At 63.9% G+C, this 113756-nt stretch carries 101 protein-coding genes, 2 pseudogenes and 1 riboswitch (2 of these 104 cut by a window edge); of the genes and pseudogenes, 47 read left to right on the forward strand and 56 right to left on the reverse strand.

The annotated features are described in order from the left end of the window. The 6 genes in view from AC1PPK_RS17395 to AC1PPK_RS17420 are tightly spaced (at most 36 nt apart) and all read left to right on the forward strand, a layout consistent with a single transcriptional unit that may run on beyond the window. Window positions 1-494: the 3' portion of an aldose epimerase family protein gene (locus AC1PPK_RS17395; RefSeq protein WP_481114269.1), read on the forward strand. 511 nt of this gene lie to the left of the window's left edge; only the last 494 of its 1005 coding nucleotides appear in the window; the start codon falls outside the window, past its left edge; its stop codon occupies window positions 492-494. A gap of 36 nt (window positions 495-530) precedes the next feature. After that, window positions 531-1982: a pyruvate kinase gene (pyk, locus tag AC1PPK_RS17400; RefSeq protein ID WP_481114270.1), complete on the forward strand. Its 1452-nt coding sequence runs from the start codon at window positions 531-533 to the stop codon at window positions 1980-1982. Between the two features lie 27 nt (window positions 1983-2009). Then, entirely contained in the window at window positions 2010-3659 is a 1650-nt protein-coding gene (locus AC1PPK_RS17405) for an NADP-dependent glyceraldehyde-3-phosphate dehydrogenase (protein ID WP_481114271.1), read from the forward strand. Window positions 3660-3678: 19 nt separating this feature from the next. Continuing rightward, a complete protein-coding gene (gene eno, locus AC1PPK_RS17410) occupies window positions 3679-4965 on the forward strand; it encodes a phosphopyruvate hydratase (protein WP_481114272.1) in 1287 nt (428 codons plus the stop codon). Between the two features lie 13 nt (window positions 4966-4978). Beyond that, complete coding sequence (ppc, locus tag AC1PPK_RS17415; protein ID WP_481114273.1) at window positions 4979-7738, forward strand: phosphoenolpyruvate carboxylase; 2760 nt, start codon at window positions 4979-4981, stop codon at window positions 7736-7738. Window positions 7739-7741: 3 nt separating this feature from the next. Next, window positions 7742-8026 carry a SemiSWEET transporter gene (locus AC1PPK_RS17420; RefSeq protein WP_481114274.1) on the forward strand — a complete coding sequence of 95 codons (285 nt, stop codon included), beginning with the start codon at window positions 7742-7744 and terminating at the stop codon, window positions 8024-8026. A gap of 99 nt (window positions 8027-8125) precedes the next feature. On the opposite strand, the gene AC1PPK_RS17425 is transcribed toward AC1PPK_RS17420, so the two are convergent. Beyond that, window positions 8126-8530, reverse strand: coding sequence for a nuclear transport factor 2 family protein (locus AC1PPK_RS17425; RefSeq protein ID WP_481114275.1), 405 nt, complete (start codon window positions 8528-8530; stop codon window positions 8126-8128). A 37-nt stretch (window positions 8531-8567) separates the two neighbouring features. Then, on the reverse strand, window positions 8568-9581 hold the full coding sequence (locus tag AC1PPK_RS17430) for a zinc-binding alcohol dehydrogenase family protein (protein WP_481114276.1): 1014 nt from the start codon (window positions 9579-9581) through the stop codon (window positions 8568-8570). 121 nt (window positions 9582-9702) lie between these two features. Between AC1PPK_RS17430 and AC1PPK_RS17435 the strand changes: the two genes are divergently transcribed. Further along, window positions 9703-10290 carry a TetR/AcrR family transcriptional regulator gene (locus AC1PPK_RS17435; protein ID WP_481114277.1) on the forward strand — a complete coding sequence of 196 codons (588 nt, stop codon included), beginning with the start codon at window positions 9703-9705 and terminating at the stop codon, window positions 10288-10290. 48 nt (window positions 10291-10338) lie between these two features. On the opposite strand, the gene AC1PPK_RS17440 is transcribed toward AC1PPK_RS17435, so the two are convergent. Together AC1PPK_RS17440 and AC1PPK_RS17445 are read right to left on the reverse strand one after the other, a co-directional pair. After that, the gene (locus AC1PPK_RS17440; RefSeq protein WP_481114278.1) at window positions 10339-11160 is read right to left on the reverse strand and encodes a response regulator; all 822 of its coding nucleotides are present in this window, start codon (window positions 11158-11160) and stop codon (window positions 10339-10341) included. Then, window positions 11075-11941: a response regulator gene (locus tag AC1PPK_RS17445; protein WP_481114279.1), complete on the reverse strand. Its 867-nt coding sequence runs from the start codon at window positions 11939-11941 to the stop codon at window positions 11075-11077. Before AC1PPK_RS17445 ends, AC1PPK_RS17440 begins: the two co-directional genes overlap by 86 nt. 146 nt (window positions 11942-12087) lie before the next feature. On the opposite strand from AC1PPK_RS17445, the gene sugE reads away from it, so the two are divergent. The 3 genes from sugE (at window position 12088) to AC1PPK_RS17460 (ending at window position 14007) form a co-directional block, all read left to right on the forward strand. Further along, the gene (gene sugE / locus AC1PPK_RS17450) at window positions 12088-12408 is read left to right on the forward strand and encodes a quaternary ammonium compound efflux SMR transporter SugE (protein WP_481114280.1); all 321 of its coding nucleotides are present in this window, start codon (window positions 12088-12090) and stop codon (window positions 12406-12408) included. A 161-nt stretch (window positions 12409-12569) separates the two neighbouring features. Further along, complete coding sequence (pedF, locus tag AC1PPK_RS17455; RefSeq protein WP_481114281.1) at window positions 12570-13052, forward strand: cytochrome c-550 PedF; 483 nt, start codon at window positions 12570-12572, stop codon at window positions 13050-13052. A gap of 691 nt (window positions 13053-13743) precedes the next feature. Next, entirely contained in the window at window positions 13744-14007 is a 264-nt protein-coding gene (locus AC1PPK_RS17460) for a hypothetical protein (protein ID WP_481114282.1), read from the forward strand. Between the two features lie 340 nt (window positions 14008-14347). Here the strand turns inward: AC1PPK_RS17460 and AC1PPK_RS17465 are convergent, their stop codons facing one another. Next, window positions 14348-15331, reverse strand: coding sequence for an IS5 family transposase (locus AC1PPK_RS17465; RefSeq protein ID WP_481114283.1), 984 nt, complete (start codon window positions 15329-15331; stop codon window positions 14348-14350). A 161-nt stretch (window positions 15332-15492) separates the two neighbouring features. Here AC1PPK_RS17465 and AC1PPK_RS17470 point away from each other — a divergent pair, with 161 nt between their 5' ends. Next, window positions 15493-18129 (forward strand): AAA family ATPase, encoded by a 2637-nt coding sequence (locus tag AC1PPK_RS17470; protein WP_481114284.1) that lies wholly within the window; start codon window positions 15493-15495, stop codon window positions 18127-18129. Between the two features lie 353 nt (window positions 18130-18482). Further along, window positions 18483-18842 (forward strand): hypothetical protein, encoded by a 360-nt coding sequence (locus tag AC1PPK_RS17475; protein WP_481118275.1) that lies wholly within the window; start codon window positions 18483-18485, stop codon window positions 18840-18842. Between the two features lie 31 nt (window positions 18843-18873). On the opposite strand, the pseudogene AC1PPK_RS17480 reads toward AC1PPK_RS17475, so the two are convergent. Beyond that, window positions 18874-18954 (reverse strand): annotated as a pseudogene (locus AC1PPK_RS17480) (transposase); the annotation flags it as partial. Further along, window positions 18936-19100: a hypothetical protein gene (locus AC1PPK_RS17485; RefSeq protein WP_481114285.1), complete on the reverse strand. Its 165-nt coding sequence runs from the start codon at window positions 19098-19100 to the stop codon at window positions 18936-18938. The gene AC1PPK_RS17485 and the pseudogene AC1PPK_RS17480, both read right to left, overlap by 19 nt. Before the next feature lie 193 nt (window positions 19101-19293). On the opposite strand from AC1PPK_RS17485, the gene AC1PPK_RS17490 reads away from it, so the two are divergent. From AC1PPK_RS17490 to AC1PPK_RS17530, 9 genes and pseudogenes are all read left to right on the forward strand, one after another. Next, window positions 19294-19566, forward strand: coding sequence for a hypothetical protein (locus AC1PPK_RS17490; protein WP_481114286.1), 273 nt, complete (start codon window positions 19294-19296; stop codon window positions 19564-19566). A 142-nt stretch (window positions 19567-19708) separates the two neighbouring features. After that, window positions 19709-19906: pseudogene (locus AC1PPK_RS17495) on the forward strand (IS110 family transposase); the annotation flags it as partial. Between the two features lie 422 nt (window positions 19907-20328). Then, the gene (locus AC1PPK_RS17500) at window positions 20329-20652 is read left to right on the forward strand and encodes a hypothetical protein (protein WP_481114287.1); all 324 of its coding nucleotides are present in this window, start codon (window positions 20329-20331) and stop codon (window positions 20650-20652) included. Window positions 20653-20809: 157 nt separating this feature from the next. Further along, the gene (locus tag AC1PPK_RS17505; RefSeq protein WP_481114288.1) at window positions 20810-21895 is read left to right on the forward strand and encodes a hypothetical protein; all 1086 of its coding nucleotides are present in this window, start codon (window positions 20810-20812) and stop codon (window positions 21893-21895) included. A gap of 211 nt (window positions 21896-22106) precedes the next feature. Then, complete coding sequence (locus AC1PPK_RS17510) at window positions 22107-22352, forward strand: hypothetical protein (protein WP_481114289.1); 246 nt, start codon at window positions 22107-22109, stop codon at window positions 22350-22352. Between the two features lie 329 nt (window positions 22353-22681). After that, window positions 22682-24058, forward strand: a complete 1377-nt coding sequence (locus tag AC1PPK_RS17515) for a hypothetical protein (RefSeq protein WP_481114290.1) — start codon at window positions 22682-22684, stop codon at window positions 24056-24058. 15 nt (window positions 24059-24073) lie between these two features. Next, the gene (locus AC1PPK_RS17520) at window positions 24074-24523 is read left to right on the forward strand and encodes a hypothetical protein (protein WP_481114291.1); all 450 of its coding nucleotides are present in this window, start codon (window positions 24074-24076) and stop codon (window positions 24521-24523) included. A 156-nt stretch (window positions 24524-24679) separates the two neighbouring features. Next, window positions 24680-25075: a hypothetical protein gene (locus tag AC1PPK_RS17525; RefSeq protein ID WP_481114292.1), complete on the forward strand. Its 396-nt coding sequence runs from the start codon at window positions 24680-24682 to the stop codon at window positions 25073-25075. Further along, window positions 25062-25505, forward strand: a complete 444-nt coding sequence (locus tag AC1PPK_RS17530; RefSeq protein WP_481114293.1) for an ankyrin repeat domain-containing protein — start codon at window positions 25062-25064, stop codon at window positions 25503-25505. Before AC1PPK_RS17525 ends, AC1PPK_RS17530 begins: the two co-directional genes overlap by 14 nt. Window positions 25506-25745: 240 nt before the next feature. Here AC1PPK_RS17530 and AC1PPK_RS17535 read toward each other — a convergent pair whose 3' ends face one another. Next, window positions 25746-26267 carry a hypothetical protein gene (locus tag AC1PPK_RS17535; RefSeq protein ID WP_481114294.1) on the reverse strand — a complete coding sequence of 174 codons (522 nt, stop codon included), beginning with the start codon at window positions 26265-26267 and terminating at the stop codon, window positions 25746-25748. Window positions 26268-26343: 76 nt separating this feature from the next. Further along, entirely contained in the window at window positions 26344-26913 is a 570-nt protein-coding gene (locus AC1PPK_RS17540; RefSeq protein ID WP_481114295.1) for a hypothetical protein, read from the reverse strand. Window positions 26914-27541: 628 nt separating this feature from the next. Here AC1PPK_RS17540 and AC1PPK_RS17545 point away from each other — a divergent pair. Together AC1PPK_RS17545 and AC1PPK_RS17550 are read left to right on the forward strand one after the other, a co-directional pair. Continuing rightward, window positions 27542-27814, forward strand: coding sequence for a hypothetical protein (locus tag AC1PPK_RS17545; RefSeq protein WP_481114296.1), 273 nt, complete (start codon window positions 27542-27544; stop codon window positions 27812-27814). A 121-nt stretch (window positions 27815-27935) separates the two neighbouring features. Beyond that, window positions 27936-28274, forward strand: coding sequence for a hypothetical protein (locus AC1PPK_RS17550; protein WP_481114297.1), 339 nt, complete (start codon window positions 27936-27938; stop codon window positions 28272-28274). A gap of 77 nt (window positions 28275-28351) precedes the next feature. Here AC1PPK_RS17550 and AC1PPK_RS17555 read toward each other — a convergent pair whose 3' ends face one another. From AC1PPK_RS17555 to AC1PPK_RS17570, 4 genes are read right to left on the reverse strand one after another with little or no spacing between them, the layout of a single operon-like run. Further along, entirely contained in the window at window positions 28352-29941 is a 1590-nt protein-coding gene (locus tag AC1PPK_RS17555) for an MFS transporter (protein ID WP_481114298.1), read from the reverse strand. Window positions 29942-29965: 24 nt separating this feature from the next. Next, window positions 29966-31855 (reverse strand): amidohydrolase, encoded by a 1890-nt coding sequence (locus tag AC1PPK_RS17560; RefSeq protein WP_481114299.1) that lies wholly within the window; start codon window positions 31853-31855, stop codon window positions 29966-29968. Continuing rightward, on the reverse strand, window positions 31852-32130 hold the full coding sequence (locus AC1PPK_RS17565; protein WP_481114300.1) for a XapX domain-containing protein: 279 nt from the start codon (window positions 32128-32130) through the stop codon (window positions 31852-31854). Before AC1PPK_RS17565 ends, AC1PPK_RS17560 begins: the two co-directional genes overlap by 4 nt. 14 nt (window positions 32131-32144) lie before the next feature. Beyond that, on the reverse strand, window positions 32145-32798 hold the full coding sequence (locus tag AC1PPK_RS17570; RefSeq protein WP_481114301.1) for a hydrolase: 654 nt from the start codon (window positions 32796-32798) through the stop codon (window positions 32145-32147). Between the two features lie 200 nt (window positions 32799-32998). On the opposite strand from AC1PPK_RS17570, the gene AC1PPK_RS17575 reads away from it, so the two are divergent. Then, window positions 32999-33931: a LysR family transcriptional regulator gene (locus tag AC1PPK_RS17575; protein WP_481114302.1), complete on the forward strand. Its 933-nt coding sequence runs from the start codon at window positions 32999-33001 to the stop codon at window positions 33929-33931. A gap of 39 nt (window positions 33932-33970) precedes the next feature. Here the strand turns inward: AC1PPK_RS17575 and glyA are convergent, their stop codons facing one another. The 4 genes from glyA to AC1PPK_RS17595 form a co-directional block, all read right to left on the reverse strand. Next, window positions 33971-35242, reverse strand: coding sequence for a serine hydroxymethyltransferase (gene glyA, locus AC1PPK_RS17580; RefSeq protein ID WP_481114303.1), 1272 nt, complete (start codon window positions 35240-35242; stop codon window positions 33971-33973). A 72-nt stretch (window positions 35243-35314) separates the two neighbouring features. Continuing rightward, window positions 35315-36547, reverse strand: coding sequence for an acetylornithine/succinylornithine family transaminase (locus AC1PPK_RS17585; RefSeq protein ID WP_481114304.1), 1233 nt, complete (start codon window positions 36545-36547; stop codon window positions 35315-35317). Then, window positions 36548-37351: a YggS family pyridoxal phosphate-dependent enzyme gene (locus tag AC1PPK_RS17590; RefSeq protein WP_481114305.1), complete on the reverse strand. Its 804-nt coding sequence runs from the start codon at window positions 37349-37351 to the stop codon at window positions 36548-36550. Then, on the reverse strand, window positions 37351-38592 hold the full coding sequence (locus tag AC1PPK_RS17595) for a benzoate/H(+) symporter BenE family transporter (protein WP_481114306.1): 1242 nt from the start codon (window positions 38590-38592) through the stop codon (window positions 37351-37353). The genes AC1PPK_RS17590 and AC1PPK_RS17595 overlap by 1 nt, the downstream gene beginning before the upstream one ends. A 106-nt stretch (window positions 38593-38698) precedes the next feature. Between AC1PPK_RS17595 and pdxR (AC1PPK_RS17600) the strand changes: the two genes are divergently transcribed. Continuing rightward, window positions 38699-40177: a MocR-like pyridoxine biosynthesis transcription factor PdxR gene (pdxR, locus tag AC1PPK_RS17600; protein WP_481114307.1), complete on the forward strand. Its 1479-nt coding sequence runs from the start codon at window positions 38699-38701 to the stop codon at window positions 40175-40177. 50 nt (window positions 40178-40227) lie between these two features. Here pdxR (AC1PPK_RS17600) and AC1PPK_RS17605 read toward each other — a convergent pair whose 3' ends face one another. Both AC1PPK_RS17605 and AC1PPK_RS17610 read right to left on the reverse strand, forming a co-directional pair. After that, window positions 40228-40914, reverse strand: a complete 687-nt coding sequence (locus AC1PPK_RS17605; protein WP_481114308.1) for a M24 family metallopeptidase — start codon at window positions 40912-40914, stop codon at window positions 40228-40230. A gap of 35 nt (window positions 40915-40949) precedes the next feature. Then, the gene (locus tag AC1PPK_RS17610; protein WP_481114309.1) at window positions 40950-42008 is read right to left on the reverse strand and encodes an FAD-binding oxidoreductase; all 1059 of its coding nucleotides are present in this window, start codon (window positions 42006-42008) and stop codon (window positions 40950-40952) included. 133 nt (window positions 42009-42141) lie between these two features. Between AC1PPK_RS17610 and pdxR (AC1PPK_RS17615) the strand changes: the two genes are divergently transcribed. Beyond that, entirely contained in the window at window positions 42142-43614 is a 1473-nt protein-coding gene (gene pdxR / locus AC1PPK_RS17615; protein ID WP_481114310.1) for a MocR-like pyridoxine biosynthesis transcription factor PdxR, read from the forward strand. Window positions 43615-43642: 28 nt separating this feature from the next. Here the strand turns inward: pdxR (AC1PPK_RS17615) and AC1PPK_RS17620 are convergent, their stop codons facing one another. Then, the gene (locus AC1PPK_RS17620) at window positions 43643-43981 is read right to left on the reverse strand and encodes a FlxA-like family protein (protein WP_481114311.1); all 339 of its coding nucleotides are present in this window, start codon (window positions 43979-43981) and stop codon (window positions 43643-43645) included. 145 nt (window positions 43982-44126) lie between these two features. Then, window positions 44127-44888, reverse strand: a complete 762-nt coding sequence (locus AC1PPK_RS17625) for a slipin family protein (protein WP_481114312.1) — start codon at window positions 44886-44888, stop codon at window positions 44127-44129. A 422-nt stretch (window positions 44889-45310) separates the two neighbouring features. Between AC1PPK_RS17625 and AC1PPK_RS17630 the strand changes: the two genes are divergently transcribed. The 4 genes from AC1PPK_RS17630 (at window position 45311) to AC1PPK_RS17645 (ending at window position 50830) form a co-directional block, all read left to right on the forward strand. Then, complete coding sequence (locus AC1PPK_RS17630) at window positions 45311-48631, forward strand: EAL domain-containing protein (RefSeq protein WP_481114313.1); 3321 nt, start codon at window positions 45311-45313, stop codon at window positions 48629-48631. Beyond that, entirely contained in the window at window positions 48606-49010 is a 405-nt protein-coding gene (eutB, locus tag AC1PPK_RS17635) for an ethanolamine ammonia-lyase subunit EutB (protein ID WP_481114314.1), read from the forward strand. Before AC1PPK_RS17630 ends, eutB begins: the two co-directional genes overlap by 26 nt. Window positions 49011-49082: 72 nt before the next feature. Beyond that, entirely contained in the window at window positions 49083-49715 is a 633-nt protein-coding gene (locus tag AC1PPK_RS17640; RefSeq protein WP_481114315.1) for a TetR/AcrR family transcriptional regulator, read from the forward strand. Beyond that, entirely contained in the window at window positions 49712-50830 is a 1119-nt protein-coding gene (locus AC1PPK_RS17645; protein ID WP_481114316.1) for a methyltransferase, read from the forward strand. Before AC1PPK_RS17640 ends, AC1PPK_RS17645 begins: the two co-directional genes overlap by 4 nt. On the opposite strand, the gene dkgB is transcribed toward AC1PPK_RS17645, so the two are convergent. Further along, window positions 50831-51637: a 2,5-didehydrogluconate reductase DkgB gene (gene dkgB / locus AC1PPK_RS17650; protein WP_481114317.1), complete on the reverse strand. Its 807-nt coding sequence runs from the start codon at window positions 51635-51637 to the stop codon at window positions 50831-50833. It abuts the gene before it with no gap. A gap of 39 nt (window positions 51638-51676) precedes the next feature. Further along, entirely contained in the window at window positions 51677-52861 is a 1185-nt protein-coding gene (locus AC1PPK_RS17655) for an MFS transporter (RefSeq protein ID WP_481114318.1), read from the reverse strand. 106 nt (window positions 52862-52967) lie between these two features. Here AC1PPK_RS17655 and AC1PPK_RS17660 point away from each other — a divergent pair, with 106 nt between their 5' ends. After that, the gene (locus AC1PPK_RS17660; RefSeq protein WP_481114319.1) at window positions 52968-53861 is read left to right on the forward strand and encodes a LysR substrate-binding domain-containing protein; all 894 of its coding nucleotides are present in this window, start codon (window positions 52968-52970) and stop codon (window positions 53859-53861) included. Between the two features lie 35 nt (window positions 53862-53896). Here the strand turns inward: AC1PPK_RS17660 and AC1PPK_RS17665 are convergent, their stop codons facing one another. Both AC1PPK_RS17665 and AC1PPK_RS17670 read right to left on the reverse strand, forming a co-directional pair. Beyond that, entirely contained in the window at window positions 53897-54811 is a 915-nt protein-coding gene (locus tag AC1PPK_RS17665) for a SphA family protein (RefSeq protein ID WP_481114320.1), read from the reverse strand. A 96-nt stretch (window positions 54812-54907) separates the two neighbouring features. Continuing rightward, window positions 54908-55855 carry an alpha/beta hydrolase gene (locus tag AC1PPK_RS17670; protein ID WP_481114321.1) on the reverse strand — a complete coding sequence of 316 codons (948 nt, stop codon included), beginning with the start codon at window positions 55853-55855 and terminating at the stop codon, window positions 54908-54910. Between the two features lie 226 nt (window positions 55856-56081). Between AC1PPK_RS17670 and AC1PPK_RS17675 the strand changes: the two genes are divergently transcribed. Then, window positions 56082-57791 (forward strand): sigma 54-interacting transcriptional regulator, encoded by a 1710-nt coding sequence (locus AC1PPK_RS17675; protein ID WP_481114322.1) that lies wholly within the window; start codon window positions 56082-56084, stop codon window positions 57789-57791. A gap of 395 nt (window positions 57792-58186) precedes the next feature. After that, complete coding sequence (locus AC1PPK_RS17680) at window positions 58187-59824, forward strand: flavin-containing monooxygenase (protein WP_481114323.1); 1638 nt, start codon at window positions 58187-58189, stop codon at window positions 59822-59824. Window positions 59825-59865: 41 nt separating this feature from the next. Here the strand turns inward: AC1PPK_RS17680 and AC1PPK_RS17685 are convergent, their stop codons facing one another. Further along, window positions 59866-60930 (reverse strand): phytanoyl-CoA dioxygenase family protein, encoded by a 1065-nt coding sequence (locus AC1PPK_RS17685; protein WP_481114324.1) that lies wholly within the window; start codon window positions 60928-60930, stop codon window positions 59866-59868. Between the two features lie 105 nt (window positions 60931-61035). After that, window positions 61036-61617: an antibiotic biosynthesis monooxygenase gene (locus AC1PPK_RS17690; RefSeq protein ID WP_481114325.1), complete on the reverse strand. Its 582-nt coding sequence runs from the start codon at window positions 61615-61617 to the stop codon at window positions 61036-61038. Between the two features lie 117 nt (window positions 61618-61734). On the opposite strand from AC1PPK_RS17690, the gene AC1PPK_RS17695 reads away from it, so the two are divergent. After that, window positions 61735-62649: a LysR family transcriptional regulator gene (locus AC1PPK_RS17695; RefSeq protein WP_481114326.1), complete on the forward strand. Its 915-nt coding sequence runs from the start codon at window positions 61735-61737 to the stop codon at window positions 62647-62649. A 1-nt stretch (window position 62650) separates the two neighbouring features. Here AC1PPK_RS17695 and AC1PPK_RS17700 read toward each other — a convergent pair whose 3' ends face one another. After that, a complete protein-coding gene (locus AC1PPK_RS17700) occupies window positions 62651-63229 on the reverse strand; it encodes an NADPH-dependent FMN reductase (RefSeq protein ID WP_481114327.1) in 579 nt (192 codons plus the stop codon). Between the two features lie 424 nt (window positions 63230-63653). Between AC1PPK_RS17700 and acuR the strand changes: the two genes are divergently transcribed. Both acuR and acuI read left to right on the forward strand, forming a co-directional pair. Then, the gene (acuR, locus tag AC1PPK_RS17705; RefSeq protein WP_481114328.1) at window positions 63654-64301 is read left to right on the forward strand and encodes an acrylate utilization transcriptional regulator AcuR; all 648 of its coding nucleotides are present in this window, start codon (window positions 63654-63656) and stop codon (window positions 64299-64301) included. Between the two features lie 51 nt (window positions 64302-64352). Next, window positions 64353-65336 (forward strand): acrylyl-CoA reductase (NADPH), encoded by a 984-nt coding sequence (gene acuI / locus AC1PPK_RS17710; RefSeq protein WP_481114329.1) that lies wholly within the window; start codon window positions 64353-64355, stop codon window positions 65334-65336. 78 nt (window positions 65337-65414) lie between these two features. On the opposite strand, the gene AC1PPK_RS17715 is transcribed toward acuI, so the two are convergent. The 9 genes from AC1PPK_RS17715 to AC1PPK_RS17755 form a co-directional block, all read right to left on the reverse strand. After that, entirely contained in the window at window positions 65415-67211 is a 1797-nt protein-coding gene (locus AC1PPK_RS17715; protein WP_481114330.1) for an acyl-CoA dehydrogenase, read from the reverse strand. Between the two features lie 165 nt (window positions 67212-67376). Then, window positions 67377-68324 (reverse strand): NAD(P)H-dependent flavin oxidoreductase, encoded by a 948-nt coding sequence (locus AC1PPK_RS17720; RefSeq protein ID WP_481114331.1) that lies wholly within the window; start codon window positions 68322-68324, stop codon window positions 67377-67379. Continuing rightward, complete coding sequence (locus AC1PPK_RS17725; RefSeq protein WP_481114332.1) at window positions 68325-69989, reverse strand: long-chain-fatty-acid--CoA ligase; 1665 nt, start codon at window positions 69987-69989, stop codon at window positions 68325-68327. 22 nt (window positions 69990-70011) lie between these two features. Then, the gene (locus tag AC1PPK_RS17730) at window positions 70012-70587 is read right to left on the reverse strand and encodes a chalcone isomerase family protein (RefSeq protein WP_481114333.1); all 576 of its coding nucleotides are present in this window, start codon (window positions 70585-70587) and stop codon (window positions 70012-70014) included. Then, window positions 70584-71096, reverse strand: coding sequence for a DUF4442 domain-containing protein (locus AC1PPK_RS17735; RefSeq protein ID WP_481114334.1), 513 nt, complete (start codon window positions 71094-71096; stop codon window positions 70584-70586). The genes AC1PPK_RS17730 and AC1PPK_RS17735 overlap by 4 nt, the downstream gene beginning before the upstream one ends. A 79-nt stretch (window positions 71097-71175) precedes the next feature. Further along, window positions 71176-72375 (reverse strand): acetyl-CoA C-acyltransferase, encoded by a 1200-nt coding sequence (locus AC1PPK_RS17740; protein ID WP_481114335.1) that lies wholly within the window; start codon window positions 72373-72375, stop codon window positions 71176-71178. 21 nt (window positions 72376-72396) lie between these two features. Next, window positions 72397-74796: a 3-hydroxyacyl-CoA dehydrogenase/enoyl-CoA hydratase family protein gene (locus AC1PPK_RS17745; RefSeq protein WP_481114336.1), complete on the reverse strand. Its 2400-nt coding sequence runs from the start codon at window positions 74794-74796 to the stop codon at window positions 72397-72399. A 61-nt stretch (window positions 74797-74857) separates the two neighbouring features. Then, window positions 74858-76153, reverse strand: coding sequence for an OmpP1/FadL family transporter (locus tag AC1PPK_RS17750; RefSeq protein ID WP_481114337.1), 1296 nt, complete (start codon window positions 76151-76153; stop codon window positions 74858-74860). A 300-nt stretch (window positions 76154-76453) separates the two neighbouring features. Beyond that, window positions 76454-77182 (reverse strand): TetR/AcrR family transcriptional regulator, encoded by a 729-nt coding sequence (locus AC1PPK_RS17755; protein WP_481114338.1) that lies wholly within the window; start codon window positions 77180-77182, stop codon window positions 76454-76456. Window positions 77183-77405: 223 nt separating this feature from the next. Further along, a riboswitch (cobalamin riboswitch) is annotated at window positions 77406-77605 on the forward strand. Window positions 77606-77739: 134 nt separating this feature from the next. Here AC1PPK_RS17755 and AC1PPK_RS17760 point away from each other — a divergent pair. Beyond that, window positions 77740-80526 (forward strand): ribonucleoside-diphosphate reductase subunit alpha, encoded by a 2787-nt coding sequence (locus AC1PPK_RS17760; protein ID WP_481114339.1) that lies wholly within the window; start codon window positions 77740-77742, stop codon window positions 80524-80526. After that, window positions 80523-81593, forward strand: coding sequence for a ribonucleotide-diphosphate reductase subunit beta (locus AC1PPK_RS17765; protein ID WP_481114340.1), 1071 nt, complete (start codon window positions 80523-80525; stop codon window positions 81591-81593). The genes AC1PPK_RS17760 and AC1PPK_RS17765 overlap by 4 nt, the downstream gene beginning before the upstream one ends. A 492-nt stretch (window positions 81594-82085) precedes the next feature. Here the strand turns inward: AC1PPK_RS17765 and AC1PPK_RS17770 are convergent, their stop codons facing one another. From AC1PPK_RS17770 to AC1PPK_RS17855, 18 genes are all read right to left on the reverse strand, one after another. Next, window positions 82086-83477: an LLM class flavin-dependent oxidoreductase gene (locus AC1PPK_RS17770; protein WP_481114341.1), complete on the reverse strand. Its 1392-nt coding sequence runs from the start codon at window positions 83475-83477 to the stop codon at window positions 82086-82088. A gap of 201 nt (window positions 83478-83678) precedes the next feature. Next, a complete protein-coding gene (locus AC1PPK_RS17775) occupies window positions 83679-84443 on the reverse strand; it encodes an ABC transporter ATP-binding protein (protein ID WP_481114342.1) in 765 nt (254 codons plus the stop codon). 54 nt (window positions 84444-84497) lie between these two features. After that, window positions 84498-85832 (reverse strand): ABC transporter substrate-binding protein, encoded by a 1335-nt coding sequence (locus AC1PPK_RS17780; RefSeq protein ID WP_481114343.1) that lies wholly within the window; start codon window positions 85830-85832, stop codon window positions 84498-84500. A gap of 54 nt (window positions 85833-85886) precedes the next feature. Continuing rightward, window positions 85887-87215: an ABC transporter substrate-binding protein gene (locus AC1PPK_RS17785; RefSeq protein ID WP_481114344.1), complete on the reverse strand. Its 1329-nt coding sequence runs from the start codon at window positions 87213-87215 to the stop codon at window positions 85887-85889. A gap of 50 nt (window positions 87216-87265) precedes the next feature. After that, the gene (locus AC1PPK_RS17790; RefSeq protein ID WP_481114345.1) at window positions 87266-88330 is read right to left on the reverse strand and encodes a branched-chain amino acid ABC transporter permease; all 1065 of its coding nucleotides are present in this window, start codon (window positions 88328-88330) and stop codon (window positions 87266-87268) included. Window positions 88331-88334: 4 nt separating this feature from the next. After that, on the reverse strand, window positions 88335-89216 hold the full coding sequence (locus tag AC1PPK_RS17795) for a branched-chain amino acid ABC transporter permease (RefSeq protein WP_481114346.1): 882 nt from the start codon (window positions 89214-89216) through the stop codon (window positions 88335-88337). Between the two features lie 13 nt (window positions 89217-89229). Continuing rightward, a complete protein-coding gene (locus tag AC1PPK_RS17800; protein WP_481114347.1) occupies window positions 89230-90015 on the reverse strand; it encodes an ABC transporter ATP-binding protein in 786 nt (261 codons plus the stop codon). Beyond that, entirely contained in the window at window positions 90012-90959 is a 948-nt protein-coding gene (locus AC1PPK_RS17805; protein ID WP_481114348.1) for an AMP-binding protein, read from the reverse strand. The genes AC1PPK_RS17800 and AC1PPK_RS17805 overlap by 4 nt, the downstream gene beginning before the upstream one ends. 19 nt (window positions 90960-90978) lie before the next feature. Then, entirely contained in the window at window positions 90979-92106 is a 1128-nt protein-coding gene (locus AC1PPK_RS17810; RefSeq protein WP_481114349.1) for a porin, read from the reverse strand. Between the two features lie 277 nt (window positions 92107-92383). Next, a complete protein-coding gene (locus AC1PPK_RS17815; protein WP_481114350.1) occupies window positions 92384-93196 on the reverse strand; it encodes an ABC transporter ATP-binding protein in 813 nt (270 codons plus the stop codon). Window positions 93197-93257: 61 nt separating this feature from the next. After that, a complete protein-coding gene (locus tag AC1PPK_RS17820; protein WP_481114351.1) occupies window positions 93258-94595 on the reverse strand; it encodes an ABC transporter substrate-binding protein in 1338 nt (445 codons plus the stop codon). A gap of 121 nt (window positions 94596-94716) precedes the next feature. Beyond that, a complete protein-coding gene (locus tag AC1PPK_RS17825; protein ID WP_481114352.1) occupies window positions 94717-95787 on the reverse strand; it encodes a branched-chain amino acid ABC transporter permease in 1071 nt (356 codons plus the stop codon). A 2-nt stretch (window positions 95788-95789) separates the two neighbouring features. Next, complete coding sequence (locus tag AC1PPK_RS17830; RefSeq protein WP_481114353.1) at window positions 95790-96671, reverse strand: branched-chain amino acid ABC transporter permease; 882 nt, start codon at window positions 96669-96671, stop codon at window positions 95790-95792. 18 nt (window positions 96672-96689) lie between these two features. After that, the gene (locus tag AC1PPK_RS17835; RefSeq protein WP_481114354.1) at window positions 96690-97493 is read right to left on the reverse strand and encodes an ABC transporter ATP-binding protein; all 804 of its coding nucleotides are present in this window, start codon (window positions 97491-97493) and stop codon (window positions 96690-96692) included. Beyond that, on the reverse strand, window positions 97490-98650 hold the full coding sequence (locus AC1PPK_RS17840) for an AMP-binding protein (RefSeq protein WP_481114355.1): 1161 nt from the start codon (window positions 98648-98650) through the stop codon (window positions 97490-97492). The genes AC1PPK_RS17835 and AC1PPK_RS17840 overlap by 4 nt, the downstream gene beginning before the upstream one ends. Before the next feature lie 305 nt (window positions 98651-98955). Then, window positions 98956-100176: a GTP cyclohydrolase II gene (gene ribA / locus AC1PPK_RS17845; RefSeq protein ID WP_481114356.1), complete on the reverse strand. Its 1221-nt coding sequence runs from the start codon at window positions 100174-100176 to the stop codon at window positions 98956-98958. Between the two features lie 73 nt (window positions 100177-100249). After that, window positions 100250-101404: a sigma-54 interaction domain-containing protein gene (locus tag AC1PPK_RS17850; RefSeq protein ID WP_481114357.1), complete on the reverse strand. Its 1155-nt coding sequence runs from the start codon at window positions 101402-101404 to the stop codon at window positions 100250-100252. Continuing rightward, a complete protein-coding gene (locus AC1PPK_RS17855; protein WP_481114358.1) occupies window positions 101401-102603 on the reverse strand; it encodes an acyl-CoA dehydrogenase family protein in 1203 nt (400 codons plus the stop codon). The genes AC1PPK_RS17850 and AC1PPK_RS17855 overlap by 4 nt, the downstream gene beginning before the upstream one ends. 406 nt (window positions 102604-103009) lie before the next feature. Between AC1PPK_RS17855 and AC1PPK_RS17860 the strand changes: the two genes are divergently transcribed. The 9 genes from AC1PPK_RS17860 to AC1PPK_RS17900 all read left to right on the forward strand — a co-directional run bounded on the left by AC1PPK_RS17860 (window position 103010) and on the right by AC1PPK_RS17900 (window position 112920). Next, a complete protein-coding gene (locus tag AC1PPK_RS17860; protein ID WP_481114359.1) occupies window positions 103010-104218 on the forward strand; it encodes an acyl-CoA dehydrogenase family protein in 1209 nt (402 codons plus the stop codon). Window positions 104219-104237: 19 nt separating this feature from the next. Continuing rightward, entirely contained in the window at window positions 104238-104930 is a 693-nt protein-coding gene (ribB, locus tag AC1PPK_RS17865; protein ID WP_481114360.1) for a 3,4-dihydroxy-2-butanone-4-phosphate synthase, read from the forward strand. A gap of 435 nt (window positions 104931-105365) precedes the next feature. After that, window positions 105366-105935: an FMN reductase gene (msuE, locus tag AC1PPK_RS17870; protein WP_481114361.1), complete on the forward strand. Its 570-nt coding sequence runs from the start codon at window positions 105366-105368 to the stop codon at window positions 105933-105935. Window positions 105936-105976: 41 nt separating this feature from the next. Further along, window positions 105977-107077, forward strand: a complete 1101-nt coding sequence (sfnG, locus tag AC1PPK_RS17875) for a dimethylsulfone monooxygenase SfnG (RefSeq protein WP_079434997.1) — start codon at window positions 105977-105979, stop codon at window positions 107075-107077. A gap of 31 nt (window positions 107078-107108) precedes the next feature. Next, window positions 107109-108338 (forward strand): acyl-CoA dehydrogenase family protein, encoded by a 1230-nt coding sequence (locus tag AC1PPK_RS17880; protein WP_481114362.1) that lies wholly within the window; start codon window positions 107109-107111, stop codon window positions 108336-108338. A 60-nt stretch (window positions 108339-108398) separates the two neighbouring features. Then, the gene (locus AC1PPK_RS17885) at window positions 108399-109658 is read left to right on the forward strand and encodes an SfnB family sulfur acquisition oxidoreductase (RefSeq protein WP_481114363.1); all 1260 of its coding nucleotides are present in this window, start codon (window positions 108399-108401) and stop codon (window positions 109656-109658) included. A gap of 64 nt (window positions 109659-109722) precedes the next feature. Continuing rightward, complete coding sequence (locus AC1PPK_RS17890) at window positions 109723-110889, forward strand: trans-sulfuration enzyme family protein (protein WP_481114364.1); 1167 nt, start codon at window positions 109723-109725, stop codon at window positions 110887-110889. 37 nt (window positions 110890-110926) lie between these two features. Next, complete coding sequence (gene ssuD / locus AC1PPK_RS17895; RefSeq protein WP_481114365.1) at window positions 110927-112075, forward strand: FMNH2-dependent alkanesulfonate monooxygenase; 1149 nt, start codon at window positions 110927-110929, stop codon at window positions 112073-112075. After that, window positions 112072-112920 (forward strand): amidohydrolase family protein, encoded by an 849-nt coding sequence (locus AC1PPK_RS17900; protein ID WP_481114366.1) that lies wholly within the window; start codon window positions 112072-112074, stop codon window positions 112918-112920. Before ssuD ends, AC1PPK_RS17900 begins: the two co-directional genes overlap by 4 nt. 61 nt (window positions 112921-112981) lie before the next feature. Here the strand turns inward: AC1PPK_RS17900 and AC1PPK_RS17905 are convergent, their stop codons facing one another. Next, window positions 112982-113756: the 3' portion of an amidohydrolase family protein gene (locus AC1PPK_RS17905; protein ID WP_481114367.1), read on the reverse strand. Its footprint extends 74 nt past the window's final position; only the last 775 of its 849 coding nucleotides appear in the window; its start codon lies off the right edge, out of view; it ends in the stop codon at window positions 112982-112984.

The raw sequence follows: 113756 nt of genomic DNA on the forward strand, positions 1-113756 counted from the left end.
ACGTGGCAGCCCCCTACAGCTGTGGCTGGCACCCCTACTTCCGCCTCGGCGACGAGGGCATCGAGCACCTCAAGCTGCACCTGCCGGCCCGCCACGGCATCGCCACCGACGCTGCGTTGATCCCGCTCGTCAACGCCGCCGCCTACCAGCCCCTGCGTGCGCTGCCGGCCCTCGACTTCCGCCTGCCCTGGGCCATCGGCCACACCGTCATCGACGGCTGCGTCGCCGACCCCATCGCCGACGCCCACGGCATCGTACTCACACGCCTGCGCGACCCGCTCAACAGGCGCGCGGTGGAGATCTGGCAGCACGGCGGACTGGTGCACCTGTTCACCGGCGACACCCTGGCCCGCGACGCGCGCCGTTCCGTCGCCGTCGAGCCGGTGTCGGCGATGACCGACGCCTTCAACCGCCCGGACTGCGCCGCTGCGCTCCGCCTGCCACCCGGCGGCAGCCACCGCTTCCGCTGCGGCGCCCGCTTCGAGCAGGGCTGAGACGCAACCCACACTTATAAATACCAGGAGACAAGCGTGCCCCACCGCAACACCAAGATCATCGCCACCCTCGGGCCGGCCAGCGCCGACGAGGCGAGCATCCGTGCCCTCGCCGACGCCGGCGCCGACGTGTTCCGCCTCAATTTCAGCCACGGCAGCCACGACAACCACCGGGCCGTGCACGCCGCGATCCGCCGCGTCGAAGCCGCCCTCGGCCGCCCGCTCGGCATCCTGATGGATCTGCAGGGGCCCAAGCTGCGCCTCGGCACCTTTGCCAGCGGCAAACCGCGCCTTGCCCGCGGCGACCTCATCCGCTTCGACCTCGACATCACGCCGGGCGACGCCCATCGCGTGTGCATTCCCCACCCGGAGATCATCGCCGCCGTGCGCCCCGGCGACACCCTGCTGATCGACGACGGCAAGATGCGCTTCCGCGTCATCGAGAAAGCCGGCGACGCAGTTACCGCCGAAGCCCTCACCGACGGCCTGCTGTCCGACCGCAAGGGCGTCAACGTGCCATCGGTGGCCCTGCCCCTGTCGGCGATGACCGCCAAGGACCAGGCCGACCTGGCCTTCGGCCTCGAACTGGGTGTCGACTGGGTGGCCCTGTCCTTCGTGCAGCGCCCCGAAGACCTCCATGAAGCCCGCGCCATCATCGGCAAGCGCGCCTGGCTGATGGCCAAAATCGAGAAGCCCGCCGCGCTGGCCCATCTCGACGCCATCATCGCCGCCGCCGACGGGGTGATGGTGGCGCGTGGCGACCTCGGCGTGGAACTGCCGCCGGAGGAAGTGCCCGGCCTGCAGAAGCGCATCGTGCGGTGCTGCCGGGAAGCCGGCAAACCGGTGGTGGTGGCGACGCAGATGCTTGAATCGATGATCGAGGCGCCCGCGCCGACCCGCGCCGAAGCCTCCGACGTGGCCACCGCCGTGTATGACGGGGTGGACTGCGTGATGCTGTCCGCCGAGTCCGCCTCCGGCAAATACCCGCGGGAAGCCGTCGAGATGATGACCCGCATCATCGCCTGCACCGAGGCCGACCCGCTGCAGCGCCAGCTGATGGACGCCGTGCATGGCCGGCTGGAGCACAGCAGCACCGACGCCATCGGCGCCGCCATGCGCACCGTGGCCGGCGTACTGCCGCTGGGCGCGACGGTGGCCTACACCTCGTCCGGCGCCACCACCCTGCGCCTCGCCAACCAGCGCCCGCGCGCACCGATCCTCTCGCTGACGCCCGACGAGCGCGTTGCGCGCCGCCTGGCCTTGGTGTGGGGCGTGCGCTCGCGCCTGTCCCGCCGCGTTGCACCGACCACCACCGACCACGACGCCGCGATGCTCGCCGAAGCCGCCGAGGCCTGCCGCGACGAAGGCCTCACCACGCCGAGCGACGCCTTTGTGCTGGCCGCCGGCGTGCCCTTCGGCACTCCCGGCTCGACCAATCTGCTGCGCGTGGTGCTGCCCGGCAGCGCCCAGCAAACCCAATCCCTATAAGACGACAGCCCACCAAAGGAAACGACCATGACCCACTCCGACGCCCGCGGCAATCTCAAGGAAAGCCTGCTCGCCCTCTTCCCCGAGGAACACCAGATCGCCGAGGACTGCCGCATCCTCTCCCCGCTGCACCAGCGCAGCATCCTCCTCGACGGCGAAATGCACGTGTGGAAGGGCGAGACCCGCCCGGTGCACTCCCCCATGTGCGTGCGCGGCGCCGACGGCAGCCTGACCCACGTGGAGCTGGGCAGCTACCCGATGACCGGCACCGCCGAGGCCGACGCCGCGCTGGCCGCCGCCGAGCGCGCCTACGACCACGGGCGCGGCCAGTGGCCCACCATGTCGGTGGCCGAGCGCATCGCCTGCGTGCAGAACTTCACCAACCAGATCATCGCCCGCCGCCGCGAGATCGTTAACCTGATCATGTGGGAGATCGGCAAGAGCCTGGCCGATTCGGAGAAGGAGTTCGACCGCACCATCGACTACATCAAGGCCACCATCGCCGAGCTCAAACAGCTCGACAACGGTAACTCCCGCTTCCAGATCGTGGACGGCACCATCGCCCAGATCCGCCGCTCGCCGCTGGGCATCGTGCTGTGCATGGGGCCCTACAACTACCCGATGAACGAGACCTTCACCACCCTGATCCCGGCGCTGATCATGGGCAACGTGGTGGTCTTCAAGCCGCCGCGCTTTGGCGTGCTGCTCTACTACCCGATGCTGGAGGCCTTCCGCAGCGCCTTCCCGCGCGGCGTCATCAACATCGTGTACGGCCAGGGCAACGTGGTGGTGCCGCATGTAATGGCCTCCGGCAAGGTCAATGTGCTGGCCCTCATCGGCACCAGCAAGGTCGCCGACCAGCTCAAGAAGGCCCACCCCAAGTCCAACCGCCTGCGCGCCGTGCTGGGCCTGGAGGCCAAGAACGCGGCCATCATCCTGCCCGACGCCGACGTGGAGCTGACCGTCAAGGAATGCATCGCCGGCACGCTGTCCTTCAACGGCCAGCGCTGCACCGCCATCAAGATGATCCTGGTGCACCAGGCCATCGCCGAGCGCTTCCTGCGCCGCTTCTGCGAGGAGATCGGCAAACTCAAGATCGGCATGCCTTGGGAAAAGGGCGTCACCCTCACCCCGCTGCCCGAGATGAACAAGGTCGCCTACATGAACGACTGCATCGCCGACGCCGTCGGCCAGGGCGCCCGCGTGCTCAACGAAGGCGGCGGCACCTCGGTGGAGACCCTGTTCTACCCGGCGGTGGTGTACCCGGTGAAGGAAGGCATGAAGCTCTACCGCGAGGAACAGTTCGGCCCACTGATCCCAGTGGCGCCCTTCGAGGACATCGAGACCGCGCTGGAATACGTGATCAGCTCCGACCACGGCCAGCAGGTGTCCATCTTCGGCACCGACCCAGACCAGATCGCCAGCCTGGTGGACCCGCTGGTGAACCAGGTGTGCCGCGTCAACATCAACTGCCAGTGCCAGCGCAGCCCGGACATCTTCCCCTTCACCGGCCGCAAGGACTCCGCCGAGGGCACCCTGTCGGTGCACGACGCGCTGCGCGCCTTCTCCATCCGCACCATGGTCGCCGCCAAGCAGACCGAGGCCACCAAGACGCTGCTGGACGCCATTGTGCTCGGCCACAAGTCGAACTTCCTCAACACCCACTTCATCCTCTGAGCCGCAGGAGCCCATCACCGTGAGCAAGATCATCGACCTCATCGGCCGCGAAATCATCGACTCCCGCGGCAACCCCACCGTCGAATGCGACGTGATCCTCGACTGCGGCGCGGTCGGCCGCGCGGCGGTGCCGTCCGGCGCGTCCACCGGCAGTCGCGAGGCCATCGAGCTGCGCGACAAGGACCCGGCCCGCTACGGCGGCAAGGGCACCCGCCAGGCCGTCGCCCACCTGGACGGAGAGATCCGCCGCGCGCTGGTGGGCCTGCCGGCCAGTGAACAGGTGCGCATCGACCAGACCCTGATCGCCCTCGACGGTACCGACAACAAGTCGCGCCTGGGCGCCAACGCCCTGCTTGCCGCATCGATGGCTACCGCCCACGCGGCAGCCGCCGCCACCGGCCTGCCGCTGTACCGCTACCTGGGCGGGGCCGGCCCCATGCTGCTGCCGGTGCCGATGATCAACGTCATCAACGGCGGCGCCCACGCCAACAACAGCCTCGACCTGCAGGAGTTCATGATCGTCCCCACCGGCGCGCCCACCTTCTCGGAGGCGGTGCGCTACGGCGCCGAGATCTTCCACAGCCTCAAGCGGGTGATCGGCGAGCGCGGCATGAGCACCGCCGTTGGCGACGAAGGGGGCTTCGCCCCGTCGGTGGCCAGCAACGAGGCGGCACTGGAGCTGATCCTCGAAGCCATCGAGAAAGCCGGCTTCGTCGCCGGCAAGGACATCCACCTGGGCCTCGACTGCGCCGCCTCCGAGTTCTACCGGGACGGTCGCTACCAGCTGGCCGGCGAAGGCCGCAGCCTGAGCTCCGACGAGCTGGTGGACATGCTCGCCGGCTGGTGCGCCAAGTACCCGATCATCACCATCGAGGACGGCATGGCCGAGAACGACTGGGACGGCTGGGCCAGCCTCACCCGCGCCCTTGGCGACAAGGTGCAACTGGTGGGCGACGACCTTTTCGTTACCAACACCGCCATCCTGCGCGAAGGCATCCGCAAGGGCATCGCCAACTCCATCCTGATCAAGGTGAACCAGATCGGCACCCTCACCGAGACCATCGCCGCCATCGACCTGGCCCGCCGCCACGGCTATACGTCCATCGCCTCCCACCGCTCCGGCGAGACCGGCGACACCACCATCGCCGACCTGGCGGTGGGCCTGTCCACCGGGCAGATCAAGACTGGCTCCATGAGCCGCTCCGACCGGGTGGAGAAGTACAACCAGCTGCTGCGCATCGAACAGCAGCTCGGCAGCGCCGCCCGCTACCCCGGCCGCGACGCCTTTCCCCTCGCCGACCACTGACCGGGGCCCACTGATGAACGCCATCGATCCCCTCAAGACGGCGGAGGACCGGCTGCGCCGCGACATCCGCCAGCTCGGCCAGCTGCTCGGCGACACCGTGCGCGCCCAGCACGGCGAGGCCGCCTTCGACCTCATCGAGCGCATCCGCCGCCTGTCCACGGGTTTTCACCGGCTGGACGACGAAGCCCTGCGCCAGGAGCTGGCCGCCACGCTGGACGGTCTCAGCCCCGAAGAGACCACCCAGGTGGTGCGCGCCTTCAGCTACTTCTCGCAACTGGTGAACATCGCCGAGGACCAGGACCAGCTGCGCCGCCGCCGGGCCGCCCAGCTGGCCGGTGAGGCGCCCGCGCCGGGCAGCATGGCCGTCGCGCTGGAGCACGCCTTCGCCGCCGGCCTTGGCACCGACGCCCTGCGCGACTTCTTCCAGTCCGCCCAGGTCTCGCCGGTGCTCACCGCCCACCCGACCGAAGTGCAGCGCAAGAGCATCCTCAACTGCCAGCAGGCCATCGCCCGCCTGCTCGACGAGCGCGACCGCCTGCAGCTCACGCCGGACGAGGCCGAGGCCAACGAAGACGCCCTGCGCCGCGCCGTGCTCACCCTGTGGCAGACGCGCATGCTGCGCTTCAACAAGCTGTCGGTGATGGACGAGGTGAGTAACGGTCTCTCGTACTTCGACGCCACCTTCCTGACGGAGCTGCCGCGCCTCTACGCCCGCCTGGAAGACCGCCTGGCCCGCGCCGACGGCAGCGACGACGCGGCGGACGCCGCCGAGCTGCCAAGCTTCCTGAAAGTGGGCAGCTGGATCGGCGGCGACCGGGACGGCAACCCCTTCGTCACCGCCGAGGTGCTGGAGGAAGCCCTCGCCACCCAGGCCCGCCGCCTGTTCGGCTGGTATCGGGAAGAGGTGTCCACCCTCGCCTCGCAGCTGTCCGTTGCCGAACTGCTGGCCGGCGCGTCGGACGCGCTGCTGGCCCTCGCCGCCGCCTCGCCGGACCGCTCACCCCACCGCATGGACGAGCCCTACCGGCGCGCCCTGTCCGGCATCCTGGCGCGCATCGCCGCCACCGAGGCGTACCTGCTGAACCAGCCGGCCGATGGCGAGGCCGCAGCCTACGCCAGCCCCGCTGCGCTGGCCGCCGACCTGCGTACCGTCCGCGATTCCCTGTGCGCCCACGGTTGCGCGCCGCTGGCCCATGGCCGCCTGCGACGCCTGCGCCGGGCGGTGGACGTGTTCGGCTTCCATCTCGCCCCCATCGACCTGCGCCAGAACTCCGACGTGCATGAACGCGTCGTCGCCGAGCTGCTGGAAGCCGCCCATCCGGGCACCAGCTACCTGCGCCTGCACGAGGGCGCCCGCATCGAGTTGCTGCTCGCCGAGATCGCCTCGCCGCGCCCGCTGGCTTCGCCCTACCGCAGCCACTCCGCCGAGACCGAAGGCGAGCTGGCGATCTTCCGCGCCGCCCGCCAGGCCCATCTGCGCTACGGCCCGGCGGCGGTGCCCAACTGCATCATCTCCAAGACCGACGGCGTGTCGGACATGCTGGAGCTGGCCCTGCTGCTGAAGGAGTGCGGCCTGCTCCACCCCGAAGACGGGCGGCTGGACGTGAACATCATCCCGCTGTTCGAGACCATCGCCGACCTGCAGCACAGCGGCCCGGTGATGGACCGCCTGCTGTCCCTGCATCCCTACCGGCGCCTGCTGGCCTCCCGCGACGACACCCAGGAGGTGATGCTCGGCTACTCCGACAGCAACAAGGACGGCGGCTTCCTCACCTCCGGCTGGGAACTCTTCAAAGCCGAGACCGAGCTGGTTTCCATGTTCGCCCGCCGCCACGTGCGCCTGCGCCTGTTCCACGGCCGCGGCGGCTCCGTCGGGCGCGGCGGCGGCCCCAGCTACCAGGCCATCCTCGCCCAACCGAAGGGCGCAGTGCAGGGCCAGATCCGCCTCACCGAACAGGGCGAGGTGGTCGCCGCCAAGTACGGCCGCCCGGAAGCCGGCCTCGCCAACCTGGAAGTGCTGGTCGCCGCCACGCTGGAAGCGAGCCTGCCCGGCGGCGGTGGCGACGCCCCGCGGGCCGACTTCATCGACGCGATGGACGCTCTCTCCGCTGCCGCCTTCGCCGCCTACCGGGCGCTGGTGTACGAGACCGACGGCTTCGAGCGTTACTTCCGCGAATCCACCGTGCTGGCCGAGATCGCCGACCTCAACATCGGCAGCCGCCCGGCGTCGCGCAAGCCGTCCACCGCCATCGAAGACCTGCGCGCCATCCCGTGGGTATTCAGCTGGGCCCAGTGCCGGCTGATGCTGCCCGGCTGGTTCGGCTTCGGCAGTGCGGGGGGCGCCTACGTCGCTACCCACGGCGACGCCGGCCTCGCGCGCCTGCAGGCCATGCACAAGGACTGGCCCTTCTTCGCCAGCCTGCTCGGCAACATGGAGATGGTCCTCGCCAAGAGCGACATTGCCATCGCCGGCCGCTACGCCAGCTTGGTGGAAGACCCGGCCCTCGCCGCCGCCATCTTCCCGCGCATCCAGGCCGAACACGCGGCCACCGTGGACGCCGTGCTGCGCATCACCGGCCAGCAGGAACTCCTCGACGCCAGCCCGCAGCTCAAGGACGCGCTGCGCAACCGCTTCCCCTACCTGGACCCACTCAACCACGTGCAGGTGGAACTGCTGCGGCGCTACCGCCATGGAGATGAAGACGAACGCATCCGCCGCGCCATCCGGCTGTCGATCAACGGCATCGCCGCCGGCCTGCGCAACTCGGGGTGAGTCATGAGCGTTTATGACTACAAGGACCTCATCGGCTACACCGCCGCCGTCCTCACCACCATCGCCTTCGTGCCCCAGGTGCTGCACACCTGGCGCACCCGCTCGGTGGACGACGTCTCCTTCGGCATGTACCTCACCTTCACCACCGGCATCGGCCTGTGGCTGACCTACGGCATCCTCGAGAACTCCTGGCCCTTGATCCTCGCCAACACGCCCACCTTCGCACTGGCCCTGAGCATCCTGGCGATGAAGGTCCGCTACGGCGGGCGGCGCATGGACCCAAGCTGACGCCGTAGTCCCTTTTTCCCTCCCTCGTTACCCCGATCCGCGCGAGCAGATCGGGGCTTTTTTGCGGCACGCTCTAGCGGACACGCCCGCGACGGCGCATCAGGCCGGGCTCAAGGCATCCCGCAGCGCCTCCGTATCCTCGTAGAAGTGGTAAAGCGTCAGGCGCCCGTCCTGCACCTTGCAGATCAGCGCCCAGTCGCTGGCGAAGTCCTTGCCGGTCTGGCGGCTCTTGTGGCGCAGCGTGCCGTACAGCGCAGCATGTTCTCCTGCGGAGAAGCTCGACTCGACATTGAATTCGCCGGGTTCCAGCAGCTCGACGAAACCGCCGAAAAAGCCCTTGGCGCCCTCCGTACCGACAAAGGTGCCATGCAGGGGGTTGTGCGGATTGGCTTGCGGCCGGGTCGAGATGAAGCGCGCCTCAGGGTCGACCAGGGCCAGCGCTTCGTCCATGCGGCCGGTGAAGATGTGACCGAGGAAGTCTTGAACAATTGCGAGTGTAGTCATAAGGGTGTTTCCAGTCAGGGTTGAGGTTTGGGATGAATCAAAAACCGGACAGCACCAGCTTGCCGACGCTGCGGCCGCTTTCCAGTTGCCTATGGGCGGCACGCAGGGTGGCAGCATCGATGGGGCCGAGCACTTGCGAGGCGGTGGACACCAGCCGGCCGCCGTCGACCAACGCCGCCACGCTGTCGAGAATCACGCCCTGCCTTGCCCGGTCGCCGGTCGAGAACAGGGAGCGTGTGAACATGAACTCCCACAGAAAACTGACGCTCTTGCGCATCAGCAGATTCAAGTCCGGGCTCGCCGCAAACGGCGCGATGCAGCACAGCTTGCCCTGCGGGGCGATGAGTTCGGCCAGGGCCGGATAGTGGCGGTCGGGATCGTTGAGCAGCAGGATCAGGTCCGGTGCGGCCAGCCCCAGCGCCTTGAATTGCGCACCCATGTCACTGAAGTGGTCGATGACCGCATGCGCCCCCAATTCCTCGCACCAGGCACGTGACTCGGGCCGCGAGGCAGTGGCCACCACCGTAAGGCCGGGTACCAGTCGCGCGAGCTGGATCGCAATCGATCCCACACCGCCGGCGCCGCCGACAATCAGCAGCGTGCGCTTCCTGGCCGGGGCCAGGAGTGACAAGCCCATGCGGTCGATCGGGGCTTCCCAGGCAGTCAGGGCGGTCAGCGGCAAGGCGGCGGCGCGCTCCGGGGACAGGGATTGCGGGCGGTGCCCGACGATTGCGGCATCGACAACATGCAGTTCGCTGTTGGCGCCCGGCCGGCTCAGGTCGCCGGCGTAATACACCGCATCGCCCATGGCAAAGCCGGACACGTCCGCGCCGAGGCCCACGACCTCGCCCGCCACATCCCATCCCAGCACCTCGAAGCGCCCGTCGTCCTGCTTGCGGCGCCGTTGCCGGTAGTCGGCCGGATTGACCGATACCGCCTGCACCCGCACCAGCAGATCGCCAGCGCCCGGCGACGGCTCCGGGATATCCCGCTCGATCAGGGATTCCGGGTCTTCAATGGGTAAGGCCTTCAACACGCCCACGGATTTCATCGCTGCACCTTTCATCTCGCCGCATCCACTGGAATCCCGATCTCTCGGAATATCCAACTAAAACGTTGGAGTTGATTCTAGTATGATTTTGGCAAGAGGTACAACCAAGAGAACAAGAACGATGGCCTGGGATATCGAAGGTACGAAGCGCAAGATTCTTGATGCGGCGATGGGCGAATTCGCCCTGCGCGGCCCGGACGGCACCACCGTCGAACGGATTGCCAAGGTGGCCGGCGTGAACAAGGAGCGCATCTACAACTACTTCGGCGACAAGCGCGAACTCTTTTCCGCGGTGCTGCGCAGCGAGCTCGCCAAAGTTGCCCTGGCCGTGCCGCTGGAGTCTTTTGCCACAGAAGACGTCGGGGACTACGCCGGGCGTGCCTACGACTACCACTGCGAGCATCCCGAACTGAGCCGGCTGCTGCGCTGGGAAGGCCTGACCTTCGACGGCGAGGTGCCGGACGAAGCACAGCGGCGCGAGTACTACGGTTACAAGATCAAGGCCGTCGCCGACAGCCAGCGGCAAGGCACCGTCACCCGTACCATCGAGGCAGACCATCTGGTTTTTCTGGTGCTGGCGCTGGCCGGCTGGTGGTCAGCCGTGCCGCAGGTTGCGCGCATGCTGACGGGACAGGACGGACCGCAGGAACACGCCCGGCGACGGGCATCGGTCGTCGAGGCGGCTCGACGCCTGGCCGCTGCGCCCTAGCGCAGACGGCCACGTTGCCCTTGTCGGTGAACCCGATCGGGCGCTTCTTCAATCGGGTAGGTTGGCGGCTGGGCGGGACAGCCAGCGCAGGATCGTCTCATAGAGAGCTTCGGGCACCACGGGCTTCGCGACGAAGTCGTTCATGCCCGCATCGAAGCAGCTTTGCCGGTCCTCCTCGAAGGCATTCGCCGTCATGGCCAGAATGGGGGTATCCACGTTGAGCGACTCGCTCCTGATCAGCTTGGTCGCATCGAGGCCATTGAGGTTGGGCATCTGCATGTCCATCATGATCAACGCGTAGCGCTGCTGCCTGGCCATGGCCACCGCCACCCGTCCATCCTCCGCCAGATCGACGTCCAGTCCGGCATCTTCGAGCAGACTCCGCGACACCTCCTGATTGACCGGCTCGTCTTCCACCACCAACACCTTTGCGCCGCCATGCACATCGAGCAAACGTTGTTCGGCAGGCGGCAACGCGGCAAGGGCCGGCGCACCCAGCGCGTCAGCGCAGCCCTTTTTCAGGCTCACCGTAAACCAGAAGTCGCTGCCCTGGCCCACCTCGCTCTCGACACCGATCTCCCCGTCCATCATGTGCACGAGCCGTTTGCTGATCGCCAGGCCCAGGCCCGTGCCCCCGTATCGGCGGGTGATCGACGTGTCCGCCTGCTCGAAGGCGGTGAACAACTTCTCCTGGTTCTCCGCAGCAATCCCGATGCCGGTGTCGACGACATCCCAGCGCAGGAGGAGGCTGTCGGAATCGTCGGCAACGACCCGGCAGCACAAGCTAATGGAGCCCTCCGCCGTGAACTTGACCGCATTGCCAGCCAGGTTGAGGAGGATCTGCTCCAGGCGCATCGGGTCGCCGATCACGGCAAGATTCCAGCAGCAAGGCCGCCTCGGAGCGCTTGCGCACCAGCAGGTTCTGGATCCGCGCCTTCAGCTCCAGCGGAAGGATGGGCTTGGCCACATAATCGTCGATGCCGAGATGGAACAGTTCGATCCGCCGGGCCGCATTATCGAATGCCGTGGTAGCAAGGATCAGAATGTTCCCCAGCGGCGCCGGCTGCCGCCGAATCCGGTTGATGAAGCGCGACCCCGTCATGTGCCCGCCGAGCACGATGTCGCAGATCAGGATGTCGTAATGCTGCTGGTGGATGGCGTTCCAGGCGTCGTCGGCGGAATCGAAGGCATCGACCTCCATCCCCCATTCCCGCATCTGGGCGCACAGGTGCAGCTGCTGGTCGTGCGCATCCTCGACATACAGCGCACGACACGGCATCTGCCCATGCACTTTCAGGAAACGGCGCAGAAAGGTGACCAGTTCCTCCACATCCTGTTTTCTGAACAGCTCGGTGGCGCCGGCTCGACTCGCCGCCACGGCCAGCCCCGATGAAGGGCTGGCCGTGAGGATCACAATGGGCTCGTAAGGCGCCACATGCGGGGCGCGCAGCTTGCGGGACAGCTCGGTGCCCTCCCCGTCGGCCAGCTGCCACGCCACCACGAAGCAATGGAAATACGCATTCGAAACGGCATCCATGGCCTCGGCAATGCTCCTGACCAGCACGATCCGCACGCTCTCGTCGGCCAAGGCGTTCTCGAGGATATCCCGGTACAAATGTCCACTGTCGACCAACAGGATGTTGATTGCCATATATGCCGTGCGTAAGCGCAGTGCCCTAAATGGGTATCAAGGATATACTCTATTCCCCATCGCCGTGCGGGCGGTGGGCAGAAGCAGGGACGGCCCTGCTTGCTCGCACTTCATCGGGGACGGCCCCATTCCCTGGGGAAATACTGATGAACTGGATCGCACTCTTCGTCGCCGGCCTGCTTGAAGTGATATGGGCCATTGGCCTCAAATACACCGAAGGCTTCACCCGCCTGTGGCCCTCCGTCGGCACCGCGCTGGCCTTTCTCATGAGCCTCGGCCTGCTCGGCTGGGCGATGCGGGATCTTCCTGTCGGCACCGCCTACGCGGTATGGGTCGGCATCGGGGCGGTGGGCACCGCCATCGTCGGCATGGCCTTGCTGGGCGAACCGGCCTCCCTCCCGCGCATCCTGAGCCTCGGTCTCGTCGTGGCCGGTATCGTCGGCCTCAAGCTGTCGTCCCCGGCCTGACATCAAGCTCCGCCAGGGAGCACAAAGCCACCACTGAACTCTCTGGCAAAAAAGCGATCAGTGTCCCGCAGGAAACACGTGAGTTGAGACCTCCCCTCAACCCGACCGAGGTTTCCGCACGCTGCAGCTTGATAACAGATCATAAATAGAGGAGTCCCTGCATGTTGAAGTTGAAAGGTGCGTTCGGCCTGCTGGCCGCGGGCGTGCTCGTAGCAATGAGTCCGCTCGCCATGGCCCACGGCGATGTCACGCCCCACCCCATCGATACCTCGTCACTGAAGCAGCTCGGCACCACCTGGGCCGACGCCAACCCCTACCGGGGCGACAAGCTTGCGGTGTCCGTCGGCGCCGAAGGCTATATGCACAACTGCGCAGGCTGCCACGGCCTCAACGCCGTCGCCGGCGGCGTCGCCCCCGACCTGCTCAAGCTCGACGCGGACTGCCTGGACATGGACTCCAAGGAACAACAGGAAGCCTGTCTGAAGGACACCGACGCCTACTTCAAGGAAGTCACCCTGTCCGGCAAGAAGAACGGCGAAGGCCGCTACACCATGCCTGCCTACAGCGCCGTCTTCTCCCAGGAAGCCGTCTGGGCCCTCAAGGCCTACGTGGATTCCCGCACCCACGAGGAACTGCACAAGTAAGCCCACCGCAACACCCCTCGCCCCGGCACGGCCACCCCGGCCGGGGCGAACCCTTGCGACGGACGGTGCACGAAGCCCTCCCACCCCGCAAGTGCTTCATCCCATCCCCAAGGCCTTGATCAGCCCAACCTGGTCAAGGCCTTTTCACTTCCGAAGAAGACCTTGCACGCGTGCGAGATCTACGTGCACGCGTGCACATTGAGGTAACAGCCGTGCACGAAGACCTTGCAGCCGTGCACGTTGAACATTGGCGCGTGCACGTTGAGCGTGCACGGCTGTGAGGTCTTCGTGCACGGGGTGAAGTTGATGTTTCGGGCGCCAAAGTTCTTCGTGCACGCGTGAGAGTTCTTCGTGCACCGGTGCACGAAGAACTTTGGGGTGGTGAAGGTGAATGTTGGGCGGTGTGAGATGAAATTTAGGTGGGCGGAGCTCTTCGTTGCGAGACGACGTTTGTAGTGGTCCCGCCAGACGCCGTGTGACAAACATGCGTGCGATGACGTCTACCTCATCAAGCGAACTTGGCGCAAGTGACGAAATTCATAGCGCTTACCCATATTGGGTTAAATAATTCCGAAAACAACTATTTGAATTCAAATTGCAGGCTAACAAAGTCGACTCACTGCTTTCGGTGAGTTGCAGCTCTACAAGTCAATCTTCGGCCCCGCAGTAGCCATACTCATGAGGAATCGTCGTGGAAGTCTACAAAGTGTACGTCCATACCAAGGACGACCCGCACGTATCTGAAATGGTTGTAGCTGCCTCGTCAAAGAAGGAGGCTGAGGAGCGTGCCCTTGCACACGTGAAGAAGAGCAACCCATATAAGGGTTATCGAGCGCCCGAGGAGTCAAAGGATCTTTCCAAGGTGCTTTATGTCAAGAAGGCCGGAACCAGTGGATGCCTCGTTATTCACCGGGTGCCCCTTGAAGTATTCAAGCGTGTAAGAGGGGTTGCGTAGTATTGCGTCCGCTTACGGAAGCTTGAACAAGGGCTGAACACCGGGCATCGCAAAGCTGTTTCTTGCCCCCAGCGATAAACCTGGCCGATAGCTTTCGGCCAGAAGTGAACTACCGACAAACCGCGTCGACCGTCTGCTCAGGACTGGGATCGGACGATCACAGTGGGTACGCCGGATACTTCCATACGGGCCCCACTCAATTAATACAGTTTTAGGGAGACGCTGAACAAATCCCCGCCCAGCCTCTCCCGAGCGAGTTTCCGGCCAAGTCCATTCAAACATGCTGACCGCCAGGCATCAAAAGACCGATTTTCGAGGAGCATGCCTCCGATTTCACCGCTCAGGACGCACCTCGGGCATGCATCGCCGGCATGCGCCTTTGGGCGAGCAGCAGATTGGCGAAGCCAAACAGCGAGAAGAGTTGCGCCTCGTTCTTCGCCAGCCCGCGGTAGCGGGTCTTGCGATGCCGGAAGAGGTTCTTGATCACGTGGAAGGGATGCTCCACCTTCGCCCGGATGCTCGCCTTGAGCTTCTCGAAGCGCTCCTGCAACCGACCCAACGCATCGGCGGGCAGGGCCTTGCGCACGCTGCGCTTCATCGCCACCAGCCATTCAACGGTCTTGCCCTGGTTCTCGGGGCGTTTCTCGACGCCTTGGTAACCCGCATCACCGAACACGGTGTGCTCCTTGCCGTGCAGCAGGGCATGGGCCTGGCTGATGTCGCTGGTGTTGGCGGCTGTCGTGACCAGCGTATGCACCAGTCCCGACTGTGCATCGACGCCGATGTGAGCCTTCATGCCGAAGTGCCAGTTGTTCCCCTTCTTTGTCTGGTGCATCTCCGGGTCGCGCGCCTTCGCTTTGTTCTTCGTCGATGGCGGGGCCGCGATCAGCGTGGCATCGACAATCGTTCCTTCACGCAGGATCAGGCCTTGTTCGGCCAGATGGGCATTGATGGCCTCGAAGATCTTGCGCGTGAGCCCGTGGGTTTCGAGCAGCCGTCTGAACTTCAGCAGCGTCGTTGCGTCCGGCGCCGACTCCCGCGACAGATCAATCCCCACGAAGCCCCGGATCGCCTGGCTGTCGTAGAGCGCATCCTCCATCCCCTCGTCGGAGAGCCCGAAGCACTGCTGGGCCACATACATGCGCAGCATCCGCGCCTGGCCAATCGGAGGGCGCCCACGGCCTTCACCCTTCGGATAGAACGGCTCGATCTCGGCCTCCAGCGCCGCCCAAGGCGTCACCGTGTTGATCCCGGCAAGAAAGCGATCGCGCCGCGTCAGCTTCTTCTTCGCGGCGTACTCCAGGTCAGAAAAGCTCGATTGCATCGATCAAGGTCTCGTAAAGGGAAGGCACTGCGGGATTATCTCGCGTGTGCTCGTGTGCCGGGGGGCGGGGAATAAATCAGTGGCTCCTTAGGTCTGACAGCAAGCCGGAGAGCACAGGTCAATTTCGTCTTCTGTACTCTCGGCAGATAAGGGAGAAGACAGTGACGATACTGCAAGAAATCCATGCGTGGTCCAAGGACATCGCTGCATGGCAACAAGACGCTATTGCAAGGCTATATGCCGAGCGAACACTCAGCTCGGCCGACCTAGACGACCTCTATGCCCTGGCCAGGGCAGAGGTAGGCATCCCAGATCCAGAAGGACGCGTGCCCAAAAAACTACAGGATGCCCAAGTGGCACCGCCGGCTAATTCAACTCGAGTCGTTCTGCTGGCAGCGATCAAGGAACTTGCTAATGTCAATGCGCTGGCAAATGGGGCGCGCCTACCCATTGCACGAACCGGGGTGACGGCCATCTACGGTGAGAACGGCGTCGGGAAGTCGGGCTACTCGCGAGTGTTCAAAAAGGCCTGTCGGGCGCGTGATCGGCGGGAACCCATTCTACCTAATGCGAACCTGGGGGCGGGAAAGAGTGGACCGGCCCAGGCGACGTTTGAGGTGGAGCTCAACGGCATTGCGACTGATCTACCATGGAAGGACGGCATCGAGCCACCTGAACCTCTATCGGATATCGCGATCTTCGATACGCACTGTGCTCGTGCCTATATCGACAACCAAGGTGATTTCGCATACTCCCCCTACGGACTGGACATCCTAGAAGGACTGGTTGGGGCATGTAACAAGCTCAAGGCTCGGGCTACAGCAGACAAAGCTGCGAATGCCCCGAGCAACGCTGCTTATGTGGTCCTCGCAGGGGAGCAAACGGACGTCGCCAAAAAACTACTCGGAATCCCAGCCAAGACCAAGGCCGAAGACATCGAGAGGTTGGCCACTCTCAGCGAAGTTGAGTTGGAGCGGCTTGCGCTGCTGAACAAGACCTTAGCCGAAGCCGATCCCAAGCAGAAGGCCTCGGCACTGCGTCAGAAAGCCAGTCGCCTCACTTCGCTAGTGACGCGGATAACCACCGCGATCGACATCATGAGCGAAGAAAAGGTCGCTTCGCTTCGGGAACTGATCGGCAAATCGAATGCGGCCAAGGCGGCAGCAGAACTCGCCGCAACCGAGTTCAAAGCGACGCCTGACCAACTGGCCGGTACCGGTTCCGAGGAGTGGAAGGTACTCTTCCAGGCCGCAAGGGCTTTTGCCGAGATCAGCCACGCAGACCATCAATTCCCAGAGCTTCCCGTAGATGCAGCATGCCCTCTTTGTCAGAACCCCCTCGGGCAAGAGGGGGCGACGCGGCTGCTGCGATTCGATGCCTTTATCAAAGCGGCCGCGGAGAAAGCTGCGAAGGATGCACGCGAGGCCGCAACCATCCCATTTAGGATCATTCAGCAGGCGAATGTGGACCTGATGTTCCGCGACGACTTGGCCGAGGAAGTGACTGAGCTTGCTCCGGAAGTCTCGGTTGCCTGCACAGCCTTTCAGGCGTCCCTTAGGACACGCCAACCAGAGGTCCTCCAGGCAGCTGGAGGTAAACTGACCTGGGATGAGATTACAAAGCTGTCCGATGACCCGCAGCCCGGTCTAGCCGAGATTATCAGTCGCCTGCAGGAACAAGCTAGAGCACTCGATGCCACTACTGATGAGAAGCTTAAGGAGGCCATGGTCTCCGAGCGGGCGGAACTCGACGCTCGCCGTAAACTGGCCGAAGTTAAGGACTCCGTGCTTGAGGCAATGACCAAACACGAACTCTGCCGCAAGCTGCAAGCATGCATCGCTAGTATGGAGACGCGGGGCATTTCCAGGAAGTCGACGGAGCTTTCGCGCACGGCGGCCACCAACGAGTTAGCCGATGCCCTCAATGCTGAACTCAAGCTCCTTAAGGTCCATCACCTCAACGTCGTGATGAAACCCGAGTCGCCGGGCGGAAAGACCCAGTTCAAGCTGACGCTGCAGTTGCCAGGCGGTGGTATGCCAACGGCCATTCTCAGCGAAGGTGAGCAGCGGGCCATAGCCATCGCGTCCTTCATGGCCGAGATCCGACTTGGCCAGGGGCGCGGCGGCATCGTGCTTGATGACCCAGTATCGTCGTTAGATCATCGGCGCCGCTGGGAAGTCGCTGAACGGCTGGCGAAGGAATCGCTAACCCGACAGGTAATCGTCTTCACTCACGACATTTACTTCCTCCTTATCTTGGAGCAAAAGGCCAAAGAGGTCGGCGCACCGCTGACCAAGAACTACATCCGTAGGACAGCAGAAGGCTACGGCGTTCATTCCGAGGATCTACCCTTTGATGTGCTCGGCACAAAGGACCGCCTGAGTCGCCTGCGACAGATGCAGGTCGATGTGCGCAAAGCGGCGAAGGATGGCAATGAAGACCTTCAGCGCCAGCTGACGGTCAAGTGCTATGGCCTGCTCCGACTTGCATGGGAGCGCTGCATAGAGGAGGTCCTACTCAACGGAGCAGTGCAGCGCTTCGGCGAGGGCGTTTCGACTCAACGCCTCAAAGGGGTGACGGTCACTGACGACGACTATCGTGAAATCGACGCTGGCATGACCAAATCTTCGAAGTTCGAGCACGACACCGCAGCAGCCGTCGGCAGGCTTCCCATACCAGACCCCGATGAACTCAGTGACGACATCGAGCGCTTGGCGAAGTGGCGCGAGACACTCAATAAGCGAGTGGAAGGCATTGCCAAAGGCACTGCCAGTCGGTCAGCCCTCTTTGCTGCCTGATTTTCCATTCCAATCAGTCATTCAAAGACAGTTACCTAGTGATAGCAGCCTCCTCTTGACCCCACCAACCTCCCCCGCCCATACTCCCGCCGTCGCCTAAACAGTGGCGACCGGGTTTGGAAGCCCGACCAATCCAGGCGGATACCGGCCGCAATGCGGCCGTTTTTATTCGTCACGCCCTTGGTGCGCCCAGATTTCACGATCAATGGCGGGCCGGGTGGGGAGGCTTCGGCCTGCCGGTCCCCTGGATTCCGGTCTTCCAACCCTGCTTTGGCCCGCCCCCCGTTTGGAAGCGGAGGGTGGAACAGTCCATTCAATCCAGGAGCATCCATCATGGCCGTTCAAGCCCTAGCGTGCGCGTTTCCGCGCGCGTCTGCTTCACTTCCCTACCCTTCGCCCGCGTCGCGCTGCGCTTGCCACTCCGCATGGAGGGCTGCGCGATGAACATGCCGATGCAGTTTCCCTCGTCGTCCGACACGCTTTACGAGTTGACCGACAGTGCGAATGCGATGGCCCTTACCGATCAGCTCACGGCGCGCCTTGCGCAGTTGCATGCGATGTTGTCGGCAACCCATGGCAACGCCGGCGACACGTTCCGCCACCTCTGCCATGAGCATCAGGAGCACTACATGTGGGCCTGCTACATGCTGGCGGGCGAGACGCGGGAGTTGATGACGGCGCTGGTGGAAAGGCAACGGGCGGCGTCAGCGTAATTGGCGCACGCTGTTCGAAGGCCAGGCCGGCCCCGAGCCACGCAGCAAACTGGCGTCCGTTCCTGAACATCGATGCGTCGCCCACGCTGGCGGTCACGGCGTCAGCCGTGATGAGTTGTCCGTCGGCAGCGTGCTGAGCCACGTCAGAAAGCCCGCCCGGTTGAACTCCCGCCGCTCCACGATCCGACCGGTGCAGTCTGCCACGCAGGCCACGAAGACGTTCTTTGCCAGATCCACACCAACCGTCGTAGTATCCATTTTGACTTCCCTCCTCGCCGTTTCAGATTGAGCTTAAGCAATTCAATCTTGGCACTTGGATGCCGGGTGGCAAGCCCACCAGGTGGGTGGGGGAAGTCCTTTTGTAGTCAGTTAACTGGACAGTCAAAAAGCTACGCTTTTTGACTGTCCAGTTACTTAGTTCGTTAGGCACTACAAATCTTCCGGAGCTACTATGTCACGCCCATTTCTCGGCCGATCAGCCATCGTAGATATCATCAAAGATAAAGAGCGCACGAATGCCATTCAAAAGCGTGAAGGACTGACGAATCATCCGGTGCGCTTTACGGTATGTGGTTGCCCAGATCCGAACTGTGGTGGCTGGCATACCATTGAAATGGATCGCACCGTTCCATCGTCGGATGAGTGCGAGGCACTTATCAAAGCGGACAACGTCGCACGCAAGTCCAAGAAGCCTCACAAAGGTAAGGGACCGACAAGTGCCTAACATGGGTCGCTCCCTTCGGTCGCTGGACGCTGCGCGATAAAGCCGCGCAGCGCGGGTTAGCTAATAAAATGGACTCCCCCACCCCGAGCGTGACACTGAGGCCCAAGTAGCCTTGGGGCTGAGATCACCAGGAGGAAGTGCCATGAAACAGATTGTCCGCATCGGTCTCGACATTGCCAAATCCGTCTTCCAGCTCCACGGTGTCGATAGCCACGGCAAACCGGTCTGCAAAAAGACCTTATCCCGCGGCGAAGTCCTGGCCTTCTTCGTCAGCCCCTACCGCAAGAGCGGCAAGAACGACGCCAACGATGCCGAAGCGATCTGCGAAGCCGTAGGCCGAGGCCCTGAAATCGAGAGCATGCAACAATGTGGCTGCTGTTGCCTTGGCGGCCAGGAATGCCCGGATCATCTGGACGATGCTGGCTCGGGGAACCGAGTACCGAGTGGCCGCCTGAACCATACAGGCTGTCGATCTTCAACCGCAGTACCAGTGATTTCCCACCGTAGGTTTGCGAGCGAAAGTGTTGATGGGATGACGGATCAAACCGACACGGAAAGAGCCTGATAACGTTGTTGGCCGCGCAAGGCCGTTTAACTAATGAGGCTTCCGTGGTGCGTATGTCATCAGGGCCGGCGCCGACGGGTGCCATAGTAGGCCGGATAGATTCCTGCAGGCTTGTCCATCAAACCAACAGCACATTCATCTTGCAAAATCGGGGGAGTCCATAGATAAAACGTTAGCCATTGTCCTAAGGAGCATGCATGTTTCAAGAAATTACGGTTGAACGTCTTTCAGTCAAAAGCATCTTCAAACTAGTCGCGCTTGGGTTACTGCTTTCGATTGTTCCGTTTTGTGCCCTCATGGGGCTTTTTGCACTGTTCGGCGCAAACACCGTTACCTGGAACAACGAGCATATTCACGGCATTTCGGCTCTCATTGCTGGCCCGTTCATGGGCATCTTTATTTCGCTCGTCTTCACCCTGTTCTTCGGAGCATTCATGTCTTTTGGTTTATGGGTGTTGTCAAAGTTCAGGCCCATTACTGTGGTGGTCAAGCAAAACGCTGGCGATTCACATCCACTTTGAGGGTGAGAGTTACTATGTTCTCAGTGGTTACAACGTTGAGTTCTACAAACGTGTCGCTGCCTAACCCGCTCCAAGGGACGCCCGAGAAGCTGCGCTTCTCGGTTCCCTCCGGCCTTCGGCCTCCGGTCGCCCCTGAGCTAGCACGTTGGGCCTCAGCATGTTAGCGATGCGCAGATGGATATTTCTGATTGCGATCTCGCTGGTTGCCTGCGCAGAAACCAGGCCACCTTTGGCTCCCGCAGAACCAAGGCTCATACAACCAACTGAGATCGCAGCTATCGCAAATGCTTTGCCTAGCTACACGAAGTTCAGCATTTCTGGATTAGCGTTTCTCGATACACGTCTATTCGTTTCGACCAATATAGGCCTTCTTGAGGTTCAAGCTCTTCACGCCAAGCATCTGTACGTCTGGTATGAAAAATTCAACGTCACATCGGGCCCGTGGAGCGATCAATTACGAGGGGCTGTTTGGGCTTATCGAAACGAGGATGGCTTTTTTGTCCGTCTCGACAGAGACGGATGGCATCGGGTGGCCCTACCAAAACCGCCGGAACGCTACTACACCCGTGACGATTTTTTGGAAGGGTTTAGGGCCGTTGGAGATGCCACAGAATTTCGGCTAGTCGGCGCAGGTCATGTCTGGGAGTTGAGCAATGCGGATGAATGGTCAATCTACCCCTCACCACCTGCTGAAAAATACAGCAGAACTGTAGGATTCGCTGAGATAGAGGGCCGCTATCTCTATGTAGTCAGACAGGGTTTTTGTCACCTCGAGCCCTGCAACTATGCAGCGTATTGGCGCGAATCGGAAAAATGGCTAGCACCAATACCTTTTTCCTCCGGGAGGGTCAAGCAAGTTGTGAGTACATCCAATGGAGCTTTTGTTCGGACTGCCGGCGGGGAATTGCTTCGCATCGCGAACAACACTGTGACCGTCCAAAATGCACCGGGCCTATGCGAGGCGATATCGCGCGCTTCAAGCGGCAAGTTGCTTGCTAGTTTTCGTGGGGTAGGCGTTTTCGTCTTGGAGGGGTCATGGGTAAAGCTGTTCGATCCACCGTATCCATCATCGGAAGGTGAGCATTGGGCTTATCTAGCGGAAAGCAACGGCACGGTTGCCCTGGCGACGACATCGATCTCACACTTCAAGTCCGGAACGGATCATGAGCGGTACTACACCGGAACAGATGCCCTGTGGATGTCCCAAAGCGGTCGGCTGGTTCGTGTCGAACTACGGCAGTGAGGCCCAACCCGTCCATCGAGCCGACCCACAAAAAGCTGCGCTTTTTACGGTCGGCTCATGTCCAACGTTAGCCAAATGCAAACGACACTCGACTCCCGTCACGAACTCGAGCTCCTGACACTCACCTACAACGGGCGCGAGCTTTCTGCGGAGGTCTCCGAACTGATTGTTGGGCAAAGGTGGTCGTGTATCACGGGGGCCAAAAAGCTATGTGGTCACCTTTCTGAATCCGGTTGCGCATGCGATCACCGAAGAATTTCCAGCCATCGTGGGAAACTGGCTTCAGGGCACCGACATAGGTTTCCTGCGGCGCGTCGAGAGCACCGCGCTTCGAACTGCGATGGGCCTGGCTTTAGAGCAGTTTGCGAGCCAGTACGCATTCGCGCTCGTTACAGCTCATGAAGTGCTTGCAGTCTTTTGCGAAGAAGAGCCGTCAATTGTGGCCCGCCATGGCTAACAGGGCCGGACACGCAAACTGCTACGCAGTTTGCGTTCCCTCCGCTGGCGCTCCGGTGCCTGTTACTTCTAACGTTGGGCCTCTCAGTCGAGAGATCGTCCTGGCTGGACCAAGGCTTCGAGGTTACGAAGGAAGTCACCGATTACGCTTCAACAACGGCGCAGTAATCCGACGTACCGTCGAGCAGGACAATTTTCCCTGTGAGTCAGCGTGCGCTGAAGTCTGGATCACCTACTAAGTGATTTCCTAGAGGTACGCCGTACGGAGTGAATACAGTTGGCCTGCCTTCCGTGTGCTGAACGATGATGCTACTTTTGCGATTGACACTCATGACTCGTTACATTCACTTTTGCCGTAGCTGTAGCCACATTTGCATATTCATGCGGGTCGCCTCTGGATCTAAAGGAGCCTCGGTCCATCAAGTTGCTACTCATTTTTTGTTGCGGCTACGCATCGCAATTCTTCTTGTTTTGTCTGTCAGTATACCAACGGCCGTCCGTGCGGCGACTGAAGAGCCCACAATGCCAAACACGAAAACCATGTGGGCCATCCAAAGCCATAAGACTGCCCTTCTCACGACGCCGCGGGACGCTGCTATTCACCCCCGTGCGGTCACGATCCTTCCCGACGGCGGGGCCATCGTCGCGGGCGCTATAAGCGCGACCAAGCAAGGGTGGGCCAGTCGCGTCAATGCTTCGGGTTCCGCCGTTTGGACCTTCACCGCCGAAATCCCACCGGAGGATCGGAAGGCATTTGAGGGAGACCTCGTCATCGGCCCGACGTTTTACTCTGCTGCGGTAAATTCCACCGGCGACACATTCTTATGCGGAGACGTGCCTCGGGCCGTTGATTCGGGCAGGCCGACCGCCTATATCGCTCAACTTGATCGAGCGGGGCAGCTTATTCGTGAGCTGTTTCCCGAGCCCGCAGGGGCGCCGATGCTGCGATATGAGATCGCGAAATGTTTTCCGTCGGGGACCAGCATTGTCGCAATCGCGCAGGGTGTGCGCATGGACATCAGCAAAGGCCTGCCGGCGCATATGTACTCGTCGGTTTGGGTGATCTGGCTCGATAGCAAGGGCGCAATCGAACGGCAGGCATTGGTGCCGGCCTCTGATGCAAATCTTTCGGCTGCAGTTGACAGTTTCTCGATCGCACCAACTGTAAAGGGAATGCTGCTGGCCCTGACGGACAACGTGCAGACAGAGTTCGTGTCCCTGGACACCCAAGGGCACGAACTTGCGCGCAAGCTGGTTCAAGGTCGCTTCATGCTTGTTTCGGACGCGCAAGACGCGTCTATTGTCGAAGCATTCGGGGCTACGGCCGACTCCATTTCTCTGTTGCGCCTGGATCCTGCGCTCAATGTCACGCAAACAGTGCGTGCTTCGAGTTCCCGCCGCATCGCATCACGGGCCGTAATACGGGCTCCGGGCGGAGGATTGTTCGTATTTGGTTCATCCGTTCATAGCTTCGGGGAGCGATACCGATCCCTCGCATTAGAGATCAGTGAATCACTGACTTCGCAACAGGAACTTCCACTCGCCACTGGCGATTTTTTCGATGCTGGATCAGTCTGGGCGGCAGCGATTGCCGGGACGAGTACGGCCACACCGCTACTCGTGCTCGCACGACCGCACGTTCCATCCGCAATGACGTCACCGAACCGCGGGGCGGTCGTGGATTTCATTCAACTCAGGAAGAAATAGAAGATAACAGGAAGTTTGACGAATTTCACGGCAGCCCAACTCGCCAAGGCGGCATATCCCAACAACGCCATGCTACTTTTCCTGTCTTGCTATTTTGCCTTATGCGTAGTTCCTGCATCTAAACAGTACCTTGCAAAACATGCAATCCGGCATTCCGATTTTATGCGGCAGAACTATCGCCCCAAAACAAAGTTAGGCTTCCTTATGCATGCTGACCTTGATTCACTACCTCCTCTAACACCGCGCCAAGCATACATGGCGATGTATGAGTTTTTGCGCACCGAGTTCAGGCTTACCGCTCCTACACACACCGTACATCTGGGTGGTCTCCTGGCGGAATTGCAGCCGACGCGCGATGGTTCAAGTGAGGATCCTGGTGGTGTCGAAACATTTTGCGAGGCAATTCAAAAGGTATTATCCAGTGATTACAAGTCCGCTTGGTCTGAATCTGAAAATCGGGCCTGACTATTTAATCAACCGGACGGCTTCCCCGCTACGCGCTCCAGCCGCCTGTATTATGCCTTACGTGTAGCCCCCCATATCAAGCAGTAACTTGCACAAGACGTTATCCGGGATTGCGCTATTTTCTTCAAAAGCTATCGTCAAGGAAATTTAGCCATCATGTCTGATCGTACCCCCCTCAACGAATGCGAAGAGCAAGCCAGAAAGGCGCTTGTCGAGTTGGCGTCTGCCATGCTGTGCGGCCGCGTGTCATTTCTCGAGGGCGCGGTGCAGTTGCTTCATTTGAAATCCGTCATCGGTGGAACAGCAGACGACGCCCAGGAACTCGATGCGTTTGTCGCCATTGTGTCTGAAACGGATCACTTGCCACTCAAGGCACAGCAGAACCTCTGGAGCACCGAGGCGCTCTCTGCACTGCAGCCGGAGTTTGAGCGCACTGAGAAATGGGCTGCCGAATTCGGCTCGGCGGCATGTCGTAGTCTCATTGAACGCTTCAGAAGCCGGCCCCAAGTAATGGATAAGTTCGATGTCAGGGACGCAAATGACTGCATATGATCAAGAGGACTTCTTTGAGATCGAGCGATTGCACCGTGCTGCCGCAGAGGGGGACATTCAAGAGATGCAGCGCCTGGTCGAATGCGGCTATTCGTTAGAGTTCTTCGATGACCTCGGTCGGGCCCCACTCCACTACGCCGTCGAAGGACGGCATTACAAGGCCGTGGAATGGCTAATCACAGCTGGCGCCAATGTGAACTCCAACGATGAGGAACACATAGGCGAGACACCTCTCTGCTACGCAGTTCAATCAGCTTATCCAGAGCTGGTCGAACTCCTGCTCCGCAATGGCGCAGATCCAGACATCACAGGCTGGATGGCTAACACTGCGCGAATCAGAGCCGCCAAGAGGAAGGATGATGAAGGCAAGGAGATCAGCGCGCTGCTGGAGCGTTACAGGCCATCAACGCCTGATACAAAAGATCGGTAATCCCACAGGAGCTGAACTTTGAGCGTCAGCTTTCGTATGGCGCAATCATTTCCTCAGAGTCGGCAACAGCCTCCCCTTGACCCCGCCACTTTCCCCCGCCCATACTCCCGCCGTCGCCTGGATTAAGATTTGCCGCGCAAAGAACATCACTCGGATACTGGCCAATAGCCTTCAGCGATATCCCTGCTTAACGCGAAAAAAGGCAAGAAATTGATCCATCACTTTAGTGACACCGTCAGATTAACGGCCCTCCCCGTTAACAAACAAGCTCAGTAAAGTTCCGTCCTCCCTAAACTCCAGGATTATTTCCTGCCGCAGCAGCGTATCCTCATGCGCATACCTGATTCGGCTATTCCCCCGGGGATGGGTCGGGGTCTTAAATATCCTGCCGCTCGGTGGTGGAAAATAGGGATGATCCTCCCATCCTTCTCCAAGGACGGCCACGACGTTGTCGAAAGAGAGTTGCTCGTAAGACTGCCGACACATTAGGTCGGCCATAAATCGGCCACGCCCGGTTGGGTTAATGCGAATAGAAAAGTCCGCATCGATTACGGCTTGTGCCGTCGCGTCAAAGAAATCCTCCACATAAATTATCCTCCACGGTATCGAAGGGCCTGGAGGGCTCCGTAAGATTTTGCTGCCCCCGAACCATGCTTTCAGCTGCTCATCTGAAGCCGTCTGCATTTCCAGAAGGGCATCCTGGTCGACGGCCACCTTCATGTTTCGTACTAGCTCAATCAGGGTTGTCGGTGCCTGAATCACGGTTATCTCCTTGCTGTGGCCGGCTGAGGATCGACTCAGCTGCTCATCGGTTGTGCCTGGGGTCCAAGGGATACGGCTAGGACTGGGGGTTGCCGGATCGCTCACTGGGTTCTGCATTAACCTGATAATGGCCCTCCCCTCGAACCATCAAGCCCAGCAAAGTTCCGTCCTCGCTGAACTCGACGATTACTTCCTGACGCAGCAGCGCATCCTCATGCGTATACCTGATTCGGCTATTCCCCTGGGGATGGGTCGGAGTCTTAAATATCCTTCCGCTCGGTGGGGGAAAGTGGGGATGGTCCTCCCATCCTTCTCCAAGGACGGCCACGACGTTGTCGAAAGAGAGTTGCTCGTACGACTGATGACAATCTAGGTCGGCCATGAATTGGCCGCGCCCGGTCAGATTGATGCGAATAAAGAAGCTCACATCGGCTACAGATTGTTCTGCAACATCAAAGAAATCCTCCACATAAATTGTCCTCCACGGTATCGAAGGGTCAGGAGGATCCCGTGAAATTTTGCTGCCACCAAACCATGCTTTCAGCTGCTCGTCTGAAGCCGTATGCATTTCCAGAAGGGCATCCTGGTCGACGGCCACCTTCATGTTTCGTACTAGCTCGATCAGGGTTGTCGGCGCTTGAATCACGGTTATCTCCTTGCTGTGGCCGGCGGGTAAATCGCCACGGGTTTCGTGGAGGCCACTTGGTTTTAGTCAGACCATCGCAGCCTGACCGTTTTGACTGTTGATGACAAGGGGATCAGCGCGCTGCTGGAGCGTTACAGGCCATCAACGCCTGATACAAGAGATCCGCAATCCCACAGGAACTGAACGTTGAGCGTCAGCTTTCGTATGGCGCAATCATTTCCTCAGAGTCGGCAACAGTCCCCTTGACCCCGCCAACGTCCCCCGCCCATACTCCCGCCGTCGCCTAAACAGTGGCGACCGGGTTTGACAGCTCGACGAATCCAGGCGGATATCCGGCCGCAATGCGGCCGTTTTTATTCGTCACGCCCTTGGTGCGCCCAGATTTCACGATCAATGGCGGGCCGGGTGGGGAGGCTTCGGCCTGCCGGTTCCCTGGATTCCGGTCTGTCAACCCTGCTTTGGCCCGCCCCCCGATTGACAGCGGGTGGTGGAACAGTCCTTCCAATCCAGGAGCATCCATCATGGCCGTTCAAGCTCTGGCGTGCGCGTTTCCGCTCGCGTCTGCTTCACTCCCCTGCCTTTCGCCCGCGTCGCGCTGCGCTTGCCACTCCGCATGGAGGGCTGCGCGATGAATACGCCGATGCAGTTTCCCTCGTCGTCCGACACGCTTTACGAGTTGACCGACAGTGCGAATGCGATGGCCCTTACCGATCAGCTCACGGCGCGCCTTGCGCAGTTGCATGCGATGTTGTCGGCAACCCATGGCAATGCCGGCGACACGTTCCGCCACCTCTGCCATGAGCATCAGGAGCATTACATGTGGGCCTGCTACATGCTGGCGGGCGAGACGCGGGAGTTGATGACGGCGCTGGTGGAAAGGCAGCGGGCGGCGTCAGCGTAATTGGCGCACGCTGTTCGAAGGCCAGGCCGGCCGCGCAGGAACCAGACTCCATGCGGCCGGTCTATGAGCAAACGCCAATGGACCAAAGGGCGTTTCGCCCACTGCATCTACTTTTTTGCCGATGAATACACCCACTGACGTTTTGCACGCCTACGTTTCAGCCATCCTCGACAAGCCAAGCCCGCTTGTTGTTTCCGGGACTACGGTCGAGAGATCGTCCTGGCTGGATCAAGGCTTCGAGGTTACAAAGGAAGTCACCGATTACGCTTTCAACAACGGCGCAGTAATCCGACGTACCGTCGAGCAGGACAATTTTCCCTGTGAGTCAGCGTGCGCTGAAGTCTGGATCACCTATGAAGTGATTTCCAGTGGGGATGTGGCACTCGGCATCAGCCCACTGCGCAAGACGTTTGAGAATGCCTGCCGTGAGTCGTTCTGGCTGGCGTATCACTCGGCCTAGAGCCTGTTCGTGGAGTCGGTGCCTATATCGCGCGAACCGGATGCCCGCGGCGGGATATGGCGCCGGCCGTCGGCGGCTTAGTTGATCGCCAGAAAATGCCGTACCACCGGCACCTGCTCTCCCCGATGGAAGCGCAGCACTTCTTCCTGCAGGTCTGCAGCCGCCTTTGATACCCGGCGGTGTTGCCGCAGGTGTTCCGCCCAGGATTCGACCATGAACCATTCGAGGATCAGGCTGGGGTCGGCGGCGTCTTCGGTGATGCCCCAGTCGTAGGCGCCGTCGCGGCGGCGGTCGGCGGAGAGGCCCGTGAGGGCGTCGAGGAAGGCTTGACGCTCGCTTGCGTCGATCCTGTATTCGATGAGGATCAGCACGGGGCCGCGGTCGTACTCCACCGGTGCGGCGGTGAGGGGTTCGGGCCAGTGGTTGGCGGGCACCAGGTCTGCGTCGCCCTTGGGCAGTTTGAGTCGGTGGAATGCGAGGCCGGTGACCGCCAATCCGCCTGCGCCGGCAATCAGGGTCATGGGTACGCCGATCAGCGTGGCGATGCCGCCCCAGGCGAGGCTGCCGGCGGTCATCGCGCCGTTGAAGACGGTGAGGTAGACGGCCAGGGAGCGGCCCCGCACCCAGTTGGGCAGGATGGCCTGGGCGATGCTGCTGAGGGTGGTGAGCGCGGCGATCCACGCGGCGCCGAGGGCAAGCAGCGCAATGAGCGCGGCCCATTGGGCGGGGGCGAACGACAGGAAGACCATCACCGCGGCGGTGACGATGGCCGACATCAGCACGATGCCGTCCGGGCTGAGGCGTGCGCGCAGTTTCGGCATGAGAATGGCGCCGCCGATGGCTCCGAGGCCGACGGAGCCGAGCAGCACGCCGTAGAAGCCGGCACCGCCGCCGAGCAGCTTTCTGGCCACCAGGGGCAGCAGCGCCCACACCGAACTGGCGAGCAGGAAGAAGACGAAGGCGCGGATCAGCACCACGTGCAGTTCACGATGGGCACGGGCGTAGCGCAGGCCGGCGCGGAAGGCGCCCGGAAAGCGCTCGGACAAGGCGTCGTCGGCCTTTTCCGGGCGTCGCCACCACAGCAGCGCGGCGATCACGAAGACGTAGCTGATCACGTCGGCGCCATAGGTGACCGCGGCGCCCAACCTTGCGAGGATCAGGCCGCCCAGCGCGGGGCCGACGGCCCGCGCGATGTTGATGCCGAGGGAGTTGAGGGCGACGGCGCTCTTGAGGTCTTTCTTGTCGACCAGCTCGGGGACAATGGCTTGCCAGGTGGGGCCCATCAAGGCGGCGCCGATGCCGCCCAGAAAGGTGAGCGCGATCAGCGAGCTGACGGTTTGCTGGCCGAAGGCGGACAGCAGCATCAGGCAGATGCTGACGGTGGCGAGCAGCCCCTGGATGGCGATGAGGAATTTGCGCCGGTCGAGGATATCCGACAGCACGCCGGCGGGGATTGCCAGCAGGAAGACGGGCAAGGTTGCCGCGGCCTGCACCATGGCCACGGCGGCCGGAGACACGGACAGGTCGGTCATCAGCCAGGCGCTGGCCACGTCGCGGATGAAGCTGCCGGTGTTGCCGATCACCGTGGCCACCCACAGCACGGCGAAGAGTTGTTGGCGGAGGGGTGCGAAGCTGCCGGCCGGGGCTGTGGTGGTCTGCGCTGTCATGAGGCCTGTCTTTTCTTCATAGGTTTACACCGCCCAGCAGGAGCAGCCCAGGGCACCGAAGAAGCCTTTCAGGTCTGCCACCGGCACCTTCGATCCCCATGCATTGGCGTGCGCGTGGCCATGCAGGCCGCAGGCGCTGCTGCATCCGCAGGCCGCGATGGCCTGGCGATGCAGGGAATGCCGCCCTGCCCCATCCGGCTCGCCCCAGGCTGCGTAGCCCTTGAAGGTGCGCACCGGCGACCATTCGGGCATGGCGGGAGGCACGGGGTTGTCGTCCTCCGGGGCGAAGTCGCCCGCGCCATAGACGACGCGGCCGCCCACCATGGTGAGCTCGGAGGTGAGGAAGGAGATTTCATCCTCGGCGCAGCTGAAGAAATCCTTGTCGGGCACGATCAGGTCGGCGAACTGGCCCGCCGCGATGCGGCCGCGCCGGCCTTCCTCGTTGGAAAACCAGGCCACCTTCTCGGTCCACATGCGCAGCGCCGTCTCCCGGTCCAGGCAGTTGTGGCGCGGGTAGATCTTCAGGCCGCCGACGGTCTTGCCAGTGATCATCCAGGCCAGGGACACCCACGGATTGTAGGAGGCGACGCGGGTGGCGTCGGTGCCGGCCGAGACCTTCACGCCCTTGGCCAGCATGCGGGCGATGGGGGGCGTGGCTTCGGCCGCGGCGGGGCCGTAGCGTTCGACGAAATATTCACCCTGGTAGGCCATGCGGTGCTGCACGGCGATGCCTCCGCCCAGGGCGGCGATGCGGTCGATGGATTCGTCCGAGATGGTTTCGGCGTGGTCGAAGAACCAGTTCAGGCCCTTGAGGGGAATGTCCTTGTCCACCTTCTCGAACACGTCGAGGGCGCGGGAGATGGTTTCGTCGTAGGTGGCGTGCAGGCGCCAGGGCCAGCGGTTGTGGGCGAGGATGCGCACCACCTCCTCCAGCTCCCCTTCCATCTCTTGCGGCATGTCCGGGCGGGGCTGACGGAAGTCTTCAAAGTCGGCCGCGGAAAACACCAGCATCTCGCCGGCGCCGTTGTGGCGGAAGTAATCGGTGCCCTGCTTGTACTTGACGCTGGCCGTCCAGTTGAGGAAATCCTCCTTCTCCTGCTTGGGCTTCTGGGTGAACAGGTTGTAGGCCAGGCGCACCGTCATCTGGCCTTCGTCGGCCAGCTTCTGGATCACCGCGTAGTCGTCCGGATAGTTCTGGAAGCCGCCGCCGGCGTCGATGACGCCGGTGACGCCCAGCCGGTTGAGCTCGCGCATGAAATGCCGCGTCGAATTGAGCTGGTAGTCGAAGGGGAGCTTGGGGCCCTTGGCCAGGGTGGCGTAGAGGATGGCGGCGTTGGGCTTGGCGAGCAGCAGGCCCGTCGGGTTGCCGCTGGCGTCGCGGGTGATCTCGCCGCCGGGGGGCTCCGGCGTGTCCTTCGTGTAGCCGACGGCGCGCAGCGCGGCCGCGTTGAGCAGCGCACGGTCGTAGAGATGCAGCAGGAAGACCGGCGTATCGGGCGCGATGGTGTTGATCTCATCGATGCTCGGCAGGCGTTTCTCGATGAACTGGTGCTCGGTGAAGCCGCCCACCACGCGCACCCACTGCGGCGCGGGCGTGATCGCCACTTGCCGCCGCAGCATGTCCATGGCGTCGGCCAGGGAGCGCACGCCGTCCCAGCGCAGCTCCATGTTGTAGTTGAGGCCACCACGGACGACGTGGGTGTGGTTGTCGATCAGGCCAGGCAGCACGCTGCGCCCCTTGAGGTCGATGACCCGCGTGCTGGAGTCCGCGAAGGGCTGGATTTCCGCTTCGTCACCCACCGCCAGGAACTTGCCGTCCTTGATGGCGACGGCGCTGGCAGTGGGCTTGCTGGTGTCCAGCGTGGTGAAGCGGCCATTGCGCAGGATGACGTCGGCCGTCGCAGGTGCTGTCATGATCGTTTCTCCTCGGGCGCCTTGGTCTGTTGCATGGCCTGGCGTCCTGGTAGCTGGCCGAACACATGGTCCGTGGCTTGCGATCTGTCGCAAGCGGCCGTGAAGGCCGAACCGCTCAAGAGCTGTTTGCCGACCGGCACGAGCTGCTCGCCGATGAGCATCCCGAGCAGCCCGACGATGGCGACGACCGGTGGCGCTGGTGAGCGCACGTTCAACAGGCTGTAGATCACGCCCACCAGCACACCGACCGCCAATGAAATCAGATAGGGTTTCATTGGCGTTACCTCTGTCAGCCCTCGTGGGCGCCGAACATCGTCTTGGCGTAGGTGATCCCCAGGCCGTAGCCGCCGCCGAGCTTTTTGGCGATGCCGGTGGTCAGCTCGTAGGTGTCCGTGCGGGCCCAGTCGCGCTGGAGTTCGAGCAGGTATTGCAGCGCCGTCATCGGGCGGGCGCCGGCTTGCACCATGCGTTGTACCGCGCGTTCGTGCGCTTCGACGGAAACGTCCCCACAGGCATCGGTGATCACATAGACCTCGAAGCCCTGCGACAGAGCCGACAAGGTCGGGCCGACGATGCAGACGCTGGTCCACAAGCCGCCGAAGACGATACGCCCCTTACCGATCTTGTTGACCTGGGTGATCACGGCGGCGTCTTCCCAGGTGTTCATCGAGGTGCGATCCAGCAGGGCCTGGCCCGGGAAGGGCGCGGTCACCTCCTCGAACATCGGCCCGGAGAAGCTCTTTTCGGCGACGGTCGTCAGGATGGTCAACACGCCGAAGCCGGCCGCTGCACTGGCCACCAGGCCGGCGTTGTTGCGCAGCGAGGGAATGTCGATGGAGTGCGTGGCGAAGGCCATCTGCGACTGGTAGTCGATGAGGATCAGGGTATGGTCGGTCGGGGTCAGCAGCAGCGGGCTGGGCGTGGGGGTGGCGGCGATGGTCATGTTGGCGGGCTCCTCTGTATTTCGTGCAACGAACGGGGTTGGGGATGGCGTGTAAAGCGCCGGGGCAGTCGAAGCGCTGCCTTGATGGAGGCACTATAGACAAGGTCCAACCCATTTAGAATGAGACGAACGGCATGGCATCCATTCCATTTTTGAGGTCATGCAAGACCTCATCCGCCCCGACGAAGGAATAAGGTCGCATGAAAAAGTTACCGGATCTGGAGGCATGGGCCCTTTTCGCCAAGGTTGCGGAAACGGGGTCCTTCGCCCGCACCGCCGCCGAGTTCGATCTTTCCCAGGCCACGGTATCGAAAGCCATACTCCGCCTGGAAAAGCGCATGGGAACGGTCCTCTTCCATCGGAACTCCCGGCGCCTGTCCCTGACGGAAAGCGGCGATGCCGCGCTGGAACGGGCGACGCGCATCCTGTCGGAGGGACAGGCGATCGAAGCCGAAGTCACGGAACAATCCATCAGCCTGCGCGGGCCGATCCGGATCACGGTGCCGATGTCCTTCGGGCTGTCGTACCTGGCGCCAATCCTTCCGGAGTTCATGGCGCGGCTGCCCGACGTCAGTTTCGACTTTCACTTCGGCGACGAAATCGTCGATCTGGTCGCCAACCGCTTCGACCTTGGGGTGCGCATCTCGACGATGGCGGATTCGAGCCTGCTGGCCCGCCGCCTCTACGCGGTAAAGATCCTGCTGGTCGGCGCCCCGGCTTATTTCGAGCGTTACGGCAAACCCGATCATCCGCGTGAGCTCGCACAGCACCGGGGGCTGATGTACTCGAACTCGCGCACCGGCGGATGCTGGCGTTTCCATCATGACCAACAGGGCGAATTCACCCAGGCCATGCCGGCGCCGTTATGCGCGAACAACGCGGAAGCCATGATGCCCGCCCTGAAGGCCGGCCTCGGGCTGGCACTGCAGCCGGAGTTCCTGGTATGGGATGAGTTGCAGTCGGGGCAACTGGAAACGGTCATGTGCGACTGGAAGGTCGATCCTATCGCGCTGCACATCGTCACCCCGCCAGGGCGCAGCCGGCCTGCCCGGGTTCAGGCCTTCATCGATTTCCTGTCGGAGCGGCTATCGGCGGCGCCCTGGCTACGGGAGATCGCGTGTAATGAGGCTTAGCCTCAGCCCGCCCTTGAAGTGGTGGATGTACCGATGCCGCTATCGGTACACGGGATGGCGGCGGCACAGCGCCAGCACCTGCTCCCTCACTCGGTGGCGCACCTCCGGCAACGCTGTACCGCTGTTCTCCAGCGCGTCCAGCACGTCGCACAGCCACCCCGCCACGTGTTCGCATTCGGCCACACCGAACCCGCGCGTGGTCACGGCGGGTGTGCCGATACGCAGCCCCGAGGTGACAAAGGGCGAGCGTTGATCGTTGGGCACCGAGTTCTTGTTGGTGGTGATCCAGGCTTCGGCCAGCGCGGCGTCTGCGTCCTTGCCGGAATAGGGCTTGGCGGAGAGGTCGATGAGCATCAAGTGGTTGTCGGTGCCGCCGGAGACGATCTTGTAGCCCCGCTGCTGGAGGACCGCCGCCATCGCACGGGCGTTGCTCACCACCTGACGCTGGTAGGTCTTGAACTCGGGACGCAGCGCCTCCTTGAAGGCCACGGCTTTGGCGGCGATCACGTGCATCAGCGGGCCGCCTTGAATGCCCGGAAACACCGCTGAATCGAGCTGTTTGTAAAACGCGTCACCCTGCCCCTTGGCGAGGATGATGCCGCCGCGCGGGCCGCGCAGGGTCTTGTGGGTGGTGCTGGTGACCACATGGGCGTGGGGCAGCGGGTCGGGGTATTCGCCAGCCGCGACCAGGCCGGCAACGTGAGCCATGTCCACCCAGAATACGGCGCCCACCTTGTCGGCGATGGCGCGCATCCGCGCCCAGTCCTTGTGCCGCGAATAGGCCGAGAAGCCGCCGATCAGCATTTTCGGACGGGCTTCCAGTGCAATGCGCTCCATCTCGTCGTAGTCGATCAGCCCTGTCCCGGCATCGAGCCCGTAAGGAACGATGCGGTAGTGGCGGCCGGAGAAATTGGATGGATTGCCGTGGGTCAGGTGGCCGCCCTGCGCCAGGTTCATGCCCATCACGGTGTCGCCGGGGCGAGTCAGAGCCAGGAACACGGCCGCGTTGGCCTGGGCGCCGGCATGGGGCTGAACATTGGCGTAGTCGCAGTCGAACAGCGTCTTGAGACGTTCGATGGCCAGGCGCTCGGCCACGTCCACATTCTCACAGCCACTGTAGTAGCGCTTGCCCGGGTAGCCCTCGGCGTATTTGTTGGCGAAGACGGAGTTCTGGATGGCCATCACCTGCGGGCTGGCGTAGTTCTCGGAGGCGATGAGCTCGATGTGGTCTTCCTGGCGACGTTCTTCGCGCCGGATGGCTTCGGCCAGTTCGGGGTCGAAGTCGGTCAGGGGCAGTGATGAGTCGTACATGGGCGTGTGTCCTTTGTGTCTGGAATTCAGGGTTTTGAGGGTGCGTTCTTTGATCGCGGATCAGCGTGGGCGTCATACCGCCGGTTCGACCGGCGCGGCGGATTTCAATGTGCTCGGCGCATTCCCCTCAGTCGTGGCCAGCAGGCGCGTAAGGCGACCGACGATGGCGTCGATCTGGGCTTCGTCACAGACCAGCGGCGGCAGCAATCTGATGACCTTGTCGCGGGTCACGGTGATGAGCAAACGCTGCTCGGCCAGGGCACGCCCAACCAGTTCCTTGCATGGCCTGTCCAGTTCGATGCCCACCATCAGGCCCTGCCCGCGGATCGCGACGACGTGCGGGTGCGTGGCGAGCGCTTTCTGCAGCCCGTTCAGCAGACGCCCACCCAGCGCAGCAGCACGCTCCGGCAGCCTGTCGCGGGCCATGATGTCGAGAACGGTGCATGCCACCCGACAGGCCAGGGGATTGCCGCCGAAAGTGGAGCCGTGCTGGCCGGGCGAGAACAGGTCGGCCGCCGCCCCACGCGCCAGGCAGGCGCCGATGGGAAAGCCGTTTCCCAACGCCTTCGCCAGCGTCATCACATCGGGCGCGATGTTCGCGTGCAGATGCCCGAACCAGGCTCCGGTGCGGCCCAGGCCTGTCTGGATCTCATCGAGCATCAGCAGCCAGCCGTGCTGGTCGCACAAGGCACGCAGTTCGCGCAGGTAGTCGGCGCTGGCGACATGAATGCCGCCTTCGCCCTGCACTGCCTCGACCAGCACCGCCACGATGTCGGGCGAATGCCCGGCCATTCGGTGCACCGCGTCGATGTCGTCATAGGGCACCCGCAAGAAACCAGGCAGCAGCGGCTCGAAGCCGTGTTGCTTGGCGGGATTGCCCGACGCGGAGAGCGTGGCGATGCTGCGGCCGTGAAAACCGTTCTCCATGACGAGGATCTTGGGTTCCGCGATCTGTCTGCGCTGGCCATGCAGTCTTGCCAGCTTGAGCGCGGCTTCGTTGGCCTCGGCGCCCGAATTGCAGAAGAAGCTCTTCTGCATTCCCGTCAGCGCGCACAAACGCTCGCCCAGCCGTTCCTGCCAGTCGATGCGGAAAACATTGGACGTATGCAACAGCAGCGCCGCCTGCTCGGCAATCACGGCCGCGATCTCCGGGTGGGCGTTGCCCAGACTGGTGACCGCGACACCGGCAATGGCGTCCAGGTACTCCACGCCGCGCTCGTCCCAGAGCTGCGCGCCGCGCCCACGTACGAAGGAAACCGGTTGGCGGGCATAGGCCCGCATCAGGTGGGATGGGGTAGTTTGCATTTAAGACTCCTCAAGTTTGGGTTCGCCGGGCCAGTAGTGGCCGTCGGGCATGGCGCGCGCACCGAAGATGGCTTGTCCGACACGTACCACGGTGGCGCCTTCCTCGATGGCGATCTCGAAGTCACCGGACATGCCCATCGACAGTTCATCCAGCCCGATTCCGGCAGGTGCGCATTGGCGCAGCCGGTCGCGCAGAGCACGCAGTCGTACGAAACACTGGCGCACCCGCTCGGCTTCGCTGGAAAACAGCGCCAGCGTCATCAGCCCACGCACGCGCAGCGCGCTGAATACCGGCAGCGCCTGGAGAAAGGCCTGAACCTCCTCGGGGGGCAGGCCGTATTTGCTCGCCTCGCCAGAGGTGTTGACCTGCACGAACACGTCGAGCCCCCGCCCTTCAATCTGCAAGCGGCGATCCAGCGCTTCCGCGACGTGCAGGCTGTCCAGTGCCTGGAACTCGGAGGCGAAACGCGCCACCAGCCTGGCCTTGTTGGTCTGCAGGTGGCCGATGACGGACCAGTGCAGGTCGGTCAGGTCCTGCATGGTTTCCCATTTGCGGCAGGCCTCCTGGGGCTTGTTCTCTCCCAGCGTCCTGCAACCCGCCGCGTACGCGAGACGCAGGCTGGGCTCGGGCTTGGTCTTGCTCACAGGCAACAGGCGCACGGATGCGGGATCGCGGCCGGCGCGGCGGCATGCGGCTTTGATCCGCGTGTGCACCGCGGCCAGATTGCGTTGAAAGTCCTCGACCGAACGGGCCTCGGGATAGCGGCCATGCAGGTCGTGACGGGTTTGCGTTGTGGATGACATCAGTTGGGCCCCGTGCCGGAGGCGCCGAAGGCAACGGCAGACTGCGGCGCACTCTGCGGCAAGCGACCGTTGAGCGTCGCGTAGGCCACGAGCCCGATCACTAGGCCCCAGAACGCACCACCAATGCCCAGCAGGGTGACGTTGGCGGCGGCCGCCAGAAAGGTGATCAGCGAGGCTTCGCGGGTCCGGGCCTCACTCAGCGCGCTGGCGAGGCTGCCACCGATGGTGCCCAGGAGCGCCAGACCGGCCAGCGTGGTGATGAAGGTGCTCGGGAAAGCCATGAAAACTGCAGCCAGGGTGACGCCGAACACACCCACCAGGATGTAGAACACCCCGGCAGCAATGCCGGCAATCCAGCGCCTGGACGGATCTTCGTGCGCTTCGCGGCCCGTGCAGATGGCCGCTGTGATGGCCGCGATATTGAAGGCGTGCGAACCGAAAGGCGCCATCAACAGCGAACCCAGCCCGGTGATGGTGACGATGGGGTTGGCGCTGGTTCGGAAGCCATCGTTGCGCAGCACCAGCATGCCGGGCATGTATTGGCCGGTCAGCGTGATCAGGAACAAGGGCAGCGCCACACTCAGCAAGGCGTTGAGTGAAAACATGGGCATGGTGAAGATCGGCGCCGCCAGTTTCAGGGTCAGCCTCGACAGATCGACGCGATCTTGCTGCAGCAGGAAGACCAGCCCCAGTACCAGGATGCCGACCACCGCGTAGCGTGGGCAGAGTCGTTTGAGCGCCACATAAGTGACGATCAACAAGCCGGCCAGCAGAGGATCGACGCTCATGCCGCCGAAGGCCTTGATGCCGAACTGGAGCAGGATGCCCGCCAGCAGACCGGCGGCAACGCCCGACGGAATCAGGCGGATGACCCGCTCGAACCAGCCCGACAGCCCCAGCACCACGAAGGCGGCGGCCGATATCAGGTAGGCGCCGACCGCTTCTGCGTAGGACGTCGTCGCCAGTGCCGTGACCAGAAATGCCGCAGCCGGCGTGGACCATGCGGTGATGATGGGCTCGCGGGATGTCCAGCTCAGAATGATCCCGGTCACGCCCACGCCGATGGAAATCGACCACACCCAGGAAGCCGTCAGTTCGGGGCCGAGACCAGCCACCTTGGCAGCCTGGAAGACCAGGATGAAGGTACCGCCATAGTTGACGATGACCGAGATCAGGCCGGCCACAATGGGATGGGCAAGATCGTTCCAACGAACGGATGAAGGCAAGAGGACGGATGACATGGCCTGACGGACCCCCGATCAAAGGGTTAAGTGAGTTGTGAAACGTGTTTATAGATTTAAAATGGATGGATATTCCCCTCCAATTTCTTGAAGAGATACCGGCCAATTGTTCAGGCATGCGCAACTCGAATCCGTCAAGGCATGGATCGGCGATCCAGCGCACGGCGCCCTGCCCTTGCATGTGCGCATTCAGCGCGCCATTCGTCAGCTCATCCTGGATGGCGCCCTCGATGTCGGCAAACCATTGCCCGCGTCGCGTGCCTTGGCAAAGTCCCTGGGTGTTTCGCGCGATACGGTCGAGTTGTCCTACGGCCAGTTGCATGCGGAAGGCTTCATCGAACGGCGCGTGGGAAGCGGCAGCTTCGTGTCGGAGCGGGCCCAGCGTTTGCCGGAACGCGGCACGCTCCTGCCAAAGGGTGAGGAGCGCAAGGCGGCACTGCGTCTCAGCTCGCGTGGCAATGCCATGTTTCAGGGCGGCGGCGTGCGAGACTTTCTGGCGCCGCGCCCATTCGCGCCCGGTGTGCCAGAGACACGCAGCTTTCCGCTGCAAATCTGGGAACGTCTGCATCGGCAGGTGCTGAAGGAATACGGCGCTCTGGCGTTGCTGCACAGCCCTCCACAGGGCATGGAACCCCTACGGAAGGCCATCGCCGATTACATCAATCTTGAACGCGGTGCCCAGGCCACGGCCGAGCGTGTGCTGGTGCTGACCAGTTCGCAGCAGGCCCTGACCTTATGCGCGAACGTGCTGCTCGATGCGGGCGACCGGATCTTTATCGAAGACCCTGTTTATCACGGTGCCCGCAAGGCGTTCGATACCGCCGGACTGGAGTGCGTGCCCGTACCGCTGGATACCGATGGCCTGCGGGTGGAACACCTGAGTGAGGCGGCCAGGGCGATATTCCTGACGCCATCGCACCAGTTCCCCACCGGAGCTGCGCTGGCACTGGATCGGCGCTTGGCGATCATCGAATGGGCCAGACAACACCAGAGCTGGATCATCGAAGACGACTATGACAGCGAGTTCCACTACGAGGGCAAACCCACCGCCTGCGTGCAGGGGCTTGACCCATACGAGCGGACGATCTACATCGGCACCTTCACTAAATCTCTTTTCCCGGGCTTGCGCATCGGCTACATGGTGCTGCCGCCACCGTTGGTGGCGCCCATGGCCGTGGCCCGCACGCTGCTGGACGGACACAGCGCACCGATTCCGCAGCTGACGCTGGCGCGTTTCATCGAAGGCGGCCACTTTGGGGCCCATGTACGCACCATGCGCGCCGTCTATGCCGAACGGCGCAACGTGCTGGCGCGGCTGGTTCGCCAGCATCTGGCTGATTTCGTGGAACCCAGGATTCCTGCCGGGGGCATGCAGATGCCTTGCGTGTTCATCCGTGACATCCCTGAGCACGAAGCGGTCGAATCCGCACGTAGGGAGGGCATCGACTTGTTGGGTCTGACGGCACTGCATGCTTCGAGCCGGCACCATGCGGGCTTTCTCATGGGGTTTGCTGCCCATGCCCCTTACGAACTGGAGATTGCCGTCAAGAAGCTGGCCAATATACTTCGTGCGCTGTGTTGCTGAGCGACATGAAGGCCACCCACCGGCTCCCGGTGAGTGGCTGGAGCCCGGAATCAGGCGAAGCAGGCGTCTTCGAGCAACAGGTCTTCGAAGAAGGCGCCGTAGGCTGCGCTCGGGTGGCGGATGTGGATCTCCAGGACCCACAGCAGTCCGGACGGGGTGAAGTCCACCTCCGCCAGCGGGCCTTCATGGATCGCCGCATGGGGGAAGTCGGCCAGGCGGTGTCCTGACAGATCCATGTTCAGTACCCACCCGCGGGCTTCCGCGCACGCCATGGCGTAAGCGTAGAGGGCCCGTCCGGTGGCGCCTTCGTCCCGCCACTTGCGACGTACTTCATGGAAGATGGCGCGGGCGTCGTCGGCGCAGCGTTGTTTGTCGGGATCGGTTCCAGTGACGAAGCTATCGCCGCCGTCGCCCTCCCAGTCCTTCCAGACGGGGCCGATATCGATGAAGAAGATATCGTCTTCACCCAGCACAACGCCCGGATCGGAGGCCGCCCCGAAGGTCTTGGTGGAGTTGCTGCCGAAGCGGACGTACACGTCGTGCCAGCCGCGCACCATTCCTTCCGCCGCCAGGATGTCACGCGCCATCTCGACGGCGTCTTCTTCAACCATGCCCGGCTTGACAGCTGCCGCTATGGTCTGGATGGCGGCCCGGGTCTTGTCCCGGACGGCCAGCAGACGTTCCGGGTCGTAGGCCGATCCGACGGCTTCCAGGCGGGATTGATCTTGGGTACTCATGGGGTTCCTTTCATCAGGATGGGGTAAAAAAAGGGTCAGTCGCAGTCCAGCTGGATGCCGTCGAGGTCCGCGCTCATGGCGAGCTGGCAGGCGAGACGGTGTCCGGGCAGGCTGTCGAGGGCATGGAGAAGCCGGGTCTCCTTGCGTGTCGGCGGCACAAGCCGTTCGCGCCAGGGAGAGCTAACCCGCACGCGGCACGTCCCGCAGGCGCCCTGCCCACCGCAGACACCGGCGAGCAGACCGGCCTGGGCCAGCGCCGGCATCAGTGGGCTTCCAGCGGTGACCGCCAGCGGGTGCGCTTCGTCGTTGCGGTGCGCATGAACCGTCAGCGCCGGACGCCCGGAGGCTGATACCGTGGGCGCGGTGGCGGGCACGAAGGCATCGGCCAGGAAGCGGGATGGCGCCAGCTCGTGCTCATCGACCAGCAACGCGCGGGCACTGGCCACCATCAGCGGCGATCCGCAGGCGTACACCGTGGCCTGGGCCAGGGATGGGCACTCGGCGGCGATGGCGTCCTGCACGAAGCCGCGCTGGCCCTGCCATGTCTCCGCGGGCTCCGCGAGGACGGGAACGAAACGGAAGCGGGCATGCTGCCGGGCCAGAGCGTCGAAGTGCGCTCGAAGGTATAAGTCGTCCACCCGGCGACCACCCCAGTAAAGGGTGATCGGCTGCTGCACGTCGGTGGCCAGGGCTTGCTCCAGCAGGGCCTTGAGGGGGGCGATGCCGGTTCCCGTGCCGAGCATGAAGACGGGTGCATGAGCGGGGCCGGAGGTCTGCCAGACGCACTCTCCATAAGGGCCGCCGAGCGTCACCAGGCTGCCGGTGCGATCGCCGCCGCTGAGCCAGGTGGAGAAGTGCCCGCCGCTCAGGAGGCGGATATGCAATTCGATGCGTCCGTCGGCCCGGCACGCACTGGCGGGGGAGTAGCTGCGCTGAACGCCATCGGGCAGACGGACGCTGACAAACTGCCCTTCCCGATAGAAAAACGGAGTGCCGTCGGCGGTGTCCAGCACGGCGCACCTGACGTCGGTCGAAAGTGGGACGATCTCCGCGAGGCGGAAGACCCGCTCGCCGGAGGGAAGGAAGACAGTCATTGCAGGGGCTCCAGATCAAACGATGAGGCGCATGCTAGGCTTGCCATGGACCCTCAAAAACATCCAGTTTTGAAAACTCTACTGGTCCAGGATCCCCCCTCCCATCCGTCACTCCGAGGTTTGTCCGGCAATCATGTTGCGTCCCTGGAAGCTGAGTCTGTCCGTCCGTCGCCGGGAGGGTCTGCCCGTTCATGTGCAGATTGCCCAGTACTTCATCGATGAAATCTGCCGCGGCCGTCTCGCCCCCGGAGCGTCCCTGCCCGGCAGTCGTGCCTTGGCCGAGGAACTGGGCATCAACCGCAAGACGGCGCAGCTGGCCTATGAGGAGCTGATTGCTCAGGGCTGGTTGCGCTCCGAAGGACGTCAGGCGACCTTCGTGGCACTGGAGTTACCGCACAGGCCGGCCATGGATTCAGCGCTGAAGTCAGACGAGACGCCAGCGCCTGGCTATGCGCTGTACGGAGAGCGCCATGAAGCCGCGCCGCAGGAGAGCGGCGGCGTGTCGTTCTCCGATGGCGTACCGGATACCCGGTTGATCCCTTTCGAAGTCCTCGGTCGTGCCTACCGGCGGGCCTTGATTGCGGCCGCACGCGCCAATCGCCTGGCCTATGGAGACCCCCGCGGCGAACCGGCATTGCGCCAGGAACTGGCGGCGATGCTGAGTGCCGAGCGGGGCTTGCAGGTAGGCCTGGACAACATCTGTGTCGTGCGCGGCAGCCAGGTGGGGATCTATCTGGCTGCCCGCCTGCTTGCCCGCAGCGGCGACCACGTGGCGGTGGATGCCTTGAGCTATCCGCCGGCCCGTGAGGCCTTTCGTGCGGCGGGCGCCCAGGTCCATGGGGTGGAGATGGATGCCTTCGGGATGCAACCGGAGGCCCTCGAACGCCTGTGCCGGCAGCAGCGCATCCGCGCCATCTACATCACCCCCCACCACCAGTTTCCAACCACGGTGCTGATGCCGGCCGAGCGGCGCATGCATATCCTGGCCCTGGCCGAACAGTTCGGCTTTGCCGTCGTCGAGGACGATTACGATCACGAGTTCCATTTCGCCCGGCGCCCGATGTTTCCGATGGCCAGCGGCGACCGCACCGGACGGGTGATCTATGTCGGCTCCCTGTCCAAGGTGCTGGCGCCCGGTTTGCGCGTGGGCTACGTCGTCGGCTCCCGGGAGGTGGTGGACCGCTGTGCCAATGAAATCCAGTGGATCGACCGCCAGGGGAATGCCGTGACCGAGCTCGCCGTTGCAGACCTGATGCACAGCGGCGAACTGCGAAGACATATTCGCCGTGCGTTGAGGGTCTATCAGGAACGCCGGCGGGTATTCGCGGAGTATGCATCGGAGCTCAAGCCATGGGCAGATTTCTGCCTGCCGGACGGTGGCCTGGCGCTCTGGCTGCGATTGGCCCCGATGCTTGACGGGGACCTGCTCCTGAGCAAGGCCCACGAGGAAGGCGTCTCCATCGCGTCCAGCCGGCCATTCGCGATTGATGGGCGGGCTGTGCCAGGACTGCGTCTGGGCTTCGGCAACCTGACGCCCAAGGCAATGGAGATGGGCGTGCGCGGTCTTGGACGTGCGTTCGCCAGGACGGCGAATAGCCGGCGCTGACGCACATGGGGGCCTTTGCCCCCGTCGCCTAGACGAACTCGTTCACGTTGGTGCCAAGGGAGCCGCTTGTCGCCTCCGCTGGAGACTGGGTGGCCGTCGTTTTACTCGTGCCTTCGGACTCCTGCTTCTTCTGGGCCTGAAGCTGAGCGATACGCGCCTCCAGCTGGGCGACTTGCTGCTGCAGCAGCTTGATCTTCTCAGCGCTCTTGCCGGAGGTGTCCTTCTGCGCGGTCTCCAGCTGCTTCTGCAACGTTTGAAGTTGCTTTTGCAGCGCCGCAATCTGTGCATCGCCACTACCACTGGTACGACTGCTGGAGCTGGAACCGGACAGGGCCGATGTGCTGGACGATATAGCAATGGATGCCATTTCAGGGCCTCATCATGTATGTTTTTCCATTTGTGTTATCGGCATAAAGCAAAGCGCATTTGAGGGGACTTGAGGTAAAAGCATGTAAAGACCAATGCCATGCATGGGCTGCTGAGGCAGCGCCGCCGGCGGGGTAATACGGGACTCACTTCTTGAGAAACGGCGCAACAACATCCATCGGCAGCGGAAAGACAATGGTGGTGTTCTTGTCGGCGCCGATCACGGTGAGCGTTTCGAGGTAGCGCAGCTGGATGGCCTGCGGTTCCTGGGCCAGGATCTTCGCCGCCTGGAACAGCTTTTCCGAGGCTTGCAGTTCGCCTTCGGCGTGGATCACCTTTGCACGCCTCTCGCGTTCTGCCTCGGCCTGCCGGGCGATGGCACGGATCATGGATTCGGTGAGGTCCACCTGCTTGATCTCGACATTGGAAACCTTGATGCCCCAGGTGTCGGTCTGCGTGTCGAGCGCTTGCTGGATGTCGAGGTTCAGTCGCTCGCGCTCGGACAGCATGTCGTCCAGCAGGTGCTTGCCCAGCACCGAACGCAACATGGTCTGCGCCAGCTGACTGGTGGCGTTCATGAAATCGACAACCTGGATGATGGCCTTTTGCGGGTCCACCACGCGGAAATAGACGACGGCGCTGACCTTGACCGATACGTTGTCCTTCGAGATGACGTCCTGCGTAGGCACTTCCAGCACGACGGTGCGCAGATCGACCCGCACGACCTGTTGAATGCCGGGAATGACGATCACCAGCCCTGGCCCCTTGACCTGCTGAAAGCGGCCCAGGATGAAGACGACGCCCCGCTCGTACTCGCGGAAGATGCGGATGGCCGAGCCAAGGAAGAGAATTGCAGCCAGAATAAGAAGCGGCGTAAAGAGTCCGACGCCGAGTGCATCCCAGAGCATTTGGAGCCTCCTGTTCTTGAGGACGGCGAACGTCGGACGCGGTTGCATCACATGACGTTACGTCAATTGATCAGATACTGATAAAAATGAAATGCCTTCCATTCATCAAGATTAGGCCACTCCGCACCTGAGCGATACGATCGTGAGGGAGATCACGGGAGCCCTGACCAGGAAACTACCAAATATTCAGCATTTCCCTTAACTTGGATCAATGTAGCTCTATTTGGTGCGTTATATTTTTTTGAATGGCTGATTCCAAAACGGAAAAAAGCGAAATGCTTGAACTCCGTCCCTGACCTCAAAGGCAGGTCCTCCGGAAATCGGCAAGCTTCAGCCATGAAGTTGCCGCACATTGAAAAAAGGGGACGAAAACGTCTCGGTCCAGTTTCGAATCCAAAGTAGCACTCGCATTTGTTGCGGCAATGCTGGTCGTGATCGCATTGGCTACCGCTACGTGGAAAATCGCCGACGATGCCGCGAAGGCGGCGGGGATGGTGGCACGCAGTGAGGAAGTCCTTCACGATCTGGCCCGCGTCAGAGGCTATTCGCTACAGATCGAGCTGACGACGCAGGGCTTCCGCTTGAGCGGGGACCCGGCCCTTCTCGTGGAACGGGACGACGCGATAACTGCGCGGGAGGCCAGCCTCGCAAGCATCCGGCAACTGACGGTCGAGAGCGTGGCGCAGCAGCAGCGCTGGATGGAATTGCGCAGGGTGCTCGATCAGCGGCTGGCCATCGCGCGGCAGGTGGAGTTGCTGCGCAAGACGCAAGGACAAGACGCGGCCAACGTCTTTGTGGCCAACGCCCCACTTCGCACGACGCGAGCCCTCACCTATCAGTTGTTGTCGGAAATGGACGCGAATGCACGCCATCATCTGGCGCAGCGCGAAGCCACCCACGCCCAGGCACGCCAGACCCTGGTGGCTGCGGGAACACTGGTTTCGACGATGCTGGCCGGCCTCCTGACCGGGACTTACCTGTTGATCCGCCGCCAGTTGCGCGCCACGGAGGCCGGCCAGCAGGCGTTGGCCGACAGCGAGGAAAGCCTTCGCACGACGCTGCATTCGATTGGCGACGCCGTGCTGGCAACCGATGCCGATGGACGGATCACGCGCATGAATCCGGTGGCCGAAAGGCTTACCGGCTGGTCGCTGGAGGACGCCAAAGGGCGTGTGGTGGAGACGGTCTTCCGCATCATCAACGAGGAAACCCGCGAACCTGCGCCAGTCCCCGTGGCGACGGTGCTCGCCACGGGCGAGATCCAGGGGCTGGCCAACCACACTGCGCTGATCGCCCTCGACGGCACCGAATGCCCGATTGCCGACAGTGCAGCCCCGATTCGCGGCACTCATGGACAGCTTTGCGGGGTCGTGCTGGTGTTTCGGGATGTCAGCGCGGAGCGCGACGCGGAGCGGATCATCCGTGAGCAGAATGCCCTGCTCGCGGCCGATGTGCGTCGGCGCACCGAGCAATGGCGCGAGAGCGAGAGCCATTTGCGCAGCGTGATCAGTGCTGTCCCCGCTCTCATTGCTTATGTGGACGCCGGACAGCGGTATGTCTATGTCAATGACCACTACCGCCAGCGCTTCGCTCCGGATCGGGAAGACATCACGGGTTGCACGGTACGGGAGATTCTCGGCGAAGACCGTTACGCCGTGGCCTGCCCCCTGATCGACAAGGTTCTGGCCGGGGAGCCCCAATCCTACGACTGGCAACCTTTTGCAGGCATCTGGCAGACCATCCAGTACGTCCCGCGGTTTCAAGCCGATGGCAGGGTCGCCGGCTACTATGTGCTCGGAACGGACATTACCGAACGCAAACGCTCTGAAGAGCGGATCCAGTCCCTCAACACCGAGCTCGGACTACGCGTACGGGAACTGGAGCACGTCGGCCGCGCCCTGCGCACCTTGAGCGCCGGCAACCGCGCGATGTTGCGGGCCTCAGAAGAGCAGAGGCTGCTCGATAGCATGTGCCGGGCCATCGTCACCGAGGGCGGCTACGGAATCGCCGTAGTGTGGTTCAAGGGCGAAAGCCCCGGCCAGGTGCTACGCCCCATGGCGGAGTGCGGCTATCCGGGCGGGATGGCGGCACTCGATGCGCTCGGCCTCAATCTATCGGACGCGGCGCAAGGACAGGGGGTTACGTCAACGGCCATCCGCAATGGCCTGGTGGGGCTCGTTCGCAACATGCAGACCGACCCGAACCATGCCGTCTGGCGGGACCGGCTTTTCGGTGCGACATCCGGCCTGGCCTGCCCCCTGCGTGTGGACGGCGAGATCATTGGCGCCCTCTCCATCTACGATCCAGAGCCCGATACCTTTGGGGAGGATGAGATCAGGCTGCTCACCGAGTCTGCCGACGATCTGGCCTTTGGCATTTCGACCCTGCGTGCACGGACCGAACAGGAGGGTGTGCGGGCGGCGATGCATCATCTGATGCGCCACGACGCGCTCACCGGGCTCCCGAATGCCATCGAATTCACTGAAGCCCTCGCGGCGGCGATCGACCGCCCCGCTTCGCCTGAACCCTTTGCAGTCCTCCAGCTCAATGTCGAGCGGCTCGGGGAAATCAACGACGCACTCGGCTCCAGCCGCGGGGATGAGATTCTGCAGGCCTTCGGACAGAGACTGCGCGAGAGCGTGCCGCCTGCTGCGCTGGTGGCACGCCTGCGCGGCGACGAATTCGCCATTCTGACGCCCGCCAAGAACGGCATGGCCGCGATGGCTTTGGCCGATACACTGGAGGCCAGCCTGTCCAGCCCCTTCCCCATCGCCGACATCGAGCTGGACGTGTCGGCCAAGATCGGCATCGCCCTGTACCCGGAGCACGGAACAACGGCCCAGGATCTACTGCGCCGAATGGGCAAGGCCCTTTATCAAGCAAAGGCCAGAGGGCTGGACCGGTGCATCTTCGAGGCGGCCCAACAACAGGATCAGACGGGACGGCTGCACATGGCCGGCGAGCTTCGTCGGGCCATCGGCAGCGGGGAGTTGCGCCTCTTCCTGCAGCCCAAGGTGGTCTTTTCCTCCGGGCGGGTCTGTGGTGCAGAAGCGCTGGTGCGTTGGCAACATCCCCGCCTTGGGTTGGTCCCCCCTGGCGTATTCATTGGCCTGGCCGAGCAGACGGGGCTGATCAAACCCCTGACTGAGTGGGTGATCCTTGCGGCACTCGATTTGTTGCATGGCTGGCAAGCGCAGGGACACGCCCTGCCCATTGCCATCAATCTTTCTGCACGGAATTTCCGCGACGACCAGCTGTTCAGCAAGTGCCGCGGCTGGCTGGCGGAACGTGGCGTAGCGCGCGGCTTGCTCGAGGCGGAGATCACCGAAAGTACCGTGATGGAAGATGCCGAGTATGCATTACGTGTCTTGCACGACCTGCGTAACGAAGGCATCCCGCTTTATGTGGATGATTTTGGCACGGGGTACTCATCGCTGAGCTACATGCAGAAGCTCCCGGTCGACTTCATCAAGATCGACCAGTCCTTCGTGGCAAGCATGCCGGGCAACCGGGATTCCGCCGCAATCGTGCGCTCCACCATCGATCTGGTCCATGACCTCGGCTGCGAGACCGTTGCCGAAGGTGTGGAAACCCGGGAGCACTGGGACATGCTGGCAGCACTCGGCTGCGATATCGCCCAGGGCTATTTCATCGCCAGGCCCATGCCGGCGGAAGAGTTTCCGCGGTGGGTGAAAGAGTACCGGGCCCCGCCTCCCGTTGTTCCGGATCGATCTGCTGAGTGAGCGGAAGCATGGTCAGCGCAGCTTCAGGACGCCGTTGAGGCGGACGAATCTGGCGGTCGGCGACTTCCGCAACTCGCTGCTGTCCGCCCTGGCGACGGAGGACACGCTGGCCGGCGTCGCCTCTGGCCTGACGCCGGAGATGGCGGCAGCGGTGTCGAAGATCATGCGCATTCAGGATCTCATCCTGGTGGCCAGGAAGTGCCACGTCGTCACCGCCGTCGGCTTGCCCGGCAAGCGGTACACACGCCTGCAGCCCAACCACCCGACGGATGACCCGGCGGGCGTGTCGGCGAGCGTCGTGGACATGCTGCTGACGCTGCTTGCACTGGCTGACGTCTGCACGCATATCCGCACAATTCAATCATCCCCGCAAAATTGATTGACGAAAGTTGGCGGAGGCAGTTCATGACGGGTGATAGCCTTGCCGGCATCGAAATCACCCGAGCCGATCATGAAAAATCCGCGGGCTGCCGAACCCGTCCGGGAGCGCCTGGTCAAGGCCGCGCTGGACTGCTTTCTCGCCGACGACTACCACCGCGTCAGCACCCGGCGCATCGCAGAGCAAGCCGGCGCCAACGTGTCGATGATCCGTTACTACTTCGGCAGCAAGGAGGGCCTCTACGAGGAGATGATCCGCGAGACCCTCGGCCCGCTGCTGGACGTCCTCGACGGGCCGATGCTCGCCTCGACCGATGGCTTCCGGGACTTCCTGAACCTGTATTACCAGACCATCTCGGCGCACCCGGAATTTCCGAAGCTGATCCTCAAGGTGCTGGCCCTCCATCAAGGACCGGGCCGCCGCTTCATCCAGCAACTGCTCGAACGCGGACGCACCCGCGGCGCGCGCAAGGTGGAGGATCTGAAGAGCCACGGCCAGATCGCGCCGGGCATCGATCCCGACATCCTGCGCCTGTCCTTCGTCAGCCTGGCCATGACGCCGATGCTGCTCAAGGACATCTTCGAGGAGCAGATGGAACGGCCCATGGACGCAGCCTTCCTGAGCCACCTCGCCGACTTCAACGGCCGTCTGTTCGCCGCCGGCCTGGCCCCGGCCGGTGCCGACACCACAGGAGACGAAGCATGAGCTTCCAGATGAACGCAGGCGCGGTGCGCCGCTTTGCCAGGGCCATGAAGTTCGGTGCCTGGCTCCAGGCCATCCCCAACAAGCTGACGCCCGCCCCTTTCCGGCTGGTGCAGATGGGCAGTGCCTTCTGGCAGTCGCGGGCGCTGTTCGTCGCGGCACAGCTGGATGTGGCCACCTTTCTGGGCGCGCAAACCTTGAGTGCCCGGGAGCTTGCCGACCAGATCGGCACCGACGGCGATGCCCTCGGGCGCCTGCTGCGCTTGCTGGCGGCCATGGGTGTCTTCGAAGAAATGGCGCCGATGGTCTTCCGAAACAACACGCTCTCCAACTGCCTCCGTCGCGACGATGCCCGCAGCGTGCGCGCGATGATCCTGATGCACAACTCGGAGACCATGAGCCGCCCCTGGTTCGAGCAACTTGAAGCTGGCATTCGCAGCGGCACGCCGCCGTTCCGGCTGAGCCACGGGGAAGACCTTTTCGACTACCTGGATCACCACGCGGACTTCGACCGGTCTTTCGCGGCAGCCATGGACAGCGTCGAAGCCCTGGCCGGCGATGGCTTCGCCACCGACATGGACTGGAGCCGCTTCGAGCGCCTCATCGATGTCGGCGGTGCCCGCGGCAGCAAGGCCCTCGCGATCATGAGGCGCCATCCCAAGCTGTCGGCACTGGTCGTGGATCGCCGTCAGGTCGTGGAGGAAGCCAAAAGCTACTGGGCGCAACATCGCACCGACGGCGTCGAACGCCTGCGCTTCCAGGCCGGCGACCTGTTCAGCACGCTACCCACGGCAAACGGCCCGCGGGATATCTACTTGCTCTCCGCCGTCCTCCACGGTTTCGGCGACGAGGCGTGCATCCAAGCCTTCGGCAACCTCCGCAAGGCCATCGGGAGCAGCGGCGCCCGTGTCGCGGTGCTGGAAATGATCATGCCGGACAGCAAGGCCGATCTTGCCAGGGCATCCTTCGACATGCAGATGTTCGTCGGCTCGCGCGGGCGGGAACGTACGCTGGCGGAATGGAAAGCCCTCATCCACAGCGCCGGCATGGCGCTCGAGGAGGTCATCGGCCTCCGCTCCCTCGGCAGCATCCTGCTCCTGAATGCCGGCGAACCTTAACTACGCGTCCCAGACCGGAGCCAGGCCCTCTGGATCGACCAGACGGCTTCCCCGGTCGAGAGCGTCGATGGCCGCGAGCGCATCCGCCGGCAGGTGCAGATGGGTGGCCCGCAGGTTGCCGGCCAGATTCTCCAGCTTCGTCGACGAGGGTATGACCGCGTAACCCTTGGCCAGCGCCCAGGCCAGCACCACCTGGGCCGCGGTGCTACTGAGGCGCTCGGCTATTCCCTGCACCACCGGGTCTTCCAGCACCTTGCCGTAGCCGAGGGTCATGTAGGACGTAATCTGGATGCCGGCCTCAGCGAGGAAGGCGGTCAGCGCACGGTTCTGCAGATGCGGGCTCAGTTCGATCTGGTTGGTGGCGAGCTCGCCGGGGCCGAGAATCTCGATGGCCCGCCGGGTCAGCGCGATGTTGAAGTTGGACACGCCGATCTGTCGGGTAAGCCCAAGCTCCTTCGCCTCGGCCAGCGCCGTCAGGTATTCCTCCGGCGGCACCGGATTTCCCGGCGCCGGCCAGTGGATCAGCGTCAGGTCCACGGCGTCGGTGCGCAGTTTGTCGAGGCTCTCGCGCAGGCTGGGCAGCAGCTTGTGGCGGGCGTAGTTGTCGGTCCAGATCTTGGTGGTCAGGAACAGCGCGTCGCGGGGCACGCCGGATTGGGCGATGGCCTGGCCGACCTCGGCCTCGTTGGCATAGATCTGCGCGGTGTCGATCGCACGGTAGCCGAGTTCGAGTGCCTGCGTGACGGAGTCGATGACGATCTGGCCCTGCAGGCGAAAGGTGCCGAGGCCGAAGGCGGGAATACGCATGGAAGTTCCTTTCATGGTGCGAACTGGGATCAGATTCGGTCAGACGGCGGCTTGCGGCGACACGCCGTCGAGCCGGTCGAGGGAGCCTGACCAAGTGGTCAGGCCGAGGGCGACGAGCACGATCAGCGCGCCGATCCACGGGGTGGCCATGATTCCGAGCTGGGCGACGATGTGGCCGCCGGCCCAGGCACCGAACGCAATGCCGACGTTGAAGGCGGCGATGTTCAGCCCGGAGGCCACATCGACGGCATGGGGCGTCGCCCGCTCCGCCTGTTGCACCACGTAGAGCTGCAGCCCAGCGACATTGCCGAAGGCGACTGCGCCCCACAGCAGCACGGTGAGCACGACCAGCCACTTCGATGCGGCAGTGACGGCGAGCAGCAGCAGGACTCCGACCAGCCCGGCGAAGATGATCTGCAGCGCGCGTACCGGGCCCTTGCGGTCGGCCAGCTTGCCGCCCCAGACGTTGCCGACTGCTACCGACAGGCCGTAGATGAGCATCAGCACGCCCGTCGCCGAAGCCTGGAAGCCGCTGATCTGTTCGAGCATTGGCGCCAGGTAGGTGAAGGCGGTGAACGAGCCGCCGTAGCCAAGCGCGGTCATCGCATAGACGAGCAGCAGGCGCGGCTTGCCGAGCACCGCGAACTGGCTGAGCAGCGACGCGGGCGCCGAGCGTGCGATGTCGCCGGGCACCAGCAGCAAGCTGCCGACAAAGGCGACGACCCCGAGCCCGGAGACCGCAAGGAAGGTCGCTTGCCAGCCGAAGGTCTGGCCGATGAAGGTGCCAAGCGGCACGCCGGTGACGAGGGCGACGGTCAGGCCGGAGAACATCTGCGCAATCGCCGTGGCGGCCTTCTCCTTGGGGACCAGGCCGGTGGCGATGGTCGAGCCGATGGAGAAGAAGACGCCGTGCGCCAGCCCGGTGAGTACGCGGGCAATGATCAGCGCCTCGTAACCGGGCGCCCGCCAGGCCACCAGGTTGCCGATGGTGAACAGGGCCATCAGGCCGAGCAGCAGCATCTTGCGGGGCACGCGGCCGGTCAGCGCGGTCAGCACCGGCGCACCGACGGCGACGCCGAGCGCATACAGACTGACCAGCAGGCCGGCGGACGGGAGCGACACGTCGAGGCTCGCGGCGATGGTCGGGATCAGGCCGACGATGACGAATTCGGTGGTGCCGATGGCAAAGGCGCTCAGCGTGAGCGCCCAGAGGGCAAGGGGCATGGCGGACTCCTGAAGCAATTTCGGGTTGGGGAGCCCGCATTGTCTTTGCTTGCCAAGCCGGGAAAAATGCGTCAGAAAGCCAATATCTTTTGACTTTGAATCAACAATGCTCGCAACCGAGACCCTGCAAGCCTTCGTCGCCGTCATCGAGGAAGGCTCCTTCTCCGCCGCCGCCGAACGCCTGAAGCTGACGCCCTCCGGCATCAGCCGCAGCATCGGCAAGCTCGAGAAGCAGCTCGGCGTGCGCCTGATCACCCGCACGACACGCCGGCTCGACCTTACCGACGAGGGCCGCTGGTTCCTCGACAGCGCGCGCGACATCCTCGGCCGCCTGGAGGCCACGGCACTGACGCTGCAATCGGCCGCCGAGCACCCTTCCGGGCTGCTGCGCATCAATGCCGCCACGCCGGTGTTCAACCACGTGCTGGCGCCGCTGCTGCCCGAGTTCTGCCGCCGCTATCCGCGCATCCGGCTCGAACTGACGTCCGGCGAAACCATCGTCGATCTGATCGAACAGCGCGCCGACGTGGCGCTGCGTGTCGGCCAGTTGCAGGATTCGACGCTCAACGCCCGGCTGCTGCTGGAGAGCCGTTTGCGCCTTGTGGCGGCGCCCGATTACCTGGCACGCCGTGGCCGGCTGCAGCATGTGGACGAACTGGCGACGCACACGCTGCTCGGTTTCACCCAACCCTCGTCGCTGAATCTGTGGCCATTGCAACACGCCGGCGCCGACGGCTACCCGATCGAACCGACCATCGCCGCCTCCAACGGCGAGACGCTGGCCTTCCTGGCGCGCACCGGCAACGGCATTGCCTGCCTGTCCGATTTTCTGGTCCGCGACGATCTCAGCGCGGGCAGCCTCGTCGAGGTTCTGCCCGACGCCGTACTGCCATGGAAACAACCCGTCTGGGCGGTGTTCTACCGCCAGGGTTTCCTGGCGGCACGGGTCGCGCATTTCGTGGATTATCTGGCTGCGCAGCTGCGCGGGCACGCCCGCTAGCGTGATCTGCAACCGCACGGAACCCGGAAGGGATTTCAGATCGGCGTGGAGAATTGCACCCAGAACGAATTCCCCTTGGGCCCGTTCTCCACATCCACTTCGTGCAATGCCTTGAAGACAATGCCGCTCGCCTTATCGAAAGCGTAGAAGACCTGCGGACCGAGCCCAAGCTTCTTCAACCGGTTTCCGCCGGCAACAGTGCCGGCCTCGGCGCGGTCGTCGGAGAACTGGTAGGTGTGGTAGCCGGCCAGGGACAGCTGCAGTTGCGGCATGGACGCCGGCCGATAGCCGACGCTGAAATCCGTGTTCAGCACATTGCCGGAATGATAGCCGGTCGCCTTGTTGCGTTCATTGAAGGACAGCGTGGGCGACAGGGAAAGCTCCCACGCCGGCGTAATGAACCACGTGAGGCCGAATTCCTGCACGCAGGATCGGTAATTGCTGGTGGTATTCGCCAGGCCATTACGGTCGAAATTGCCGAGCGGGACGAATCCGCTGAAACCGGTCAGCAGATGCAGCGACGGCGAAGGGGAATAGGTCAGATATAGCGGCGTGAGATAAACCTGGTTGAATCCGGTGGCGTCGTCCTGCATGCCGCCGATTTGCAATTTGGTGTAATCCGCCGATGGAATCATGCCACTGCTGAAACGCACGCCGCTGTCGGTCTGGTAATCCCAGGTATGGACGAAGCGGAAGGCCTGCGCGTATTGCGTCAGCTTGAAGCCGGGAAGGATCGACTTTCCGCCGCCATCCACGAAACGGTTCGCGCTATAGCGCACCGTATAGCTGTAGAACTGCGTATTGCCGGGGGGCGGCAGCAGCGCGGGAAGAATGGTATTGACGCCGAGGGGCCAGTTCGTCGCGCCGTTTTCAGTGGCGGCCGCGTCGCGCGAACCGATGCTCAATCCCAGCGCCAGCGCGGCGCTGCAAAGCGTGAGGTGCTTTTTCATTCTGTTGTCTCCGTTTTTTTGGGGGCGTACGGGGCCACGGCAAACGCCTGAAGCTGGCGCGTGCCGCCCTGCCCTGCTCTGTCGATGGGGCTGCTTTTACGAGTGCGCCAGCGTGCTGGCGAGGACGCGGTCGATTTCGTCGGCGATCAGGCGGATGGCCTCGGCACTGGCCGGCAGCACGTTGATCATGGTGGCGAAGATATGCATCTGCCCCGCAAAGCGGCGGTGGGTCACCGGCACGCCGGCCGCCACCAGCTTCGCCGCGTAAGCATCGGCATCGCTATTGAGCACATCCATTTCCGCCCCGATGATCAGCGTGGGGGGAAGCTTGGAGACGTCCGCTTCATGGAGCGGCGAAGCATCCGGCTGATTACGCAGGGTCGTATCGGGCAGGTAATGGCTCCAGAACCAGGCCATGTCTTCCCGCGATAGCAACAACTGGAAATCGGGGTTGAGATGGCTGTCGGTATCGAGCCGGGCCTGGGTCACGGGATACAGCAACACCTGCATCGCAAGCTCGGGGCCCTGCCCCCGCGCGGCACGATTGGCGAGCACCGCGGCGAGATTGCCGCCGGCGCTGTCACCCGACACGATGAGCGGCAGGGATGCCTGGCCAAACAGCCGGCTACGGGCTTCGGCAATCCAGTTCAATGCGGCCTGGCAGTCATCCAGCGCAGCAGGAAACGGATGCTCCGGCGCAAGACGGTATTCGACGAGCACGACGGCGCAGCGCGACTGCGCCGCAAGCGTGCGCCCGAAGGCATCGTAATCGTCGATGGACAGCGTCACCCAGCCGCCGCCGTGGCAATGGAGAATCACACCGCAGATGTCGTCGGACGGAATCAGCACGCGCACTCTGCAATGGCAGCCCGGTAGCGGCAGCATTTCCTCCACGACCCTGTGCATTGACGGCCCACTGCCATAGGCGGGCCGGAAGCCGGCCAGGAAGCGCCTGGCCTCGTCCGGACTCATCTGGTGAAACGGCTTGGCACCCATTTCTATTAGTTGTTGCAGAAGCTGTATCGATGCGTGATCGAGTGGCATTGTTCTTGTCTCCTTTGGTGATGTGCAAAGCACCCATGCCCATCAGCAACGGCCATGCCACTGGACCCCAATGAAAGCAAAAAGCTATATTGATCATGCAATAACGGGATTTGATGCAATGTATCGAGAAAGGGCTTCCCTTGCGCCACCACGGTGTGGGTTTTGAGAATTTGATGAAGTCGATTCATGAATTGATGAAGCGGGCCTCGGCAGAAAGGCGTGATCAGTGAGCAAGAGTGGTAGCCCCCAGTACCCATCGGATGCCGACCTGTTGTCCCAGGTCCGTTTCGACCCGCCCCACGGCAAAGTGTGGTTCAACGAACAGCGCATGCTCCTGTTTCACGCATCGGGCATGGGCCTTCTGCGCAAGGAGCTCATCGAAACGCTGGGCCTGGAACGGGCGCGCGGGCTGCTGATGCGTTTCGGCTTCCACGCCGGCTTCAAGGATGCAGCGCTCGCCCGCAAGCTGCGGCCGGAGATCACCACAGCCGATGCCTTCCTGGTCGGACCGCAACTGGCCTGCATCAAGGGGCTGGTGCAGGTCGAACCACTGGAACTGTCTTTCGACCTGTCCTCCGGGGCCTTCATCGGCCGCTTCGAATGGACGGAATCCTACGAGGCCGAGGCCCATCAGCTGCAGTTCGGGCTGGCGGCAGAACCAGTGTGCTGGACCTTGATCGGCTACTCCAGCGGCTTCACCAGCTATTACATGGGCCGCAAGATCCTCTTCAAGGAGGAGACCTGCGCGGGCTGTGGCGCTGCCCACTGCCGCATCATCGGCAAGCCCGCGGAGGAATGGGACGACCGCGCGGAGCTGGAGAAATTCTATGAACCCGATTCGGTGGCGGAGGAGCTGCTCGCCCTGCGCACCCAGGTTTCCGAGCTGCAGGAAACGGTCCGTGCGGCGCGCTCCTCGCCAACCGACTCGGTCAGCTTCATCGGGCGTTCGACTGGCTTCCTGAAAGCAAAGGATCTCATCGAGCGAGGTGCGAAAAGCCGCGCGTCGGTCCTGCTGCTTGGCGAAACCGGCGTCGGCAAGGAGGTGTTCGCCCGCAGCCTGCACGCACTGTCGGATCGGTCTGCACAGCCCTTCGTGGCGGTGAACTGCGCGTCGATTCCGTCGGACCTCATCGCGTCGGAGCTCTTTGGCGTCGAACGGGGTGCGTTCACCGGGGCCAACGTCAGCCGCGAGGGTAAGTTCGAACGCGCGGATGGCGGCACGATCTTCCTCGACGAAGTGGTGGAGCTGACCCCCGGCGCCCAGGCCGCCTTGTTGCGGGTGCTGCAGGAGGGCGAACTGGAACGGGTCGGCGGTACCTTCGTGCGCAAGATCGACGTGCGGGTCGTCGCGGCCACCAACGAAGACCTGCAGGAGGCCGTGAAAAAGGGGAGATTCCGCGCCGATCTATTCTATCGGCTCAATGTATATCCGGTGTCGATCCCGCCGCTGCGGGAGCGTGCAGAAGACATTCCCTTGCTGGCCCGGCACTTCCTCGGCAAGTTCCACGCGCTGTACAAGAAGACCACGCTGGGCATTTCGGACCGGGCCCTGCGGGCACTGAAGAATTACGCCTGGCCCGGCAACATCCGGGAACTCGAGAACATGATCGAGCGCGGCGTGATCCTGACCGACCATAACCGCAGCATCGACATCGACTCCCTGTTCGCCTCCCCGCCCGATGAAGATGCCGGCCATACCCTTGTTTCGCAGACCGGGGCTCTCAAGCTGGACAGCAAACGCCCCCCTGCACGATCGCTCTACGACGAGCTGAGCGTCAGACTGCTGAACGAAGGCTTTTCCATCTCCGATTTCGAGTCCGCGATCACCCGTAACGCCATGGCCCTGGCCAACGACAATGTAACGCAAGCGGCCCGCCTGATCGGCATGACCCGGGCCCAGCTCGCCTATCGACTGGAAAAAATCAAAGGGGAATAGAAAGCGCAAGCGGGCTCGCCCGCCCCACACACCAATCCTCCAGCCGTCGCGCCCCCGGAAATACAGCATTTGTTCTGTGCGTCCCGGGCGCGCGTCACGTCCAGCTCCCACAACAAATTTCTCCCTGATTGGCGATTTCAGAATTTCATGAAATCGCTTGATGATTTTATGAATCGACACACAGTCAGATCGTCGATCCTTATTCATCCATTTTTATTCAAGCCCCTGTTTTGTCTTGCCTATTTTTCTTTGGCACAGGCTTTGCTGATTAGCCTTGCGAGCATCTGATGCCCCCGCTGCAGGCAGTGGATCGGAATTCAGGCATTCCCCCCTTTCCGCTCCGGCAATTCCGATCGCCTGCATAAATACATATCGACAAGACAGGAGACAAAACCATGACGCAAGCCCTCCCTGAAAACCGGGCCCCTTCCTTTGCCGACGCGGTTGTCGTAGGCGCCGGCTTCGCCGGGCTTTACATGCTGCATCTGCTCAGGGACACCCTGAAGCTGAAGGCGCGGGTATTCGAAAGTGCAGATGGTGTTGGAGGGACCTGGTATTGGAATCGTTACCCGGGCGCGCGTTGCGACATCCCCAGCCACCACTATTCCTTCTCGTTTTCTCCAGAGCTCGAGCAGGAATGGACGTGGTCCGAGAAATACGCCGCCCAGCCAGAAATTCTCGAGTATCTGGAATTCGTGGCGCGGAAATTCGACCTGAACAAGGACATCACATTCAATACCCGCGTGAAGTCCGCGCATTTCGACGACGGGAAGCAGCGCTGGATCGTCACGACGGATAGCGGCGAAACCGTGATTGCGCGCTTCTTCATTCCCGCCGTCGGGACCTTGTCGGACGCGAACATCCCCCAATTCAAGGGCCACGGCAGCTTCGAGGGGCAGATGCTGTTCACCGGCAAATGGCCCAGGGAGGGCGTCAATTTTGCAGGCAAGCGCGTCGGCATCATCGGGACCGGTGCCACCGCCATGCAGGCCATCCCGGTGATCGCCGAACAGGCCGCGCATCTGACCGTTTTCCAGCGCACGCCCAATTACGGCACGCCGCTGCGTAATGAACCGATGAATCCCGTGGTGGACCGTGAAGTCAAACAGCGCTATCGCACGCTCCGTCAGCAGGCCTGGGACTCCTTCGCCGGCGTGCCCTTCGAGCGCCTGAAGCCCTCGGCAGTCGCCGACAGCCCCGAGGCGCGGCGCCAGCAGTACGAGGCCTGCTGGGAAGACGGCGGCTTCAGCCTGTGGATCGGCTGCTACGGTGACACTCTGTTCGACCCGACGGCCAACAGATACGCCGCCGACTTCGTACGTGAAAAGATCCGCTCGCGGGTCAAGGATCCGGCGGTAGCCGAGCTGCTCTGCCCGCCCGAGAGCCAGGCCTACGGCACCAAGCGCCAGCCCTGCGAAACCAATTACTTCGAGACCTACAACCGGGACAACGTGCAGCTGATCGACATCCGGAAGAACGTCATCGAGGAGATTCTCCCCACCGGACTCCGGACCGCCGACGCCGAATACCAGTTCGACATCCTGATCTACGCCACCGGCTTCGATGCCTTCACCGGTGCGATGTTCAAGATGGATATCCGCGGCGAAGGCGGCAAGTCCCTGAAGGATTACTGGTCGGCGGGCCCTCGCACCCTGTACGGCCTCGGCGCCCACGGCTTCCCCAACATGTTCTTCATCACCGGCCCGCAAAGCCCGTCGGTGCTGTTCAACATGCCGCTGGGCATCGAGATGCACTGCGAGTGGATCGCCAGCTGCATCACCTACATGGACCAGCACGGCTACACGGCGATCAGCGCGAACACGGCGGAAGAAGATCGCTGGATCCGGCACACCAAGGAACTGGCGGATGCGACCCTGCTGCCCGAAGCCACCTCTTGGTACCTGGGTGCCAACATCCCTGGCAAGCCGCGCGTGTTCATGGTGTATCTGGGCGGCGGCAAGCACTACAAGGAGGTGATCAGCCGCAGTGCCGCGGAAGGCTATGCGGGCTTCACGCTGAAACCAGCGCGCTGATCCCCCTTCGGCCGCCGCCAAACCTTCAGTCAGTTTTTGACTCAGGGCTCCGGTCGTAGCGGCCGTTTTTCGCCCTTTCCATGCAATGCATAATGAAGCCACGCATCCATGCCGGCCGCTGCCACGTCTGGATTGGCGGCCAGGTACAACTCGGGGTCGAATGCCAGATGTCCCCTCTTCGACTCCTCGATGAAGTTCTCGGGAAGCTCTCGACCAACATAGCGGCTGGCCATGACTTCACCCCGGGAAATATCGGTGGGACGCCGGAAATATACATGCCCGTAAAAGGGATCCGACCATAGGGGCGTGTAATACGCGCAGTCTTCAAACAGGTAATGGGTAACCTGAGACCAGCGGGTCAGATCCTTGTTCAACTGAATGCTGCCACCATGCATAAGGTTGGCACACCAGATCAGGGCCTGTCCCTTCTTGCAGACAAAAGTCTCGGGCCTGGCGTGATTGGCCTCGATGAGCGCCCGCCACATCTCCTCGTAGATACCCTGTCCAGGTCTTTGCGGCATCTCGCTGACGCATTGGCCGATATGCTCGTTGGTGTAGATCGGCCATTTATGGCTGCCAGGGTAATACTCGAGAGGACCGTTCTCCGTCGTAATATCCTCCAGCGCGACCCACACGCCGCACATGAAACGCTCTGGGTTGCTACTGAAATGGACCGCATCGGTATGAACATGCTGCTGACTGCCAACCGGAAAATTCAGCGTCTGGAAAGGCCATGCCCGCCGTCCGTACAAGAGGCTCAGCAAATCCATCACCTTTGCATTGGATGCCAGGCGGCGGACGTTCTGGTTGGTCTTCCATGCATCCATGATGCGCAAACTCACGCCATCCCGATGCCCATGGGAGTGCCACATTTCCCAGTCGAACTGATCGTGCAGGTCCGCCTTGATCGACTCCGCGATTCCATCGAACTCCGGCTCGGGGAAATCGATGACAGCGTAGCCCTTCATGAAGAGATCGACAGCGATCTGCCGGGTCGGTGCATCCAACTCCAGTTGCTCGATGATTCTGGCGAAAAAAGGTGATTCTATGTGCGGGACACCGGGCAACAGCCTGGTGTAGTCAATTGACTTGGCGCTGGCGTTCATTCTCGGCTCGGCGTCTTTTCTGGTGGCTTGCTTGCGATAGTAGCAAAGTTCGCCAAACCAGCCCGCGCCCTCAAGATCGATCCGGTGTACTTGAAGCAACCGGGTCTAATCTGGACGCGGGCTCAGGAAACCCCGCATCACCCGTGTCAGGCGCGGCATCACGACCCAGGTCATGGTCACGACGATAAGCCCGGTGAGCAAGGCAACCTTGGGCAGGAAGGGCAGATACGGGCGCACCAGCGGCTCGATCAGCCACAGAACCAGGGATACCGTCGGGAAGATGCCCATCCACGTCACCAGCGCCATACGGGCCCGCGGCGGATGCATCGTGGCGGGCACGACGGCCGGCGTGAACCAGGCCTCCAGCCCCGAAAGGCGACGGTACTCCGGATCGGTGTCGGCCAGCTTGGCCATCCGGGCCAGCAGATCCGAGCGTGCCATGCTGGCGTCCCAGTTGGCGAGCGCCTCTTCCGACGAGAAGCGGACGATGACCTGATGCTCGCCGTCCGGCGCATCGGCCGGGATCAGTTCCGCACCCAGAAAGCCCTGGCAGGCCTGCATCTGCTGGAACATCTCGCCGACAAGAGCTTCATACGCGGCCTCATTTCCCGCGCGGATGTGGCGGCGGGCGATGCGGATAACGGGGTTCGCAGTACCTGGCTGGGTCTTGGTGGCGCTGTTTTCCATGATCTTCCTCACAATGTTTGATGGCTTTGCGCTGCTTGATTGGAGTATGGCGATCATCGATATATAGTTGAAATCGATTGTTGATATTCGACCAATCCAGCAGTCGGATACCCCATCATGGATCTACGCCAGATCGATCTGAACCTACTCGTCTCCCTCGATGCGCTTCTGGCTGAATGCAACGTAACCCGCGCCGCGCGGCGCCTGCATATCAGCCAGCCAGCGCTGTCAGCCCAATTGGCCCGCCTGCGTCATATCTTCGACGACCCGCTTTTGCTGCCTGCCGAGGCCGGCCGCGGCATGACGCCGACGGCCCGAGCCTTGGCCCTGGGGCCAGTCCTTCATTCCGTGCTGAAGGATCTGGAGTCGGTCGTGCAATATCGGCCGAGCTTCGACCCGCTCACGGACGAACGCACGTTCCAGATCGCAGCCAACGATACCGCGATGGTCGTGCTGGGGTTGCCGCTGATCGAGAAGCTCGCGTCCTGCGCCGGGTCCGGCGTACGCGTCGCCTTCCGTAACCCCGACGCCAGCCTGATCGCGGCGCAGATGGAAGGCGGTGACGTCGACCTGCTCATTGCGTCTGAGCGCCTCTTGCCCGTATCGATGAAAGTCAGGCCGCTACTTCACGGCTCCTTCGTGATGGCCCAGCGCAAGGGCCATCCACGCGGCACGGCGCCCCTCGATATGGACGCCTACTGCTGCTTGCAGCATGTTCTGGTGACAGAGTTCGGTGGGCACTTCAGCGGCTACATCGACGAGACGCTGGCAGAAAGCGGACGCCACCGCCGGGTGGTGGTATCCGTCGAGAAATTCATGCTGGTGCCGGAAATCCTGCGCAACTCGGATTACGCATGCACACTGCCATCGATGCTGAAAAGCCGCTTCGCCAGCGTACTCGACATGTTCGACCTGCCCTTCGACGACCGGGGCTTCGGCCTTCGACTGGCCTGGCACCCCCGCAACCACGCCGACCCGGCAGTGGCCTGGTTGCGCGACACAATCACGCGTTTGCTGGATGAGACCGGCTAGTTCAGCTTTCGCGCGGCAGCACCGTCAACACCCGCACGATGAAGGCATGGAACTCCTTCATGTAGTTGCTCAGGAATTGCTCCGTCGACGGGTCCGTCACCTGCCCATCTTCGGTGATGAGGCCCGGTTTGAACTGGAGATAGGCTTCGACAGTATTCATCAGAGGTGCGTTGCAGAAGCACAGCACGCCGCGCAGGCTCTGCTGCGCCACCGCGGTGCCAATGGCGCCGGGTGAAGTACCGATGACCGCTGCGGGCTTGCGGGCGAAGGAGTTGTTGCCCCACGGACGGCTTGCCCAGTCGATTGCGTTCTTGAGACCGCCGGGAATGGAGCGGTTGAATTCTGGCGTGACAAAGAGAATCGCGTCGGAATCGGTGATTGCTTTCTTGAAGCCGCAGGCGACCGGCGGAAAATCCGCGTCGTAGTCCTGGCTGTAAAGCGGTAGGTCGCGGATCGGGATTTCAGTCAGCTCCAGTTCCGGCGGAGCCAGCCGCACCAGCGCCTTGGCCAGCATTCGATTGATCGAAGTGCTCGACAGACTGCCGACGAAATAGCCGACCTTGTACGTGCCGGTGCTCATGGGGATCTCCTTGCAGCGTAGAACAGGTTCATGTTCTGCCTGCAGCCGATGAGGCTAGGCGCGGGCGGGAGCGTCGGCAACGTTATTACATCCTGTCCGACATAGATCACCATAGGCGCCACACGCCGCGTTGGCAACGCTCAGTCCGGCAGGAGAAGAGTGCAAAAAAAACCCAGGCTCATTGAGGCCTGGGCTTAATTCCACACCAAAGGAGGAGGGGTGGAGGAGACGTGTTGAGAATACTGCGACTACGTTTTCAGGTGTTTTGATTGTTCTTATGCATCTATAAAATTTTATTCTTTCATGATTTTTTCATGGGATGAAAACCCATACTCGAAAACGGGGCGCCCCTGAGGTGGGTCGTATTCCACTTCTTCACAAGCGGGGGGTTGATTTTTTGAGACGATCAGTCTAATTTAACCCCATGGACCTTCAGCCCCCCGCCTCCACCGCCACTCCGCGCCGCCGAGGCCGTCCACCAAAGAGCGCCAACGGCTTCAGTGAAACCCGCGAGGCACTGCTGCGCGCTGGCGTAGAGGTGCTCACCGAAAGGGGCTTTTCCGCCACCGGCATTGACCAGATCCTCTCCCGTGTGGGCGTGCCGAAGGGATCCTTCTACCATTTCTTCAACAGCAAGGAAGCCTTCGGCGCCGCGCTGATCGAGCGTTACGCCGGCTACTTCGCCCGCAAGCTCGACCGCTTCCTGCTCGACGAAAGCCAGCCGCCACTGCTACGCCTGCGCAATTTCGTCGCCGATGCCGCCGACGGCATGGCGCGCTTCGAATTCCGCCGTGGCTGCCTGGTCGGCAATCTGGGCCAGGAAACCGCCAGCCTGCCGGACGCCCTGCGCCTGCAGCTCTCGGCAGCTTTTGCCGACTGGGAAAACCGTGTGGCCACATGCCTGGAAGTGGCGCGGGCAGGTGGCGCGATCGCCGCCGACGCCGATTGCCAACGCCTGGCGAACTGCTTCTGGATCGGCTGGGAGGGCGCAGTGCTACGCGCCAAGCTGGAAGCATCAAGCAGGCCGCTGGAAGTCTTCGCCGATTTTTTCTTCGCTGGGCTGCCCCGGTGAGTTTTTTTGTCTATTACTAGACGATCAGTCTAATTTAAACGGAGGGTGAGCATGTTCAAGGGAATCCTGATCGAAAAGGACGAGGCCGGTTACCGCACCACGCTGCGCGACATCGACGAAGCCGGTCTGCCTGACGGCGACGTGACCGTGCGGGTCCAATATTCCACGCTCAACTACAAGGACGCGCTGGCGATCACAGGCAAGAGCCCTGTGGTGCGGCGCTTTCCGATGGTGCCGGGCATCGACCTGGTTGGCACCGTCGAGGAGAGCCTCCATCCGGGTTACCGTGCCGGTGACCTCGTAGTGCTCAACGGTTGGGGCGTGGGTGAAGTGCATTGGGGCGGTCTCGCCGAGAAGGCTCGCCTCAACGGCGACTGGCTGGTTCCGCTGCCGGCCAGCTTCACGCCGAGCCAGGCAATGGCCATCGGGACCGCGGGTTATACCGCGATGCTGTGTGTGATGGCCCTGGAGCGCAACGGTGTGACACCGGACCAGGGCGACATCCTGGTCACCGGCGCCGGTGGCGGCGTCGGCAGCGTCGCGGTCGCGCTGCTGTCCAAACTGGGCTACCGGGTCATCGCCACCACCGGCCGCATGGAGGAAGAGCCTTACCTGCGCCAGCTCGGCGCCGCCGAAGTCCTGTCCCGCGACGAGTTCAGCGCGCCCGGCAAGCCCCTCGCCAAGGAACGCTGGGCCGGTGCGGTGGATGTGGTCGGCTCCCATGTGCTTGCCAATGTCTGCGCCAGCATGAAGTACGGCGGCACCGTCGCCGCCTGTGGCCTGGCCGGCGGCATGGATCTGCCAGCCAGCGTCGCGCCTTTCATCCTGCGCGGCGTGACCCTGGCCGGCGTCGACAGCGTGATGTGCCCCCGGCCGCGCCGCCTCGAGGCCTGGCAGCGCCTCGGCCGCGATCTGGACATCGACAAGCTGGGCCTGATCGCCCATGAGATCGGCCTGAGCGAAGCCATCGAACTGGCTCCGGCGATCCTCGCCGGCAAGTTGCGCGGTCGTGTCATCGTCGATATCAGGCGCTGATTCAGCTTGGCGCAGCACATCCCGATCCGAGTAAACAGGTTGCCTGCCGTGGTGAGGCAGCCTGTCCAATCGATCGGGCTACGCGAACAGCTCATCCCCTACTTCTGCAATCGCCGCGTCACCGCTCATCACGGTCTCGGCAAAAGCCGCGGCCTGGGGCAGCAACTGGTCCGCGTAGAAGCGGGCCGTGGCGAGCTTGTTGCGGTAGAAAACCGGATCGCCGTTACCGCTGGCCAAATGGCCGGCGGCGGCCAGCGCGGCCTTGCCCATCATCCAGCCGCCGCAGACCGTGACAGCCAGGTGCAGGTAGGGCACGGCGGCGGTCAGTACACCGCCAAGGCCGTGTTTGGCGTTGCCGGCCAGCCACTCGGTGGCAATCGTCCATGCCTTCAACGCATTGCCGAGCTTGTGGCCGATGGCCTGCAGTTCCTGCTGCCCGGAGGCGCCTAGCGCCTTGGCAGTGGTGTGGATTTCGCCGAACACCGCTTTGACGGTAGCCCCCTGGTCTCGCATCAGTTTGCGGAACAGCAGGTCGTTGGCCTGGATGCCGGTAGTGCCTTCGTAGATCGTCGTGATGCGCGAGTCGCGCCAGTGTTGGGCGGCGCCGGTCTCCTCGATGAAACCCATGCCACCGTGGATCTGCACGCCGAGCGAAGTCACCTCGATCCCCATTTCGGTGCCGCCGCCCTTGACGATGGGGATCATCAGCTCGGCCAGGTAAAGACTCCGCTTGCGCTGCTCGGCATCCGGGTGCTTGTGGGCCAGGTCGAGCAGGCCGGCGGTGTAATAGGTCAGCGCGCGGCAGGCTTCGACGCGGGCCCTCATCAGCATCAACATGCGGCGGACGTCCGGGTGCTTGTCGATGCTCACCAAGGCTTCACCGGTCAGCGCATCGCGGCCCTGCTTGCGGTCACGGGCGTAGGCCAGCGCTTGCTGGTAGGCACGCTCGCCGAGGGCGATGCCCTGCAGGCCGACACCGAGGCGAGCCTGGTTCATCATGATGAACATGTACTCGAGGCCCCGGTTGGCTTCGCCGAGCAGGTAGCCGACCGCGCCGTCCTTGTCGCCGAAGGCCATCACGCAGGTCGGGCTGGCATGGATGCCAAGCTTGTGCTCGATCGACACGCAATGGGCGTCGTTGCGTGGGCCCAGCGCCCCGTCGGCATTCACCAGGAACTTGGGCACCAGGAACATCGAGATGCCCTTCACGCCGGCCGGGGCGTCCGGCAGGCGGGCGAGAACGAGATGCACGATGTTCTCGGTCATGTCGTGGTCGCCGTAGGTGATGAAGATCTTCTGTCCGAAGACCCGGTAACTACCGTCGGCCTGCGGCTCGGCGCGGGAGCGGATCAGGGCCAGATCGGAGCCGGCCTGGGGCTCAGTCAAGTTCATCGTGCCGGTCCATTCGCCGGACACCATCTTTTCCAGGTAGGTCGCTTTCAGTTCATCGCTGGCGCAGGTCAGCAGGGCTTCGACAGCGCCAGTGGTCAGCAGCGGGCCGAGGGAAAAGGCCATGTTCGCCGAGCAGATCATCTCCTTGACGGCGATACCGAGCAGGTCGGGCAGGCCCTGGCCGCCGAACTCGGCAGGCAACGTAATGCCGTTCCAGCCGGCGTCGCGATACTGCTGGTAGGCCGCTTTCCAGCCTACCGGCGTAGTCACGCCGTTGGCGCCGAGGGTGCAGCCCTGCCTGTCACCGATGGGGTTGAGCGGTGCCAGCACCTCGCCGGCAAACTTTGCAGCTTCGTCGAGAATGGCGTCGGCCAGGTCCGGCGTCGCCTCCTCACAACCGGGCAAATTGGTGATCTCGTTGAAAGCGGTCAGTTCGTCCATGACGAAACGCATGTCCTTGATCGGGGCGCGGTAATCACTCATTTCGTTCTCCTTGGTCAATCGTTCGTTTTAGTTTGAAGGCGTAATCGGTTCAGCCCTGTGCCGCCATACGGCGGCCAGGAACAAGACATGAAATGCGTGGGGCTTGCTCAATCCCGACCGCCACGCCGACCCGCTCCGGACCGGCTCAGCAAATCGGGCGACGGGTCAGAAGGACTTGCCCAACAGGTCAGCCCTGGCAGTCAGGTACTCGTGCTTCATCCGGGCGATGACATCCGCTGCCGGCAGCACGTCGTCGATGGTGCCGACGCCCTGCCCTGCGCCCCAGATGTCGCGCCAGGCCTTGGCGTCGTTGTCCTTGCCGAAGCTCATGGCGCTCTTGTCGCGGACCGGCAGATCTTCCGGGTTGAGTCCAGCGGCGAGGATGCTCTTCTTGAGATAGTTGCCGTGCACACCGGTGAAGTACGGCGTGTAGACCACATCCTGGGCCGTGGACTCGAGCAGTGCCTGTTTGTAGGCGTCGGCGGCGTTGGCCTCCTCCGTCGCGATGAAGCGCGAGCCGATGTAGGCGAAGTCGGCCCCCAAGGCCTGCGCGGCGAGGATGCTGGCACCATTGGTGATGGCGCCGGACAGCGCGATCGGGCCGTCGTAGAACTTGCGGATCTCGCCGACCAGCGCGAAGGGACTCAGGATGCCGGCGTGACCGCCCGCACCGGCGCAGACCAGGATCAAGCCGTCCACACCGGCCTCCAGCGCCTTTTCCGCGTGGCGCACGCTGATCACGTCATGAAAGACCAGGCCGCCGTAGGCATGCACCTGCGGCACGATAAGGGTCGGTGCCGACAGGCTGGTGATGATCAGTGGCACCTCGTGCTTCACGCACAGGGCCATGTCGTGCTCCAGCCGCGTGTTCGACGGATGGATGATCTGGTTCACCGCGAAGGGCGCGGCCGCCGGGCTCTCCTCCAGCGTGGCGCGGATGCGCGTCAGCCAGTCGTCGAGCAGTTCCTGCGGGCGCGCGTTCAGCGCCGGAAAGGAACCGATGACGCCGCTGAGGCACTGGGCGATGACCAGATCGGGGTTGGATACGATGAACATCGGCGCGCAGATCACCGGCAGCGCGAGATTCTTGTTCAACGAAGCGGGAATCGACATTCAGGCAGCCTCCTTCAATGCGCGACGCAGGATCTTGCCGACGTTGGTGCGCGGCAGGTCATCGCGAAACTCCACATGTTTGGGTACTTTGTAGCCGGTCAGCACGGTGCGGCAGTGCTCGATCAGCGCTTTTTCGGTCAATGCCGGGTCCTTGCGGACAACGAATATCTTCACCGCCTCGCCGGAATGCTCATCGGCGACACCGATTGCCGCCACGTCACCAACGCCAGGATGCATCGCCACCGCCTCTTCGACCTCGTTGGGGTACACGTTGAAGCCCGACACCAAGATCATGTCCTTCTTGCGGTCCACCAGGAAGACGAAGCCCTGCTTGTCCACATAGCCCATGTCTCCGGTGCGCAGGAAACCATCCGGATGAAAGGCGTTGGCGGTTTCTTCCGGGCGCTGCCAGTAGCCTTTCATCACCTGCGGGCCGCGAATGCAGATCTCCCCGATCTGGGTAATGGGCACCTCGCTCCCCGCTTCATCGCGGATCGAGATCTCGGTGGACGAGATCGGCAGGCCGATCGCCCCATTGAAGGCGTCCATGTCGAGGGGGTTGATGGTCGCCGCCGGCGAGGTCTCGGTCAGCCCGTAGGCCTGCAGTAGCGGCGTGCCGGTGGTCTGACGCCAGCGCTCGGCCACCGGCGCCTGCACCGCCATGCCGCCGCCGAGGGTGACGCGCATCGTGGAGAAGTCGAGCTTCACGAAGTCGGGGTTGTTGAGCAGCGCGTTGAACAGCGTATTGACGCCGGTGAACACCGTCACCGGGTACTTCGACCACTCCTTCACGAAGCCCGGAATGTCTCGGGGGTTGGCGATCAGCAGGTTCGTTGCGCCGATCATCAGGAAAGTCAGGCAGTTCGCCGTCAGCGCAAAGACATGGTACAGCGGCAAGGCGGTGACGATGATCTCCTGCCCTTCGCGCACCGCCGGGCGGATCCAGTTGTAGGCCTGAGTGACGTTCGATGCGATGTTGGCGTGGGTCAGCATCGCCCCCTTCGAGATGCCCGTCGTGCCGCCGGTGTATTGCAGGAAGGCCAGATCCTGCTGGCCGAGCGGCACCGGCTTGAAGCGCTGGCGCTGCCCCACAGCGAGGGCAGTGCTGAAGTCGATCGCCGTCGGGATGGACCAGGCCGGCACCATCTTCTTGACGCGGCGGACGACCAGATTGACCAGTGCTCCCTTCAACGTGCCCAGCATCTCGCCCATCGGCGTCACGATGACGTGGCGCAGCGCAGTCGTTCGGGGCAGTACCTGCTCCAGCGTGTGGGCGAAATTCTCAACGATGACGATGGCCGCCGCACCGGAGTCCTTGAGCTGATGCTCCAGTTCCCGCGGGGTGTACAGCGGATTGCAATTGACCACCACGCAGCCGGCCCGCAGGGTGCCGAACAGGGCCACCGGGTATTGCAGCAGGTTCGGCATCATCAGCGCGACGCGGTCGCCCTTCTGCAGTCCCCGCGACTGCAGCCAGCCGGCGAAGGCGCGGGAAGCCTCGTCGAGCTGGCGGTAAGTCATCTCCTTGCCCATGCTGATGTAGGCGACTTTGTCCGCGTAGGTCTTGCACGCCTGCCCCAGCAAGGCCACCAGCGACGGAATGTGTTCGATATCGATGTCCGCCGGGATACCCGCCGGATAGCTTTGCAGCCAGATTCTGTCCATGTCTGTCTCCTCGGCTGGCCGGTCAGTTGCCGAGCAGCGCTTTCTTGAGCCCGGCATCCGCCGGCTTGTCGCCGAGCCAGACCTTCAGCAAGGCCTTGGCGAACGCGCCGCCGGCAACCTTGCCACGGGATTCGCCGTTGACGCTCAAGGCCACGCCATCGCCACTGAAATCGAGGGCCACGCTGTCGCCCTCGTGCACCTTGCCGAGGCTGCGCATCAGGCTGCCGAACTGTTCGGACTGAGGCTTCACGGCCTCCAGCTCGGCGGGCGTATTGTTGTGGGCCAACCCTTCCTCCAGCGCCGAATGCAGCGTATCGGCGCTGATGTCGCGCAGCAGGCGCAGGCTCATGCGGCGCGGCGTGGTGGCGTCGATCAGTGCAGCGGCCGTGCCGCTCTTCTGCGGCACATACAGCGCACCGACATAGAGCTTGATGAACAGCTTGCTGCGCAGGCCAGCACCGTTCAGCACCAGCTCGCTGTTGCCGACGCGGGCCCGCTCGTCGATCTTGACGCCGGCCACTTCCGCAGCGTGCAGCCCGGGCGAGGCCAACAAGGCCGCCAGCAAGGCCGCCCCGGCGAAACGATGAAATTGACTCATTGCTCTCCTCCAGCGGATTTCTTCCGGTAGAAATTTTTCTCGGCGATATAGACGGTGCGCTCGACCACCGTATGCACGACGCCGTGGGCGTCCTTCAACTCGACCTGGAAAGTCCTCTCCAGCTCCGGCTGCTGTGCCAGCGCGGCTCGGATGTCGGCCAGATCTTCCGGGCTCAGCACGAAGTCGGCGTACAGCGTCGTGTAGCCCGGCTTGCGGTAACGGATGCTCGCCGCCTTGTCCCACACAATGTAGCCCTCGCCCAGCGCCACCATCAGCATCATCGGGTGCGCCCCATCGGTGATGGCGAACAGCGAGCCTCCGTACAGCGAACCGACGATGTTGCGGGTCTTCCACGACAGAGGCAGCGCGATGCGGATATGGCGCAGGTCCCGCGCCACATGTACGACCCGTCCGCCCGTGCCGCGGAAGGCCGGGTGCAGATTGAAGCCCAGGCGCACCATACGGGCACGCCACGCGGGCGGAAGTTTGGCGAGCCAGCTGGGCTTCATGCTCTGTTCTTCTTGTGGTCGATCGTCAATGTGGATGGAACGGAGGAAAGCCCTGCCAAGTGTGGTGGAGCGTATCCCCTCAGACGCGCTCGAAGATGCCGGCGGCGCCCATACCGGTGCCGATGCACATTGTCACCATGCCGTAGCGGCCACCTGTACGCCGCAGGCCGTGCACCACCGTGGCGGTACGGATCGCACCGGTGGCCCCGAGGGGATGGCCGAGGGCGATGGCGCCGCCGAGCGGGTTGACCTTGGCCGGATCGAGGCCAAGCTCCTGCATCACCGCCAGCGACTGGGCGGCGAAAGCTTCGTTCAGCTCGATCCAGTCCAGCTCGTCCTGGCGGATACCGGCCTGGGCCAGCGCCTTCGGAATCGCCGCCACCGGACCGATGCCCATGATGTCCGGCGCCACGCCGGCAACGGCATAGCCGGCGAAGCGGGCCAGTGGCGTCAGATTGTGTTCCCGCAGGATCTTCTCCGACACCAGCATCACTGCCCCGGCGCCATCCGACATCTGCGACGAATTGCCAGCGGTAACCGAGCCACACACGTTGAACACCGGCTTCAATTTGCCAAGCCTCTCCAGCGAGGCATCCTGGCGCGGCCCTTCGTCCACCTCGACGGTACGCTGGCGGGCGCGGATCTGGCCGCTGCTCAGATCGGGAACGTGTTCTGTGAAGCTGTAAGGCCTCGTCTCGGCGTTGAAATGGCCGGCCAGGATCGCCGCGCAGGCTTTCTGATTGGAGGCCAGTGCGAACTGGTCCTGTGCCTCGCGGCCGACCTTCCATTGCTGGGCGACCTTCTCGGCGGTGAGGCCCATACCGTAGGCGATGCCCAGGTTCTCCTCATGGGCGAAGATCGCCGGGTTCATCGACATCTTGTTGCCCATCATCTGCGGCATCACGCTCATCGACTCGGTGCCGGCGGCAATCATCACGTCGGCGAGGCCGAGGCGGATCTGGTTGGCCGCGTCGGCCACCGCCTGCACGCCGGACGAGCAGAAGCGGTTGATCGTCAGCCCCGGCACACTGGTCGGCAGCCCGGCCAGCAGCAGGCCGATGCGGGCGACGTTCATGCCCTGCTCCGCCTCCGGCATCGCGCAGCCGACGATGACATCGCCGATCAGTGCCGGATCGACGCCCGGCACCTGGGCCACGACGGATTTGAGGACCGCGGCCAGCATGTCGTCCGGACGGACATTGCGGAACGCGCCGTTGCGCTTGGCCACCGGCAGACGGGTTGCGGCGACGATGTAGGCGTCTTGAATCTGTTTGCTCATGGTTTTGTCTCCTTGGCCCGATCAGTTGCGCAGCGGCTTGCCGGTTTCCAGCATGTGCTGGATACGGGCCTGCGTGAGGGGATCCTTCAGCAGCTCGACGAACAGGCGACGCTCGACGGTGAGCAGCCATTCCTCGTCCACTAGGCTGCCGGTTTCCACCTCGCCGCCGCACAAGGCGGTGGCGGCGGCCTTGGCGACCTTATAGTCGTGGGCGGAGATCATGCCGCCCTCCTTCATGTTCACCAGCATCATCTCGAAGGTGGCGATGCCGTTCTTGCCGGCGACCGGGATGCCGCGCGCTAGCGGCGGTGGCGCATGGCCGGCATCGGCCAGCGCGCGGGCCTCGCGGATGGCCACCCACAGCAGTTCGTGGGGGTTGAACAGGATCGTGTCCGACGGCCGGGCGAAGCCGTAATCGATGGCTTCCTGCGCGCTCTTCGCTACCTTCGCCATCGCGATAGTCTGGAACACCGGCTGCAGAAAGTTAAATACCTCCGTCGGCGTCACCGACTGGGCGGCCAGGTCGGCGGCGCGCAGCGCGAACTCCTTGCAGCCGCCGCCTGCCGGGATCAGGCCGACGCCAGCCTCCACCAGACCCACATAGCTTTCCAGCGCCAGCACGCGCTTGCCCGCATGCATCACGAACTCGCAGCCACCGCCGAGCGCCATGCCCTGCACCGCGGCAACGACTGGGACCTGGGCGTATTTCAACGCCTGCGAGGCGCGCTGGAATTTCTCGACGGTCGCTTCGAGCACGTCGAAGCGACCGGCGCCGATGGCTTCCGCCACCTGCTGCAGGTTGGCACCAACGGCAAACGGCGCCTCGTGCCAGACGACAAGACCGTCGAGGGTGCGTTCCGCCTGGCGCACCGCAGCGATAATGCCATCCAGCACCTCGTTGCCGATGGTGTGCATCTTCGGCTTGATCGACACGATGCCGATGCCGGCATCGACCGCCGGTAGGCGCCACAGGCGCACGCCGTCGTTCTCGTACAGGGTCTCGCCGGACTGCTCCGGCGACGCCGCGCTTTCGCCGAGCACGCGCTCGGGGAAGAGCTGACGCCGATAGACCGGCAGGTCGGAACGTGGCACGTAGGCATTCCGGCGGGCCGACCAGGAACCCTCCGGCGTATGCACGCCACTGCGGCCGGCTTCCAGCGCCCAGGCCGGCAGTGGCGCGTTGCTCATAGCCTTGCCGGCGGCGATTTCGGCTGCCACGGCCTCGGCGGTGGCCGCCCAGCCAGCAGCCTGCCAGGTTTCGAACGGCCCTTGCGCCCAGCCGAAGCCCCAGCGCATGGCCAGGTCGAGGTCGCGAGCATTGTCGGCGACGTTTTCAAGCTGCACGGCGGCGTAATGGAAGATGTCGCGGAAGATCGCCCACAGGAATTGTGCATGCGGATGCGGCGACGCCCGCAGCACGGCGAATTTCTCGGCGGGGTTCCGGAGCTTGAGGATCACGGCGACCTCCTCGGCGATCTCACCGGACGACAGCCGATAGCCCTGCTCGGCCAAGTCAAGCACCTGGATCTCCTTGCCCTGCTTGCGGAAAATGCCGCAGCGGGTCTTCTGTCCCAGCGCGCCCTGCTCGATCAGCCGCGTCAGCCAGGGCGGCGTCGTGAAGTGCGCATGCCAGGGATCGTCGGGCAACGTGTCCTGCATCGTCTTGATGACGTGGGCCAGCGTGTCCAGACCGACCACGTCGGCGGTCCGGTAGGTGGCACTCTTCGGCCGGCCGATCTTGGGGCCGGTCAGCGCATCCACCTCGTCGAAGCCGAGGCCGAAAGCCTGGGTGTGGTGCATCACCGCCAGGATGGAGAAGACGCCGATGCGGTTGGCGATGAAGTTCGGTGTGTCCAGCGCGCGGATCACACCTTTGCCGAGGCGGGACGTGAGCCAGGTTTCCAGCGCATCAAGCAGCGCGGCATCGGTGTGCTGCGTGGCGATGAGCTCCACCAGATGCATGTAGCGCGGCGGGTTGAAGAAGTGCACGCCGCAGAAGCGGGAACGCAGCGCTTCCGGCAGGCCTTGTTCCAGCACATTCATCGACAAGCCGGAGGTGTTCGACGCAATCACCGCGTCCAAGGCCAGGAAGGGACTGATCTTCGCGTAGAGGTCGTGTTTCCAGTCCATGCGCTCGGCGATGGCCTCGATGACCAGGTCGCAGTCGGCGAGCAGCGGTAGGTGCTCCTCGTAGTTGGCGGCGTCGATGTAGCGCAGCGTGTCCTTGCTCGCCAGCGGCGCCGGGTCGAGCTTCTTGAGGCCGTCGAGGGCTTTCCTTACGACCGCGCTTTTGTCGCCGTCCTTGGAAGGGAGGTCGAACAGCACGACGGGCACATCGGCATTGGCGAGGTAGGCGGCGATCTGCGCACCCATCACGCCGGCGCCGAGAACCGCCGCCTTTCTTACGATCAACTTGTTCAAGGGCTGTCTCCTTTGGTGATCAGAATTATGCATTAAGGGTAATATAAATCGTCATCGTGGATCAGAAGCCGTAGTTCAGCTGGATGGAAAGCAGATCGACACTGTTTTCAAATTTGCCGCGCACGGTCTGCAGCGTCACCGTCTCGGCGGTGTTCGTGACCGCCCGCGCCGTGTGGGTGTCCTTGAGAAACAGGTGGGCGTAGCCGAAGTCGAGGCTGGTCTTGGGCGCAACAGTCCACTTGGCACCGAAGGCCAACCAGATGCGGTCTGCGTCGGGTACGGTCATCGTGCGGCTTGCGTCGTCCGGAATTGGATTCTTGTCGTACGCGGTGCCGGCACGCAGCTTCCAGTCCTGGTTGTACTGCCAGGTGGCGCCGACGCCAACTCGCCAAGTGTCCTTGAAGTTATAGCGGAGCGGTGCCGTGGCCGATGCGCCGCTGGCAGCCACCTTGGGCGCAAGGGCCTGCAGACTGCTCCAGCCGGTCCAGGTGTAATCGCCCAGCAGGGTCCAGCGCTCGTCAAGTTTGTGGTGCAGCGCGACGGACAAGGTGTCCGGCGTTTCGATGGAGGCGGTGATCGACCGATCGATCAGGCCGGTGACGGTCTGCGTGCCGTCGAGGTCGACCTTGACCTTGGAGCGGTAGCTCACGCCCAGCCGGGTTGCCGGATCGAACTGGTACATCAGGCCGGCGTTGTAGCCCCAGGCCCGACCGTCCCCTTTCAGCCGCCCGACCGGTGCACCGACATAGGGTGTCGCCTGCGTGAATTCGATCTTGCTGTCGACGTAATCGACGCCGAAGCCGAGGGACAGTTGCTCATTGACCCGGTAGGCGACGGAGGGATTGACGTTGATGTGGCGAATGCGGGTCTTCTGACCGGAGAAACGTCCGGCGAAGGTGCTGTCGTATTCCGTCTCGTCGGCGAAGGTCGGCCCTATCCCGAGGCCCAGCCGCCAGTCGGGCGACAAGGCATAGGCGTAGTAGATCGCCGGCACCAGGTGCGCACCGCCGCCGTTGCCGCCCGAATCGCCGACTGCATGGAAGGCGCCGGTGGGGGCACCGGTCAGTGGATTGATGACCGGCATCGGCGTGGTTCCCTCATTCGTGAAACGCGTGCTGCGGTTGATCACCGTCGTCACCGCGCTGAAGTTGTGGGTGCCCGACAGCAGCGTCATTCCGGCCGGATTGAAATAGATCGTGCTGGCATCCTCCGCAACTGCGGCTTGGCCGGCATAGGCCGTCCCAAGGCCCGAGCCGTTCTGCTCCATGAGCTGGAAGCCGGCGGCCGTTGCTGCACCGGAAAATGCCAGCCCTGTCAGGAGGCAGGGGATCAGGCGGGGCTGCACCATGTTTCGCATCGAGTCGTCTCCTTCTGTACTTTTGTAATAAGCAAGAACATCGAAACCAAATTGCGCAAACGTTCGTTTTAATTTCATGGCAAAAAAACAGCCTTGCGACCTCAAGGCTTTTCCAGCCAACTGTAGTTCAAACGTTCGTTTAATAATAAGGATGCTACTTCGAGCCGGCAAGTCTTTTTTGTGTGCCTGCACAGACAAGGGTGTCAGGGAAAGGATGGTGGGCCGCCCTTCTCAAAGGCGTTCGCCCGCTCCGCTGCAGGTCCCAGCTGCACAAAACATCACGCCGGGACCCAGGCTCAGTCAATCCGCAACGCCCCCAAACTGCGGCAACGGCGCCCGCAGGCCACCGAGCAGGAAGGACATCAGGCGCGGCAGCAGCCTGTCGAAGCGGTCCATCTCAGCCTCGTCCTCGATCTGCCAGTCCGTCACGACGCGCAACGCGTCGATGCCGGCGATCGCGAACGAGGTGGCGCCGAGCATGAAGTGGAAGCGCCAGACGATCTCGGCCTTGGGCACATCCGGCAGCGCCTTGAACAGCGCTTCCTTGTAGCGCTCGACGACGGTCCGGTATTCGCGGGCGAGAAAGGTATGGATGAACTCGGTGGGCTCGGTGAGGGTTCGCCCGAGCAGGCGCAGGAAAGTCATGCCGCCGCGGGCCTCGTTGTCGGCCAGGCGCAGCAGCGTCCCGAAAAAACCATCCACGATCTGCGACGGCTTCAACGGCTTGCCCGCCGATTCCCGCTCCAGCGCGTCGAGGATGCGCATGCGCTCATCGTTGAGCCAGTCGAGCCGCCGGCGGAAGACCTCCTGCATCAGGGACTCCTTGGAGCCGAAGTGGTAATTCACCGCTGCCAGGTTGACGCCTGCCCCGCTGGTGATCTGGCGCATCGACGTCCCTTCGTAGCCGTTCGCCATGAAGAGGCGCTCGGCCGCATCGAGAATTCGTTCGCGGGTGTCCGCATTGGGGGTTTCGACAGCTTTCGGTGCAGCCACTTCTGATACTCCGTCCTCGTACAGTCGTTTGAACATAAAGTGATCCTTACGTGGATGCAAGCACCGGAGTCAGCGCCACGAACAGCAAGCAGGTGTCCCCCCGCACATCCATCGGCCGTAACGCCTGCATCCCCATGGAGGATCAGGTGCGCTCACCCAGCGATACCCCCAGAACCAAGACCTACTATTGGTTGATCCATAAATCACCTCAATCACTAAATAGCCGATCAACGCATTGACATCCCCACCAGCCGCCGCCTACACTCCGCCCCGTCATTGGTTCCCCGCAAGGGGATGAAAAGGGAAGCCGGTGCGAGACCACGGTCTCAATGCCGGCACTGCCCCCGCAACTGTAATCGGCGAGTTTCGTGCCCCCACAGCCACTGGATGCGCTCCGGGAAGGCCGGCACGACACGCGGACCCGAGAGTCAGGAGACCTGCCATGGCCCAATCCTTTTTGCGCTTTTGGGGCGGGGTGTCCCTGAAACGAGGAGTCTTGCCGCCGTTGCGTAGTGGGCCGCCCTGCCGGATTCCCGCCATCGTGCAAAGGCAGCGCCCTCGGCTCTCCGCCCCCCGGACACGGAGAACCCGCTTTGCAGACCGCCATCCTGAAATCCCCGCCGAGCCACGCCGGCAGCCATGAATCCGCCGTCGCCGCGCTGCAGGTCATCCGCCGCAACGGGGCCGTCGTCGCCTTCAACGCCGACAAGATCGCCGTGGCCATGACCAAGGCCTTCCTCGCCGTGGAAGGCAACGCCAGCGCCGCCTCGTCCCGCGTCCGCGAGATCGTCGGCCGCCTCACCGACACCGTGCTGCGCGCCCTCACCCGCCGCCTGCCGGACGGCGGCACGGTGTCCATCGAGGACATCCAGGATCAGGTCGAACTGGCCCTGATGCGCTCCGGCGAGCACGACGTGGCCCGCGCCTATGTGCTGTACCGGGAGCGCCGGTCGGCGGAACGGGCCTCCGTGCCGGTCGACGCCGCCACCGCGACTGTCCTCCACGTGCTGGACGGCGAGCGCCGCATCCCCCTCGACACCGCCCGCCTGCTGGCCAACTGCCGGGCAGCCTGCGCCGGCCTGGGCGATGGCGTCAGCCCCCAGACCATCCTCGATCACGCCCTCCGCAACCTCTACGACGGGGTGCCCCTCGCCGACGTGGACCAGGCCCTGATCCTCTCCGCCCGCGGGCTGATCGAGCGCGAACCCGGCTACAACCAGGCCACCGCGCGCCTGCTGCTGGTCAGCCTGGCGCGGGAGGTGCTGGGCCACGGCGTGCAACTGGATGCGTTGGCCGGGCTGTACGCCGAGCAGCTGCCGGAATTCGTCGGCCGCGGGATCGCCGCCGGGCTGCTCGACCCGCGCCTGGCCGACTTCGACCTGGCCCGCCTCACCGCCGCCCTGCGCCCAGAACGCGACCTGCAGTTCGGCTACCTGGGCCTGCAGACCCTCTACGACCGCTATTTCCTGCACGAGGACGGCCGCCGCATCGAGCTGCCGCAAATCTTCTTCATGCGCGTCGCGATGGGCCTCGCCCTCAATGAGATCGACCGGGAGGCCCGTGCCATCGAGTTCTACGGGCTGATCTCGAGCTTCGACTTCATGTGCTCGACGCCGACCCTGTTCAACAGCGGCACGCGCCACTCCCAGCTGTCCTCCTGCTACCTCACCACGGTCTCGGACGATCTGGAGGGCATCTACCAGGCCGTCAAGGAGAACGCGCTGCTGCAGAAATACGCCGGCGGCCTCGGCAACGACTGGACTCCTGTGCGCGCCCTCGGCAGCCGCATCAAAGGCACCAACGGCCACAGCCAGGGCGTCATTCCCTTCCTCAAGGTGGTCAACGACACCGCCGTCGCCGTAAACCAGGGCGGCAAGCGCAAGGGCGCGGTGTGCGCCTACCTGGAGACCTGGCACCTGGACATCGAGGAGTTCCTCGACCTGCGCAAGAACACCGGCGACGAGCGGCGGCGCACCCACGACATGAACACCGCCAACTGGGTCCCCGACCTGTTCATGCAGCGCGTCATGGACAACGCCGAGTGGACCCTGTTCTCCCCGTCTGACGTGCCCGACCTGCACGAGCGCTACGGCAAGGACTTCGAAGCCGCCTACGTCGCCTACGAGGCCCGTGCCGACGCCGGCGAGCTGCGCCTCTTCAAGCGCCTGCCGGCCGTCCAGCTGTGGCGCAAGATGCTCACCATGCTGTTCGAGACCGGCCACCCGTGGATCACCTTCAAGGACGCCTGCAACCTGCGCTCGCCGCAACAACACGTGGGCGTCGTACACAGCTCCAACCTGTGCACCGAGATCACCCTCAACACGTCCGACAGCGAAACCGCGGTGTGCAACCTCGGCTCCGTCAATCTGCCCGCCCACCTGAAGAACGGCCAGCTCGACACCGACAAGCTGGCCCGCACCATCGGCACCGCGCTGCGCATGCTCGACAACGTGGTGGACATCAACTTCTACGCCACCCCCAAGGCCCGCCGCGCCAACCTGCAGCACCGGCCGGTGGGGCTCGGCATCATGGGCTTTGCCGACTGTCTGTACGCCCTCGGCCTGCCTTACGCCTCCGCCGAAGCGGTGGAGTTCGCCGACCGCAGCATGGAGGCCGTGTGCTACCAGGCCTACTGGGCCTCCACCGAACTGGCCCGCGAACGGGGCCGCTACGCCAGCTTCGACGGCAGCCTGTGGGACAAGGGCATCCTGCCGCTGGACAGCCTCGACCTGCTCGCCGAAGCCCGTGCCGGCCACCTGGAAGTGAACCGGGACAGCCGCCTGGACTGGACCGCCCTGCGCGAGCGCATCGCCCGCCACGGCATGCGCAACTCCAACTGCGTCGCCATCGCCCCGACCGCCACCATCTCCAACATCGTCGGCGTGTCGGCCAGCATCGAGCCGACCTACCAGAACCTCTACGTCAAATCCAACCTGTCCGGCGAATTCACCGTCGTCAACGAAGCGCTGGTGCGCGACCTCAAGGCCCTCGACCTGTGGGACGAAGTGATGGTCGCCGACCTCAAGTACTTCGACGGCTCGCTGGCCCGTATAGACCGGGTGCCGGACGAACTCAAGGCCCGCTACGCCACCGCCTTCGAGATCGACCCCACGTGGCTGATCGAAGCGGCGGCCCGCCGCCAGAAGTGGATCGACCAGGCCCAGTCTCTCAACCTTTACCTCGCCACCCCGTCGGGCCGCAAGCTGGACGAGACCTACAAGCTCGCCTGGCTGCGCGGCCTCAAGACCACCTATTACCTGCGCACGCTGGGCGCCAGCCAGATGGAAAAAGCCGGCGAACGGGAGCACACCGCGCCCGCCAGCGAAGACACCCCGCGCTTCTGCGCCATCGACAACCCGGAATGCGAGTCCTGCCAATGAACGCCCCCTTCAACGACTGGGACGCCCCCATGCGCCCGGCTGGCGCGCCGCAGTCCGCCGCGCTGGCACCGGTGAATGCCGCCGACAAGCGCATCGTCGGCGGCCACACCGACATCAACCAGCTCGCGCCCTTCAAGTATCCGTGGGCCTGGGAGTTCTTCCTCAAGGCCAACCGCAACCACTGGACGCCGCTGGAAATCTCCATGGCCCAGGACGTGCACGACTACCACCACAAGCTCACGTCCGCCGAGCGCCACGTCTTCGAGAACGTACTGGCCTACCTCACCACCTCCGACATCCTCGCCATGCGCAACATCGGCCTGGCGGTGATGGAGAAGATGAGCGCCCCCGAGCTGCAGATCTACCAGGCCCGCCAGGTGTACGAGGAAGCCCTGCACACCTGGACCTACCAGCACTGCATCGAATCCATCGGCCTCGACCAGCAGGAGATCTACAACCGCTACCGGGTCGTGCCGGCCATCCACGGCAAGATCGCCCTCGCCAACCGGCGCCTGGAACGGGTGATGCGCCCGGACTTCGACCTCGCCGAGCGGGACAACCTGCACGAGTTCGCACTGTCCTACTTCTTCTTCGCGGCGATCTTCGAAGGCTGCTGGTTCTACAACGGCTTCTCGCCGATCTTCGCACTGCAGCGCCGCGGCCTCATGAAGGGCGCCGCCGAACAGCTCCAGTACATCATGCGCGACGAGGTGCTGCACTGCGCCTTCGGCATCCGCGTGGTGCGCGAACTGCTCAAGGAAGAACAGCTCACCCTCGACCCGGCAGCCCTGCGCACCCTGTGGGACGAAGCCGAAGCCGCCGAGCGCGCCTACGCCGACTACATCCTGCGGGAGCCCATCCTTGGCTACAACGCGGACCTGCACACCGCCCAGTTCCGCTTCATGGCCAACCGCCGCGCCCGCCAGGTCGGCCTCGCCGAACCCTTCCCCGGCGCCGAAAGCGTGCTGCCGTGGCTCGATGAGCAAGCCAACCTGCGCAAGGAGAAGAACTTCTTCGAGACCCGCGTCACGGAGTATCAGACGGGCGGTGCGCTAGCCTGGGATTGAACCCCGGCCCCTGGCCGGGCCACTCCGCCCACTCCATCCGCCCGGCCAGACCGCTTCCGGAACCGTCCCGACTATCCGGACGCTCCTCACGAGGAGCCCGGCGGATGTCCCGACCCTCCGAAAGCCCCTCGCTAGGAGCCCGGCGAATGTCCCGCCCTGTCCGCGAATCTCTCGCGAGTCCCTCCGGGACAGACCGCCCCTATCCCGCCGATACTCCCACCCTATCCGGGAGCTGCTCGCGAGGCCCACCGGGACAGGGACCGCCTGTCCGGGCGCTCCTCGCGAGTACCCCGGAGACAGACCCACCCTATCCTCCGCACCCGATCGAGGACTTCCGATACAGGACGGACGCCCTCGGCGGGGGGCGCGAGTACCGCCGGGGTACTCGCGACTATCCCGGAGGGGGTCGCGACTATCCCGGAGGGGGTCGTGACCATCCCGGAGGTACTCGCGAGTCCCTGCGCCGGGACGGCGATCACCTCGGGGGCACGCTCACGCCGCTTCGCGGCTCGCGGCTTTCACGGCCTCGATGTCCCGATAGCCGGCCGCCGGGTGATTGTCGGGAAGGGTGGGGCCTGCGCCGAACAGCTTCTCGCGCAAGGTGCCCGGCTTGTACGCCGTGGGGTAGACGCCGCGGCGCTGCAGTTCCGGCACAAGATATTCGACGACGTCCTCGAAGGTCTCGTGGGACAACGCATAGGCCAGGTTGAAACCATCCACGTCGGTCTCCTCGACCCATTGCTGGAGGGTGTCCGCTACGGTGGCCGGCGAACCGACGAAGACCGGCCCCAGGCCGCCGATGCCGGCCCAGCGGGCCAGTTCGTCGATGGTCCATTCCTTGTCACCCTTGGCCAGGTGCTCGACCACCGACACGATGGCGTTGGTCTCCACTGCGCGCACCGGGTCCTGCGGCGCGTACTTCCCGAAGTCGATGCCGCTCCAGCCCGACAGCAGCACCAGCGCCCCATCGTAGGACACGTGCTGTTTGTATTCCTCGAACTTGGCCCAGGCCTTCTCGTCGGTCTCGTCGACGATCACCGTCACCAGTGCATAGACCAGCACCTTGGACGGGTCGCGGCCGGCCGCGGCGGCCTGGTGACGGATGTCCGCCACGTACTGCTGCAGCGTGGACCGCGCCGGGGTGGACACGAACACGCACTCAGCGTGGTTCGCCGCAAAGGCCTTGCCGGCCCCCGATGCACCGGCCTGGAAGAGCACCGGAGTACGCTGGGGTGACGGCTCGCACAGGTGGTAGCCGGGCACGTCGAAATAGCGCCCTTTGTGGCCGATCTCATGGACCTTGTCCGGGTCGATGAAGACGCGGCTGGCCTTGTCACGCAGCACCGCCCCGTCCTCCCAGCTGCCTTCGAGCAGCTTGTAGAGCACCTCGACATACTCCGCGGCCACCTCGTAGCGATTGTCGTGGCGCCGCAGACCGCCCTCCCCCACGTTGCGCGCGCCGCTTTCCAGGTAGGACGTGACGATGTTCCAGCCGACCCGCCCCTTGGTGTGATGGTCCGCGGTGGCCAGACGGCGGGCGAAGGTGTAGGGATGTTCGAAGGACGTGGACGCGGTGATGCCGATGCCCAGGTGCTCGGTGACCATCGCGATCGGCGCCGCCAGTTGCAGCGGATCGCTGACCGGGATCTGCACCCCCTGGTGGAGGGCATGGTAGTTGTCACCCTTGTACACGTCGTAGTAACCCACCACGTCGGCGATGAACACCGCATCGAAGAAGCCGCGCTCAAGAATCTTGGCCAGGTCGGTCCAGTACTCCAGGTCCTTGTACTGCCACGAGCGGTCGCGGGGATGCGTCCACAACCCCGGCGACTGGTGGCCGACGCAATTCATTTCAAAGGCGTTGAAGCGGATGGTCTTGCTCATTTGATGATATCCAAGTGGGTGATCGGGAAGGGCCAGGGGCCGGGCGGAAGGCACCGATGTGCCGCGGGATGCCGATATTCCGCAGAAAACATGCCACCCGCGGGAACCTCCTGCCGCCGCGTTTTTCCGGGCATATGCGACGCGGCCGTGCTGAGGGGGCAGCGTGCTTGCTGCTCGGGCGCTGCCCCAGCAGCAAGCTGGCTAACCGCCCAGATAGTGGTTGTGGATGTCCTCCCGCGCGGCAAGTACCGCGGCGGGCCCCTCATCGGCCACCCGTCCGTTTTCCAGGACGTAGCCGTAATGGGCGTGGCGCAGGGCGACGTTGATGTTCTGCTCGGCGATCAGGAAACCGATACCTTCGCGGGTGTTCAGCTGGCTGACGATCTCGAAGATCTCTTCGACGACCATCGGCGCAAGGCCCATCGACGGCTCGTCGAGCAGTACGAGGCGCGGCTGCGTCATCAGCGCACGTCCCACCGCCAGCATCTGCTGCTCGCCGCCGGAGCTGAGCCCGGCAGCGGTGCGGCGCTTGGCCTTGAGGCGCGGGAACCAGGCGTAGATACGCTCCAGCGCGGCCTCCATCTCGCGCCGCCGCAACCCGCGCAGGAATCCGCCGCTCCGCAGGTTTTCCTCGACGCTGAGTTGCGGAAAGACATGTCGCCCTTCGAGCACATGGACAATGCCCTCGCGGGCCAGCAGATGGGGCGCGACGCCGGCCACCGGCCGCCCCAGGAAGCGGATCTGGCCGCGGCTGACGCGGGCGCGGTCGGCCTGGACGAGGCCGGAGACGGCCTTCAAGGTCGTGCTTTTGCCGGCCCCGTTGGCGCCGAGCAGGGCGACCACCGCACCGTGGCCGACGGTCAGCGACACGTCGGCCACGGCGAGGATGGCGCCGTCGTACACGACCTCGATGTCAGCGACCTCCAGCAAGGCCTCGGGCGGAGCGCTGGGGACTGGTTGACTCATGGAAAGGCTCCACGCTGGGGTGAAAAGCGAGGCCCTGCGGGCCCCGGGGTGGACTCAGGACTCCTTGCTGCAGTCGCGCGGCTTGATGTTCTTCTCCTTCGCGTAGGCAGCCGCCTTGGCGTCGATCAGCGTGCGCAGCGTCTTGCGGTCGGCCTGCACCCAGTCGGTCACCAGCACCCACTTTTTGCCATCCCACTGCTGGACGCGCGCGGCGCCGCCGCCCTCGTGCTCGTTGCACGACAGCTTGAGTTTCTGCAGCAGGCCGACGAAACCAATCTCCTTCAGGCGCGCGTCGGTCACGTCGAGGTGCTCGAAGGCCCAGCGCCCTTCCTCGCCGTTGAGCGGACGGTTGCCGAATTTCTTGTGACCTGCACGCAGCGCCTCGACGGCCATCGCAGCGTTGATGAGGCCGATGTTGTAGTACACGCTGCCGAAGAACTTGGGATCCTTCAGGTCGCTCTTGCCGGCGTCGAGGATGGATTTCTTCAGACGCTTGTGGATCTCAAAGTCCGCTCCGCCGGGGAAGGGCGCGATGGCCTGGTAGCCCTTGGCCGCCGGCCCGGCCGGCAGTACGTCGGCCTCGGACCCGGCCCACACGTCGCCGATGAGACGGTCCACCGGAATGCCGAAGCGCGCCGCCGTCTTGATGCCCACCGGCGTCGACACACCCCAGGTCCGCAGGAAGACCCAATCCGGCTTGATCTGGCGGACCTGGCGCCATTGGGCGGATTGCTCATTGCCCGGATCGGCGACCGGGATCTGGATGTTCTCGAAGCCGTATTTCTTGGCGAGCAGGGCCATCGGCGCCTGGGTTTCGCGGCCGTAGGCGGAATCGTGGAAGACGGTGACGATCTTCTTGCCCTTCAGCTTGTCGAAACCGCCCTCCTTCTGCGCAATGTAGTTGATACCCACGGAGGCCTGGCTGTAATAGTTGAGCAGCAGCGGGAAGGCGTACGGGAAGACGCCGCCGTCGGTGGATTCGGTGCGCCCGCCAGCGGGGTCTACCAGGGGGATCTTGTCCGCCACGCCCTTGTCCATCAGGGCATATGAGGCCGGCGTGCTGTGGGTGAAGAAGAAAGCCGTGGGCGCGCCGTTGTCGCCCTTCTTGTAGCGCTCGTAGCACTCGACGATGCGGTCGGTGCTCCATTCGGTCTCGCACTCCTTCCAGACCAGCTTGACGCCATCGACACCGCCTTCGACTTCGTTCACATAGCGCAGGTAGTCGATCACCCCCGCCCACCAGGGAATGCCGCTCGATGCATAGGGCCCGACCCGGTAGGTGGGCAGCGGGATGAACTGTTCGTTCGCAGCGGCGCTGGCAGCATTGGCGCCGAGGACGGAGGCCGCCAGCGTGGCAGCGATGAGGGTGCGTTTCAGGATGTTGGACATCGTCGTTTCTCTGTTGCAGGAAATGGATCGGTTGTGTGGGGATGGACGGCCGGATCAGGACTCGCGGGCGCAATTGCGCGGCGTGAGGCCCTTCTCCCTGGCATACGCCGCCGACTTGGCGTCGATCAGCGGGCGCAGGGTCTTGCGGTCGGACGACACCCAGTCGGTGATGAGCTTCCAGCTCTTGCCGTCCCACTGCTGGACGCGTACCGAGCCGCCGCCCTCGTGGTCGGAGCACGACAGCTGCAGGCGCTGCATCAGGCCCAGGAAGCCGATCTCCTTCAGGCGCGCGTCATCGAGATTGAGGTGTTCGAGGCCCCAGCGGCCCTCGTCGCCGGTGAGTGGCCGATTGCCGAATTTCTTCTGGCCGGCGCGGATCGCCTCCACGGCAATGGCCGCGTTCACGAGGCCGGAGTTGTAGTACACGCTGCCGAAGCTCTTCGGGTCCTTCAGGTCGCTCCTGCCCTTGTCGAGGATGTGGGTCTTGATGCGTTTGTGGATGTCGAAGTCCGCGCCGCCGGGGTAAGGCGTCAGCGCCAGGTAACCCTTGCCGGCATCGCCCGCCGGCAGCACGTCCTCGTTGGAGCTGGCCCAGATGTCGCCGATGATGCGGTCCGCCGGAAAACCGAAGCGTGCCGCCGTCTTGATCGCCACCGGCGTCAACACGCCCCAGGTGCGCAGGAAGACCCAGTCCGGCTTGGCCTGGCGCACCTGGCGCCACTGGGCGGATTGCTCGTTGCCCGGATCGGCCACCGGGATCTGGATGTTCTCGAAGCCGTACTTCTCGGCCAGCAGCTTGAGCGGCCCCTGGGTTTCACGACCGTAGGCGGAGTCGTGATAGACCGTGGCGATCCTCTTGCCCTTCAGCCTGGCGAAGCCGCCCTCGCGCTGGGCGATGTAGTTGATGACCGCCGAGGCCTCGCTGTAAAAGGTCAGCATCACCGGAAAGTTATGCGGAAACACCGCACCGTCGGTGGCCTCGGTACGGCCGTAGCCGAGAGTGATGAGGGGAATCCGGTCGGCGGCGGCCTTGTCTGACAGCGCGTAGGCGGCAGGTGCGCCGTTGGGGTGGTAGATCGCCACTGGTGCGCCGTTCAGGCCCTTTTTGAAACGCTCGTAGCACTCGATGCCCTTTTCGGCCGTCCATTCGGTCTCGCATTCCTGCCAGACCAGCTTGACGCCGTTGATACCGCCCTCCACCTCGTTGATGTAGCGCAGGTAGTCGATCATCCCGGCCCAGACCGGAATGCCGCTGGAGGCGTAGGCGCCGACACGATAGGTGGCGAGGGGGAAGAACTGCTCGTTGGGCGCGGCGTCGGCGTGGCCGCAGAAGGCCACGGCGAATGCGGCCACAGCGGCCACACGCCGGAGGGAAATGGTCATGATCGAGTGCTCTCTATCGGGTTTGGAAGAAGTTCGGAAGCGGATCGCGCTCAGAAGCGCAGCGGCCACACCGCCAGACGTTCGCGCAGGCCGGCCAGCAGGCGTATCAGCCCTTCCGGCTCCTTGACCAGGAAGGCGATGATCAGGGCGCCGAAGATGATCTTCTGAAGATTCTGGATCTGGCCGGGATCGACGTTGCCGCCCAGCAAGGCCTGCCCGGCCTGGCTCAGGAGGATCGGCAGCAGGCTGATGAAGGCCGCGCCGATGAAGTTGCCGGCGACGCTGCCCATGCCGCCGATGATGATGATGAACAGGATCTGGAACGACCGGTTGATGTCGAAACTGCTCGCGCTGGCCGTGCCCAGGTAGGCGAAGGCCCACAGCGCGCCGGCGATGCCCAGGTAGAAGGAACTCACGGCGAAGGCCAGGCGCTTGTGACGGTCCACGTCGATGCCGATCACCGCCGCGGCGGTGTCCATGTCGCGGATCGCCATCCAGTTGCGGCCCACGCGGCTGCCCGCCAGATTGCAGGCGATCCACGTCAGCAACGTCACCGCCGACAAGGTCAGCAGGTAGCGCCCGACCGGGCCGGAGATGTCGTGGCCGAACAGCTCCAGGCGCGGCGCCGCGATGGTGCCGGACGAGGCCTGGTTATAAAACCACGGGAACTTGGTGAATACCCACTCCAGGAAGAACTGCGCCGCCAGCGTCGTCGCCATCAGGTAGAAACCCTTGATGCGGTTGCTCGGAATACCGAACACGAAGCCCACCGCCGCCGCAACGGCTCCCCCTGCCAGCAGGGCCACCGGCAGCGGAAGTACCGGCACGCGCAGGAGAAAGGCATAGGTCGCGAAGGCCCCGACGGCCATGAAGCCTGCCGAGCCGACCGAGGTCTGGCCGGCGTAGCCGGTCAGCAGGTTGAGGCCCAGCCCGGCCAGGGACAGCACCAGGAAGGGGATCAGGATGGCGTTGAGCCAGTAGTCGCCAGCCAGCCATGGCAGGCCGACGAACGCCACGACGAGGAGCACAGCCGCTCCCCACGGGAAGGCGCGCGGGACCAGCGCCAGCGGCGCATGCTCGAAGGGCACGGGAAGCTGATGGGAGAGGTTCGACATGTTCTCAGACTCGTTCAATGGCCCGCTCGCCGAACAGGCCGGCGGGACGCACATACAGGAAAGCCAGGGCAAGGAAGTAGGCGAACCACGACGTGATGCCGCCGCCCACGAGGGGGCCGACATAGACCTCGGCAAGGTTTTCGGCGGCGCCGACGATGAGCCCGCCGACGATGGCCCCGCCGATTGACGTGAAGCCACCGATGATCAGCACCGGCAGTGCCTTCAGGACCACCAGCGAGAGGGAGAACTGCACGCCCTGGCGGGCGCCCCACAGCAGGCCGGCGACCAACCCGACCACGCCGGCCACGGCCCACACGATCTGCCAGATGCGGTTGAGGTTGATGCCGATCGACAGGGCCGCACGGGTATCGTCGGCCACTGCGCGCAGCGACACGCCAACCCGCGTCTTGTTGAAGAGCAATGCCAGCACGAGGACCAGCACCGCGGCGGTCGCCGCCGCGAAGAGGTCGAACTGGCTGAGCATCACGTCGCCCACGAACACCGGCACATCATCGATGCCCAGATCGAGGGCGCGCACCTCGGCGCCCATCAGACCTTGGGAGAACCCTTCAATGATGAAACTGAGACCCAGCGTGGCCATGAACAGGGTGATCTGCGAGCGTGCCACCAGCGGACGCAGCACCGCCCACTCGATAGCAAGGGCCAGCAGACCCATCACTACCACGGTGGCCGCCACGGCGGCGGCAAACGGCAGGCCGGCCTCCTGCAGGCTGACGCAGGTCAGTGCGGCGAACAGCAGCATGGCGCCCTGCGCGAAATTGAAGACACCGCTGGCCTTGTAGATCAGCACGAAGCCGATCGCCACCAGCGAATACATGGTGCCGGCGAGCAGGCCGCCAAACAGGGTTTCCAGGAAAAAATTCATCGCCCGTGCCTCCTCATTGCACGCTGCCGAGATAGGCCGCGATCACCTCGGGATTGGCCTTGACCTCGGCTGGCGTGCCGTCGCCGACCTTGCGTCCGTAGTCGAGCACCACCACATGGTTCGACAGGCTCATCACCACGCCGATGTCGTGCTCGATCAGGACCACCGTCGTACCGAGGCCACGATTGACCTCGGCGACGAAGCGGCTCATCTCGCGCTTCTCGTCCGCGTTCATGCCGGCCATCGGCTCGTCGAGCAACAGCAGGCTCGGCCCGGCGATCAGCGCCCGCCCCAGTTCGACCCGCTTCTGCAGGCCGTAGGCCAGGTTGCCGACGGGGGTATCACGATGGGCCTGGAGTTCCAGGAACTCCAGCGTCCGCTCGGCCAGCTCGCGATGCGCGCGGGCCTCCCGCCGTGCCGGCGGCAAGCTCAGCGCTTGCGCGAAGAAACCGGCGCGGGCGTGTCGCGACAGCCCGCTCAGCACGTTGTCGATGACGCTCATGCGCTTGAACAACGCGTTGTTCTGGAAGGTACGGCCGATGCCGCGGCGGGCCGCTTCCAGCGGGGTGATGCGGCGATAATGGACGCCCTCGAAGATCACCTCGCCAGCGTCTGGCCGGTATACCCCGTTCAAGACGTTGAGCAGCGAGCTCTTGCCTGCGCCATTGGGGCCGATCAGCGCACAGATTTCACCGCGCGGCACGGAGAAGGACAGACCCGAGATCGCCTTGACGCCCTTGAACGACAGGGCGATGTCACGCACCTCGAGGATCTGGCCGGAAGGGATGGGCACGCTCATCGGCCGTTCTCCCGCAAGGGGCGCAGCCAAGCTGAATCGACCGCCGCAGGGGCCACCGCGCGCAGCCGGTGCAGGCCGACGATGCGCTGTACCCGCCTGTACATATGACGATGCAGCGCGCTCCGCCCGACACCGTGGCGGGCCCACTCCCATACCCGGCGGCGCAGACTGCCGGGTGCCGCGACGCGATTCTCCAGTTCGACATGCAGCGCACGGGCACGGGACGATGACAGCAGCAGCGTTGTCGGCGCGATATCGCGACGATCCCGCGTGGCCGACGCCAGCCCTTCCGGGAAAGCCAGCACCTCGCCGTGGGTCACCAGCCGTTCACACAGCAGTTCGAGCCCCTCGGCCCACTCGGTGCCCTCCTCCGCCCACACCGGCGCGGCGGCACGGAGGTGGCGCCAGGCGAGCCGGCTCTGCGCCGGCAACGGTGGTCCAGCGTAGAGATCGGCGACGCCTTCGACAACGACACCCGTGCAGCGCCATGTCGGCCGCTGCGATACGTACAGGCACGGTACTCGGGCGCCACCTTCAATGGCCTCCCGCACGCGCACTGCACTGTCGCGCTCGGCCACAAACAGATGTGCCTCCCCCAGTGCACTCAACACCTCGGCGAGCGCGGGACCGGCCAGTGCCCGAGCTAAGGGCACAACCTGCCCACCGGCTTCCCGGGCCGCCAGAGCCAGCAACAACAGCGTCGGCTCGTAGGCCCCCACCACCGCAAGGCGTGCGCCCGGACCGAAGCCCCGGCGCAGCAAGGCCCCGTGCAGCTGCGTCACCTCGCGACGAACATCCGCCCAGCGCCATCCCTTCCACTGCCCTCGGCGCTTGTGTACCAATGCCAGCTCTCCGGGCCGCGCCGCGGCCCAGTGGTCAAGATGGCCAAGCAGATCAACAGCCCGTAGCACCGAAGGCACCGGGGCGGACTCTCGCGCGTTCATGAAGGTCCTCCCGGCTTGCTCAGAAGTTATGACGGATGCCGGCCGCAGCACTGCGCTGGTAGCCGTTGCCCGGGTTGTAGCCGGCGCCCACCGAGCTGATGAAGCCGGCGTCGCGTCCGGCGGCGTTGTTATTGACGCTGGAATAGGTGGTGTACAGCGCGGTGCGCTTGGACAGTGCGTACTCGTAACCCACGGCCCACTGGTCGGCCTTGGCGTCACTACCACCGCCGGCCAGTTCGGAGCTGCGGCGGACGTAAGAGGTAAGCACGGTGCCGTGGCTGCCGATCGGGACGGTGGCGCCAACCAGCCACTGGCGGCTGTTCTTGCTGGCCAGCGCGCCTGCGTCGGGGCTGAAATCGGCGGAGCCCGCACGACGCACGCCATATAGCGCGGCCAGCTTGGCCCCCCCCAGGTCGAGGGTCCCGCCAGCTTCATAGACGCGCACCTTTTTGCCGTCATACGAAACCGCCACCGGAGTGCCGCTCTCGTCGAGCCCCGATGTACGCGAGTTCAGCTGCTGCAGGTGTACGCCGAGGAGGAGCGGCCCGTTCCGGTACTGGGGTACCACCGACAGCCCCCGCACGTCGCCCACTGCCCCGCTGCCGCGGTTGGCGATGGATTCCTGTCCATAGCCGTTCGGGGTATACGCCGCCGACACGGAAAAGCCTTGCCAGTCCGGCGTGAAATAGGTGAGCTGGTTGTCCCAGCGGTATTCGGTCAGATAGACGTTGTTGTACTGGCCGACCGTGACGCTGGCGAATGGATCGACCTCCGAGGTCAGCAAGTAACCGGGCGTATATTGGCGCCCAAGCGCAACGCGCCCGAACTTGCCGCCTAGCGCCACGAAAGCCTGGCGGCTGAAGCCGCCGCCGCCGGTCAATTCCCCGGTTCCCGCATCGACCGCGGCCTCGAGCACGAAACTCGCCTTGAGCCCGTTGCCGATGTCCTCGGAGCCCTGGAAGCCCAGGCGGCTCGGCACGCTGGTGCCGGAATCGATGCGTGACTGGCTGCCGACCGTCGGATCGATGTTCTTGCCGCTCCATCGATAGCCCATATCCACAGTCCCAAAAATGGTGACATTGTCCAGGGCCAGCGCGGAGGTGCTGAAAACAGTGAGCAGCAGGGCAGCAATAGTGGTGTTTCTCATTTTTTTCCTATCGGGGTTTATTTATATTTACTACACCCTCCATTAGCAGAAGGCATGCCAATAAAATTAGCCAGAAAACCCCGAAGAATTAATTATAAAAAGGACCTTCTTGCTCACCAGGAGGCATGCACTGCTATTTCCATGCCTCCACGCCAGCATTTAACTAATGCCAATATTGTTTTTCAAAATCAGGGGAACAGACTCGGATTGAAAACAAAAAGGCCGCGCACTTTCAATGCGCGGCCAATTAAAAATAGAGCATTTTCAATTTGAAGATCTATTCTCGGGTTCGCCTGCTGTGATAGTGCTTGGCGTCGCGGAAGCTGCGCCGGCCTGCCATGTTCATGCCCAGATAAAAGGAGCGGATGTCGTCCCGCGCGGCCAGATCGGCCGACGGTCCATCACTGACGACATGCCCGCTCTCCATCACATAGGCGTGATCCGAGTAACGCAGGGCAATGGCGGCGTTTTGCTCGGCGAGCAGGAAACTGACGCCCTCCTCCCGGTTGAGGCGCCGGACGATTTCGAAGATCTCGGTGACGATCTGCGGAGCCAGCCCCATAGAAGGCTCATCCAGCAGCACCAGGCGGGGCCGGCCGATCAATGCCCGCCCGATGGCCACCATCTGCTGCTCGCCGCCGGAGAGATAACCCGCCAGACTCCGTCTGCGCTCCTTGAGGCGCGGAAAGTAACGATAGATCCGCTCGACGCCTTCCTGCAGATCGGCGCGGGACGGCGCGTGGGCAAAGGCTCCGACGCGGAGATTCTCCTCCACGTCCAGATGGGGAAAGCAATGGCGTCCTTCGAGCACCTGCACCAACCCGCATTCGACCAGGGCCGATGGGTCGGACTGCAGCACGTCGCGCCCGGCGAAGTCGATCCGTCCGCCGACCACCTCGCCCCGCTCGGCACCGATCAGGCCCGAAATGGCCTTGAGGGTCGTGGTCTTGCCGGCACCGTTGGCACCCAACAAGGCGACGATGCCGCCAGCGGGTACGCTCAGGCTCACGCCGCGGGCGCCGAGGATCACCTTGTCGTAGATCACGTGGATGTCCTCCACGCTGAGAATTGGGGAGTTCGTCATGGCCATGTCCAGTCGGTCAGCGTACCGCCGCGGGCACCGATCCCGGCGCAGCGGCGGTGCGGCACGATCAGCTTTCCTTCGCGCAATTACGCGGCGTGATGCCCTTTTCCTTGGCGTAGGCGGCGGCCGACTTCTCGATGATCGGGCGCAGCAGCGCACGGTCGGCCTGCACCCAGTCGCTGATCACCTTCCAGCGGGTACCGTCCCACTGCTGGAAGCGCACGGCGCCGCCCCCTTCGTGGTCTGCGCACGACAGCTTGAGGTTCTGCACCAGCCCGACCGCGCCGAGCTCCTGCAGGCGCTTGTTGTCGATATTGAGGTGCTCGAAGCCCCAGCGGACTTCCTCGCCGCTGAGCGGACGCTTACCGAACTTGGCCTGCGCGATGCGTACGGCCTCGACGTTCAGGATGCCGTTCACCACCCCGAGGTTGTAATACACGTTGCCGAAGCGCTTCGGATCCTGCAGGTTGCCCTTGCCGGCCTTCACCACCTGCTTGTCGATGTCCTTGAGGACCGGAAAGTCGGTGCCGGCCGGATGGGTGGTGATGGAGATGAAACCCTTGGCGGCGTCGCCAGCCGGCGCCGCATCGTCCTCCGAATTGCTCCAGATGTTGCCGATCACGTGGTCCGCCGGAAAGCCGGTCTTCGCGGCCGTCTTCAAGGCCACCGGGTTCATCACCCCCCAGCCGCGCAGGATCACCCATTCGGGCTTGATGCGGCGGATGTTGAGCCACTGGGACTGCTGCTCCGTGCCCGGATGGGGCACTTCGATGTGGGTCACGCTGAAACCATACTTCCTGGCCAGGATGTCGAGGATGGGAATGGTCTCCTTGCCATAGGGCGAGCCGTGGTAGAGCGTGACGATCTTCTTGCCCTTCAGCTTGTCGAGGCCTCCTGCCCGCTGGCCGATGTAGTTCACGATCGCCGACACCTCGCTGTAGGGATTCAGCTGCAGCGGGAAGACGTAGGGGAACACGCTGCCGTCGGTGGAGTCGGTACGCCCGTGATTGATGGTGATCAGCGGAATCTTGTCGGCGGTCGAGCGCTCCAGCGTGGCATAGGCGATACCAACGCTGAGGGGATTGGTCGCGGCGGCAGGCGCACCGTTGAGGCCCTTCTTCAGGCGCTCATAGCATTCGACCCCCTTCTCGACGACGTACTCCGTCTCGCACTCGGACCAGGTCAGCTTGACGCCATTGACCCCGCCGTCGCGGGCGTTGATCAGCTGCATGTAGTCGATGAAACCACCGAAGAAGCCGGTGCCGCCGGCCGCATAGGGGCCGACCCGGTAGCTCTGCAGCGGAAAATACTGCTCGTTGGCGGCCGTGGCAGCACCGCTGGCCAGCGCAAGGCCCAGGCTCAAGGCGGCCGCCAGGCGGCGAGGGGAAAAACGGGATGCAATCATTGAACAGACTCCAGTGGAAATGGTGGGAGCGCCGAAGCACTCCCGTGACTCGCCCCGGTGCGGCTGGCCAGGCCGCTCCGTAACGTGGGTTTCAGCTAAAAGGGAAAAAAGCGGTTCGCGTTCAGTCGCGCAGGGGCCACACCCGGGCGCGGGCCCGCCAACCCCGCCACAGACTGGCCAGCCCTTCGGGCTCGCGGACCAGGAACAGGATGATCAACACGCCGAACAGGATCTTCTGCAGGTTCTCGGTATCGCCGGGATCGATGACGCCCGCCAGCAGCGAGCCCCCCAAGTTGCTCAGCAACAGCGGCAGCAGCACGATGAACGCGGCCCCCAGGAAGTTGCCGAGAATGCTGCCCAGCCCGCCGATGATGACGATGAACAGGACCTGGAACGAGCGGTTGAGGTCGAACCCGTGGGGCTCCACCGTTCCCAGGTAGGCGAAGGCCCACAGGGAGCCCGCCACGCCGCAATAGAAGGCACCGATCGCGAAGGCCAGCAGCTTGCTGCGGGCCACCGGAATGCCGATCACTGCGGCCGCCGTGTCCATGTCGCGCACGGCCATCCAGCTGCGCCCCAGATCGGAACGCACGATGCGCGCAGCCACGACGAACAGCACCGTGACCAGCCCCAGCGTCAGCAGGTAGCGCCCCGCCGGAGACGACAGATCCACGCCGAGGACGGACAGCGGCGGCGCGGTGATCACGCCGGACGGGTTGAAGTTGGAAAACCAGCCGAACTTGGTCAGCGCCCACTCCACCAGGAACTGGGCCGCCAACGTCGACACGATCAGGTAGAAGCCCTTGATGCGCAGGCTCGGCAGGCCGAACACTACGCCGGCGACGGCCGCCACGAGGCCACCGAGGATGAAGCTGGCCAGGAAGGGCAAGCCTTCCACCCGCAGCTGAAAGTTGTAGGCGGCAAAGGCCCCCACCGCCATGAAGGCCGCGGTGCCAAGGGACAGCTGCCCCGCGTAGCCGGTCAGCAGATTGAGCCCCAGCCCCGCGAGGGACAGCACCAGAAACGGGATCAGGATGGCGCTCAACCAGTAATCGCTGGCCCACAGAGGAACCGCCACGTAAGCAACGGCCAGCAGTACGCCGATCCCCAGGCGCGCCTGGCGCAGACGGAACACCCTGCGGTCGTCCGCGTAACGGGTGCTGAACTGGCCGGTTTCGGATAACAGCAGCATGATCAGACCCTCTCGATGGCCCGTTCGCCGAACAGCCCCGCCGGACGAACCAGCAGGAACAGCAGCGCGAGCACATAAGGAAACCAGTTCTCCAGGCCGTCACCGATCAACGGCCCCACATAGACCTCGGCCAGCTTCTCGCTCGCGCCGACGATCAGGCCACCGGCAATCGCCCCCCCTATCGACGAGAAACCGCCGATGATGAGGACCGGCAAGGCTTTCAGCACCACCAGCGAGAGGGAGAACTGGACCCCCAGGCGGGCGCCCCACAGCAGCCCGGCGATGAGGCTGACAAAGCCCGCCACCGCCCACACCACACCCCAGATCCTTTGCAGGCGGACACCTACCGCCAGCGCCGCCAGCGGGTCGTCGGCCACCGCACGCAGCGACAGGCCGATGCGGGTCCGGCTGAACAGCAGCGACAAGGCCAGCACCAGCGCCGCCGCCGTGCCCGCCGCGAAGAGGTCGAAACTGCTGAGCAGCACATCGCCGAACTCCAGGGGCTCATCCTTGATGCCGAGGTCGAGGCCGTGCACCTGGGCACCCCACAGGAGCTGGGCCAACCCCTCGATGATGAAGCTGACCCCCAGGGTGGCCATGAACAGGGTGATCGGCGGCCGGTTCACCAGATGCCGCAGGACGCCGCGCTCGATGGCCCAGGCCAGCGCCAGCATGGATGCCAGCGTTACCGCAAAGGCGCTCCAGAATGAGAGCCCCCGCTCCAACAGGCTGACGAAGGTCAGCGCCGCAAACAGCACCATCGAGCCCTGGGCGAAATTGAAGACGCCCGAGGCCTTGAAGATCAGCACGAAGCCGATCGCCACCATCGAATACATGACGCCGGCGAGGAGCCCGCCGATCAGCACTTCCAGGAAAAAATCCATGTCGTCCTGCCTTTTCATCTAGTGAGCGCTGCCGATGTAGGCGGCGATCACATCCGGGTTGTCGCGCACTTCGGCGGGGGCGCCGTCGGCGATCTTGCGGCCGTAGTCGAGCACCACCACATGGTCGGAGATGTCCATCACCACGCCCAGGTCATGCTCGATGAGCACCACCGTCGTACCGAAGTCCCGATTGATGTCGAGGATGAAGCAGCTCATGTCCATCTTCTCCTCCAGGTTCATGCCCGCCATAGGCTCGTCGAGCAACAGCAGGCGCGGCTCCGCCGCCAGTGCCCGGGCCAGTTCGACGCGTTTCTGCAAGCCGTAGGGCAGCTTGCCGACCGGCGTGTCGCGGTAGGCCTGGATGTGCAGGAAGGCCAGGATCTCCTCGGCCTTGCGGCGATGTCCGTCGGCCTCGTCGCGCGCCACGCGCAGCCCCAGCACCTGCCGGAACCAGCCGGCCCGAACATGCAGGTTCCGGCCGGTGAGAACGTTGTCGAGCACGCTCATGCCCTTGAACAAGGCTACGTTCTGGAAGGTCCGCGCAATCCCGCTCCGCGCCGCCCGGCGCGGTGTGATGCGCGCCGATGCCACTCCGTCGTACACCACCCGTCCCTGCTGGGGGCGATACACCCCGTTGATCACGTTGAGCAGGGAGCTCTTTCCCGCTCCGTTCGGCCCGATCAGCGAGCAGATCTCGCCTGAGCGGACCGCAAAGGAGATGTCGGTGACCGCCTTCACGCCACCGAAGGACAACGAAATGCCTTCCACGGCCAGCAGCGGCGCTTCAGCGCCAGGTACCAGAGGACGGGCCGCCGCGCTCACGTCGCCCCCCAGACGGTCAGCTCGAAAGCAACCCGGGGCGACGACGCACCCTCCTCCCGCCCGGCCGGCGCGAGGTCCGGCCAAGGCTGGAGTTCGATACCGAGGCGGCGGAAGAACTCGACAGTGGCGTCGTCCGCCGGCGGACCGATCAGGAGCGCCGTGCGCACCCGAGCCAGGCCGGCCACCTCGCGCAGTGGCGACAGGACCAGCAGGCGCACCAGCCCGCCGCCGCCGGCCGGCGACAAGGCACGCGACAGCCAGTTACCCCAGCGGCCTCCTTGCGCCGGCAACCGCGCCTCTATCCGGGCGCGCAGCCGGGCGTAGGTGTGTGCGGCGCCGACCACCAGGGTCGGCCCGATCTCCCGCCGATCCCGGTCTCGGCTCTCCAGACCTTCGGCCACATTGATTGAAAACCCGCCGACCAACCAGGGGGCGAGCAGATGGCGCACCACGCCGGCTGGAGCGAAACGGCGGCCGGCGAAAGCCGTGTCCTTCTCGCTCAAGCTGGCGGCACGCAGCAAGCCAGCAGCACCGGCCACCAGTTCATCGTGGGGCACTACCTCCACATCGTCGCCATCCCAGGAGCCGGCCCCTGCGTAGCGTATGGCGACACCGCCAGCACTGGCCGACACGGGAGGAACACGCCGCTCCGCTCCGCTGGCAAGCCAGCCCGGATAGGCAGCCAGTGCAGCCTGACTATAGGCGTGCAGCCCGCGTCCGTCCGCGAATATCAGCCGTACGCCGTCGAAACCCGCCGCCAGCAAACGGTCCACCTGTTCCTGATCCTCACCGTGGGCCACCTTCGGCGCCAACGTTCGCAGCATGCCTGCCAGTGCGTCCGCCTCCGCTTCAACCGGCAAGGGCGCCGCGACGCCCCCCAGCCACTGGGCCGCCAGCATCAGGACCACGGCTTCGGCGCAAGGATGGCCGAGCAAGGCCAGCACATCACCCGCGCCGAACCCATCGGCCTCCAGAGCCGCCGCCGCCCGCCCGATTTCATCGGCGAGCGCCGACCACGTACGTTCATGCCAGATTCCGAGCCGTTTCTGGCGCAGCGCAACGGTACTTGCCCTGCGCTGGGCCTGTTCGAGCAGCCATCCCGGCAAGGTCGCCGGGGCGTCCCCGCTCCTGTCCGCATTTGTGCTGGAGATTTGCATTGCGCCAATTCCTGATTCAATTCACTTTCGACACGAATTTCAATTCGCGCCACTGCCTATTTCCATTCCGCTCAATCCGGAATTGATTCCGGATTGAGATACATGGCTAATAAGCAGTTTCCGTTCCAGGAAAACAGCTAGATTGAGATCGATAAATCACCACCATTTCTGGCCCGCTGATGGAAATCGGATCATCCATGCTGATAAGGTGCTTCCTGAAAAGCAGCCTGAATGGGAACCAGGAATTAACGAAGCAAGAAATTAAAAAGCCCCTTGCGGGGCCGATATTCACTGGAGACCTTCATTCACTCGAAAGGCAGGTCATGTCCCATCCGGGTTCTCTTGGTACGCAGATAGCGGACATTGTCCTTCGTGCTCGGTGGAACCACGGGAATGACCCTATGGACCGGAATCCCGGCACGCACAAGTTCGTCCCGCTTCTTCGGATTATTGCTGAGCAGATGCACCGAGCGCACCCGCAGATCCCGCAGGATATCGGCCGCACAGGTAAAACTGCGCGCATCCACCGGCAAACCCAGCGCCACATTCGCGTCGACGGTATCGAGCCCCTCGTCCTGCAAGGCGTAGGCGCGCACCTTGTGACCGAGACCGATGCCACGCCCTTCGTGTCCGCGCAGATAGATCAGCACCCCGCGGCGCCCAGCGGCAATGCGGGCGAGGGACATGTCGAGCTGTGGGCCGCAATCGCAGCGCAGGGAGCCGAACGCATCGCCCGTCAGGCATTCCGAATGCAGGCGGACCGGAACCCCGTCCTGCTCCGCCACTTCGCCCCACACGAGGACCGCATGCTCCACGCCGTCGATGGCCGAACGATAGGCATGCAGGATGAACTCTCCATGGCGGGTGGGCAGCCGCGACGACGCCACATGGGTGACGCGCGGCCCAGTCTCCTCAGCCATTCCGTCCAGATCCTCCGCATGAATCAGCGGAACTCCATAGGCAATGGCGAAGGCCTCCACCTCGCCCCCCTGGAGATAGCGCCCCCGGTCGTCGAACAGGGAACAGATCAACGCCGCATCGGAGAGCCCGGCACGGCGGGCCAGACAGGAGACGACCGGGTCGCTGTCCGGCCAGCTGAGGGTGCCCGCGCCGCTCATGGCGACGAACGGATCGCCGAAGTCCACCGCGATGCGCTCGGCGTCGGCGGGATTGCCGGCCAGCGCATGGAGCACGGGCAACAGGCCGGCCACGGCATACGCCGGCCCCGTGCGCCCGTCGGAGAGTCCCTTAAGGCGATCGACGAGGGCCGCACCATCGGGATCATCGATGCTCGACAGGAACAGCCGGATACCGTGCTGCTGGCGATCGGGCAGCAGCACGCTGACTACGCCGCGGGTGTGGCGACGCAGGAAAGACAGCGTGTCCTCACCCACGTTCTCCAGCGCGGCGACGAGGCACGCCCCGCCTCCCCTCTGAGGGGAAGGCGCCAGGATCACCACCTCCCCGCGCCGAAAAGCTGCCAGCGCGGCCGAGGGGTCGTGCGAACCGTGCCTGCGGGATTTCATCTTGCTATCCATCGGGAACCCCCGTGTTGTTCGATGCTCCGGACGCGACAAGCCCTCGGCCGCCGCATCCGGCCTATTTCAGGGCCGAGATGGCTCCGATCTTGATCAGGCGCGCACGGATGACGTTGCGGCTGACCCCCAGCAGGCGTGCGGCCTGCACCTGATTGCAGTGGCAGTACTGGTAGGCCGCACGCATCACCACCTCCTCGATCTTGTCGAACAGGTCTTCATGGCACTCCTCGAAGAGCGCCAGCAAGGCCTTTTCCAGTTGATCGACCGCCTGGTCCGCTGCCACCTCGGCCACCGGCTCGACATCCCGGTCGAGCTTGAGCGTGGACAGGTACAGGTCCTCCGGCCGCAACACCGCATTCTTGGCGATCAGCAGACCGTGGTGGATGACGTTCTCGAGCTCGCGGATGTTGCCCGGCCAGTCGTGCTGACACAGCTTCTGCTCGGTGTCCGCACGGATCGTCACCTCGCCGTAGCCGAGCCGGCGCCGGTATTGATTGACGAAGTGGCGGGCCAGCGGAAGGATGTCGCCGGGGCGCTCGCGCAGCGGATGCAACTCCAGATGCACGACCCGCAGACGATAGAACAGATCCTCCCGGAAATGCCCCGCCTTGACCGCCTCCTCCAGCCTGACGTTGGTTGCCGCAATGAGGCGCACATTGATCGGCACCGGCCTGCGCGCGCCCAGACGGACAACCTCACGCTCCTGCAAAACCCGCAGCAGCTTGACCTGGATGCTCAGTGGCAGGTCACCGATCTCGTCCAGGAACAGGGTGCCTTCGTTGGCGGCTTCGAACCAGCCGGCCTTCGACGAGAAGGCCCCGGTGAAGGCTCCCTTCTCATGTCCGAACAGCTCGCTTTCCACCAGGGTTTCCGAAAACGCACCGCAATTGACTGCGACGAACGGGCCATTGCGGCGGGCGCTCAGCGCATGGACATGCCGCGCGATGAGCTCCTTGCCGGTTCCCGTGTCACCGATGATCAGGACATTGGCCTCACTGGGCGCGACGAGTTCAATGCGCTCCAGCAATGCCTTGGATTTCGGATCCTCGAAGACCTGGGCGGTGGCGCGGATGGACTTGGACAGGACCTCCGGATTCGGCATGGTCAGCAAGCGGCTATCCACACGCCCCTCGCGCCCGCCCTCGAACGACACCAGCTCGGGATGATCGCCCATCCGGGCCATGCGCTCGGAATAGGAAGGAATATCGTCGTTCACGAGTAAAACGTCGGCTTCGGGTATTGCTGCTTCAACGCCCATTCACCGAGCTCCAGGAGTTTGTAATCGATGGGATCGTGCATGGTGTGGGTGCGCAGATTGCGCCAGTAGCGATCCAGCCCCAGCCCGGCGTGGGTGGCGCGGGCACCGGTCACCTCGAACATGCGGGTGCACAGATCCAGCCCGGTACGGGTAGCCAGTACTTTGGCGGAGGCGATCGCCAGCGCGATCTCACCCCGCTCCCCGTCTGTCAGACGGTCGCCCTTCTGCCAGCCCGCATCCAGCATGTCCGCGGCGCGCTCGGCCATCACCCGCACGGCATCGAGGCTTGCCCAGAATTCACCGTAGTGATGCAGGACGTACGGGTCGTCCTCGAAGCGTTCAGCCGGCGAACGGTGCCACGGGCGAGCCTCGTTGAGGCTGTACTTGCGGGCGTCCGCGTAGGCGCCCTCGGCGATGCCGGCGTAGATATTGGTCAGGATCAGCTGGGCGATCAGCGGGCGCAGGCACGCGAACGGCGTACTGAGCGGCCCCGGGTCGGCGAGCACCTCCTTCTCCTCGATGCGGACCCGCTCGAAATTGACGCTGCCGCTGTCGGTCTGGCGCTGACCGAAGTTGTCCCAGTCCTGGATCACGTTCACGCCACTGCGTGCTGTGGGAATTGCCGCGATGATCAGCTTGCGTGCTTCCTCCTGCTCGTAGGCCGAGACGATCAGCATCTCGGAGTCGAAGGCCCCCGAGCAAAAGCTCTTCTTGCCGGAAAACTCGTACCAGCCATCCAGGCGCCGGCTGATCGTGCGCCGATCCAGCGGATTCAGCGCATTGCCCCAGAACCAGTTGTGGCGCGCGGTCTGCTCGAACCAGGCGCCCCATTGGTCCGGCTTGGAAAACAGCCGAACCGTCGCCAGCATCAGGTGCTGAAACGCAAAGACGTGGCCGATCGAACTGTCCGCCCGGGACAGGACCCGGATCACGTCCATGGTCTGGCGCCAATTCGCACCGAGACCGCCGTATTCGATGGGGATCGACATCGCCAGGAGCCCGCTGCCGCGCAGCGCATCGCGCTCTGCCTTGGGCGTTCCCCCCAGGCTATCCCGCTCCGGGGCGGTGATGGCGAATTGCTCGGCAAGTCGCTCGGCGATCCTGATGGGCGTATCCAGCGCGATGATCTCGCTGGCCTCGCCACGGGGATCAGTCAACACAGAGGTCAAATCGGAAACTCCGGGATTCAGAACACCGGGAATGCTTCGCAGGAAGCGTGCCACGGGGTTTTCCGCGGCGCCCCGCTGAAATTGCTGTCAAACCAGCACCCGAACTGCACACCAGGCAGCAGAGCGGCGGCAGCCGTGCCCAGAAATCAGCACAAGCACTGCCGACGCCGCCGGACCCGGACAATCCGAGCTGATTTCGGCCGCCACTCTCATCAACTGCTTCCACAGCAGCACAAGATCCGCACGAGTGCTCCCCTTCACGCATCCCCGGCACGGAAAACCTCCATTCCGCCGCCCGGATGAATGGCACGTTCCCTGCTGTTCTGCCCGTGCCAACCACTGGGGATTCCGTATCCCCCGCCTTCCATCGATCACGAGAGAACAGAAAGAAACCATGCACACCCTGCTCGAAGCACCGGAGACGAAAGCCCTCCGGGCGTCCACCAGCGACCGCCTGGCCGTTGCCCGCACCCTGGCCGAAGAGTTCGCGCGTACCGCAGTCCACCGGGATCTGGCGGGCGGCACCCCCAAGGAAGAGCGGGATGCGATCAGGCGCAGCGGCTTGCTGGGCCTGATCGTCCCGGTCGAATACGGCGGTCACGGCGCCACCTGGGCCGAAACCCTGCAGATCGTCCGGGAGATCGCCCGCGTCGACAGCTCGGTCGCTCACGTCTTCGCCTTCCAGCACCTCCTGCTGGCGACCGTACGCCTGTTCGGCAGCCCCTCCCAGTGGCGCCCGCTGTTCGAGAAGACCGTCCGCCACGACTGGTTCTGGGGCAACGCACTGAATCCCCTGGATACCCGCACGGTCTGTACACCTCGCGACGGCAAACTCGAGTTCAACGGCCAGAAGAGTTTCTGCTCTGGTGCACTCGACTCCGACATGCTGATCGCATCGGCCATCGATGAGGCCACCGGCAAGCTGCTGATCGCCGCACTACCGACCGACCGCGAGGGCATCCAACTCTTTCCGGACTGGGACAACATGGGCCAACGCCAGACTGACAGTGGCAGCGCCCGCTTCGAACGGGTCCGCATCGAACACCACGAGGTGCTGGCCGCGCCAGGTCCGCTGAGCTCACCGTTCGCCTGTCTACGTCCATTGATCGCCCAACTGATCCTGTCCAACATCTACCTCGGCATCGCCGAGGGCGCCCTGGCTGAGGCCCGGAGCTACACCAGCGGGCAAAGCCGTGCCTGGCCGGCGGCGCAAGTCGCCGCCGCCACCGAGGACCCCTATGTACTGGGCACCTACGGCGAGTTCTGGGTGGGTCTCGAAGGTGCCCGCCTGCTCACCGAACGGGCCGCCCATTCCCTGGACGCCGCCTGGATCCGCGACCTCGACCTGAGTGAGACGGAACGCGGTGAAGTGGCAGTCAACGTGGCCGCGGCCAAGGTGGCGACCACTCGCGTCGGACTGGATCTGACCAGCCGCATGTTCGAGGTGACCGGTGCCCGCTCGACCACCGCTGCACTGCGTTTCGACCGCTTCTGGCGCAATCTGCGCACCCACACCCTGCACGATCCGGTGGCCTACAAGGTCCGTGAGCTCGGCGACTGGAGCCTCAACGGCAAGTACCCCACGCCTTCCTTCTACTCCTGAGCCGTTCCTCCAGATCATCATGAATGCAACAACGACCACACCCGCTTTTGATTCCGTCGAAGATGCCGTCTCGGCGATCCGCAGGGGCGAATTCGTCATCGTCGTAGACGACGCAGATCGCGAGAACGAAGGCGATCTGATCATCGCAGCTGAAAAGATCACGCCTGAAAAAATGGCGTTTCTGGTCCGCTACAGCAGCGGCGTCGTCTGTATCGCACTCCCTGGCGCCCGCCTGGACCAGCTTGCCCTCCCCCTGATGGTGAGGGAGAACACCGACCCTCACCGCACGGCCTTCACCGTGACCGTCGATTACCGGCACGGCACCACCACCGGCATCTCGGCGAGCGATCGGGCCGCAACGCTGCGCGCCCTCGCCGACCCGGGCACGATGCCGACCGACCTCGCCCGTCCCGGGCACATCTTTCCCCTCCGCGTACGCGAAGGCGGTGTGCTCGCCCGCCCGGGACACACCGAAGCCGCCCATGATCTGGTCACGCTGGCGGGCCTGCGGCCGGGTGGCGTGCTGTGCGAGATCGTGCGGGACGATGGCCACATGGCCCGCCGCCCGGATCTGCTGCGCTTTGCCCGCCAGCATGATCTGCGGATCATCTCCATTGCCCAGCTGATCGCCCATCAGCACCGCAACACGGGTCTCCAGCAGTTCAGACACGATCATTCGCCAGCCCGCCTTGCGCTTGAAGCCGCCGCCTGATCCCAAGCGCACCAGCCCCGTATCTCAACGGCCACCCTCATCAGGTGGCCGTTGCTGTTTTGGAGCCATCGCTCCTTTCCCTCCCCCACAGGCTCAGCCGCCTCCGTATCGACTTTGCGCTGCCACCCGTTCCAACTTCAGGAATAGCGTCCCTGGCAGCACGGGGTGCTCATGAAGTGCTTCTCCAGCAGCATTTCCAAATCCGGAAATAAGCTTTTCATGCTTTCCTATTCCGGATGTCTGCAGAGACGAAGGATTTTCGTGACCAAAAGATGAAAAAAGAACCGATCAAATCCATTTTCACAGCCTCATTCACCGCAAATCTCATTAATACCCAGCTTTATTTCATCTGGCATGGATGCTGCTATTTCCCTTCCACACCGCAAATAGCGGACGAACCATCCAATCACACGAATTTAATACTGGAGAAATTTCATGAGCACCAAGCCGAAGATCGTCGCCGTATCCGGCGGACTGTACAAGCCGTCACGGACACGCGTCCTGGTGGACGAGATCGTCAATGGACTCGTCCACCGCCAGCCGGCGGACGTTCGCATCATTGACCTGTCCGCTATCGCTGCAGAACTGGGCGCAGTCGTCACCCCCACCGATCTTCCGCGCCACATCCTGGATGACATCCACGCGATCGAACAGGCGGACCTGCTGGTCGTCGCCAGCCCCGTATACCGGGCCTCTTTCACTGGTCTTTTCAAGCACTTGTTTGACTTCGTCCATCACGAGGCGCTGATCGACGTACCGGTCCTGCTTGCCGCCACCGGCGGCAGCGAACGCCACGCACTGGTCATCGACCATCAGCTGCGGCCGCTGTTCAGCTTCTTCCAGGCGCACACCCTGCCCATCGGCGTCTATGGCTCGGAGGCCGATTTCCACAATTACCGCGTCACCAGCGAAAGCCTCCAGGCCCGCATCGATCTGGCCGTCACCCGCGCCCTGCCCTTCCTGAAAAAACGCCGCCAGCCCCAGCCGGACCTTGCGGCCGCCTGAATCCAGCCATTTCACCCTTTTGCCATCCAGGAGATAGTTTCATGAGCCAATCGAATACGCCGATCAAATTCGCCTACTGGGTTCCCAATGTCAGCGGGGGCCTCGTCGTCAGCAAGATCGAACAGCGCACCAGCTGGGATATCGATTACAACCGCCGCCTCGCGCAAATCGCCGAAGACGCCGGTTTCGAATACGCCCTTTCGCAAATCCGCTTCACCGCAGGATATGGCGCCGAATACCAGCACGAATCGGTGGCCATTTCCCACGCCCTGCTGGCAGCGACGACGAAGCTCCGGGTCATTGCCGCCATCCTGCCCGGCCCCTGGCATCCCGCCGTGCTGGCCAAGCAGATTGCGACCATCGACCACCTGACCAAGGGGCGCATTGCGGTCAATATCGTCAGCGGCTGGTTCAAGGGCGAATTCACCGCGATCGGCGAGCCGTGGCTGGAGCACGACGAGCGCTATCGCCGCTCCGAGGAGTTCATCCAGGCCCTCAAGGGCATCTGGACACAGGACGACTTCACGCTGAAGGGCGACTTCTACCGCTTCCACAACTACAGCCTCAAGCCGAAGCCCCTCCAGCAGCCCCACCCCGAGATCTTCCAGGGCGGCAGTTCCCGCGCCGCACGCGACATGGCCGCCCGTGTCTCCGACTGGTACTTCACCAACGGCAACACGGTCGAGGGCATCAAGGCCCAGGTGGACGACATCCGCGCCAAGGCGGCGGCCAACAACCACAAGGTGAAGGTCGGCGTGAATGCCTTCGTCGTCGTCCGCGACACCGAGGAAGAGGCCCGTGCCGTCGTCCAGGAGATCATCGACAAGGCCGATCCGGTTGCCGTGCGCGCCTTCGGCGACGCCGTGACCCAGGCCGGCAAGGCCAGCCCCGAGGGCGAAGGCAACTGGGCCAAGTCCACCTTCGAAGACCTCGTTCAATACAACGACGGCTTCAAGACCAATCTCATCGGCACCCCGCGCCAGGTGGCCGAACGCATCGTCGCCCTCAAGGCGGTGGGCGTGGATCTCGTGCTGACCGGCTTCCTGCACTTCCAGGAAGAAGTTGAGTACTTCGGCAAACACGTGCTGCCGCTGGTCCGCGAGCTCGAGGCACAGCGGGAAACCGAACTGGCTGCTGCCTGACGACCGGCCCCGCAGAGCAAGGAAGATCCCCATGAGCGACACCCGAAACGACAATCCGCTGTCCACCGGCACGGACTACGAGACCCTGGCGTCCCGTTTTCGCCCGATTTTCGCGCGCATCGCCGAAGGCGCGCTGGAGCGGGAGCGCCAGCGCCAACTGCCCTACGAACCCATCGAATGGCTCAAGAAGGCGGGCTTCGGGGCGGTCCGCGTGCCTAAGGAATTCGGCGGCGGCGGCGCCTCCCTGCCCCAACTGGTCCGCCTGCTGATCGAACTGGCCGAAGCGGACTCCAACCTGCCGCAGGCCCTGCGCGGTCACTTCGCGTTCGTCGAGGACCGCCTCAACGCCGCACCGTCGCCGCAACGTTCCCTGTGGTTCCAGCGTTTCGTCGAAGGCGACATCGTCGGCAACGCGTGGACCGAGGTCGGCACCGTCAAACTCGGCGAAGTGATCACCCGGGTTTCGCCTGACGGCGGCAAGTGGCGCCTCAACGGCGAGAAGTACTACAGCACCGGCAGCATCTTCGCCGACTGGATCGACGTGTACGCCAAGCGGACGGACAACGACGGCGACGTGATCGCCGCGGTCAGCACGCACCAGGCCGGCATCACCCAGAAGGACGACTGGGACGGGTTCGGCCAGCGCACCACTGGCAGCGGCACCTCCCGCTTCGAGAACGCGCTGGTCGAAGCGGAAAACGTCATCGACTTCGCAACCCGCTTCAAGTACCAGACTGCGCTTTATCAGCTCGTGCTGCTGGCGGTCCAGGCCGGCATCGGACGCGCCGTTGAACGCGATGCAGCCCAAGCGGTGAGGGACCGGCATCGCGTGTTCAGCACCGGCAACGCCCCGCAGGTTGCCCAGGACGTACAGGTGCAGCAGGTGATCGGGCAGATCTCAGCGCTGGTCTATGCCGCCGAGGCTGCCGCAGTCAGGGCCGCCGAGCCGGCCCAGCGGGCCTACGAGGCACGCTTCGGCGGCGATGACGAGCGCGAGAAGGCCGCCAACATCGACGCGGAGATCGAGTCCGCCAAGGCCCAGATCATCGTCTCCGAGCTGATCATCCGCGCCTCCAGCGATCTCTTCAATGCGCTGGGGGCGTCCTCAGCGAGCGAGACCCGCGCCCTCGACCGGCACTGGCGCAATGCACGTACCGTCGCCACCCACAACCCGCTGATCTACAAGGCGCGCATCGTCGGCGACTGGAGCATCAACGGTACCGAGCCGCCGTACATCTGGCAGATCGGCAGCGGCAAGTAAGCCTCAGGGCGGGTGCCCTTGCCGGCCCCGCCCGTCCCGCATTCGACTACAGGATCCCCCATGAGCATTTCAAACACCGCCATCGCTGAACGCCCGCGTGTCAACTCGCCCCTTCCTTTCAGCCCCCGGCCTCGCCCGACCCAAGCCGCCCACGTGATCCGCGACGACGCGGAGGCCATCGCCGTAGCCCGTCAGCTGGCACGGGAATTCGCCCGGGAAGCCGCCCTGCGCGACCGTGAAGGCTTCCTGCCCATCAGTGAGATCGACACCTACTCCCAATCGGGCCTGTGGGGCATCACGGTCCCCAAGGCCTACGGCGGCGCCGGCGTGTCCTACGCCACCGTGGCCGAGGTCATCGAGATCATCGCCGCAGCGGACTCCAGCATCGCCCAGATCACCCAGAACCACCTGGTGCTGGTCGCCCATATCGGCCTGGATGCAAGTGAAGAACAGAAGCGCGAACTCTTCGGGCTGGCCCTGCAGGGCTACCGTTTCGGCAATGCCTTCTCGGAACTGAACAGCCGCAACGTGGCGACCTTCGAAACCAAGGTGCTCGACAAGGGCGATCACGTGATCGTCCATGGTCAGAAGTTCTATACCACCGGCGCACTGCTCGCCCATATCGTTCCCATCGTCGCCGTCGATGATGGCGGCAAGGGCTACCTGGTCTTTGCCGACCGGGATGCACCGGGCCTGACGGTGATCAACGACTGGTCCAGCTTCGGTCAGCGCACCACCGCATCGGGCTCGGTGAAGATCGAGCAGGTGAGCGTGCCGAAGTCCCGCGTCGTACCGATCCTGGCCTTCGACACCCCCACCGCGGCAGGCGCCATCTCGCAGATCATCCAGGCTGCGATCGATGCCGGCATCGCCCGCGGCACTCTCGACGACACCATCAGTTTCGTGCGCGAAAAGAGCCGTCCGTGGATCGACAGCGGGAAGGAGACCGCTGCCGAAGATCCGCTGACCATCTCGGCCGTCGGCCAGTTGGCAATTCGCCTCCACGCTGCCGAAGCCCTGCTTGAGCGGGCCGGACGTCGCATCGATGCCGCCCTGGCTGAACCAAGCGAAGAGAGCGTTAACGAGGCCACCCTCGCCACCGCGGAATCCAAGGTACTGACGACGGAGATCGCCCTCGAAGCCAGCAACCGCCTCTTCGAACTGGCCGGCACCCGCGCCACGCTGGCCGCCCACGGCCTCGACAGGCACTGGCGCAACGCCCGCGTCCATACCCTGCACGACCCCGTGCGCTGGAAGTACTTTCATATCGGCAACTACCACCTGAACGGCATCAATCCTCCGCGCCACCCGTGGAACTGATCCGGTGCTCACGGGGAACGTGGGCGATAGCGCCGCGTTCCCACCATTCCATCGTCAACCTGCCATGAGCCCAACGCCCGTCCGCCAACCCTCCGTCAGCCCCGAAACTGCCGCCGCCCAAGCACTCGGCCAGCCTGCACTGCCCTTCCAGGAGGTGGTCGGCCCCATCCACATGGCGACCACCTACGCCAGGGATGCAGACGGCCAGTTGAGCGGCGGCCGGCTGTATGCCCGCGACGCATCGCCTGCTTACGATCAGGCCGAAGCCCTGTTGTGCCAGTTGGAAAACGGCCACGACGCGCGGCTGTTCGCCTCCGGCATGGCCGCGAGCACCGCGGTGCTGCAGATCCTGAAGCCGGGCGACAAACTCGTCGTGCCCCGCAACATGTATTGGGCGCTGCGCAACTGGGCACGGCGTTTTGCGGCGCAATGGAACATTGTTCTGGCCGAATACGAGAACAGCAGCCTGAGCAGCCTCCAGGAGGCACTCTCCGGCCCGACCCCGCGTCTGCTGTGGATCGAGTCGCCGGCCAACCCGACCTGGGAAGTCACCGACATCGAGGCCGCCAGCGCACTGGGACGTGCCCACGGCGCGCGGGTGGCAGTGGACTCCACGGTGGCGACGCCGGTGCATACCTGCCCGCTGGATCTGGGTGCCGACTTCGTGGTCCATTCGGCAACCAAGTACCTGAACGGCCACTCCGATGTGGTCGCCGGCGCAGTGGTCGCCCGCGCCGACTCGGACGACTGGCAGACGATCTGCCAGTACCGTGGCCAGGCAGGCGCGATACTCGGCCCCTTCGAAGCCTGGCTGCTGCTGCGCGGCATGCGGACCCTGTTTCCGCGCGTACGGACCGCGAGCCGCTCCGCACTTCACATCGCAAACCGCCTCGCAGAGCACCCGGCCGTGATCGAAGTCCGCTATCCCGGCCTGCCACGCGATCCGAACCACCCGATCGCCGCACGCCAGATGCGTGACGGCTTCGGCGGCATGCTGTCCTTCCGCGTCAAGGGCGGGGCCATCGGCGCCCGACGTGTGGCCGGCTCGCTACGCCTCTTCAAGGAGGCCACTTCCCTCGGCGCGGTGGAAAGCCTGGTCGAGCACCGTGCGCCCGTCGAAGGCCCCGACAGCCTGTGCCCCGACGACCTGTTGCGCCTGTCCATCGGGATAGAGGCCGTAGACGACCTGATCGCCGACCTGCAGCAAGCCCTCGCCGGGATACCGGCATGACGCAACGACGCTCGATATCAACCCTATTAGGACCATCATGAGTCTCGACATCTTCTGGTTCTTGCCCACTTCGGGTGACACCCGTTATCTGGGCAAATCCAATACCGGTCGCCCGGTCACTCAGGAATACCTGCAGCAGATCGCCGTCGCTGCCGACAACCTGGGCTATGACGGGATCCTGATCCCCACCGGCAGTGGCTGCCTCGACCCGTGGGTGACCGCATCCAGCATTGCCGGCTCAACCCGGCGCCTGAAGCTGCTGGTCGCCCTGCGTACGGCCCTCACCAGGCCGACCGCCGCTGCGCGCATGGCCGCCACCCTCGACCAGGCCACCCACGGTCGTCTGCTTCTCAACGTGGTGGCAGGCGGCGACTCGACGGAGCTGGCCGGCGACGGCATCTTCCTCGACCACGACGCACGCTATGCCGAAGCCTCCGAGTTCCTGGCGATCTGGCGGCGGCTGCTGCAAGGGGAAACCGTCGATTTCCATGGCGCGCACCACCGTGTGGAAGGCGCCCGGAATTTCTTCGAGGCGGTCCAGCGTCCCTATCCGCCCCTGTATTTCGGCGGCTCGTCGCCGGCCGCCCACGAGCTGGCCGCCGAGCACATCGACACCTACCTGACCTGGGGCGAACCGCCGGCCGCCGTCGCAGAAAAGATCGCCGACGTCCGCGCCAAAGCGGCCAGACATGGCCGGACCGTCAGCTTCGGCGTGCGCCTGCACGTGATCGTGCGGGAAACCAACGACGAAGCCTGGGCCGCCGCGGAGCGCCTGATCAGCCGCCTCGACGACGAGACGATCGCCAAATCCCAGGCCCGCTACGCGGCGATGGACTCGGTCGGCCAGCAACGCATGGCCGCCCTGCACGGCGGCCGCCGCGACAAGCTGGAAGTGAGCCCCAACCTGTGGGCCGGCGTCGGCCTGGTGCGCGGTGGCGCCGGCACCGCGCTGGTCGGCGATCCGCAGACCGTGGCCACCCGCCTGAAGGAATACGCCGACCTCGGCGTGAGCAGCTTCGTGCTGTCCGGCTACCCGCACCTGGAAGAAGCCTATCGCTTCGCCGAACTGGTCTTCCCGCTGCTGCCGGGCAAGAAGCCGGTCACCATCCAGGACCACGTGATGACCGGCGGCCCCTTCGATGCCCGGACCGTCAATTCCAACAACACCCAAAAGGTAACCGCATGACCCGTGTCATCGACCTGCGCTGTCGCCCCGCCTACCTGCACGACTTTTTCGGCGCAACACCGGGGAGCGCCGCCAATGAAACCGCCCGCTGGCTGAACCGCCGCGTCGGCACCCGGGGCGACGACGAACATTACGCCCGTTCCCGCACGCCCGAAGGCTTCCTCGCCGAAATGCGGGATGCCGGCCTCAGCAAGGCCGTGGTCGTCGGCCGCCACACGCCTGGGCAACACTTGCCGATCGATCTGATCCACCAGATCACCAATGGACACGACGAACTGCTCGGCATCGCCGGTGTGGATCCACAGTTGCAAGGCCACACCGCCGTGGACGAAGCCGAACGGGCGATCCGCGACCTCGGGTTGGCTGGCATCGACATCGAACCCGGCTTCGGCGAACCGGCCCGCCACGCCGACGACCCGGTTTACTTCCCGATCTACGAGCTGTGCGCCCACCTCAAGGTGCCGATCTTCCTGATGAGCGGCCCGACCACGCCGGACCCGCGCTTCAACGATCCGGCGGCCCTTGCCCGCGTGGCCCAAGCCTTCCCAAGCCTGCCCATCGTCTGCTACCACGGCTATTGGCCGAACGTGCAGCAGGCGCTGGGCGTCGCTTTCCGCTACGAGAACATCCACCTCGTACCGGACATGTATCTCTTCGTCGCCGGCAGCCAGGCTTACGTAGATGCAGCCAACGGCTTCCTTGGCGATCAGCTGCTGTTCGGATCGTCCTATCCCTTCCGGCCCATCCGGCAGAGCATCGACGACTTCCAGCAACTGGGCTTCAAGGAATCGTTGCTGGACAAACTCCTGTACGGCAACGCCGCCCGCCTGTTCGCCATCGACTGACGCTCAGGCTCCCTGGGCTCGACAACTGCACCGCCTCCGCAGCTGTCGGGCTCGCCGTCCGCTACAGACCGAGCAAGCGCGCGGCGTTGTCGTGGAGCAGCTTGGGCAGCACCTCTTCGCGCCAACCAAGGGCCAGAAAGTCGTCCACGGTCTGCCGCATCGCGCGGAACGGATAGGAGGTCGCAAACAGGAACTGGTCCTGCAGTACCCCGTTGGCGGCTTCCACATAACGCCGGCCACCGGGTGCGAACAGATACATGTCCGGCACCAGATAGACGTTCTCGTAGCGGAAGGCCACGCCGACAATCTCATCGGCGCGTGGATAGAAGCCGTGATAGCAGACGATGGGCAATTGCGGGAAAGCCCGGGCGACACGCCCCACCGCGGCCGGATCATTGAAGTCCAGATCCGGCGTGGTCGGGCCGCTCATCAGGCACACCGGCACGCCGAGGCTCTGGCACGCCTCATACAAGGGGAAATACAGGCGGTCGTCCGGCAGCAGGGCCGGGGCACCGAAGCCGGGCTCGATATTGACGGCCTTCTGGCCGAGGATGTTCACCGCCCGCTCTACCTCCCGGATGGCCGCCTCGACGCCCGTGGTTTGCGGGTCCACCGACGCCAGGCCGATCAGCTCGGGATGAGGCGCGGTCAATTCATGGATGCGGTCGTTGGAGATCCGGAGCCCCGGCGTATCCCGCGCGACCACCACCGCGCGGTGAATCCCGCTTTCGCGGACCTCCGCCACGTAACCGTCCACCGTGAGGGAGCGGACGAAATGGTCATCCTGCGTCGAGCCCGTGCGACGATTCAGCCATTTTGCCGATTCGAAACTGGCC

The sequence above is a fragment of the Zoogloea sp. JDB1 genome (genome assembly GCF_056724025.1).

Excerpts from the sequence above, each read along its gene's own strand:
- AC1PPK_RS17645 (WP_481114316.1), top strand. The coding sequence starts at position 49,712 with ATGAGCTTCCAGATGAACGCAGGCGCGGTGCGCCGCTTTGCCAGGGCC.
- AC1PPK_RS17545 (WP_481114296.1), top strand. The coding sequence starts at position 27,542 with ATGAATACGCCGATGCAGTTTCCCTCGTCGTCCGACACGCTTTACGAG.
- dkgB (WP_481114317.1), bottom strand. The coding sequence starts at position 51,637 with ATGCGTATTCCCGCCTTCGGCCTCGGCACCTTTCGCCTGCAGGGCCAG.
- AC1PPK_RS17780 (WP_481114343.1), bottom strand. The coding sequence starts at position 85,832 with ATGTCCAACATCCTGAAACGCACCCTCATCGCTGCCACGCTGGCGGCC.
- AC1PPK_RS17555 (WP_481114298.1), bottom strand. The coding sequence starts at position 29,941 with ATGACAGCGCAGACCACCACAGCCCCGGCCGGCAGCTTCGCACCCCTC.
- AC1PPK_RS17695 (WP_481114326.1), top strand. The coding sequence starts at position 61,735 with ATGGATCTACGCCAGATCGATCTGAACCTACTCGTCTCCCTCGATGCG.
- AC1PPK_RS17565 (WP_481114300.1), bottom strand. The coding sequence starts at position 32,130 with ATGAAACCCTATCTGATTTCATTGGCGGTCGGTGTGCTGGTGGGCGTG.
- pedF (WP_481114281.1), top strand. The coding sequence starts at position 12,570 with ATGTTGAAGTTGAAAGGTGCGTTCGGCCTGCTGGCCGCGGGCGTGCTC.
- AC1PPK_RS17830 (WP_481114353.1), bottom strand. The coding sequence starts at position 96,671 with ATGGATTTTTTCCTGGAAGTGCTGATCGGCGGGCTCCTCGCCGGCGTC.
- sfnG (WP_079434997.1), top strand. The coding sequence starts at position 105,977 with ATGAGCCAATCGAATACGCCGATCAAATTCGCCTACTGGGTTCCCAAT.
- AC1PPK_RS17610 (WP_481114309.1), bottom strand. The coding sequence starts at position 42,008 with ATGACTGTCTTCCTTCCCTCCGGCGAGCGGGTCTTCCGCCTCGCGGAG.
- AC1PPK_RS17420 (WP_481114274.1), top strand. The coding sequence starts at position 7,742 with ATGAGCGTTTATGACTACAAGGACCTCATCGGCTACACCGCCGCCGTC.
- glyA (WP_481114303.1), bottom strand. The coding sequence starts at position 35,242 with ATGTACGACTCATCACTGCCCCTGACCGACTTCGACCCCGAACTGGCC.
- AC1PPK_RS17435 (WP_481114277.1), top strand. The coding sequence starts at position 9,703 with ATGGCCTGGGATATCGAAGGTACGAAGCGCAAGATTCTTGATGCGGCG.
- AC1PPK_RS17685 (WP_481114324.1), bottom strand. The coding sequence starts at position 60,930 with ATGAACGCCAGCGCCAAGTCAATTGACTACACCAGGCTGTTGCCCGGT.
- AC1PPK_RS17655 (WP_481114318.1), bottom strand. The coding sequence starts at position 52,861 with ATGCCCCTTGCCCTCTGGGCGCTCACGCTGAGCGCCTTTGCCATCGGC.
- AC1PPK_RS17805 (WP_481114348.1), bottom strand. The coding sequence starts at position 90,959 with ATGAACGCGCGAGAGTCCGCCCCGGTGCCTTCGGTGCTACGGGCTGTT.
- AC1PPK_RS17630 (WP_481114313.1), top strand. The coding sequence starts at position 45,311 with ATGCTGGTCGTGATCGCATTGGCTACCGCTACGTGGAAAATCGCCGAC.
- AC1PPK_RS17790 (WP_481114345.1), bottom strand. The coding sequence starts at position 88,330 with ATGTCGAACCTCTCCCATCAGCTTCCCGTGCCCTTCGAGCATGCGCCG.
- AC1PPK_RS17670 (WP_481114321.1), bottom strand. The coding sequence starts at position 55,855 with ATGCCACTCGATCACGCATCGATACAGCTTCTGCAACAACTAATAGAA.
- AC1PPK_RS17560 (WP_481114299.1), bottom strand. The coding sequence starts at position 31,855 with ATGACAGCACCTGCGACGGCCGACGTCATCCTGCGCAATGGCCGCTTC.
- AC1PPK_RS17815 (WP_481114350.1), bottom strand. The coding sequence starts at position 93,196 with ATGGCCATGACGAACTCCCCAATTCTCAGCGTGGAGGACATCCACGTG.
- AC1PPK_RS17755 (WP_481114338.1), bottom strand. The coding sequence starts at position 77,182 with ATGTTCAAACGACTGTACGAGGACGGAGTATCAGAAGTGGCTGCACCG.
- AC1PPK_RS17900 (WP_481114366.1), top strand. The coding sequence starts at position 112,072 with ATGACCCGTGTCATCGACCTGCGCTGTCGCCCCGCCTACCTGCACGAC.
- AC1PPK_RS17550 (WP_481114297.1), top strand. The coding sequence starts at position 27,936 with ATGAATACACCCACTGACGTTTTGCACGCCTACGTTTCAGCCATCCTC.
- ssuD (WP_481114365.1), top strand. The coding sequence starts at position 110,927 with ATGAGTCTCGACATCTTCTGGTTCTTGCCCACTTCGGGTGACACCCGT.
- AC1PPK_RS17735 (WP_481114334.1), bottom strand. The coding sequence starts at position 71,096 with ATGAAGCCCAGCTGGCTCGCCAAACTTCCGCCCGCGTGGCGTGCCCGT.
- AC1PPK_RS17430 (WP_481114276.1), bottom strand. The coding sequence starts at position 9,581 with ATGAAATCCGTGGGCGTGTTGAAGGCCTTACCCATTGAAGACCCGGAA.
- AC1PPK_RS17750 (WP_481114337.1), bottom strand. The coding sequence starts at position 76,153 with ATGCGAAACATGGTGCAGCCCCGCCTGATCCCCTGCCTCCTGACAGGG.
- AC1PPK_RS17570 (WP_481114301.1), bottom strand. The coding sequence starts at position 32,798 with ATGACCATCGCCGCCACCCCCACGCCCAGCCCGCTGCTGCTGACCCCG.
- ppc (WP_481114273.1), top strand. The coding sequence starts at position 4,979 with ATGAACGCCATCGATCCCCTCAAGACGGCGGAGGACCGGCTGCGCCGC.
- msuE (WP_481114361.1), top strand. The coding sequence starts at position 105,366 with ATGAGCACCAAGCCGAAGATCGTCGCCGTATCCGGCGGACTGTACAAG.
- AC1PPK_RS17775 (WP_481114342.1), bottom strand. The coding sequence starts at position 84,443 with ATGAGTCAACCAGTCCCCAGCGCTCCGCCCGAGGCCTTGCTGGAGGTC.
- AC1PPK_RS17810 (WP_481114349.1), bottom strand. The coding sequence starts at position 92,106 with ATGAGAAACACCACTATTGCTGCCCTGCTGCTCACTGTTTTCAGCACC.
- AC1PPK_RS17525 (WP_481114292.1), top strand. The coding sequence starts at position 24,680 with ATGTCTGATCGTACCCCCCTCAACGAATGCGAAGAGCAAGCCAGAAAG.
- AC1PPK_RS17890 (WP_481114364.1), top strand. The coding sequence starts at position 109,723 with ATGAGCCCAACGCCCGTCCGCCAACCCTCCGTCAGCCCCGAAACTGCC.
- AC1PPK_RS17515 (WP_481114290.1), top strand. The coding sequence starts at position 22,682 with ATGACTCGTTACATTCACTTTTGCCGTAGCTGTAGCCACATTTGCATA.
- AC1PPK_RS17715 (WP_481114330.1), bottom strand. The coding sequence starts at position 67,211 with ATGAGTGATTACCGCGCCCCGATCAAGGACATGCGTTTCGTCATGGAC.
- acuI (WP_481114329.1), top strand. The coding sequence starts at position 64,353 with ATGTTCAAGGGAATCCTGATCGAAAAGGACGAGGCCGGTTACCGCACC.
- AC1PPK_RS17690 (WP_481114325.1), bottom strand. The coding sequence starts at position 61,617 with ATGGAAAACAGCGCCACCAAGACCCAGCCAGGTACTGCGAACCCCGTT.
- AC1PPK_RS17860 (WP_481114359.1), top strand. The coding sequence starts at position 103,010 with ATGCACACCCTGCTCGAAGCACCGGAGACGAAAGCCCTCCGGGCGTCC.
- AC1PPK_RS17680 (WP_481114323.1), top strand. The coding sequence starts at position 58,187 with ATGACGCAAGCCCTCCCTGAAAACCGGGCCCCTTCCTTTGCCGACGCG.
- AC1PPK_RS17840 (WP_481114355.1), bottom strand. The coding sequence starts at position 98,650 with ATGCAAATCTCCAGCACAAATGCGGACAGGAGCGGGGACGCCCCGGCG.
- AC1PPK_RS17660 (WP_481114319.1), top strand. The coding sequence starts at position 52,968 with ATGCTCGCAACCGAGACCCTGCAAGCCTTCGTCGCCGTCATCGAGGAA.
- AC1PPK_RS17720 (WP_481114331.1), bottom strand. The coding sequence starts at position 68,324 with ATGTCGATTCCCGCTTCGTTGAACAAGAATCTCGCGCTGCCGGTGATC.
- acuR (WP_481114328.1), top strand. The coding sequence starts at position 63,654 with ATGGACCTTCAGCCCCCCGCCTCCACCGCCACTCCGCGCCGCCGAGGC.
- AC1PPK_RS17825 (WP_481114352.1), bottom strand. The coding sequence starts at position 95,787 with ATGCTGCTGTTATCCGAAACCGGCCAGTTCAGCACCCGTTACGCGGAC.
- AC1PPK_RS17795 (WP_481114346.1), bottom strand. The coding sequence starts at position 89,216 with ATGAATTTTTTCCTGGAAACCCTGTTTGGCGGCCTGCTCGCCGGCACC.
- AC1PPK_RS17490 (WP_481114286.1), top strand. The coding sequence starts at position 19,294 with ATGTCACGCCCATTTCTCGGCCGATCAGCCATCGTAGATATCATCAAA.
- AC1PPK_RS17800 (WP_481114347.1), bottom strand. The coding sequence starts at position 90,015 with ATGAGCGTGCCCATCCCTTCCGGCCAGATCCTCGAGGTGCGTGACATC.
- AC1PPK_RS17595 (WP_481114306.1), bottom strand. The coding sequence starts at position 38,592 with ATGTCATCCGTCCTCTTGCCTTCATCCGTTCGTTGGAACGATCTTGCC.
- AC1PPK_RS17740 (WP_481114335.1), bottom strand. The coding sequence starts at position 72,375 with ATGAGCAAACAGATTCAAGACGCCTACATCGTCGCCGCAACCCGTCTG.
- AC1PPK_RS17500 (WP_481114287.1), top strand. The coding sequence starts at position 20,329 with ATGTTTCAAGAAATTACGGTTGAACGTCTTTCAGTCAAAAGCATCTTC.
- pdxR (WP_481114310.1), top strand. The coding sequence starts at position 42,142 with ATGTTGCGTCCCTGGAAGCTGAGTCTGTCCGTCCGTCGCCGGGAGGGT.
- AC1PPK_RS17725 (WP_481114332.1), bottom strand. The coding sequence starts at position 69,989 with ATGGACAGAATCTGGCTGCAAAGCTATCCGGCGGGTATCCCGGCGGAC.
- AC1PPK_RS17505 (WP_481114288.1), top strand. The coding sequence starts at position 20,810 with ATGTTAGCGATGCGCAGATGGATATTTCTGATTGCGATCTCGCTGGTT.
- ribB (WP_481114360.1), top strand. The coding sequence starts at position 104,238 with ATGAATGCAACAACGACCACACCCGCTTTTGATTCCGTCGAAGATGCC.
- AC1PPK_RS17620 (WP_481114311.1), bottom strand. The coding sequence starts at position 43,981 with ATGGCATCCATTGCTATATCGTCCAGCACATCGGCCCTGTCCGGTTCC.
- AC1PPK_RS17575 (WP_481114302.1), top strand. The coding sequence starts at position 32,999 with ATGAAAAAGTTACCGGATCTGGAGGCATGGGCCCTTTTCGCCAAGGTT.
- ribA (WP_481114356.1), bottom strand. The coding sequence starts at position 100,176 with ATGAAATCCCGCAGGCACGGTTCGCACGACCCCTCGGCCGCGCTGGCA.
- AC1PPK_RS17605 (WP_481114308.1), bottom strand. The coding sequence starts at position 40,914 with ATGAGTACCCAAGATCAATCCCGCCTGGAAGCCGTCGGATCGGCCTAC.
- AC1PPK_RS17585 (WP_481114304.1), bottom strand. The coding sequence starts at position 36,547 with ATGCAAACTACCCCATCCCACCTGATGCGGGCCTATGCCCGCCAACCG.
- AC1PPK_RS17820 (WP_481114351.1), bottom strand. The coding sequence starts at position 94,595 with ATGATTGCATCCCGTTTTTCCCCTCGCCGCCTGGCGGCCGCCTTGAGC.
- AC1PPK_RS17640 (WP_481114315.1), top strand. The coding sequence starts at position 49,083 with ATGAAAAATCCGCGGGCTGCCGAACCCGTCCGGGAGCGCCTGGTCAAG.
- AC1PPK_RS17880 (WP_481114362.1), top strand. The coding sequence starts at position 107,109 with ATGAGCGACACCCGAAACGACAATCCGCTGTCCACCGGCACGGACTAC.
- sugE (WP_481114280.1), top strand. The coding sequence starts at position 12,088 with ATGAACTGGATCGCACTCTTCGTCGCCGGCCTGCTTGAAGTGATATGG.
- AC1PPK_RS17530 (WP_481114293.1), top strand. The coding sequence starts at position 25,062 with ATGACTGCATATGATCAAGAGGACTTCTTTGAGATCGAGCGATTGCAC.
- AC1PPK_RS17700 (WP_481114327.1), bottom strand. The coding sequence starts at position 63,229 with ATGAGCACCGGCACGTACAAGGTCGGCTATTTCGTCGGCAGTCTGTCG.
- AC1PPK_RS17405 (WP_481114271.1), top strand. The coding sequence starts at position 2,010 with ATGACCCACTCCGACGCCCGCGGCAATCTCAAGGAAAGCCTGCTCGCC.
- AC1PPK_RS17770 (WP_481114341.1), bottom strand. The coding sequence starts at position 83,477 with ATGAGCAAGACCATCCGCTTCAACGCCTTTGAAATGAATTGCGTCGGC.
- AC1PPK_RS17785 (WP_481114344.1), bottom strand. The coding sequence starts at position 87,215 with ATGACCATTTCCCTCCGGCGTGTGGCCGCTGTGGCCGCATTCGCCGTG.
- AC1PPK_RS17885 (WP_481114363.1), top strand. The coding sequence starts at position 108,399 with ATGAGCATTTCAAACACCGCCATCGCTGAACGCCCGCGTGTCAACTCG.
- AC1PPK_RS17465 (WP_481114283.1), bottom strand. The coding sequence starts at position 15,331 with ATGCAATCGAGCTTTTCTGACCTGGAGTACGCCGCGAAGAAGAAGCTG.
- AC1PPK_RS17765 (WP_481114340.1), top strand. The coding sequence starts at position 80,523 with ATGAACGCCCCCTTCAACGACTGGGACGCCCCCATGCGCCCGGCTGGC.
- AC1PPK_RS17625 (WP_481114312.1), bottom strand. The coding sequence starts at position 44,888 with ATGCTCTGGGATGCACTCGGCGTCGGACTCTTTACGCCGCTTCTTATT.
- AC1PPK_RS17485 (WP_481114285.1), bottom strand. The coding sequence starts at position 19,100 with ATGGATACTACGACGGTTGGTGTGGATCTGGCAAAGAACGTCTTCGTG.
- AC1PPK_RS17445 (WP_481114279.1), bottom strand. The coding sequence starts at position 11,941 with ATGGCAATCAACATCCTGTTGGTCGACAGTGGACATTTGTACCGGGAT.
- AC1PPK_RS17730 (WP_481114333.1), bottom strand. The coding sequence starts at position 70,587 with ATGAGTCAATTTCATCGTTTCGCCGGGGCGGCCTTGCTGGCGGCCTTG.
- AC1PPK_RS17425 (WP_481114275.1), bottom strand. The coding sequence starts at position 8,530 with ATGACTACACTCGCAATTGTTCAAGACTTCCTCGGTCACATCTTCACC.
- AC1PPK_RS17590 (WP_481114305.1), bottom strand. The coding sequence starts at position 37,351 with ATGTCATCCACAACGCAAACCCGTCACGACCTGCATGGCCGCTATCCC.
- AC1PPK_RS17665 (WP_481114320.1), bottom strand. The coding sequence starts at position 54,811 with ATGAAAAAGCACCTCACGCTTTGCAGCGCCGCGCTGGCGCTGGGATTG.